At 41.2% G+C, this 113,512-nt stretch carries 127 protein-coding genes, 1 riboswitch and 1 other annotated feature (1 of these 129 cut by a window edge); of the genes, 20 read left to right on the top strand and 107 right to left on the bottom strand.

All coding sequences use genetic code 11. The features are described 5' to 3' along the window. The 29 genes from AC6CHU_RS14930 to AC6CHU_RS14790 all read right to left on the bottom strand — a co-directional run. On the bottom strand, positions 1–638 hold the 5' portion of the coding sequence (locus tag AC6CHU_RS14930; protein ID WP_159864312.1) for a menaquinol-cytochrome c reductase cytochrome b/c subunit. The gene continues 130 nt to the left of window position 1, outside the view; 638 of the gene's 768 nt are visible here — the first part of the coding sequence; its start codon is at positions 636–638; the stop codon falls past the left edge of the window. Positions 639–681: 43 nt separating this feature from the next. Continuing rightward, positions 682–1,356, bottom strand: coding sequence for a menaquinol-cytochrome c reductase cytochrome b subunit (qcrB, locus tag AC6CHU_RS14925; protein ID WP_009332736.1), 675 nt, complete (start codon positions 1,354–1,356; stop codon positions 682–684). 3 nt (positions 1,357–1,359) lie between these two features. Beyond that, positions 1,360–1,866 carry a Rieske (2Fe-2S) protein gene (locus AC6CHU_RS14920; protein ID WP_159864315.1) on the bottom strand — a complete coding sequence of 169 codons (507 nt, stop codon included), beginning with the start codon at positions 1,864–1,866 and terminating at the stop codon, positions 1,360–1,362. Positions 1,867–2,015: 149 nt separating this feature from the next. Next, entirely contained in the window at positions 2,016–2,480 is a 465-nt protein-coding gene (locus tag AC6CHU_RS14915) for a YpiF family protein (RefSeq protein ID WP_159864318.1), read from the bottom strand. A 113-nt stretch (positions 2,481–2,593) separates the two neighbouring features. Beyond that, positions 2,594–3,139 (bottom strand): ReoY family proteolytic degradation factor, encoded by a 546-nt coding sequence (locus tag AC6CHU_RS14910; RefSeq protein ID WP_048008181.1) that lies wholly within the window; start codon positions 3,137–3,139, stop codon positions 2,594–2,596. Between the two features lie 79 nt (positions 3,140–3,218). Then, entirely contained in the window at positions 3,219–4,481 is a 1,263-nt protein-coding gene (locus tag AC6CHU_RS14905) for a tetratricopeptide repeat protein (RefSeq protein ID WP_498122157.1), read from the bottom strand. A gap of 19 nt (positions 4,482–4,500) precedes the next feature. Next, complete coding sequence (locus AC6CHU_RS14900) at positions 4,501–5,406, bottom strand: hypothetical protein (protein WP_159864324.1); 906 nt, start codon at positions 5,404–5,406, stop codon at positions 4,501–4,503. 113 nt (positions 5,407–5,519) lie between these two features. After that, positions 5,520–6,812, bottom strand: a complete 1,293-nt coding sequence (gene aroA / locus AC6CHU_RS14895; RefSeq protein ID WP_498122155.1) for a 3-phosphoshikimate 1-carboxyvinyltransferase — start codon at positions 6,810–6,812, stop codon at positions 5,520–5,522. A 157-nt stretch (positions 6,813–6,969) separates the two neighbouring features. After that, entirely contained in the window at positions 6,970–8,076 is a 1,107-nt protein-coding gene (locus AC6CHU_RS14890; protein WP_159864330.1) for a prephenate dehydrogenase, read from the bottom strand. 95 nt (positions 8,077–8,171) lie between these two features. Continuing rightward, positions 8,172–9,272: a histidinol-phosphate transaminase gene (hisC, locus tag AC6CHU_RS14885; RefSeq protein ID WP_251283636.1), complete on the bottom strand. Its 1,101-nt coding sequence runs from the start codon at positions 9,270–9,272 to the stop codon at positions 8,172–8,174. Between the two features lie 88 nt (positions 9,273–9,360). After that, positions 9,361–9,735 (bottom strand): chorismate mutase, encoded by a 375-nt coding sequence (gene aroH, locus AC6CHU_RS14880; RefSeq protein WP_159864336.1) that lies wholly within the window; start codon positions 9,733–9,735, stop codon positions 9,361–9,363. Positions 9,736–9,798: 63 nt separating this feature from the next. Continuing rightward, the gene (aroB, locus tag AC6CHU_RS14875; RefSeq protein ID WP_498122153.1) at positions 9,799–10,875 is read right to left on the bottom strand and encodes a 3-dehydroquinate synthase; all 1,077 of its coding nucleotides are present in this window, start codon (positions 10,873–10,875) and stop codon (positions 9,799–9,801) included. Beyond that, entirely contained in the window at positions 10,875–12,047 is a 1,173-nt protein-coding gene (gene aroC, locus AC6CHU_RS14870; RefSeq protein ID WP_498122151.1) for a chorismate synthase, read from the bottom strand. Before aroC ends, aroB begins: the two co-directional genes overlap by 1 nt. Positions 12,048–12,247: 200 nt before the next feature. Beyond that, the gene (locus AC6CHU_RS14865; RefSeq protein WP_159864345.1) at positions 12,248–13,021 is read right to left on the bottom strand and encodes a CheR family methyltransferase; all 774 of its coding nucleotides are present in this window, start codon (positions 13,019–13,021) and stop codon (positions 12,248–12,250) included. A gap of 117 nt (positions 13,022–13,138) precedes the next feature. Next, on the bottom strand, positions 13,139–13,585 hold the full coding sequence (gene ndk / locus AC6CHU_RS14860) for a nucleoside-diphosphate kinase (RefSeq protein ID WP_159864348.1): 447 nt from the start codon (positions 13,583–13,585) through the stop codon (positions 13,139–13,141). A gap of 401 nt (positions 13,586–13,986) precedes the next feature. After that, positions 13,987–14,949: a heptaprenyl diphosphate synthase component II gene (gene hepT, locus AC6CHU_RS14855; protein ID WP_159864351.1), complete on the bottom strand. Its 963-nt coding sequence runs from the start codon at positions 14,947–14,949 to the stop codon at positions 13,987–13,989. Between the two features lie 80 nt (positions 14,950–15,029). Further along, a complete protein-coding gene (gene menG, locus AC6CHU_RS14850; RefSeq protein ID WP_251283638.1) occupies positions 15,030–15,731 on the bottom strand; it encodes a demethylmenaquinone methyltransferase in 702 nt (233 codons plus the stop codon). Positions 15,732–15,735: 4 nt separating this feature from the next. Continuing rightward, positions 15,736–16,545 carry a heptaprenyl diphosphate synthase component 1 gene (locus AC6CHU_RS14845; protein ID WP_159864357.1) on the bottom strand — a complete coding sequence of 270 codons (810 nt, stop codon included), beginning with the start codon at positions 16,543–16,545 and terminating at the stop codon, positions 15,736–15,738. Between the two features lie 279 nt (positions 16,546–16,824). Next, a complete protein-coding gene (gene mtrB / locus AC6CHU_RS14840; protein ID WP_159864360.1) occupies positions 16,825–17,061 on the bottom strand; it encodes a trp RNA-binding attenuation protein MtrB in 237 nt (78 codons plus the stop codon). A 122-nt stretch (positions 17,062–17,183) separates the two neighbouring features. Next, positions 17,184–17,750, bottom strand: a complete 567-nt coding sequence (folE, locus tag AC6CHU_RS14835; RefSeq protein ID WP_159864363.1) for a GTP cyclohydrolase I FolE — start codon at positions 17,748–17,750, stop codon at positions 17,184–17,186. A gap of 208 nt (positions 17,751–17,958) precedes the next feature. Further along, on the bottom strand, positions 17,959–18,231 hold the full coding sequence (gene hbs, locus AC6CHU_RS14830) for a non-specific DNA-binding protein Hbs (protein WP_009332755.1): 273 nt from the start codon (positions 18,229–18,231) through the stop codon (positions 17,959–17,961). Positions 18,232–18,728: 497 nt separating this feature from the next. Further along, a complete protein-coding gene (spoIVA, locus tag AC6CHU_RS14825) occupies positions 18,729–20,207 on the bottom strand; it encodes a stage IV sporulation protein A (RefSeq protein ID WP_159864366.1) in 1,479 nt (492 codons plus the stop codon). A 351-nt stretch (positions 20,208–20,558) separates the two neighbouring features. Beyond that, the gene (locus AC6CHU_RS14820; protein ID WP_498122148.1) at positions 20,559–21,272 is read right to left on the bottom strand and encodes a YphF family lipoprotein; all 714 of its coding nucleotides are present in this window, start codon (positions 21,270–21,272) and stop codon (positions 20,559–20,561) included. A 25-nt stretch (positions 21,273–21,297) separates the two neighbouring features. After that, the gene (locus AC6CHU_RS14815) at positions 21,298–21,501 is read right to left on the bottom strand and encodes a DUF2768 domain-containing protein (RefSeq protein ID WP_159864372.1); all 204 of its coding nucleotides are present in this window, start codon (positions 21,499–21,501) and stop codon (positions 21,298–21,300) included. Between the two features lie 241 nt (positions 21,502–21,742). After that, positions 21,743–22,804, bottom strand: coding sequence for an NAD(P)H-dependent glycerol-3-phosphate dehydrogenase (locus tag AC6CHU_RS14810; RefSeq protein WP_201306530.1), 1,062 nt, complete (start codon positions 22,802–22,804; stop codon positions 21,743–21,745). A gap of 96 nt (positions 22,805–22,900) precedes the next feature. Beyond that, positions 22,901–24,211, bottom strand: coding sequence for a ribosome biogenesis GTPase Der (gene der, locus AC6CHU_RS14805; RefSeq protein WP_159864378.1), 1,311 nt, complete (start codon positions 24,209–24,211; stop codon positions 22,901–22,903). A 507-nt stretch (positions 24,212–24,718) separates the two neighbouring features. Then, positions 24,719–24,904 carry a capping complex subunit for YIEGIA gene (locus tag AC6CHU_RS14800; protein WP_159864381.1) on the bottom strand — a complete coding sequence of 62 codons (186 nt, stop codon included), beginning with the start codon at positions 24,902–24,904 and terminating at the stop codon, positions 24,719–24,721. 3 nt (positions 24,905–24,907) lie between these two features. Then, positions 24,908–25,795 carry a YIEGIA family protein gene (locus tag AC6CHU_RS14795; protein ID WP_159864384.1) on the bottom strand — a complete coding sequence of 296 codons (888 nt, stop codon included), beginning with the start codon at positions 25,793–25,795 and terminating at the stop codon, positions 24,908–24,910. Continuing rightward, the gene (locus tag AC6CHU_RS14790; RefSeq protein WP_159864387.1) at positions 25,792–26,400 is read right to left on the bottom strand and encodes a YphA family membrane protein; all 609 of its coding nucleotides are present in this window, start codon (positions 26,398–26,400) and stop codon (positions 25,792–25,794) included. The genes AC6CHU_RS14795 and AC6CHU_RS14790 overlap by 4 nt, the downstream gene beginning before the upstream one ends. A gap of 147 nt (positions 26,401–26,547) precedes the next feature. Here AC6CHU_RS14790 and AC6CHU_RS14785 point away from each other — a divergent pair, with 147 nt between their 5' ends. Continuing rightward, complete coding sequence (locus AC6CHU_RS14785; RefSeq protein WP_113884518.1) at positions 26,548–26,691, top strand: YpzI family protein; 144 nt, start codon at positions 26,548–26,550, stop codon at positions 26,689–26,691. Between the two features lie 73 nt (positions 26,692–26,764). Here the strand turns inward: AC6CHU_RS14785 and fni are convergent, their stop codons facing one another. The 9 genes from fni to prsW form a co-directional block, all read right to left on the bottom strand. Next, positions 26,765–27,826 carry a type 2 isopentenyl-diphosphate Delta-isomerase gene (gene fni, locus AC6CHU_RS14780; RefSeq protein WP_159864390.1) on the bottom strand — a complete coding sequence of 354 codons (1,062 nt, stop codon included), beginning with the start codon at positions 27,824–27,826 and terminating at the stop codon, positions 26,765–26,767. A 12-nt stretch (positions 27,827–27,838) separates the two neighbouring features. Next, complete coding sequence (gene rpsA / locus AC6CHU_RS14775; protein WP_159864393.1) at positions 27,839–28,978, bottom strand: 30S ribosomal protein S1; 1,140 nt, start codon at positions 28,976–28,978, stop codon at positions 27,839–27,841. A gap of 251 nt (positions 28,979–29,229) precedes the next feature. Next, a complete protein-coding gene (locus AC6CHU_RS14770; RefSeq protein WP_159864396.1) occupies positions 29,230–29,811 on the bottom strand; it encodes a lysophospholipid acyltransferase family protein in 582 nt (193 codons plus the stop codon). Positions 29,812–29,813: 2 nt separating this feature from the next. Beyond that, the gene (gene cmk, locus AC6CHU_RS14765) at positions 29,814–30,488 is read right to left on the bottom strand and encodes a (d)CMP kinase (protein ID WP_159864399.1); all 675 of its coding nucleotides are present in this window, start codon (positions 30,486–30,488) and stop codon (positions 29,814–29,816) included. Between the two features lie 164 nt (positions 30,489–30,652). Continuing rightward, positions 30,653–30,838 (bottom strand): YpfB family protein, encoded by a 186-nt coding sequence (locus AC6CHU_RS14760; RefSeq protein ID WP_396398581.1) that lies wholly within the window; start codon positions 30,836–30,838, stop codon positions 30,653–30,655. A gap of 84 nt (positions 30,839–30,922) precedes the next feature. Further along, on the bottom strand, positions 30,923–31,582 hold the full coding sequence (locus AC6CHU_RS14755) for a flagellar brake domain-containing protein (RefSeq protein WP_159864402.1): 660 nt from the start codon (positions 31,580–31,582) through the stop codon (positions 30,923–30,925). A gap of 176 nt (positions 31,583–31,758) precedes the next feature. Next, the gene (ypeB, locus tag AC6CHU_RS14750) at positions 31,759–33,108 is read right to left on the bottom strand and encodes a germination protein YpeB (protein ID WP_159864405.1); all 1,350 of its coding nucleotides are present in this window, start codon (positions 33,106–33,108) and stop codon (positions 31,759–31,761) included. Positions 33,109–33,122: 14 nt separating this feature from the next. After that, the gene (sleB, locus tag AC6CHU_RS14745; protein WP_159864408.1) at positions 33,123–33,971 is read right to left on the bottom strand and encodes a spore cortex-lytic enzyme; all 849 of its coding nucleotides are present in this window, start codon (positions 33,969–33,971) and stop codon (positions 33,123–33,125) included. Positions 33,972–34,091: 120 nt separating this feature from the next. Beyond that, a complete protein-coding gene (gene prsW / locus AC6CHU_RS14740; RefSeq protein WP_159864411.1) occupies positions 34,092–34,781 on the bottom strand; it encodes a glutamic-type intramembrane protease PrsW in 690 nt (229 codons plus the stop codon). A 132-nt stretch (positions 34,782–34,913) separates the two neighbouring features. On the opposite strand from prsW, the gene AC6CHU_RS14735 reads away from it, so the two are divergent. Next, positions 34,914–35,882 (top strand): asparaginase, encoded by a 969-nt coding sequence (locus AC6CHU_RS14735; RefSeq protein ID WP_159864414.1) that lies wholly within the window; start codon positions 34,914–34,916, stop codon positions 35,880–35,882. 23 nt (positions 35,883–35,905) lie between these two features. Here the strand turns inward: AC6CHU_RS14735 and AC6CHU_RS14730 are convergent, their stop codons facing one another. The 7 genes from AC6CHU_RS14730 to AC6CHU_RS14700 form a co-directional block, all read right to left on the bottom strand. Next, entirely contained in the window at positions 35,906–36,886 is a 981-nt protein-coding gene (locus AC6CHU_RS14730) for a YpdA family putative bacillithiol disulfide reductase (protein WP_285870547.1), read from the bottom strand. 329 nt (positions 36,887–37,215) lie between these two features. Beyond that, on the bottom strand, positions 37,216–38,490 hold the full coding sequence (locus AC6CHU_RS14725; protein WP_159868643.1) for a Glu/Leu/Phe/Val family dehydrogenase: 1,275 nt from the start codon (positions 38,488–38,490) through the stop codon (positions 37,216–37,218). A gap of 556 nt (positions 38,491–39,046) precedes the next feature. After that, on the bottom strand, positions 39,047–39,625 hold the full coding sequence (locus AC6CHU_RS14720; RefSeq protein WP_159868640.1) for a genetic competence negative regulator: 579 nt from the start codon (positions 39,623–39,625) through the stop codon (positions 39,047–39,049). Between the two features lie 362 nt (positions 39,626–39,987). Next, a complete protein-coding gene (locus AC6CHU_RS14715; RefSeq protein ID WP_159868637.1) occupies positions 39,988–40,893 on the bottom strand; it encodes a MerR family transcriptional regulator in 906 nt (301 codons plus the stop codon). A gap of 136 nt (positions 40,894–41,029) precedes the next feature. Next, complete coding sequence (locus AC6CHU_RS14710) at positions 41,030–41,818, bottom strand: metallophosphoesterase (protein WP_159868634.1); 789 nt, start codon at positions 41,816–41,818, stop codon at positions 41,030–41,032. 27 nt (positions 41,819–41,845) lie between these two features. Then, complete coding sequence (locus tag AC6CHU_RS14705; RefSeq protein WP_251284406.1) at positions 41,846–42,226, bottom strand: hypothetical protein; 381 nt, start codon at positions 42,224–42,226, stop codon at positions 41,846–41,848. A gap of 83 nt (positions 42,227–42,309) precedes the next feature. Continuing rightward, on the bottom strand, positions 42,310–42,942 hold the full coding sequence (locus AC6CHU_RS14700) for a CBS domain-containing protein (RefSeq protein WP_159868628.1): 633 nt from the start codon (positions 42,940–42,942) through the stop codon (positions 42,310–42,312). 146 nt (positions 42,943–43,088) lie between these two features. On the opposite strand from AC6CHU_RS14700, the gene AC6CHU_RS14695 reads away from it, so the two are divergent. The 3 genes from AC6CHU_RS14695 (at position 43,089) to cotJC (ending at position 44,224) form a co-directional block, all read left to right on the top strand. Then, the gene (locus AC6CHU_RS14695) at positions 43,089–43,316 is read left to right on the top strand and encodes a spore coat associated protein CotJA (protein WP_159868661.1); all 228 of its coding nucleotides are present in this window, start codon (positions 43,089–43,091) and stop codon (positions 43,314–43,316) included. Further along, complete coding sequence (locus AC6CHU_RS14690) at positions 43,316–43,576, top strand: spore coat protein CotJB (RefSeq protein WP_159868659.1); 261 nt, start codon at positions 43,316–43,318, stop codon at positions 43,574–43,576. Before AC6CHU_RS14695 ends, AC6CHU_RS14690 begins: the two co-directional genes overlap by 1 nt. A 78-nt stretch (positions 43,577–43,654) precedes the next feature. Beyond that, positions 43,655–44,224, top strand: a complete 570-nt coding sequence (cotJC, locus tag AC6CHU_RS14685; RefSeq protein WP_159868625.1) for a spore coat protein CotJC — start codon at positions 43,655–43,657, stop codon at positions 44,222–44,224. A 37-nt stretch (positions 44,225–44,261) separates the two neighbouring features. On the opposite strand, the gene AC6CHU_RS14680 is transcribed toward cotJC, so the two are convergent. The 5 genes from AC6CHU_RS14680 to AC6CHU_RS14660 form a co-directional block, all read right to left on the bottom strand. Then, entirely contained in the window at positions 44,262–44,720 is a 459-nt protein-coding gene (locus AC6CHU_RS14680) for a YpbF family protein (protein WP_159868657.1), read from the bottom strand. 87 nt (positions 44,721–44,807) lie between these two features. Further along, positions 44,808–45,569: a LysM peptidoglycan-binding domain-containing protein gene (locus AC6CHU_RS14675; RefSeq protein WP_159868622.1), complete on the bottom strand. Its 762-nt coding sequence runs from the start codon at positions 45,567–45,569 to the stop codon at positions 44,808–44,810. Between the two features lie 64 nt (positions 45,570–45,633). Further along, complete coding sequence (locus tag AC6CHU_RS14670; protein WP_159868619.1) at positions 45,634–46,233, bottom strand: CPBP family intramembrane glutamic endopeptidase; 600 nt, start codon at positions 46,231–46,233, stop codon at positions 45,634–45,636. Positions 46,234–46,238: 5 nt separating this feature from the next. Then, on the bottom strand, positions 46,239–47,738 hold the full coding sequence (locus tag AC6CHU_RS14665; RefSeq protein ID WP_159868616.1) for a RecQ family ATP-dependent DNA helicase: 1,500 nt from the start codon (positions 47,736–47,738) through the stop codon (positions 46,239–46,241). Next, positions 47,735–48,709, bottom strand: a complete 975-nt coding sequence (locus AC6CHU_RS14660; RefSeq protein ID WP_251284408.1) for a YpbB family protein — start codon at positions 48,707–48,709, stop codon at positions 47,735–47,737. The genes AC6CHU_RS14665 and AC6CHU_RS14660 overlap by 4 nt, the downstream gene beginning before the upstream one ends. 343 nt (positions 48,710–49,052) lie before the next feature. On the opposite strand from AC6CHU_RS14660, the gene AC6CHU_RS14655 reads away from it, so the two are divergent. After that, positions 49,053–49,301: a ferredoxin gene (locus tag AC6CHU_RS14655; RefSeq protein WP_026584182.1), complete on the top strand. Its 249-nt coding sequence runs from the start codon at positions 49,053–49,055 to the stop codon at positions 49,299–49,301. 132 nt (positions 49,302–49,433) lie between these two features. Here the strand turns inward: AC6CHU_RS14655 and AC6CHU_RS14650 are convergent, their stop codons facing one another. From AC6CHU_RS14650 to AC6CHU_RS14560, 19 genes are all read right to left on the bottom strand, one after another. Next, complete coding sequence (locus AC6CHU_RS14650; RefSeq protein WP_159868610.1) at positions 49,434–50,018, bottom strand: ECF transporter S component; 585 nt, start codon at positions 50,016–50,018, stop codon at positions 49,434–49,436. Positions 50,019–50,180: 162 nt separating this feature from the next. Next, a riboswitch (FMN riboswitch) is annotated at positions 50,181–50,351 on the bottom strand. Positions 50,352–50,478: 127 nt separating this feature from the next. Then, positions 50,479–51,291 (bottom strand): histidinol-phosphatase, encoded by an 813-nt coding sequence (locus AC6CHU_RS14645; RefSeq protein WP_159868607.1) that lies wholly within the window; start codon positions 51,289–51,291, stop codon positions 50,479–50,481. A gap of 67 nt (positions 51,292–51,358) precedes the next feature. Beyond that, on the bottom strand, positions 51,359–52,258 hold the full coding sequence (locus tag AC6CHU_RS14640; protein WP_159868604.1) for a M23 family metallopeptidase: 900 nt from the start codon (positions 52,256–52,258) through the stop codon (positions 51,359–51,361). Positions 52,259–52,706: 448 nt separating this feature from the next. Next, complete coding sequence (locus AC6CHU_RS14635; RefSeq protein ID WP_159868602.1) at positions 52,707–53,969, bottom strand: RsiX family anti-sigma factor; 1,263 nt, start codon at positions 53,967–53,969, stop codon at positions 52,707–52,709. Then, entirely contained in the window at positions 53,944–54,495 is a 552-nt protein-coding gene (sigX, locus tag AC6CHU_RS14630; RefSeq protein ID WP_159868599.1) for an RNA polymerase sigma factor SigX, read from the bottom strand. The genes AC6CHU_RS14635 and sigX overlap by 26 nt, the downstream gene beginning before the upstream one ends. 239 nt (positions 54,496–54,734) lie before the next feature. Further along, the gene (locus AC6CHU_RS14625; RefSeq protein WP_159868596.1) at positions 54,735–56,534 is read right to left on the bottom strand and encodes an ATP-binding protein; all 1,800 of its coding nucleotides are present in this window, start codon (positions 56,532–56,534) and stop codon (positions 54,735–54,737) included. Further along, positions 56,531–57,247: a response regulator transcription factor gene (locus tag AC6CHU_RS14620; RefSeq protein ID WP_159868593.1), complete on the bottom strand. Its 717-nt coding sequence runs from the start codon at positions 57,245–57,247 to the stop codon at positions 56,531–56,533. The genes AC6CHU_RS14625 and AC6CHU_RS14620 overlap by 4 nt, the downstream gene beginning before the upstream one ends. A 253-nt stretch (positions 57,248–57,500) precedes the next feature. Then, positions 57,501–58,682 carry a c-type cytochrome biogenesis protein CcsB gene (gene ccsB / locus AC6CHU_RS14615; RefSeq protein ID WP_159868590.1) on the bottom strand — a complete coding sequence of 394 codons (1,182 nt, stop codon included), beginning with the start codon at positions 58,680–58,682 and terminating at the stop codon, positions 57,501–57,503. 12 nt (positions 58,683–58,694) lie between these two features. Continuing rightward, positions 58,695–60,326: a cytochrome c biogenesis protein ResB gene (gene resB / locus AC6CHU_RS14610; RefSeq protein WP_159868587.1), complete on the bottom strand. Its 1,632-nt coding sequence runs from the start codon at positions 60,324–60,326 to the stop codon at positions 58,695–58,697. Between the two features lie 19 nt (positions 60,327–60,345). Next, positions 60,346–60,870: a thiol-disulfide oxidoreductase ResA gene (gene resA / locus AC6CHU_RS14605; RefSeq protein ID WP_159868584.1), complete on the bottom strand. Its 525-nt coding sequence runs from the start codon at positions 60,868–60,870 to the stop codon at positions 60,346–60,348. Positions 60,871–61,053: 183 nt separating this feature from the next. Then, positions 61,054–61,779, bottom strand: coding sequence for a 23S rRNA pseudouridine(2605) synthase RluB (rluB, locus tag AC6CHU_RS14600; RefSeq protein ID WP_498122140.1), 726 nt, complete (start codon positions 61,777–61,779; stop codon positions 61,054–61,056). Between the two features lie 203 nt (positions 61,780–61,982). Then, a complete protein-coding gene (locus tag AC6CHU_RS14595; RefSeq protein WP_159868578.1) occupies positions 61,983–62,519 on the bottom strand; it encodes a spore maturation protein in 537 nt (178 codons plus the stop codon). A gap of 7 nt (positions 62,520–62,526) precedes the next feature. Beyond that, the gene (locus tag AC6CHU_RS14590; RefSeq protein ID WP_035330092.1) at positions 62,527–63,114 is read right to left on the bottom strand and encodes a nucleoside recognition domain-containing protein; all 588 of its coding nucleotides are present in this window, start codon (positions 63,112–63,114) and stop codon (positions 62,527–62,529) included. After that, the gene (locus tag AC6CHU_RS14585) at positions 63,107–64,258 is read right to left on the bottom strand and encodes a D-alanyl-D-alanine carboxypeptidase family protein (protein WP_159868575.1); all 1,152 of its coding nucleotides are present in this window, start codon (positions 64,256–64,258) and stop codon (positions 63,107–63,109) included. Before AC6CHU_RS14585 ends, AC6CHU_RS14590 begins: the two co-directional genes overlap by 8 nt. Positions 64,259–64,480: 222 nt before the next feature. Next, positions 64,481–65,371: a superoxide dismutase gene (locus AC6CHU_RS14580; RefSeq protein WP_159868572.1), complete on the bottom strand. Its 891-nt coding sequence runs from the start codon at positions 65,369–65,371 to the stop codon at positions 64,481–64,483. A 140-nt stretch (positions 65,372–65,511) separates the two neighbouring features. Continuing rightward, complete coding sequence (locus tag AC6CHU_RS14575) at positions 65,512–66,000, bottom strand: YpuI family protein (RefSeq protein WP_159868569.1); 489 nt, start codon at positions 65,998–66,000, stop codon at positions 65,512–65,514. A gap of 28 nt (positions 66,001–66,028) precedes the next feature. After that, positions 66,029–66,451: a hypothetical protein gene (locus AC6CHU_RS14570; protein WP_159868566.1), complete on the bottom strand. Its 423-nt coding sequence runs from the start codon at positions 66,449–66,451 to the stop codon at positions 66,029–66,031. Positions 66,452–66,557: 106 nt separating this feature from the next. Next, on the bottom strand, positions 66,558–67,145 hold the full coding sequence (gene scpB, locus AC6CHU_RS14565; protein ID WP_159868563.1) for an SMC-Scp complex subunit ScpB: 588 nt from the start codon (positions 67,143–67,145) through the stop codon (positions 66,558–66,560). A 1-nt stretch (position 67,146) separates the two neighbouring features. Next, positions 67,147–67,908: a segregation/condensation protein A gene (locus tag AC6CHU_RS14560; protein ID WP_159868560.1), complete on the bottom strand. Its 762-nt coding sequence runs from the start codon at positions 67,906–67,908 to the stop codon at positions 67,147–67,149. Positions 67,909–68,119: 211 nt separating this feature from the next. Between AC6CHU_RS14560 and AC6CHU_RS14555 the strand changes: the two genes are divergently transcribed. Continuing rightward, positions 68,120–68,218 (top strand): YjcZ family sporulation protein, encoded by a 99-nt coding sequence (locus tag AC6CHU_RS14555; RefSeq protein ID WP_159868557.1) that lies wholly within the window; start codon positions 68,120–68,122, stop codon positions 68,216–68,218. A gap of 198 nt (positions 68,219–68,416) precedes the next feature. Beyond that, complete coding sequence (locus tag AC6CHU_RS14550; protein WP_159868554.1) at positions 68,417–68,938, top strand: DUF309 domain-containing protein; 522 nt, start codon at positions 68,417–68,419, stop codon at positions 68,936–68,938. Positions 68,939–69,029: 91 nt separating this feature from the next. Here AC6CHU_RS14550 and AC6CHU_RS14545 read toward each other — a convergent pair whose 3' ends face one another. After that, positions 69,030–69,383 (bottom strand): GNAT family N-acetyltransferase, encoded by a 354-nt coding sequence (locus tag AC6CHU_RS14545; RefSeq protein WP_159868551.1) that lies wholly within the window; start codon positions 69,381–69,383, stop codon positions 69,030–69,032. A gap of 486 nt (positions 69,384–69,869) precedes the next feature. On the opposite strand from AC6CHU_RS14545, the gene AC6CHU_RS14540 reads away from it, so the two are divergent. Continuing rightward, positions 69,870–70,733 (top strand): DUF1002 domain-containing protein, encoded by an 864-nt coding sequence (locus AC6CHU_RS14540; RefSeq protein ID WP_159868548.1) that lies wholly within the window; start codon positions 69,870–69,872, stop codon positions 70,731–70,733. Positions 70,734–70,856: 123 nt separating this feature from the next. Here AC6CHU_RS14540 and lysA read toward each other — a convergent pair whose 3' ends face one another. From lysA to spoIIM, 16 genes are all read right to left on the bottom strand, one after another. After that, on the bottom strand, positions 70,857–72,176 hold the full coding sequence (gene lysA / locus AC6CHU_RS14535) for a diaminopimelate decarboxylase (RefSeq protein WP_159868545.1): 1,320 nt from the start codon (positions 72,174–72,176) through the stop codon (positions 70,857–70,859). 191 nt (positions 72,177–72,367) lie between these two features. Beyond that, complete coding sequence (locus AC6CHU_RS14530; RefSeq protein WP_159868542.1) at positions 72,368–73,852, bottom strand: spore germination protein; 1,485 nt, start codon at positions 73,850–73,852, stop codon at positions 72,368–72,370. Further along, on the bottom strand, positions 73,827–74,414 hold the full coding sequence (spoVAEA, locus tag AC6CHU_RS14525; RefSeq protein ID WP_159868539.1) for a stage V sporulation protein SpoVABEA: 588 nt from the start codon (positions 74,412–74,414) through the stop codon (positions 73,827–73,829). Before spoVAEA ends, AC6CHU_RS14530 begins: the two co-directional genes overlap by 26 nt. 54 nt (positions 74,415–74,468) lie before the next feature. Beyond that, on the bottom strand, positions 74,469–74,891 hold the full coding sequence (locus AC6CHU_RS14520; protein WP_159868655.1) for a stage V sporulation protein AB: 423 nt from the start codon (positions 74,889–74,891) through the stop codon (positions 74,469–74,471). Then, positions 74,881–75,501: a stage V sporulation protein AA gene (locus AC6CHU_RS14515; protein ID WP_159868536.1), complete on the bottom strand. Its 621-nt coding sequence runs from the start codon at positions 75,499–75,501 to the stop codon at positions 74,881–74,883. The genes AC6CHU_RS14520 and AC6CHU_RS14515 overlap by 11 nt, the downstream gene beginning before the upstream one ends. A gap of 154 nt (positions 75,502–75,655) precedes the next feature. Next, positions 75,656–76,414, bottom strand: coding sequence for an RNA polymerase sporulation sigma factor SigF (gene sigF / locus AC6CHU_RS14510; RefSeq protein ID WP_159868533.1), 759 nt, complete (start codon positions 76,412–76,414; stop codon positions 75,656–75,658). 12 nt (positions 76,415–76,426) lie between these two features. Further along, positions 76,427–76,867 carry an anti-sigma F factor gene (gene spoIIAB / locus AC6CHU_RS14505; protein ID WP_159868530.1) on the bottom strand — a complete coding sequence of 147 codons (441 nt, stop codon included), beginning with the start codon at positions 76,865–76,867 and terminating at the stop codon, positions 76,427–76,429. Between the two features lie 3 nt (positions 76,868–76,870). Then, positions 76,871–77,221, bottom strand: coding sequence for an anti-sigma F factor antagonist (gene spoIIAA / locus AC6CHU_RS14500; protein WP_159868527.1), 351 nt, complete (start codon positions 77,219–77,221; stop codon positions 76,871–76,873). 222 nt (positions 77,222–77,443) lie between these two features. Further along, entirely contained in the window at positions 77,444–78,607 is a 1,164-nt protein-coding gene (locus tag AC6CHU_RS14495; protein ID WP_159868524.1) for a D-alanyl-D-alanine carboxypeptidase family protein, read from the bottom strand. A 145-nt stretch (positions 78,608–78,752) separates the two neighbouring features. Continuing rightward, complete coding sequence (locus tag AC6CHU_RS14490) at positions 78,753–80,057, bottom strand: pyrimidine-nucleoside phosphorylase (RefSeq protein WP_159868653.1); 1,305 nt, start codon at positions 80,055–80,057, stop codon at positions 78,753–78,755. A 265-nt stretch (positions 80,058–80,322) separates the two neighbouring features. Further along, positions 80,323–81,153: a purine-nucleoside phosphorylase gene (locus AC6CHU_RS14485; RefSeq protein WP_159868521.1), complete on the bottom strand. Its 831-nt coding sequence runs from the start codon at positions 81,151–81,153 to the stop codon at positions 80,323–80,325. A 32-nt stretch (positions 81,154–81,185) separates the two neighbouring features. Next, positions 81,186–82,370 (bottom strand): phosphopentomutase, encoded by a 1,185-nt coding sequence (deoB, locus tag AC6CHU_RS14480; RefSeq protein WP_159868518.1) that lies wholly within the window; start codon positions 82,368–82,370, stop codon positions 81,186–81,188. Positions 82,371–82,628: 258 nt separating this feature from the next. Then, the gene (gene xerD, locus AC6CHU_RS14475; RefSeq protein WP_159868515.1) at positions 82,629–83,522 is read right to left on the bottom strand and encodes a site-specific tyrosine recombinase XerD; all 894 of its coding nucleotides are present in this window, start codon (positions 83,520–83,522) and stop codon (positions 82,629–82,631) included. 9 nt (positions 83,523–83,531) lie between these two features. After that, positions 83,532–83,759, bottom strand: a complete 228-nt coding sequence (locus AC6CHU_RS14470; RefSeq protein WP_159868512.1) for a YqzK family protein — start codon at positions 83,757–83,759, stop codon at positions 83,532–83,534. Between the two features lie 190 nt (positions 83,760–83,949). Beyond that, on the bottom strand, positions 83,950–84,417 hold the full coding sequence (fur, locus tag AC6CHU_RS14465) for a ferric iron uptake transcriptional regulator (protein ID WP_048008103.1): 468 nt from the start codon (positions 84,415–84,417) through the stop codon (positions 83,950–83,952). Positions 84,418–84,647: 230 nt separating this feature from the next. Beyond that, positions 84,648–85,292, bottom strand: coding sequence for a stage II sporulation protein M (spoIIM, locus tag AC6CHU_RS14460; RefSeq protein WP_159868509.1), 645 nt, complete (start codon positions 85,290–85,292; stop codon positions 84,648–84,650). A gap of 461 nt (positions 85,293–85,753) precedes the next feature. Between spoIIM and AC6CHU_RS14455 the strand changes: the two genes are divergently transcribed. Further along, a complete protein-coding gene (locus tag AC6CHU_RS14455) occupies positions 85,754–86,317 on the top strand; it encodes a GNAT family N-acetyltransferase (RefSeq protein ID WP_159868506.1) in 564 nt (187 codons plus the stop codon). 30 nt (positions 86,318–86,347) lie between these two features. On the opposite strand, the gene AC6CHU_RS14450 is transcribed toward AC6CHU_RS14455, so the two are convergent. Both AC6CHU_RS14450 and AC6CHU_RS14445 read right to left on the bottom strand, forming a co-directional pair. After that, on the bottom strand, positions 86,348–87,514 hold the full coding sequence (locus tag AC6CHU_RS14450) for an endonuclease Q family protein (RefSeq protein WP_498122133.1): 1,167 nt from the start codon (positions 87,512–87,514) through the stop codon (positions 86,348–86,350). 1 nt (position 87,515) lies between these two features. Next, positions 87,516–88,067, bottom strand: a complete 552-nt coding sequence (locus AC6CHU_RS14445; protein WP_159868500.1) for an NUDIX hydrolase — start codon at positions 88,065–88,067, stop codon at positions 87,516–87,518. Positions 88,068–88,144: 77 nt separating this feature from the next. Between AC6CHU_RS14445 and mciZ the strand changes: the two genes are divergently transcribed. Then, positions 88,145–88,279 (top strand): Z-ring formation inhibitor MciZ, encoded by a 135-nt coding sequence (gene mciZ, locus AC6CHU_RS14440; RefSeq protein WP_159868497.1) that lies wholly within the window; start codon positions 88,145–88,147, stop codon positions 88,277–88,279. Between the two features lie 72 nt (positions 88,280–88,351). Further along, entirely contained in the window at positions 88,352–89,275 is a 924-nt protein-coding gene (locus tag AC6CHU_RS14435) for an aldo/keto reductase (RefSeq protein ID WP_159868494.1), read from the top strand. A gap of 55 nt (positions 89,276–89,330) precedes the next feature. On the opposite strand, the gene AC6CHU_RS14430 is transcribed toward AC6CHU_RS14435, so the two are convergent. From AC6CHU_RS14430 to AC6CHU_RS14410, 5 genes are all read right to left on the bottom strand, one after another. Beyond that, positions 89,331–89,576, bottom strand: a complete 246-nt coding sequence (locus AC6CHU_RS14430; RefSeq protein WP_159868491.1) for a YqkE family protein — start codon at positions 89,574–89,576, stop codon at positions 89,331–89,333. 67 nt (positions 89,577–89,643) lie between these two features. Further along, entirely contained in the window at positions 89,644–90,024 is a 381-nt protein-coding gene (locus tag AC6CHU_RS14425; protein ID WP_159868488.1) for a VOC family protein, read from the bottom strand. A gap of 68 nt (positions 90,025–90,092) precedes the next feature. Further along, a complete protein-coding gene (locus tag AC6CHU_RS14420) occupies positions 90,093–90,761 on the bottom strand; it encodes a CoA transferase subunit B (protein WP_159868485.1) in 669 nt (222 codons plus the stop codon). A 27-nt stretch (positions 90,762–90,788) separates the two neighbouring features. After that, positions 90,789–91,478: a CoA transferase subunit A gene (locus tag AC6CHU_RS14415; RefSeq protein WP_159868482.1), complete on the bottom strand. Its 690-nt coding sequence runs from the start codon at positions 91,476–91,478 to the stop codon at positions 90,789–90,791. A gap of 57 nt (positions 91,479–91,535) precedes the next feature. After that, positions 91,536–92,723, bottom strand: coding sequence for an acetyl-CoA C-acetyltransferase (locus AC6CHU_RS14410; protein ID WP_159868479.1), 1,188 nt, complete (start codon positions 92,721–92,723; stop codon positions 91,536–91,538). A 179-nt stretch (positions 92,724–92,902) separates the two neighbouring features. Between AC6CHU_RS14410 and AC6CHU_RS14405 the strand changes: the two genes are divergently transcribed. The 3 genes from AC6CHU_RS14405 to AC6CHU_RS14395 all read left to right on the top strand — a co-directional run bounded on the left by AC6CHU_RS14405 (position 92,903) and on the right by AC6CHU_RS14395 (position 95,100). Further along, positions 92,903–93,832 carry a hydroxymethylglutaryl-CoA lyase gene (locus AC6CHU_RS14405; RefSeq protein WP_159868476.1) on the top strand — a complete coding sequence of 310 codons (930 nt, stop codon included), beginning with the start codon at positions 92,903–92,905 and terminating at the stop codon, positions 93,830–93,832. A gap of 84 nt (positions 93,833–93,916) precedes the next feature. Continuing rightward, entirely contained in the window at positions 93,917–94,048 is a 132-nt protein-coding gene (locus tag AC6CHU_RS14400; RefSeq protein ID WP_268891681.1) for a hypothetical protein, read from the top strand. 125 nt (positions 94,049–94,173) lie between these two features. Then, the gene (locus AC6CHU_RS14395) at positions 94,174–95,100 is read left to right on the top strand and encodes an alpha/beta hydrolase (protein WP_159868473.1); all 927 of its coding nucleotides are present in this window, start codon (positions 94,174–94,176) and stop codon (positions 95,098–95,100) included. A 50-nt stretch (positions 95,101–95,150) separates the two neighbouring features. Here the strand turns inward: AC6CHU_RS14395 and AC6CHU_RS14390 are convergent, their stop codons facing one another. Together AC6CHU_RS14390 and AC6CHU_RS14385 are read right to left on the bottom strand one after the other, a co-directional pair. Next, positions 95,151–95,687, bottom strand: a complete 537-nt coding sequence (locus tag AC6CHU_RS14390) for a hypothetical protein (RefSeq protein ID WP_236566296.1) — start codon at positions 95,685–95,687, stop codon at positions 95,151–95,153. Between the two features lie 170 nt (positions 95,688–95,857). Next, a complete protein-coding gene (locus tag AC6CHU_RS14385) occupies positions 95,858–96,184 on the bottom strand; it encodes an iron-sulfur cluster biosynthesis family protein (protein WP_159868470.1) in 327 nt (108 codons plus the stop codon). 122 nt (positions 96,185–96,306) lie between these two features. Here AC6CHU_RS14385 and AC6CHU_RS14380 point away from each other — a divergent pair, with 122 nt between their 5' ends. Further along, positions 96,307–96,525 carry a CDGSH iron-sulfur domain-containing protein gene (locus AC6CHU_RS14380; protein ID WP_159868467.1) on the top strand — a complete coding sequence of 73 codons (219 nt, stop codon included), beginning with the start codon at positions 96,307–96,309 and terminating at the stop codon, positions 96,523–96,525. 33 nt (positions 96,526–96,558) lie between these two features. On the opposite strand, the gene AC6CHU_RS14375 is transcribed toward AC6CHU_RS14380, so the two are convergent. From AC6CHU_RS14375 to AC6CHU_RS14350, 6 genes are all read right to left on the bottom strand, one after another. After that, entirely contained in the window at positions 96,559–96,720 is a 162-nt protein-coding gene (locus AC6CHU_RS14375) for a hypothetical protein (RefSeq protein WP_159868464.1), read from the bottom strand. A 72-nt stretch (positions 96,721–96,792) separates the two neighbouring features. Further along, positions 96,793–97,128, bottom strand: a complete 336-nt coding sequence (locus tag AC6CHU_RS14370; RefSeq protein ID WP_159868461.1) for a YolD-like family protein — start codon at positions 97,126–97,128, stop codon at positions 96,793–96,795. Between the two features lie 14 nt (positions 97,129–97,142). Then, a complete protein-coding gene (locus AC6CHU_RS14365) occupies positions 97,143–98,402 on the bottom strand; it encodes a Y-family DNA polymerase (RefSeq protein ID WP_159868458.1) in 1,260 nt (419 codons plus the stop codon). A 257-nt stretch (positions 98,403–98,659) separates the two neighbouring features. Next, positions 98,660–99,454, bottom strand: a complete 795-nt coding sequence (locus AC6CHU_RS14360) for an SDR family NAD(P)-dependent oxidoreductase (protein WP_159868455.1) — start codon at positions 99,452–99,454, stop codon at positions 98,660–98,662. Further along, positions 99,455–100,429 carry an MBL fold metallo-hydrolase gene (locus AC6CHU_RS14355; protein WP_159868452.1) on the bottom strand — a complete coding sequence of 325 codons (975 nt, stop codon included), beginning with the start codon at positions 100,427–100,429 and terminating at the stop codon, positions 99,455–99,457. It lies immediately after the preceding gene. A gap of 319 nt (positions 100,430–100,748) precedes the next feature. Then, entirely contained in the window at positions 100,749–100,871 is a 123-nt protein-coding gene (locus AC6CHU_RS14350; RefSeq protein WP_268891679.1) for a hypothetical protein, read from the bottom strand. 218 nt (positions 100,872–101,089) lie between these two features. On the opposite strand from AC6CHU_RS14350, the gene proC reads away from it, so the two are divergent. From proC to namA, 3 genes are all read left to right on the top strand, one after another. Continuing rightward, the gene (gene proC / locus AC6CHU_RS14345; RefSeq protein ID WP_159868449.1) at positions 101,090–101,920 is read left to right on the top strand and encodes a pyrroline-5-carboxylate reductase; all 831 of its coding nucleotides are present in this window, start codon (positions 101,090–101,092) and stop codon (positions 101,918–101,920) included. After that, a complete protein-coding gene (locus tag AC6CHU_RS14340) occupies positions 101,851–103,128 on the top strand; it encodes a glycosyltransferase family 2 protein (protein WP_236566295.1) in 1,278 nt (425 codons plus the stop codon). The genes proC and AC6CHU_RS14340 overlap by 70 nt, the downstream gene beginning before the upstream one ends. Positions 103,129–103,224: 96 nt before the next feature. Further along, positions 103,225–104,244, top strand: coding sequence for an NADPH dehydrogenase NamA (namA, locus tag AC6CHU_RS14335; protein ID WP_159868446.1), 1,020 nt, complete (start codon positions 103,225–103,227; stop codon positions 104,242–104,244). A 38-nt stretch (positions 104,245–104,282) separates the two neighbouring features. On the opposite strand, the gene AC6CHU_RS14330 is transcribed toward namA, so the two are convergent. From AC6CHU_RS14330 to rnz, 3 genes are all read right to left on the bottom strand, one after another. Further along, positions 104,283–105,620 carry a sodium-dependent transporter gene (locus tag AC6CHU_RS14330; RefSeq protein WP_159868443.1) on the bottom strand — a complete coding sequence of 446 codons (1,338 nt, stop codon included), beginning with the start codon at positions 105,618–105,620 and terminating at the stop codon, positions 104,283–104,285. 290 nt (positions 105,621–105,910) lie between these two features. Continuing rightward, positions 105,911–106,127 (bottom strand) — a binding site (T-box leader). Positions 106,128–106,215: 88 nt separating this feature from the next. Next, complete coding sequence (locus AC6CHU_RS14325; protein ID WP_498122127.1) at positions 106,216–106,743, bottom strand: histidine phosphatase family protein; 528 nt, start codon at positions 106,741–106,743, stop codon at positions 106,216–106,218. A gap of 18 nt (positions 106,744–106,761) precedes the next feature. Next, positions 106,762–107,700, bottom strand: a complete 939-nt coding sequence (rnz, locus tag AC6CHU_RS14320) for a ribonuclease Z (RefSeq protein WP_498122125.1) — start codon at positions 107,698–107,700, stop codon at positions 106,762–106,764. A 523-nt stretch (positions 107,701–108,223) separates the two neighbouring features. Here rnz and zwf point away from each other — a divergent pair. Then, positions 108,224–109,693 carry a glucose-6-phosphate dehydrogenase gene (gene zwf / locus AC6CHU_RS14315; RefSeq protein ID WP_498122175.1) on the top strand — a complete coding sequence of 490 codons (1,470 nt, stop codon included), beginning with the start codon at positions 108,224–108,226 and terminating at the stop codon, positions 109,691–109,693. Between the two features lie 255 nt (positions 109,694–109,948). On the opposite strand, the gene gnd is transcribed toward zwf, so the two are convergent. The 3 genes from gnd to AC6CHU_RS14300 all read right to left on the bottom strand — a co-directional run bounded on the left by gnd (position 109,949) and on the right by AC6CHU_RS14300 (position 113,392). After that, on the bottom strand, positions 109,949–111,358 hold the full coding sequence (gene gnd / locus AC6CHU_RS14310) for an NADP-dependent phosphogluconate dehydrogenase (protein ID WP_159868434.1): 1,410 nt from the start codon (positions 111,356–111,358) through the stop codon (positions 109,949–109,951). 131 nt (positions 111,359–111,489) lie between these two features. Continuing rightward, positions 111,490–112,788 carry a DNA polymerase IV gene (locus AC6CHU_RS14305; RefSeq protein WP_498122123.1) on the bottom strand — a complete coding sequence of 433 codons (1,299 nt, stop codon included), beginning with the start codon at positions 112,786–112,788 and terminating at the stop codon, positions 111,490–111,492. A 130-nt stretch (positions 112,789–112,918) separates the two neighbouring features. Next, the gene (locus tag AC6CHU_RS14300; RefSeq protein WP_159868428.1) at positions 112,919–113,392 is read right to left on the bottom strand and encodes a chemotaxis protein CheW; all 474 of its coding nucleotides are present in this window, start codon (positions 113,390–113,392) and stop codon (positions 112,919–112,921) included. Between the last annotated feature and the right edge of the window lie 120 nt (positions 113,393–113,512).

Below are 113,512 nucleotides of genomic sequence, written 5' to 3'. Positions count from 1 at the left end.
CCGGTGTCAACAAGCGCAGGTGAACCTGCACCACCCTGAAGATCTCCTCCGTGGCAGGAAATACAGCCGTTTGCTTCAAAAATCTTGTAGCCTTCGTCTTCTTTATCAAACTCTGCTTCAGCCACAATCTTACCTTGCTGTGCAGCCGCCTCCCAGTCATGGTGGGCAACAGACTCCCAAGTCAGGTAAGTGATGCCGGCTAGTGCCAATAGCATAAAGCCGGTTGCTAAAGGACGCTTGGACGGACGGCGTTCAGGTCCGCGGTCAATGAATGGTGCAAGCATCAAAGCTCCGAATGCAAGACCCGGAATTATAAAAGCACCGATTGCATTATAAGGTCCAGATGCATAGCTGTATTTCAGAAGCTGGTACAAGAACAGGAAGTACCAGTCTGGCAGCGGGATATAAGCTGTATCACTTGGATCAGCAATTTTTTCTAACGGCGGCTCATGCGCAATTGTCAAGCATAGGAAACCGATAAGGAATACAGCCCCTACCATCCATTCCTTTAACAGGAAGTTTGGCCAGAATGCTTCTGTTTTTCCTGGATATTCCGAATAGTCTTTCGGAATATTCGGTTTACGTTCTGCAGGAACACGAGAGTCACCTACGAATTTCATACCTTTACCACGATGCATTGGGCGATTTCCCCTCCTTTTGCAATGATCAAAAAATTATTTCTTACAACGGTCCTGAAATACCCTGCTTACGAATCATAATAAAGTGGGCAGCCATTAACCCGAATAATGCAGCCGGTAAGAAGAATACATGGATAGCAAAGAATCGGGTGATCGTCTGCGCGCCGACAATATCAGAATGTCCTGCAATAAGTATTTTCAGATATTCTCCAATCAGCGGAGTAGATTCTACGATCTGAATTGTTACTTTTGTAGCGAAAAGGGCTTTCATATCCCAAGGCAATAAGTAACCTGTCAGTCCAAGTGCAAGCATTATGAAGAAAATAAGCACTCCGACAATCCAGTTTAATTCACGGGGCTTCTTATAAGCTCCCTGGAAGAAAACACGTAACGTATGTAGGAACATCATTACGATTACCAAACTTGCTCCCCAGTGGTGCATTCCGCGGACAATCTGCCCGAATGCAACATGGTTTTGAAGATAATACACGGATTCCCATGCATTTTTGATATCCGGAACATAGTACATTGTCAGGAACATACCGGATAAGATTTGAATTACAGTAACGAAGAACGTCAGACCGCCAAAACAGTAAACAAATGCAGAGAAATGATGTGCAGGGTTTACATGCTCAGGCACTTCATGGTCAGCAATATCCCGCCAGATCGGCGTAATATCTAAACGCTCATCTACCCAATCATAAATTTTGTTTAACAATTATTACGCCTCCTTTCGCGGTTCAGCCTTGCCTAAATACAAAAAGCCATCTTTTTCTGTGTAAGGGAATACATCAAGTGATGCAACCGGCGGTGTACCTGGAACGTTTGTCCCATCTTTTGTATAAAGACCGCCATGGCAAGGGCAATAGAAATGATCAGGGTTTGACTTGTCAGTATTCCAGTCAACTACGCACCCTAAATGCTTACATACTGGAGACAATGCAACAATTTCACCTTTATCATCCTTATAAACCCAAGCAGTGCCGGTAACTTCGGATGTGTACCATGCATCCTGCTGCTCGTAAGTGTAATCAACCCTTGTCGGCTTTTCGGTAATTTCAGCCACTTTTTGCTTTGTTGGAATAAAATCACTTTCACCAGCTGCCTGTAACACAGGATCAACCGCAAAACGGACCATCGGCATAAGCATGCCTGCTGCCATGAAACCGCCTACACCAGTAAGTGTATAGTTCAGGAATTGACGTCTAGAAACTCGATTTTTGCTCATACTTTTCCCCCCTCTATTATGAAGTTAAGTCCAACGGACAAAATTCAACACAATATAAAACTAGGACATAACAATGATATATCAATCTTTATTCAAGGTCAATATAATCCTTTGGCGAATCATGTAAATAGAGCGACTTAACATTCACACTATTCACCATTTTGCCACTTTTGCACGAAAAGATTCAGCAGCTGTTTCACCTGGTCATCCAAAATGGAATTCCGATAATTTTCATCCATATGCTCAAGAGGCAGGGATGGCAGCCAGATCAGGCCTCCTTCCAGCCGGTCTTCGAACGTTTTCCACATACTGTCCGAAGTTAAAAGGAAAATATGCTTAAATCCCTGTGCTTTCAATTCTGATTCCCATTGGCCCAAGCCGCTGATCAGGCTCTCTTCTGATGCCGATTTAAGGTAAGCATATCCTGGCAGCATGATGAGACGTCCTCTGAATTGCCGTTCAAGCTGAACACTTAGAAGCGAAATAAATTCTGTCATGGCTACAGACTGTTTGATATCATCGCCAAATGATACAGGAAGGAGAGGCAGAACAGCAGTGTCTACATATTGCCTTTCTTTAAGGAACATCTCGATATCCTGTGATATCCATTTCATATCATTCACTCCATTACATATATTTGCCTTCCTTAATATATCATTAATGATTGGACTGCTTCAAATCAGAAAATGCAGGCAAAATAAGAGCCCTGCTTTTATAAAAGCAAGGCTTAAGTAGTTTCTAATCTATTCAGCTGCTGAGTCAAAACGTTAAATGCTTTTTTATCCTGCTTATCCAATGCTTCATCAATAAGCTCAAGGAGTTTTTCTCTTCTGAACTTTTCCAGGCTTTCTGTCAGGAACCTTTCGGCAATCAGCCGGTCCTTTTCGTTTATCTGAAGTGTCTTTGGCATAAAGGGATTTTCCTCCATGACAGCTGCATATTGATGGGCCTTATTTGAAGCATGGAAATTAAGCTGTATATAGATCTCTTCATCCCTGTTTAAGCGGATATCATGGAAGGACTTCTCCGCATCTGTGGTCATTACATTCTCTTTGTAAAAACGGAATGGAACTTCATCCACACAATGGGTCGACATGATCAGGCCTCTTGGACAATACTGGGCCTGTTCCACAAAATGCACCTTCTCCATAAGCTGGTCATGACTCATCAAATAATTGAGAATCCAAACACACTCTCTTCTTTTGAGCTGATAATGGTTTAAAAACCAGCGGATAAAATCTTTCTTCTCGTTGACAGATACAGGGGTCGCCATTTTTGATTCCCTCCTCTGCTTAAGGACAAATTTGGTCTTACTGGATTACATTAAGGCCACTTATAGAAACCTGCCTTATTTAATCAAGAAAATCATCCGTTAGTCGCTGCAGCATATCCAGATATTCTTCATTGCCGGGCTCCAGTTTGATTAATGTATTAAAAATTTCGGCAGCCTCTTCCCTTTTTCCTTCCTCAGTTAAAAAATATCCGTAATCTGAAAGAAAATCCGGCTGCTGTTTAAAGAAAGTATATGCAAGCTGATATCTGTTTAATGCCTCTGAATATTCCTCTATATGCTGAAAAGCAAGGGCTGAATCCCATATAAGCTGTGGTTCTTCAAGCTCGTTCAGCATTTCAGTAATTTCGATTACATCTTCATATCTTTCCTGCTGGAGAAGAAGCTTATTTAAAAGAATTGCTGCCTGGACATATTCGGGATCAAGTGCAAGAGCCTGCCTGAACATATCTTCTGCTTCTTTTTCATTGCCATTTTTCAGGGCAAGTTTGCCGCCATAGAAGTATAGTTCTTTGTTAAATTCGTCCTGTTTTATGCCTTCCTTGACCGCTTCCAGACCGCTGCCGGCTTCTTCCTCCCGCTCGTATGCCTGGGCAAGGTATAAATACAGGGAATGGTACTCAGGGTCGAGCTCCTTCAGTTCAGTCAATTTTTCAATAGCAGTGCTGTTAAATCCGGCTTGCAGCGCTGTGAAAGCATAACTGAAAAGGGTATTAATCTCCAGCTTGTCTTCAAGCGCTTTTTCATAATATGGAAGGGCATCTTCAAATGCGCCACCCGCGCTGAGGATATCCGCCAATCTCTGATTTACATTTATGCCTGCAATGATTTCTTCTTTCCTGAGAACAGCTTCATAAATCCGCTTTGCTTCCAGGAATCTTCCCTGCTCTGCATATAGTTCACCCAGGGCAAAATCTACAATTACCTCATCAGGCAATAATTCCTTTGCTTTCAGGAGCTTTTGTTCGCTGACCTCAAACAGACCATCCATTTGATAAAGGTCTGCTAATAATAGAAGCGATTGCGGAAAGCTCGGATCATGTTCATGTATTCTTTCAAGGACGAGGATAGCCTCCTCCTCATTTCCCAGATCAATATGAGTTTCGGCCAGCAGAACGAGCAGTTCCCCTTCTTCCGGATAGGCTTCCAGAAGCCGTTCATATAAGGCTTTTGATTCCTCAAGGAATCCATACTGGAACAATTCTTCTGCCAGCAGGAACCTTTCTTCATGGGAACCATCCAGCAGTATTTGCTGATAGCTCTCCAATGCTTCTTCATGATGACCGTTTTCTAAAAGAGTGATGATTTTATTTACTTTATCCATACTAAATTCCTTTCGAATGCTAATCGGCTATTTTAAAATAAGCTGGTGTCCTGATTTTAACATGCTCTCCAAAACCTGAACGAAAAATCACTTCTTGTCCGGCTCTGATCACTTTTCCCTTCACTACAGTGACAGCAAGTTTATCTCTATGATAATGAAACAGCTGTGATTCTTCAACGGTAAGGCCTTCTTCAGGCTTTTCATAAAAATTATAACTGACTTCACCGCCCTGATGAATATTTCCTTTTAAAGGGTAAATTCCTGCTTTGGATAGCACTGACCGCGGAAGAGGCTCCTGTTCAATCAGCTCATTCGGCATCGAAGGAATTTTCTCTTCCTTCATCATTTTTGTCCATATAGTATTTATTCTGCCTTTCTCCTTTTCATTCCTGCCTGCAAAGATGGGTGCAAGCGGACAATTGTAAGGAAACATTGCTTCTCGCAGCCATCCCCATGGTACTTGTTCAAGTTCCTTTGCATTCTGTATTTCAACAAAAACAACAGGAACCCTTTCTCTTTTGCATTTTCTAATAAAAGAAGGGGTGAGGAGACGGACTGGAATTTTCACACCAATGATATAATCTATTGGACTGCTTAACAAACTGGCCTTACAGCTTTTAAGATTGCTCTTTAAAGCGTATTCATGCTTTACAGGTACAGCTGTCAGGAAGGCTGTACATCCTTTTAATATGAACTCCCGAATATAATACTCTTTGAGTTCTGAAAAAGGCCCTTCCAGCGGGATAGATGTATCCAGAACCACAAATCCTGCAGACATAATAAATGCGCCTGCATCCATTCTCGTAAACTGAAACCTTTTCAATTCAGCCTGCATTAGAGAAATCTCATTATTTCTGATCACCATTGATGTTTTTGACAGCTTGTCTTCCTTTAACAGATTTGCATTCTCAATTATATATGTCATAAAACCACCCTCTTAAACGGTCTTATGACAAGCTATGAAATTTTCACATAAATATGACTGCTTAAATAGAAAAAGAGCTGCAGGAATACAGCTCTTTTTTCAATGAAGATATATCAATCTGAAATAAGGCTATCTAAATGATCAAAAAACGACGGATAGGATACAGAAATTGATTCTTTCTGCTGAAGCTGGACTTCACCCTTAGAAATGGCAGCAGCAACTGCCAGCATCATGCCGATCCGGTGGTCTCCATGGCTTGAAACTGTTCCCCCTGAAAGAGATGATTTTCCCTTGATGACCATTCCATCTTCTGTAGCTGTAATCACGGCTCCAAGCTTTGATAGTTCATTGACAACTGTATCAATGCGATTCGTTTCCTTAACCTTTAGCTCCTCCGCATCCTTAATTACTGTTTCTCCCTCTGCTTGTGTTGCAAGCAGAGCAATAATAGGAATTTCATCAATAAGCCGGGGAATAAGCGACCCTTCAATAACAGTTCCCTTTAGATTGGAAGTTCTGATGGTAATATCTCCTGCAGGCTCGGCAGATCCATTTTCATACGGCTCAATGCTGATATCCGCACCCATCTGCTCTAATACGTCAATAATGCCGGTTCTTGTAGGGTTCAATCCAACGTTACGTAATGTAATCTCACTATCCGGTACGATGGCTCCAGCAGCAAGGAAGAAAGCAGCAGAAGATATGTCACCTGGAACGTGAATTTCTGTCCCTGTCAGTGTTTGGCCTCCTTGAACCCTGATTGCTTGCCCGTCAGCTGCAACTTCCCCTCCAAATTGTGTGATCATTCTTTCAGTATGATCACGTGTCTTCACAGGTTCAATAATGACTGTTTCCCCGCTTGCCTGCAGACCGGCAAAGAGCAGTGATGATTTAACCTGTGCACTCGCGACAGGAAGCTCATATGCTATTCCTGATAATGGGCCTCCAATGACTGATAATGGGGTGAATTCACCATTCTTCCTCCCATGGATCTTCGCACCAAATAAACCTAGCGGCACGGTCACTCTTGTCATTGGCCTTTTGGCAATTGATTCATCACCGACAAGCACTGAATGGAACGGGCGCCCAGCCAGAATCCCCATCATAAGGCGTATGGTTGTACCGGAATTGCCAACGTCCAGAATACCATCCGGTTCCTGTAATCCATCCATTCCCTGCCCTATAATCGTCACTTGATTGCCTTCCTGCTCAATAGTTACCCCCAGCTTGCGGAAGCAGGCTATCGTACTCAGACAGTCCTCTCCGAGCAAAAAATTAGTTACAACTGTCTTCCCCTTTGCAATTGACCCAAACATTACAGAACGATGAGATATGGATTTATCACCAGGTACCGCTATTTCTCCGCTTAATCCTTTTAGATCTGATTTCAATTTTGCCGGAATCATCTATAAACACCCTTTGCTGGTTTGATAAAGTAAAACTCCAATAGTGGGAAGTGCTTTTCTCCCTGCTGAAACAATCAGTTTGCCACCGCTTATCCGGACTTGATTCCTGATTCTTAAAGCAGGGTCTAACCGCCCGTTAGACTGTGACAAATTTGTTTTACAGGCCGATTGTTGTTTCATAGCTTGTATACTTCTCCAGGCAAGTGATTGCCCGATCCCGGTCCTCTTCCGTTTGAAAACTGATAACCAGGACTCCATAAATTTCTTCTCTTGTCTCCAGGATTCGAATATTCGTTATGCTTATTTCTTCCTTGGCCAAATATCCAGTGATTTCAGAAATGACACCAGGGTAGTCTGGTACATCCACGAAAAGGTCATAAAATGCAGGAATTGCTCCCTTTTCTTTTTGCGGCAGATCATCCCTGAACGTTTTCGCATGGGAAAAATAGTCAAAAATGCCCTCACTATTTTCCTGTTTGAGGATGGATTTCACTATCTCCATTTCTTCCTGCCAATCTTCCATTAACTTAAGCAGCACCTCTTTATTCTGGAGCAGAATATCCCTCCACATGGCCGGGCTGCTGGAGGCAATCCTGGTAATATCCCTAAAGCCTCCAGCTGCCAGTCTTGGAATCAGCTTGTGCGTACGGCTTGTTTTTTCCGCCTGATGCACAAGGGAAGCAGCTATCACATGCGGAAAATGGCTGACGATACCGGTTATATAATCATGTTCATCAGGAGCAATGGTAAGAAATTTCGCTTTAGTCCCTGAAAGCCATTCTTTTAACCTTTCAACTTCAGCCGCAGGAATATGTTCCTCAGGAGTGAGCAGATAAAAGGCATTTTCAAAAAGCAAATCTTTTGCTGCTGTCACACCGCTCTTGTGGGATCCTGCCATTGGGTGTCCTCCAATAAAGGTAATTCCTTTTTCCTTTAGCACCTTTGCACAGCTGACAATTTCTTTTTTTGTGCTGCCTGCATCCGAAATGATGACATTGTCTTTCAAATCACATTCTTTTAATATATGTATAACTTTTTGAGTTTCCTGTACAGGTGCAGCTATTAAAATTAAATCTGCATCCCTCGCCCCATCTTTAATAGTAGCAGAAATTTCGTCTGCGACCCCCAGCATCTCGGCAAGGCGCCCCTGCTCTTTATTTACATCAAAGCCGATGATCAGGCTATCTCTATGCTTCCTTTTTATTGACAGGGCCAATGAACCTCCGATCAGCCCAAGGCCAATAATAAAAATTTTTCCTCTCATCCTCTCACCGCCTTTATTAAAAATAATTCAGAGGCATCATGATGCCTCTGAATGGATATCGAAAAGTATTTAATACTGCTAACCCCAGCGAGTGCCTACAAGGCTGCAGCCTGCTTTGCAAGGTATTGATCCATTGCGCTAAGCACACCCTCATTCTGTTCCTTAGAACCAACGGTGACACGGACATAACCTGGGAAGCCAAGTGCCTTGCCTGAGCGCACAATATACCCTCTTTCAAGCAAAAATTGAAACACCTCATCAGAATCGGCATTAAAATTGATTAATATGAAGTTTCCCTGTGATGGGTAATAATCCAGTCCATTCTCTTCACAGTAAGCATAAAACTGTTCCAGCCCTTCACGATTTTTCCGTTTGCATTCTTCAATGAAATTCTGGTCCTCTATGGCAGCAGCTGCTGCAGCCTGGGCAAACTTGTTGACATTAAACGGCTCCCTTACCGGTTCGAGCGCTTTAATCGTTTGAGAATTTGCAATTCCATAGCCTACCCGAAGGCTCGCTAAGCCATAAATTTTGGAGAATGTACGCAGGACAATCAAATTTTCATAATTTCGGATTAAATCCAATGAATTGACGTAATCCTCTGCTGTTACATATTCATAATAAGCCTCATCAAGGACAATCAATACATCCTGAGGCACCTTTTGCAGGAAAGAAAGTAATGCAGACTCATTAATATAGTTCCCGGTCGGATTGTTTGGACTGCATACCCATACTACAGCTGTTTTTTCATCGATCGCAGCGAGCATTCCTTCAAGATCATGCTCCCCTTCAACTAATGGAATTTCTCTGATTTCCGCACCTTCCACTACAGCATTATGCCTATATTGCGGAAATGTTGGCGCAGCCATAACCGTATTGGTTTCCGGACTTAATAGGGCTCTCGAAATCATTTGAATTATTTCATCTGAACCGTTGCCAAAGATCAGCTGATCTTCCTGTACGCTTAAATGACCAGCCAAAACCGAGCGCAGCTCAGAAGCATATCCATCGGGATAAAGCGCAAAAAATGATGGAGACTGATTCATTGTAAAAAGAACTTTTTCAGAGCATCCAAAAGGATTCTCATTTGAAGCAAGCTTCACAATTTTATCCAGACCATATTCTTTTTTTACTTGATCAATTGATTTTCCCGGCTGGTAAGGAGTTAAATTCAACAGCTGTTCCTTCCACTTCATTTAAATCCACCTCTTTTTTTTATCACTTTCACTTGTTTTCGCATTAAAATGTGATTGATCTGTCACTGCATTATTACAAAACTCTCCTTTAAGGAGAGTTCGTGGTGTTCAGATCTGGCCGAAGCCTGATGGCTCCACGCAAATAAATATGGCGGATATCCTTTTGAGGAACATCCATATTCACATGCATCATAACCCTGATACAATTGGGGAGTGATCCCTCAACAGGGATTTCGCTCATGCACATGACTGGAACATATGTCCAGCCCTCTATTGAACGCATTGCCTTTGCGGGAAAGGCTGCTGTTAATTCTTCCGTAACGGATATAAAGACAGAAGCAACATCATCAGGTACAATCTCATTCTCCTGAATCATCTGCCTGATGAGCAGCTCAGTCGCTTCTAATATCTCAGCCTCACAATTCTGTTCTACGGTGACGGCTCCCCTCACCCCTCGGATCACTTGCAGCACCTCCCAAAGCTGAATATCAGCCTTTTTATCTCTCAGTCATATACTCAAGCTTATTTATTTTGTAAAAAGAGCAAGCTCCTGCAAAATCAGGTCATCAGAAGCCTGATATATGACAGGCTTACCCACTTCCTCTAAAAGAACAAAGCGGACATTTTGGCCTTCCGATTTTTTATCCTGTTTCATCCGGCCAAGCAGGTTTGAATGTGCTAAATCTTCCGGGAGATCTGTTTTGTAGCCCAGCTGTTCAAGCCAGCGCTTGAATTCGTTAATATCAAAGCAAAGGCCCAGCAGTGTTTTACTTAATTGAAGTGCGAATAACATTCCTACTGCAACAGATTCGCCATGTGTCCATTCTCCATAGCCCTTCTCCGCTTCAATTGCATGGCCAAGCGTATGGCCGAAATTCAGAAATGCCCGAACTCCAGCCTCCTTTTCATCCTCTGCAACAATACTGCCTTTGATCTCTATTCCCTTTGTAAGCATCTTACTTACTTCATCAGGTGGAAGGCTCTCAAGGGAACGGATATTGTTTTTAAGGCTTAAATAAAAGTTCATATCATGTATCAGGCTATGTTTTATGACTTCTGCAAACCCAGAACGCATCTCCTTTTGCGGGAGAGAATCAAGAAATGTCAGATCATAAAATACTGCCTGGGGCTGGTAAAAAGACCCTACCATATTTTTTCCTGAAGGATGGTTGATGGCCACCTTCCCTCCAACTGCGCTGTCATGTGCCAGGATGGTAGTCGGAATTTGAATGAAAGGTATTCCCCTCATAAATGTGGCTGCCACAAAACCTGCCAAATCTCCGACAGCTCCACCGCCAAACGCCAGGATTAGTGATTTTCGGTCAAGTTTATGTTCCAGCGCAAATGACAGGCATTGGTAGTATACTTCAAATGTTTTGGCACTCTCGCCGCTTGGCACTGTACAGACCTTTGCCTCCATCCCGGTAAGTGCTGTTTCCAGCACTGGCAGATGTAAGCCCCGAACCGTTTCATCGGTGATGATCATTAAATTCGTCAAGGCTGGAAAAGTATCTCTAATATAAGACCCCAATCCCTCAATTGCTCCAGTTCCTAAATAAACTGGATAGGTCCTGTCAGGTGTTTTGATTAAAACCCTTTTCATTAAAACTCCCTCGCAAATTGCCTTTGCTGATCAACAGAAGCTTTCAATGTTTCAAAACGATCAGAATAGAACTGATCCACTATAGCTGAAGCAAGTTCCCACGCAATCACATTTTCTGCAACAACGGCAGCGGCTGGCACAGCACAGCTGTCAGAACGCTCTATGCTTGCTGTGAAGGGTTCTTTTGTTTCAATATCGACACTTTGCAGGGGTTTATAAAGAGTTGGTATTGGCTTCATTACTCCTCTGATGACGATAGGCATCCCCGTTGACATGCCCCCCTCTAAGCCGCCAAGGCGGTTCGTTTTCCGATAATAGCCTTTATCCGGGTCCCAAGCGATTTCATCATGAACTTCACTTCCTGGCTTTCTAGCTGCGTCGAAACCTATTCCAAACTCCACACCTTTAAAAGCATTAATGCTCACCATTGCACCAGCAAGCTTCGAATCGAGCTTTCGGTCATAGTGCACATAGCTTCCAACTCCCGGAGGCATCCCTTCAACAATAACCTCCACTATTCCGCCAATGGAATCGCCATTTTCCTTTGCGGAATCGATGGCTTCCATCATTTTATGGGCAGCAGCCTGGTCCAGACAGCGAACAGGCGATTCTTCTGTAATTTCCTTTAGTTCCTGAAGTGAAGAATACTCTCTTTGGCCTGAAACAACGCCGCCAATTTCAATAACATGTGCTGCAATCTCAATCCCAAGCTCGGAAAGCAGTTTTTTTGCAGCTGCACCGGCAGCCACTCTAACTGTAGTTTCTCTGGCTGAAGATCGTTCCAAAACATTTCTCATATCCCTGTGCCCATATTTCAAGGCTCCATTTAAATCAGCATGGCCAGGGCGAGGACGGGAGATTTTTCTTTTCACTTCAGCCTCATCTTCAGGATTAAGAGGGTCCTGGCCCATAATTTTAGTCCAGTGCTTCCAATCATTATTCTCAACAACAAGTGCTACCGGGGATCCCAGTGTGTAACCATGGCGGATCCCTGCTGTTATTTGAACAGTATCTTTTTCAATTTGCATTCTTCTGCCTCTGCCATATCCTTTTTGGCGTCTGGCAAGCTCTTCATTAATTTCTGAATCTACAAGCGGCATTCCTGCCGGCAGCCCTTCTATTATAGTGGTCAGCTGCGGTCCGTGAGATTCACCAGATGTAAGATATCTCAAAACTCTTTCCCCCTTCAACTCATTAAAGGATTATGTATCAATATAACATAATGATAAATATAAGAATAGATAAAGTTGAAAATTCCTATATATTTTATTTTTTTTTAGAATGGAGCCATTCTAACACGAATATTTATTTACCGCCAAACGAAAATAGCAAAAGAAAAGAGGATGACCAAAAACCATCCTCCCTGCTGCTATTATTCTTTTCTATAAAAGAAGGTTTCAGCAGATGCCAGGTGATAACGGCCTGAGTTAAAAATTTGTTCAGTGCTCCCAACAAAGAATATGCCATCTTTTTTTAAAGCGCCGCTGAATTTATGATATAGCTGATCTTTTGCTTCCTCTGTAAAATAAATAAGAACGTTTCTGCATACAATGAGATCAAACGGACCTCCAAAATCCTCTGAAAGGAGATTTTGCTTTTTAAAGGTTACTGTCCTTTTTATATCATCGGATATTTTATAGAAACTCCCTTCTTGCTTAAAAAATTTCTGTCTCATCGTGACAGGAACTTCATTAAGCGAACGCTCAGGATATATCCCCAGCCGCGCTCTTGCCAGTGCATTTTCATCAATATCAGTTGCAGTAATTTTGATTTGGGGTATCGGCAGCATCTTAGATAAAATCATGGCAATTGTATAGGGTTCTTCACCAGTGGAACAGGCTGCACTCCAGATTTTCAGATTCTTATTTTGGTCTAATAGTCCAGGCAGGATTTTTTTTTCGAGTACTTCCCATCTTTGGGCATTCCGGTAAAATTCAGAAACATTTATTGTCATCCTGTCCAAAAAATCATTCAGCAGTTCTCTATCCTTAACTATTGTGCTAAAAAAACTCCCAAATGATTGAAACCCTTTTTTCTCATAAAGGGATATAAGCCTTCTCTTCATTTGAGCTTCTTTGTATAGTGATAGATCAATCCCTGTTTTTCTTTTTATATTTTGAATAAATTCCTGATAATCGTCAATCATTCTATTTCCCCTCTATAGTTTCCGGAGAGCTAGTGTTTATTATCTATGCCCATCCAGCTGAAGTATTGAATCCGGTTACAAAAAAAGCACTTGTCATGGACAAGTGCTCTTAGAATATTAGTTAATCCAGTCATTCATTAATTTTTTGTATTCCACTTTTTCTTCTTCTTTGAAGAAAAGGCCAATTTCACGTTCTGCACTTGCAGGTGAATCGGATCCATGGATTACATTTTTTCCAACGGTAATGCCGAAATCTCCGCGGATTGTTCCAGGAGCAGCATCTTTAGGGTTTGTTGAACCCATCATCTGACGAGCTGTTGCGATAACATTTTCGCCTTCCCAAACCATTGCGAAAACCGGTCCGGATGTAATAAAGTCAACAAGCTCTCCAAAGAACGGACGCTCTTTATGCTCTCCATAATGCTCTTCAGCAAGTTCCTGGCTGATGCTCATCAGCTTGCCGCCTACTAGCTGAAAGCCTTTCTTTTCAAAACGGGAAACGATTTCCCCAATTAGATTGCGCTGTACACCGTCTGGTTTAACCATTAAAAAAGTTCTTTCCATTGATTTCCACTCCTAAAACTTATGTATAGTTATAATGTTAATCCACGAAAATATTATCATTGTTTTGAAAATTTAGCAACAGAAATTTGGAAGCGCTTTTAATTTTTAGCTGTTTTACAGTTTTTTTCTAATTGCATTATATTTCTGAGTTGATTGCAGCAGATAGTGTGAGAAAATGCAAACTTCGTGCGATGTGTACTCAAGAAAGCTTATTCAAGGTCCTGCGGGGCAGCTGGACAGGTAACCCTGGCAAGGCGCTTTACGTTTAGGGGGATTGTCTCGCGGTTAGCTGAACATTCTATAGCGGAAATTAACAGATTACATTAATAAGCAATAAATTTAAACTCCTAAAACATAAATTGCCGACACTTTGGAAGAGTGCCGGCAATTTATATAGGTGATTAAAATTTTCTTTTGCCTATGAATTTTGCAATATCCCGCAAGGCTTTCTTAGACCTGGAATGAGGCAGCTCTTCGAGTACCCCTAGGGCTTTTTGCAGATATTTATCACTGATTTGCAGAGAGTTTTCAATGGCGCCTGAGTCTTTCACCAAGGTAATTATTTTCTCAATATCACTTCGATCAGTTCCCTCGTGAACTCTCCTTATTTGTTCGGAGATTCTATTATCCTCCATTGCCAATAAAGCAGGAAGCGTAATATTTCCCTGATGCAGATCTCCTCCTGCAGGCTTGCCAAGTTCTTTTTCTGTTCCCACAAAATCCAGGACATCGTCTATGATCTGATAGGACATTCCCACAAAATAGCCGAATTTAAAAAGTTTTTTATGTATATCTTCTTCTACATTAGCCGCAATCCCGCCAAGCTGGCAGCTCACGGCAATCAGCATGGCTGTTTTTCTTTTTATTCTTCGGAAATATGTCCTGAGATTCTGATCATAGTTGTACTTATCTTTAATTTGCTCTATTTCGCCAATACACAGCTCCACAAGTGTATGAGAGAGAATTTTATGTGCATGCGGATTTTCCACATTTGTTATTAATTCCAGTGCGCGCGCAAAAATATAATCACCGGTATACATGGCAATTTTATTATCCCATTTTGCTTTAATCGTAGGCTGACCGCGGCGAAGTTCTGCATCATCAATAACATCATCATGGACAAGTGACGCCATATGGATTAGCTCCAGTGATACAGCTACGTTTTTAATTTTATCAATATCGTATTCTCCGAACTTCGCAGCCAGCAAAACGAAAACAGGCCGGATTCTTTTCCCCCCGGCCTGAAGCAGATGCAGGGAAGCCTGATGCAATAGGGGAGACTCAGCCTTAATCGTCTCCTCCAGCTCGTTCTCTATAAGATTTAAATCTGAATTTAAAAATGAATACATCATTTTCAATTTCATTGCTTACTCACCCAGCTTATCGATCCCGTCTGATCTATTCTCTATCTACCACGAGAAACATACAGAACAAGTTATTATTTTTATTTCGTCCCAATGTGTACGGCAGCCACTCCGCCACTATATGGCTTAAATGTAACGTTTTTAAACCCTGCTTCTTCAAACATTCCTGCAAGTTCTTTCATGCCGGGAAAGTCTCTTGCTGATTCCTGCAGCCAGGAATATTCATTAAAGCTTTTGGCAAAAAGCTTTCCGAACATAGGCATAATGAAGCGGAAGTAGAAATAATATGCCTGTTTGTATCCGAACAGAGTTGGCTGAGAAGTCTCCAGACACACTGCTAAGCCGCCCGGCTTTACAACACGGTGCATTTCTTTTAACACCTGAAGATAATCCGGAACGTTACGCAGGCCAAAACCGATTGTAACATAATCGAAGGAATTGTCAGCAAAAGGAAGCTCCATTGCATTGCCATGCACAAGCTCAACTTGCTTGAGTTTCCGCTCCTTGATTTTTTCCTCGCCGATTTTCAGCATGTTTTTGCTGAAATCCAAGCCTACCACTTTACCGCTTTCACCTACAGCTTCAGCAAGCGCAATAGACCAGTCGGCAGTACCGCAGCATACATCAAGAGCTTTTGAACCTTTTTGAACATTCATCTTTTTCATTGTATCTTTGCGCCATCTTAAATGCTGCTGAAAACTGATAACTGAATTCATTTTATCGTAGTTGCCATAAATCTTTTCAAATACACTATGGACACGTTCTTCTTTTGATTGCTGCATATTTTTATCCTTCTTCCACAAAAGTTTTAGCCACAGACTGATTATTATTGAAAATGCAGTGTATACGCTTCTCTAATAATTCATTTGCTATAGGAAATTTCAGCAGTGATTGATCGACAATATTTCTTGAAAAATCGATATACCTGTCACAAATGAGGATCAGATAATTCCGCTGCTCAGCAGACATCTCCTTCACTTTTGGGAAAGTCAGCTTTTTAAGCGCTTCAAAAACAACTGAGGTGCCTTCTTTCATGAACTGCTGCTTCTCCAAAATTAGACGCTTAATGAATAAAAGATTGGAAATTACATCTTTCCATGCCGCTTTGCTGAATGCGTCAGCCAGTTTTTCAAAAAGTGCAGCCTCTATTTTCCTGACTGAATTCATCAGACTGTCTACCGCTTCAGGGGTTTTCTGATATAACGAAATTTTATGCTCATTTACATCTTTAATCCCATCTGCAAAGGCTCTGATCATTCGGATATCATCAAAAGCCGCCAGAATCTTGTAATATAATCCGCTGTAATAAACACCTGCAAGGACAGTAAGCTGTCTATGTTTAAGACCTTTGTCTTCAGATTCATCATTTTTAACAAGTTCATGGGTATCAAGGGCGATTTGGATAAGCATTGCAGTTACCGCATATTTTTCTGCTTTTGAGTCAGGTATCTCCACATCATCGAGTAAAGAGATAAAAAGCAGAAGCTTGTCTTCATCAATTACAGGTGAGTCAATGTACCTGAGCAGATAAGGGTGGTTTACTTTTTTTTCAATCTGTTCTTTCACATCTGCTAATTTAATCTTCACATCATGCATGCCATCACCCTTGTTTCCCCTTAATTTTCTTTTTCCAGCCGCTATTTCTCTCGTGATTACTGCACAAAGAGAACGGATACAAAACATTTAACACATTCTTATCTATTTTTAGCCAATTGATTGGTTCCTATTAAATATAAAACGGGCAAAAAAAGCCTTTTACCCGGTATCTTGTATTAAAGATAATTAATCAAGCAGAGACAATTATATCATAAATGACAGGAACATGTCAGGACATTATCTTATGAAAATATTCAGCCCTTTAATTCCAGCGGAAATCTATTTCTTAGACTCACTTTCAAGCTCTCCATAGCTTGTCATAATCCTTGCATTTCCCCTGATCTTAATCGCAGAAGTATGCTCTGTAAATTGCGCAATCATTACTTCTCCCTGATCAAGTTTTTCGGAATGGTGAAATCTTGTATCAGATCCTCTTGTTAACCCAATAACATTAACACCGTCTTCTTTGGCCTTTATCACAATATAATCATTTGCTGACGGATTTTTCTTTTCCATTCATACCATCCTTTGCTAAATGTTGGTGGTTGATAATTTTTTACAAAAAAAGGCTAAAAGTTTTATCTTTCAGCCTTTGACTTGTTTATTCCCTGAACTTAATTGATGAACAGAGTTCATATTTATTGTTTTATCAGCGAAAGGACTTCAGCACGAGCTCTTGCATCCTCTGCTAATACACCTCTTACTGCTGATGTTACCGTTTTAGAACCCGGCTTTTTAACTCCGCGCATTGTCATGCACATATGTTCAGCTTCCACAACAACCATCACACCATGCGGTTCAAGCTTTTCCAGGATGGCGTTTGCGACAGTAGATGTAATGCGTTCCTGAAGCTGAGGGCGTTTTGCAACAGCTTCTACTGCTCTGGCGAGTTTGCTTAAACCTGTTACTCTGCCGCCTTTCGGAATGTACGCCACATGGGCAACACCAAAGAATGGGACGAGATGATGTTCACACATAGAGTAGAATGGAATATCTTTAACTAATACAAGTTCTTCATGGTCTTCGCCAAATACTGTTTCAAAGTATTCTTTAGGATCCTGGTTAAGCCCCATAAAAACCTCTTCATACATTTTCGCGACTCGCTTTGGTGTATCAAGAAGTCCTTCACGATTCGGGTCTTCACCGATTGCTTCCAATATTAAACGCACCGCATCTTCTATCTGGGCACGATTTACCTCTGCCATAATTATGCCTCCTAAGTAATAACACTGTGGTAATAATATTTTCATATTAGCATAACGCCCTCATTCAGGCAAAACTGAAACCTCTTCCCGGGAGCAAAATAAAATACCTGAAATAGGGTCAATCTTCTGCTTAAAATGCCAAAAGAAAAAACCGCGAATAATTCGCGGTTTTTTGCTCAAGCATAAGCTTTAAGCACTTGTATGTAGATTATTTAACTGCATCTTTAAGCGCTTTGCCTGGTTTGAAAGCAGGAACTTTGCTTGCAGCGATTTCGATTTCTTCACCAGTTTGCGGGTTGCGTCCTTTGCGGGCAGCACGTTCGCGAACTTCAAAGTTTCCGAAACCGATTAGTTGTACCTTATCACCATTTTTCAAAGCATCTAAGATTGTATCGAAAACAGCATCAACTGCTTTAGTCGCGTCTTTTTTAGAAAGTTCGCCAGCTTCAGCAACTGCGTTAATTAGTTCTGTTTTGTTCATGCCTTTCACCTCCTCCCAAATATGGATAAAACCCAGTAAAATAAGATTCCTTACATACATTTGTAAACAAAATTACTGAATTCTATACGTTATGGCGTGTTTTTGTTTAACAAGCCTTATATTAAATGATTAATTGAGATTTTTCAATCAAAAACTCATTATAAACCCTTTAAAAATAAGGGTTTTAGCCGCCATAACGGTAATTCTGTTAAAAGATTATCACAATCAAATGCTGTTATCAAGAATATTTCATGATTTAATGGGAATCTTTTCTTCTTTGCAACATATTTGTAACACGCTGACCTGATTTTTATACCCTTAACGCGCTGGCTGAAACATAATTTTTCTAGATTGCAGGGTTGGCACATACATAAGAACAGCTGGGTTCGGACTCAAAGTTTTGGATTTGGCTTCTTTTAGGTCCTAAACTGGCTCAGGTTCAGAAACTGAAACTCACTTCTCCTGCAATAAAAAAAAGACTCCAAAAGGAGCCTTCATTACAGGATTATCGCAATTAACCCTCCTGAGCCTTCGTTGATAATTCTTTCTAAAGTCTCTTTTAGTTTATATCTTGCATTTTCAGGCATCAGGGACAGTTTTGCCTGAATTCCCTCTCTGACAATGGAGCTGAGGCTCCGTCCAAAGATGTCGGAGTTCCAGATTGAAAGCGGATCATCTTCAAAGTCCTGCATCAGGTAGCGGACGAGTTCTTCGCTTTGCTTTTCTGTTCCGATAATTGGAGAGAATTCAGATTCCACATCTACTTTTATCATATGAATAGATGGAGCAACTGCTTTAAGCCTTACACCAAAGCGTGATCCATGGCGTGTGATCTCCGGTTCATCGAGGCTCATATCAGCCAGTGAAGGAGCAGCAATGCCATAGCCTGTTTGCTTTACCATTCTCAATGCATCGGAAATTTGATCATACTCTGCTTTTGCATGGGCAAATTCCTGCATCAGCTCGAGCAAGTGGTCTTTTCCGCGGATTTCAACACCAACTATCTCTTTCAATACCTCATCATAAAGATCGTCCGGCGCATATAAGTCAATTTCGGCTACACCCTGCCCCATTTCAATTCCTGCAAGGCCTGCCCGGTCAATGAATTCAAAGTCGCTGAATTGATGGACCACACGGTCTACATCTCTCAGTCTCTTAATATCCTTAACCGTTTCTTTAACTGCTTCCTGATAGCTCTCACGAAGCCAGTGATCTTCATGCAGCACCATCACCCAGCTTGGAAGATTCACATTGACTTCCAGTACCGGGAACTCGTAGAGTGCTTCACGCATAACATTTAATACATCCGATTCCCTCATGCCTTCTACACTCATGGCAAGGACTGGGATGTCATATTTTTCAGCAAGATCATTTCTCAGGGCATCCGTATTAGGGTGGTGAGGCTGCACACTGTTAATGATCATGATAAATGGTTTGCCAACTTCCTTTAATTCTTCAATAACCCTTTCTTCGGCTTCCAGGTAATTCGCACGCGGTATTTCCCCGATTGTTCCGTCAGTTGTTATTACCACTCCGATTGTGGAATGCTCCTGGATCACCTTTCTTGTTCCTATCTCAGCAGCTTCGTGAAAAGGAATCGGCTCTTCATACCAAGGGGTATTGATCATTCTCGGGCCGTTTTCGTCTTCGTACCCCTTCGCCCCCGGCACTGTATATCCCACACAGTCCACAAGCCTGATATTTACATCCAGCCCTTCTGCTACATGAACGGTAGCAGCCTGGTTAGGGACAAATTTCGGTTCTGTTGTCATAATGGTCTTGCCGGCAGCACTTTGCGGAAGCTCATCCTGTGTGCGTGCACGTTCTGCTTCGTTCTCCATATTTGGAAGTACAACCAATTCCATAAACTTTTTTATAAATGTAGATTTGCCGGTGCGAACTGCGCCAACTACTCCGAAATATATATCGCCGCCAGTTCTTTCGGCAATATCTTTAAAAATATCAACCTTTTCCAAGTGATCCCCTCCTGAAATCTTGAGTTAATGGGATAATATTATCCTATCTATTATGTTTGGACATTATATGTGTATGATGTTGTCCTACATTGTTATGACAGTTTTTTTTCTTTTTACCCCCCTAACAGGAAAGTGCACCGCACCTGTCAGTCCAGCTGAAAAATTCTCCAATCATATGACAGTCTGAAATGGACAGCAGGCCATTTCAAATTTCCTTTTTTATTTTTAAACTCCCCTGCTCCTTTATTTCTTTGCCTTTATGCTTTTAGTCATTAGTTGAAGAGTGGTTATAAAAGTATATAAAAAAATAACCCTTCTCCTACAATATATTTTGCAGGAGAAGGGTTATGACTATTTCACCAAAAAGATTGGATCATTTGTGCCGGGATCAAGTGTATAAGGAAGTGAATAGGCGGGAACAAAATCAGAATCCTCCACGAGAAGATTTCTAATATCTTTTCCAGGTTCAGGTTTGTTTTCTTTTTTCTCCAATGCCTGATACAAATCAACCCGATAGTCTACATATACCTCAGCATCGCCAGTAACAACATATGGCAGGCTTTGACCGCTATAAGGACTGAGGGCTTTGGGCTCTTCTTTATACCCTAACTTTTTAAAATCCATTGTAAAAACATTTTCAGCAATTTGCTCTTTGTATGGCGGGAATCCATGAGCCTTAACCCTCAGGTTAATATCCCTGATTGTTTCAGCAATTCTCAAATCAAAAATTTTCACTTTCGGATCTGTTTCTGCATCAACAATCACATATTGAAAAACTCCGCCTGATTCAAAAGCGTTTCCAGGAGGTTCCGCCATGTATTCCGGAGCAATTTTCTTAAAGTCAATTGGATACTTTTGATAGATTGGGGTTGTCTGCCCCTTTGTTTTAATCGGCAGGAGACCTCCTTTTGCTTCCCTATATTGGTCCACTGCAGATTGGACAGACTGAAGCTGATCTTTATAGGCTGTCTGGTTTTGAGATAATTTTTCTTCAGGATACATACAGCCTGTCAGAATTAAAGCTCCGCTTAGGATAAGCAAAAACATGTTAAAAGCTTTTATCATTTAATCAACCCTTTATGTAAAAGTGCTAGCTGCTTGTCGGACCGCTAAACACGACAAGCACAATAATGATCCCGCTTATGATCATTAAAAAATAGGCAACAATGGCTGTAATTATCTTAAATATGCCAGCTTTCAGCTTGTAGCGGCTAAAGTATATTAATATTATAGATAAAAACATAAACCCCATTGAAGCTAGGGAAATCCACATTTTCATTAAAGACGGTGACATATAATCAACTCCCTTTTCCGAAATGTATTATACCATATTAAATAGATAAATCTAAAAGCTTTTTATCACGAAAATTGAAGACAAAAAAAACCGAGGCAAAGAAGGGGCAATTCTTTACCTCAGCCATTTGACTAAATAACCCAGCACCCTGTTCATTACACTAGTTTGCTTCGTTGCATTGTATGCAGGAACCTGGTGTCTCGCATCATCTAATGCCTATATTTTTCAATTAATATAGATATCAGCTCTTTTTATTACCGCTTTGATCTTCCAAAACGTTTGCAAGGTCCTCCATCTCATGTGTTTTTCCTCTTGCCATCAGAAGATCAACTGCATCTTTCGCATTAACATTATTAAAAAGGACATCATATAGAACATTGGTAATTGGCATTTTTACGTCGTATTTTCGAGCCAGCTGATGGGCTGCTTTGGTGGTTCTGACTCCCTCTACGACCATCCCCATATTATCCAGGACTTCCTGCAGATTATGTCCCTTTCCAAGAAGGTTGCCTGCTCTCCAATTGCGTGAATGGACGGAAGTACATGTAACGATCAAATCCCCAATTCCTGCTAATCCTGAAAAAGTAAGCGGGCTCGCCCCCATCTTCATCCCGAGACGTGCAATTTCAGCAAGACCTCTCGTAATCAGGGCTGCCTTTGCATTGTCGCCATAGCCTAAGCCATCTGTAATTCCGGCAGCAAGGGCTATGATATTTTTTAGAGCACCGCCAATTTCCACTCCAATGATATCAGGGTTGGTATATACTCTAAAATTGTTATTTATAAACAAATCCTGAATTTTTTCCGCAGCGGCCATATTTTTTGATGATACCGTAACAGTTGTCGGATGTCTTAAACTAACTTCTTCTGCATGGCTTGGACCAGATAGCACAACTACACTGTCCAGAAGTTCATCTGGCATTTCCTCTTCAATCATTTCAGAAATCCTGAGTAGTGAATCAGGCTCGATTCCTTTACTTACGTGCACAATGGTTAGGGGCTCTTTTCTAATTCCATTGATCTTCCCGATTACTTCACGAATGGCCTTTGTCGGCACCGCCAATATCAAAGTATCTGTCCCCGTCAAAGCCTCTTCAAGCGATAAGTAACCTTTTATTTCTGCAGGCAGCTGTACTCCTGATAAATATTTTTGATTAGTATGATGCTTATTAATTTCCTCAATCTGATCAGGGTTATGGCCCCACAGTCTGACATCATGTCCATTATCAGCAAGCACCATCGCCAGGGCAGTTCCCCAGCTGCCGGCACCAGCTACAGCAACGCTTTCTTTTATCTGCTCCATTTGATCACTGCCTTTTAATGTATTTTGATGCATCAAAAATCATCCGATTCTGCCTGCCAGACGCATTATAAAGCTTTCTGGCCGGAGTCACCTGCATTATTTTCTTTCCCTTGCAAATATCTTAATAGGTGTTCCTTCAAAGCCAAATGCGTCCCTAATTCTGTTTTCCAGGAATCGTTCATACGAAAAATGAAGAAGTTCAGGATCATTGACAAACACAACAAATGTCGGCGGCTTCACAGCAACCTGTGTGGTGTAATAAATTCTGAGGCGTCTTCCTTTATCAGTCGGCGTTGGATTCATCGCAACAGCATCCATTACGACATCATTCAGAACGCTTGTTTCAACACGCAAAGAATGATTTTCACTGGCCTTGTTAATCATTGGGATTAATGTATGAATACGCTTTTTTGTTTTGGCAGAAAGGAAAACAACAGGTGCATAATCCAGGAATTGAAAATGCTCACGGATATTTTGTTCAAATGCCTTCATTGTTTTCTCATCTTTTTCAACAGCATCCCATTTATTGACAACGATAACCACAGCTCTGCCTGCTTCATGAGCATAGCCTGCAATACGCTTGTCCTGTTCAATGATGCCTTCTTCGCCGTCAATGACCACTAAGACAACATCAGAACGTTCAATTGCCCTCAAAGCTCTTAATACACTATATTTTTCTGTTGTTTCATAAACTTTCCCTTTTTTTCGCATACCCGCGGTATCGATGATGACATATTCCTGACCATCCACTTTAACCTTCGAGTCGATTGCATCCCTTGTGGTGCCTGCGATATTGCTGACAATGACCCGCTCTTCCCCAAGCATTGCGTTTACAAGGGAGGATTTCCCGACATTCGGGCGGCCGATTAATGAAAATTTAATGACATCTTCGCCATATTCACTTTGGCCATGCTTTGGAAAATGCTTGGCAGCTTCATCAAGCAAGTCTCCAAGGCCTAGACCATGGGAGCCTGAAATCGGAAATGGCTCACCAAAACCAAGTGCATAAAAGTCATAAATTAAATCCCGCATCTCTGGGTTATCGATTTTATTCACACCCAGAACTACAGGCTTTTTGGCTTTATATAATATTTTTGCAACTTCCTCATCTGCAGAGGTGACACCCTCTCTTCCGTTTACAAGAAAAATAATAACATCTGCTTCATCTATAGCTATTTCTGCCTGGAGGCGAATTTGCTCTAAAAATGGCTCGTCACCAATATCAATTCCGCCAGTATCAATAATATTAAAATCATGAGTCAGCCATTCTGCAGAACTATAAATTCGGTCCCTGGTCACTCCCGGAATATCTTCGACAATCGATATCCGTTCTCCTACAATTCTGTTAAATATCGTTGATTTCCCAACGTTAGGACGCCCGACAATAGCCAATACTGGTTTTGCCATGAACATCACCCTTTCAATCTTTATTCTTAATTTGTTTTAACTTTGCGTCTATGTTCCAGAAATGCTTTTACCTAAAGTAAGCATACAGATGGCTGTCCACAATAACACTACATTGATGTTAAAACCATCCAAATCGCTGTACATTTATAAAATAAACCCTTCTCAAAGATGGAAGGGTCTAACTTAGATATTTTAACAAAGAGAAACCTTCCTAGCAATAGGAAAAGCGGAAGGCGCCCGCAGGAACTCAGACTAAAACCGCCACGTCCTGTGGCAACGTCTGCATGATCCACATCCTCCCAAAAGCTGTCGCTTTCGGTCGTGCGGTGTTTATGCTGCCGAATTCTTACATGTCCTGGGCCTCAAGCATAAGACGATCCGGATGAAAGGTTGATCTTTACCTTTTATCCGGATTGGCTAATGACCTCGAGCCGATGGCGCCTGGAGCTAGACAATTATCGAAGTTCAAAGATATAATTCCTGTTTAATAAAAACTTGGAAGCCCTATTAATGCTTAACAATTACATAAAGTTCTTCTGTTAAAGCATGGGCAATTCCGTCAAGAATTGCTTCAAGATTGGCTGCGATGATTTGCATTTCTTTTTTATCTTCACAATGGAAAACGGCAGTTCCTGAAGGTACCTTCGATGGATTTGTTGTAATAGCAGCCAATATGTATTTTTCTAGTACCATACGCTAACTTCCTTTCCCATTCGTTTGCCGTTCAGTAGGCATCCTAATTGCATTTTCAAGTGTTGGGACTGCTTCGATGATTTTTAGGGCTTTATTTATATCCTTTTCCTGAGGCAATACAAATACCCCTACACGCCCGTCATCCAGATCCCTTTTTGCCAGCGGAACAAGCGCAGGAGTTCCGGAATCCCGGTAAACACCCAAAGCCGTAGATACATCGTGCAATATTGCCTGCCTTTGTCCGAGATTGGCTATAGTGGATCGGGCATTGAAGTTTTTTGGATTTAAAATGAAACCCATCCCATACCGGAGCACCTCCTCTTGTCTTTCAGGCAAGCCTATATTCATAATGTAAATATTGTCCACATACAAGCCCGCTCCATCAAAACGCGGCTCTACGAACTCAATATCAACAATATCCTTCAGCTTTCCTCCCGACATTAATTTCATGGAAATCATAATGGCAAGACCTGCAGCCGCAAGACCTCCCCATAAATTAAACAGGAGAAATCCCAGTGTACTAAGCAGGGATGTGAATATTACAAGATAATTCCTGCTTTCAAAGGCTATTGCTACGCCTTCTATATATGTTTTGCCTCTCGGAACCATTTCATAGCTATCCAGTTCAGTCAGTGTGTTTCGCTCCATATTTCTGACTTCTCTAAACTGGGATGCAGCAAGAGTCAGAAAGGTGATGGCTGTAAAGTCTTCCTCCATTATTGAAGGAATAGCCACTGTTCCAAGGCCCGCAGCAATAAACCCCAGTGCTACATGTATTATTTTCCCATGCAGGTATGTAGGGTACTGCCGGTAATCGGTCCGAAGCATATAAATTCGGGTCAGGGTTCCAGCCGCCAGACCAAAAAGAATCGGGTATGTATATTCACTCATGATAATTTTTGTTTCTCCCTTTCAAGATGTTTAAAGTTGGCTTCAATATATTTCACCGCCCAGTGCACGGCAATCCATAAAGCCGATATGGAAATTGAAATGGCCATAATATCCAAAAAAGCCAAAGATCCAATCGTATATGGAAAGGAAAATGATTTTATGATAATTGCATATAGCACTTCCCCCTGGATGCCCCCGAGCAATATTAAAGGCAGCCTGAGCATTCTGTTTTTTTGCAGGAGTACAGCCATATAAACCAGAAGGACTGAAAGCATCCATTTCCGGGAGAACATCACCCAAACAGGATCAAACAGTTCAAAAAGGTGAAATGTGACATAGGCCATCATCAGGATGAATGTGCAAAACAGAAAATAAAGCTTGCTCCGTCCTTTTAGTCTCCCTGCATAAACATAAAGCGATACAAGCAGAAAAAGGCCAGCCATACCAGTTTTAAAATTGAAGATATTAATTGTCCAGGGTGATAGCATAATAAAGAGTAAGATCCAGGCAGACAATAAAAACCTGTATTTATTAGTTCGATCCATAAAAAAAGTCGCTATAATCCAAACCATCCAGGAAATCCAATAGAAAATTATACCTTCCATACTCTCCCTCCTATCATTTCCATTATGGCTCCTTCATATGTAAATTAACCCTGCAAGTTTAAAAGCATTATATCTTTGGAATCCCAGATGTCTTTTTGAATAATTCTCTTGCCCTCACTTCATCTTAATAACATGGAGGTGTTTAATATGGGCAAAGACAGACAGGAAAAAAAGCTGAAGAACAGCGGAAAAGTGGAATCCGACCGTGACCAGGCACTTCATTATCCCGGAGCTGCCAAAATGCAGAGCCCCGAAGAAGCCAGATCGTTGAATGATTCAAAATACAGTTAATAAACAAAAGCTTCATCGCTTTGTGATGCGATGAAGCCAGAAAGAAAAAATAGCTCTCGTCGTATGACGGGAGCTATTTTCGTGTGGTCCGCAAGGAATATGCTTTAGTATCAATGCCGCGTTCGTTCAGCCAATGATGAGTTTTTCCAGCTATGATAATCGGTGACTGCTGGAGCCCGGCGATGCTTTCTGCCCCCAAAGCGGTCATAATCATCTTCAATTCGGAATGAATATTGTTAATCTCTTCAATAAGGGCCTCAAGTCCTTCTTTTATTAGAACCTTTAAAAAGAATCCAGCCATCCCTGCAGCTCCTGCACCAAGAGCAATTGCCTTTGCTATTTCATGGCTTGTCCGGATGCCCCCGGAAGCAATGACATCGATGCCAGCTTCCAAAGATGCAGCTTCTGCAATGGAGACAGCTGTCGGGATTCCCCACTCATCGAAAAACGATAACAGTCTATCTCTTCTTGCATTTTCAATACGGGAGAAATTTGTTCCGCCATATCCGCCGATATCAATTGCTGCAACGCCGGCCGATGCAAGCATGGAAGCTGTTTCTTTATTTATGCCGAACCCGACTTCTTTTACTACTATCGGAACTTCAGAATGAGAGACGATCTTTTCAATTCTTTTTAATGCACCTCGAAAATCCCTGTCCCCTTCCGGCATGGTCAATTCCTGTACAGCATTTAAATGAATTTGCAGTGCATCCGCTTCAATCATATCCACAGCAGCTTTAGCCTGATCGATTGTAGCTTCGCTTCCTAAGTTGCCAAAAATAATTCCCCGGGGGTTTTCTCTTCTGACAACTCGGTAGGATTCTGCTTCACTTGGGTCCTTAAGTGCAGACATTTGAGACCCTACTGCCATAGCAAGGCCTGTTGATTTGGCAGCAAAGGCAAGATCGCGGTTAATTTGAACCGTTCTTTCTCCTCCGCCTCCTGTCATGGCATTTATAAAAATTGGCGAACTTAATGAAAGTTCGCCAATTGATGTGCCTAAATCTGCCTGATCAAGAAACGCATCAGGAAGGCTTTGATGAATAAAAACAATATCCGCTAAACCGGTATTGCTGCTTTGGCCAGTAGCCAAAGCATGCTGGATATGATCCCATTTACGTTTTGATCTGGACACTATTTATCACCATTACTTTTTTAAATTCTTAAGCTGATCGCCAATCATATCACCAAGCGAGAAGCCCTTTGTTTCTTCAGGAAGCTCATAATCTGTCACTTCTTCCTGCTCTTTTTCAAGAAGGTCTTTTATGCTCAATGACAGGCGCTGATCCTGTTCGTTAACATCAAGAACCTTCACTTTCACTTCCTGTCCTTCGCTTAGAACTTCATGAGGAGTTCCGATATGTTTATGTGCGATTTGAGAAATATGAACCAGGCCTTCAACACCTGGGAAAACTTCAACAAATGCTCCGTATGAAACAAGTCTTCTTACTGTTCCATCAAGAGTGCTGCCCTTAGGAGCCTTCTCGCTGATATTATCCCATGGTCCCGGAAGAGTTTCCTTAATGGATAGAGAAATGCGCTCATTGTCGCGGTCTACGCTTAATACTTTCACTTTAACTTTTTGGCCTTCCACAACAACATCCGAAGGCTTTTCTACATGCTCATAGGATAGCTGGGAGATATGGACAAGTCCATCGATTCCGCCAATATCAACAAAGGCTCCAAAGTCAGTAATTCTTTGCACTGTTCCATCCAAAACCTGGCCTGCCTGAAGGGATTCCAGCACTTGATGTTTCTGTCTGCCTTTTTCTTCCTCTATTACAGCACGATGAGAAAGAATCAGGCGATTTTTATCTTTATCAAGCTCAACAATTTTAAACGTCATCGTTTTGCCTTTATAATCAGTAAAGTCTTCAACAAAATGAGCTTCAACCAGGGATGCAGGAACAAATCCGCGTACACCCAGGTCTACTACTAATCCGCCTTTTACTACATCTTTTATTTCTGCTTCAAAAACTTCGCCTTCATTGAATTTCTTTTCGAGAGTTTCCCATGATTTACCAGCATCAACTTTACGTTTTGAAAGAATAAGAGCATCTTCCTCGACTTTTAAAACCTCAAGCTCGAGTTCGTCTCCTTCTGAAACCGCATCGCCAGCTTTTTCAATATGAAGGCTTGAAAGCTCGCTGATTGGGATAATCCCATCCAGTTTGCTATCAGCAAGGTCAACAATGACTTGCTTTTCTTCAACCTTGGTAACTTGGCCTTTTACCTTGTCACCCACCTCAAAATTTTTAACTTCTACTTGATTCATTTCCTCTGACATATGTATTCCTCCTTAATCCAATGGCTGCTTTCAAATTTTTTCTGTATTCATCTGCCTGCCATCCAGGCAAGAACCCTGTGTCAGCAGCAGAAATACTCGAATGGCTAATTAATTGCAGGCTTTTTTCAACTGTTTTGGAGTATAAAATTGTTCAGTAAAGGACAGCCTTATTGTTCGAATATTTTCGCCTTTTAAAAAAATGCCTTTTTACTAACTTCTTACAAAAGAAGTTTTTTGTCAAGCAAGAAGGTCTATGAGTAATCTTCAATTAACTTACGGATTTCAGACATAATTACTTCGGTGGTTTCCTCCGCCGAAGCCTTTCTTTCTCTTAGTTCTTTCATATCAATTGGTTTCCCGTAAACAACTTTTAATCTTGAAAAAGCTTTATAAGGACCAATAATGGCGCAGGGAACGACATGCGCTTCCGACCTTAGAGCAAAAAAACCTGCTCCGGCCAGCCCTTTTCCCAGCTGTCCCGTTTTACTTCTAGTACCCTCAGGAAACAGCCCTAAAACATTTCCTTCCTTTAGAACTCCAAGCCCTTTTCTTAATGCTTCTCTGTCACTCATTCCTCTTTTGACAGGAAAAGCATTTAGATCCGGAAGAATTTTCCCCAGCGCCGGCACTCTAAAAAGCTCTTCCTTTGCCATAAAATAGACTGGTCTTGGAGCATTTATGCCCACTACCGGAGGATCGAGATTATTTATATGATTGGAGCATAAAAGGACGCCCCCTTCAGCAGGAAAGTTCTCTTTTCCAATTACTTCAAATCTGTAAATGGGTTTAAGAACTCCATAAACCACTGCCTTGGCAAAAGTATAGAGATTCACTCTTAACCAATCCTTTCAATAGCCAGATCCATTATCTTATCAACTACCTGTCCAATTGATAAAGCAGTTGTATCAATTTCTATTGCATCATCTGCTTTTTTCAAAGGGGCTATTTCACGTTCAGAGTCCAGCTTATCTCTGTGTGAGATTTCCTCCTTCAGCTTGTCCAGGTCAGATGGGTATCCCTTTTGGATATTTTCGTTATGCCGTCTTAAAGCTCTTTCATCTACAGAGGCAAGAAGGAAGACTTTCACTTCTGCATGGGGCAGGACATGGGTTCCGATATCCCGGCCATCCATTACCACTCCTCCATTTAACGCAAAGCTTTGCTGGCGTGATACCATTTCTTCCCTAACCAGCTTGTGCATGGAAACAACGGAAACAGAATTCGTCACCTCGGAAGTTCTGATTTCGGCTGTCACATCCTGTCCGTCCAGATAAATTGATTGCCCTTTTTCACCTGGATGCAGTTCAATAACGGTATTGTTTAATATCTCCATAAGAGAACCTTCATCTTCAAGGCTTGCATTTTTCTGAATCGCTTTATAAGTCAAGGCGCGATACATGGCACCAGTATCAATATATATGTAAGATAATTTTTCTGCTACGATCTTAGCTACTGTACTTTTCCCTGCAGCAGCTGGACCGTCAATTGCAATTGATATACGTTTACTCATAGTTCCTCCTGTAACCCTGGCTGTTTTTTCACCAGGTTGATTCCGCTTTATTTTACCATATTAAGTCTGGATCAGTGCATAAATAAGCTGTTTTTTAAGTCTTGCAAATTTTATCAAATAGTCCTGAAATATTTCACCACAAAAAATAAGCAGGCACCAGCCTGCTAATTATTTTTACTGAAAGTTTCAAGCAGCTCAGAAAAATTCTGATCTGTCACACCTTCATACTGTGTCAACTGCTTTAATTCCGGGAAAGCCTCCATATGATGAAAGAAAAACTGAGTAATCAGCAGGAACACAAATTGCACAATTATTAACTTAAGAATAATCCTCTCTACCACTTTCATCATTGCCATCTCTCCAACTGGAAAAAAATTTAGTCACTGGACTTCATCATCTATTATGAGAGATGTATATAAAAAATATTCCTTTCTTCAGATTTCCAGGCCTTTTTTCTTCATGGCCAATTGCCTTTCAAAACAGAATCGGAGAAGCAATTGCCTGTCCTGCGGGCTTACTTCCATGAATTGTACTGAAATAAGCGATTTGCCATTTCTGGGTTCAGAGACTCTTATTATATTACTTTTAAGCTTCAAATAATAATTCACACCGTTCTGCATGGCTAATACAAAAAAAGTAATTATTTTCATATTGGCTTCTAAGGAATAGCCCCTTTTAGCGATGATTGCAGCCCCGCCTGCACTTATATCATCCGTAACAGATACAAAAGGAGCAAACTCATTATTTACGGGATGGATTGCAACGTCAACAGGTGTTTCAACCCGCACAAACTGCCGCCTTTGAATTTTGACTAAATGTTCATCCCCGGGATACGATAAAATCATCATCGGGATCTTTTGCTTAACCCTTCCCAGAACCTCGCTTTCGAAGAGGTACACTGTTCCATCCTCAGCCAGAAAGGTAGCCTTCAATTGTGTACCATCGACCAGAAATGCCGTTTTATTTGATTCCTGATTTATAGGATAATCGATATATAAATTATTTCCTTCTCTTTCGGCAAGCTTGCATTTATACTTCTCAGGTTTTTCAGAGTACGTCAATTCCAGCATCAATGTTTCTCCAATATTTATCACACTTCCACACTTCCTTTAACAAAAGGATAATCCTGCCATTTAATTATGAATGCTATATATGAATCCTGCAATAAAATTTTTAATTTTATTAGGTAAAAAGACCTAAAATACACTTTCATCTGCTGCAGAATTAGCTCTGAATTACAGTAAACAAAAAGAAAGCCTATCCGGCTTTCTTACACGACATCTTCATATATTGGTTCTGCATTCTTTAGCTTCTCTACTTTTTCTTCCTGTCCTGTTTCTGCATTTATATATATTCTGTAGGTATCTTCACCCATTGTACCCAACAATTCATAGCATAAAACTTCCTGATTCAAATCGTTAATGATTATTGCCTGCCTGTCTTCCATAACCTTCAGCTGCGGGTTCACCTTGGATCTTGCCTCTTCTTTAGTAATCCCAGCATCAGGAATTTCTCTTTGGTGATGTGATTTCAAATAATCCTCAGCTGCAAAAGCCGTCATCCTTCCATTGTCGAGCGCAACCTTCACACGAATCGAGTCGGGATAAATTCTTACTCCATCCTGATTGGAAACAAATGTAAATACACCTAAATTATCGTATTGAGCACTTTCAAATAAATCGAGGTCTTTAAAGCCATTGTCTTTCAGAAATTTAACAGCATTATTGCTTGCCTCATTAAGGCTTACTTTCTGTTTTGCCACTTTTCGATCCAGAATAAACCAGATTGGATAGCCGCCTTTCTTGGTAATATCCATATTTGCTTCTTTTTTTGTTTTTTTGTCTTGGATACTGACACTAAAAAATCCGTAATCTGATCCTTTGCCGTTTTCCGTCACTCTGATATCCGCATTCTTGCCAAATCCTGCATAGTGCTTACCAATACGGGCAGCTTCTTCTTCTGTTATTTCTTTGCCCTTAAGATATTTAAAGTTTTCATCCTTTTTCTGCATATTAACAAATGCGGGTCCAAAGTCTGTTTCTCCATAGCCTTCCACTGTCTTTTCCACAGTCTTAAATCCATCTATGATTGTATTATCTGCAGGTTCTTTATTAGAAGCGAGAGCCATTTCCACATCCATCCATCTTAAATTCTTTTCAAGCACCATATGCTGTACTTTACGCAAATCTTTTTGAACATCAGCAGATTGCTTATAAAGCTGTTTGAGCGTCTGGTATTCCTTATCCGTTAATGGCTCCTTCTCTAAATCTCTTACTGCTGTCCGATAACTGAAATCACCGATATTTGATAAAAACTCTTCAGTTTTATTGAAAGGAAGAAGTGTTAAAGGCAGCTGCCCCACATCCGAGTGTGCTTCTGAAGTCAATCTCCATACTTCTGCCAATTCAGGAGAAAGTGAAGCCCTCGAATTCATCGCTAAAGTTGTTCCGATTTTGTCATGCAATAGGTCGACCTGGTAAGTTAAATCATGAAATGCTCTTTGATAATTATTTTCAGCATTAATAAGTATTGCATTTTTCTCGCGATGTTCCTGATAACCCCAAAATGCTGTACCGGCAACACCCAGCGCAAGTACTGCTATAAGAATACCTCTAAGCATGATTATTCACCCCTCTATTTACAGAATATATGTTTCCCAATCCGCTTGATTTGCGGCCGTGACCATATCCATCCGCTAGTAGCGGTATCCGGATTAAAGTAATACAGCGCCTCACCTGTCGGGTCCCATCCATTAATCGCATCAAGGACTGCCTTTTTGGCCGTTTCATTCGGTGTTAACCATATTTGACCATCTGCAACGGCGGTAAAAGCGCGGGGTTCAAAAATGACACCAGAAACAGTGTTAGGGAATGAAGCACTGTTTACACGGTTTAAAATGACTGCAGCGACTGCCACCTGGCCTGTGTACGGTTCTCCTCTTGATTCTCCATAGACCGCATTGGCCATTAGCTGGATATCATTTTCCGAGAATCCATTTGGCACATTTGAAGCAGTGGGCTGCTTAGGAGCGGGCTCCTTGGGAGCTTGCTGCTGTGACGTTCCCCCTGTTGCTCCTTGCTGGGGCTTGGTCTGCTTGTCAGTATCTACCCCTCCATAATGGGTAAATTTATTCCCCTTATTAATTTGTTCTTTCACAAACTGTTCATTGTATTTTGAGGCCTTCACCAGCTTATTTTTTGTTTCCTGGCCTGCCAGCCCGTCAATAGGAAGTCCAAATTCATATTGGAAGTTCCTTAGCGCCCAATAGGTTCCCCATCCAAACACACCATCGATCTTACCATTGTAAAAGCCTAAATACTGCAGACGGGATTGAAGTTCTATAACATCATCACCTACAGCCCCGTGCTGAATCACCTGATTTGAAAAGGCACTGGCTTTTTCCATATTCCCGCTCAATGGAATCCCCAGAACACAAAGGGAGATTATGAGTAAAACCTTTCCTGCCATAAATTTCTTTTTCATGGATTATAACCTCCAAAAGTCAATCTTTTTTCATTGACCCTATTTTTTGTAGTCACTGGCTTTTTATTCAAAAACTTGAGTCATTTATAAAGGTTACAAGTCAAAATAAAAAACTCTCCATCAGGAATGGAGAGTTTTCTGTACATCAATCTGATTATTCATATGGCTTTCGCTATGTGCCCTAGCTTTTTTTACTTTTCTTAAGCCCAGCCACCAAAGGAAAATCATAAACGGAAGCATGATATAAATCCAATGTTTAAGGGAGATTAGAATATAGTCGTATATGCCGTGAAGGAGAAATGGTACAAGAAGTGAAAAGGCGATCCATTTTTTTGTCGATGTTGCCGAGAATTTCCCTTTTCCTATATAATAACCCATGATAACACCGAAGAGAGCATGACTGGAAACCGGGAGCAAGGCCCTCCCAAGTGCGTGTTCCACACCAAGCGCGATGAGATAGAAGATATTTTCTGCAGTAGCAAACCCAAGTGATACCGAGGCACCATAAACAATTCCATCATATGGCTCATCAAAAGTTATATGCTGATAAATAGTATAGAATAATATAAACCATTTAAAAAATTCTTCCAGCAAGCTTGATGACAGAAAGGCATCCGCTAAACTGTATTTCAGGACCCCTTCAGCTTCTAAAACATATTGAATGAACATGATGGGGAACACAAGCAAAGCACCAAATAAAAAAGTTTTAAATACCATTGATATAGGTTCTGACTCGTATTGATCTTTTAAATAAAAATAACTTAATAATGCCAGTCCCGGCGCAATGCCAGCGGATAATATTCCCAGCATGAACTATCCTCTTTTCAATCTGTTTTCTTAATCGTATCATGATATAGATAGAATTAAAATGATTATTCAAATATTGGAAATGAAATATCTCGATTTATATTTTAATTTCTAAGCAAAAATTGGGGGATTAACATGGAGAAAAAAAAGATACTTGTTATACACACTGGAGGCACCATTTCAATGAGCGAGGATGCAGTAACAGGTGCCGTAAAGCCTACTGATAATAATCCATTAACTGAAAAAACAAAGGAACTGCTATCGCTTGCAGAATTAATTGTTGAAGAGCCTTTCCACCTTCCTTCACCGCATATTACTCCGAAGGAAATGCTTAAATTAAAGGAAATCATTGAAAATAGCCTTGCAAAGGAAGAGATTAGCGGTGTAGTGATCACCCATGGGACAGATACATTGGAGGAGACAGCCTACTTTTTGGACTTGAGTGTGAAAACATCATTTCCCATCGTTGTTACAGGTGCAATGAGATCCAGTAATGAAATTGGCTCAGACGGGCTTTACAACCTGATTTCTTCTATTCGTGTGGCTGCATGTGAAGAAGCAAAGGATAAAGGGGTCCTCGTTGTTTTAAATGATGAAATTCACACAGCAGAAAATGTTACAAAAACACATACCAGTAATGTGTCTACTTTCCAGAGCCCTCAGTACGGGCCAATCGGCATAGTCACAAAGAGAGGTGTTTTATTTCATAACGCGCCGACAAATAGAGAATACTATCCTTTGGATAAGATTGTAAAAAATGTCACACTTATTAAAGCCTTTGCCGGTATGGATTCTTCATTGCTTCACGCGATTGGTTATTTGAATTTTGATGGAGTAGTAATTGAAGCACTTGGACAAGGAAATCTGCCTCCTGCTACAATTGAGGGCATTAAAGCCCTTACAGAAAAAAACATACCAATTGTATTGGTTTCCAGGTGCTTTAATGGAATTGCACAAGATGTATATGGTTATGACGGAGGCGGGAAACACCTCAAGGACTTGGGTGTGATTTTCTCAAATGGGCTTAATGGGCAAAAAGCAAGAATTAAACTGTTAATTGGATTGGAAACACAGCAAAATATCGAAGAGATTTTTCAGATATAATAGAAAAGGCTGATCTTAAATGATCAGCCTTTTTTGCTTCCGCTTTCTTTTTCAATAATTGCTTTAGCAATTTGTCCGCCATGAAACCTCCCATTTTCAATAAAAATTTCATTGGCATTATTTCCGGCAGCAATCACACCTGCGATAAATATTCCAGGGACATTGGTTTCCATTGTTTCAGTGTTAAATTGGGGACGCCCTGTTTCATCATTTATTTGAATACCCATACTTCTTAAAAATGCGTGATCAGGATGGTAGCCAGTCATAGCAAACACAAAATCGTTCTTAATGTCATAAGTTTCGCCATCCAAAGTATATAGTAGCTTATTTTCACTGATTTCCTTCACATGTGCGTTGAATTCCATTTTTATGACGCCATTTCTCACTAAAGACTCAAATTCAGGCAGAATCCATGGTTTTATGCTTGGTGAATACTCTTTTCCGCGATAAATCACCGTAACTCTGGCTCCTGCTTTTACCAGTTCTATTGCAGCATCAACACTTGAGTTTTTTCCGCCGATAACCGCTACGTCTTTATCAAAGAATGGGTGAGCTTCTTTAAAATAGTGAAATACCTTTGGAAGATCCTCGCCGGGAACTCCCATGTAATTTGGATGATCATAATAACCTGTAGCAATTATGACGTTTTTGACCGTATAATGTCTCTTATCAGTTTGTACTTCAAATTCTTCAGATTGATTTTTTGTTACATTAAGCACTTTTTCGTAAGCATTAATCTTAATTCCCTTTCTTTTAACCACTTCTCGGTAATACGTTAGCGCCTGATTTCTCTTTGGCTTGTAATTCTCCGTGATGAAGGGAACACCGCCAATTTCGAGCTTTTCGCTCGTGCTGAAGAAAGTCTGGTGTGTTGGGTAGTGGTATATTGCGTTTACAATATTGCCTTTTTCGATGACAAGGGGGTTTTTCCCTGCTTCCTGAAGGGCTATAGCAGCTGCCAATCCGCAGGGTCCTCCCCCAACAATAATAGCGTCTATATCCAAGATCCTCACTCCTAAATCTATGCAAATGAAAAAATTTTTATGTTGCTGGCTTTCTTACTAAATAATTAGCTTAGCTATAATAATGTCTGTTGGTTTTTCGGCAGCCTAGCTTTCCGCAGAGAGTAATGATTGCCGCTCACTCCCCCGCCTCCAGCTGGATACTGCGGCGGATGCATTTTAGAGGATAAGACAGCACCTGCTTCAAACAACTCAACAAATTAAACTTTTTTTTGATGTTCCACAGCAGCAAACTTTATTGAAAACAAAATCTCCCATCAGTTTATGATAGGAGATTTTTTATGATTATTCAAATGTTCTACTTTTTAGAGTTAAATCCATCCGCGGAATCTTGAAGCTTCCGCCATTTTTCTTACACCTACCATATATGCAGCCAGACGCATATCGACACGGCGGGTTTGGGATGTCTGATAGATATTTTCAAATGATTTAACCATGACTTTCTCAAGCTTTTCCTCTACTTCTTCTTCAGACCAATAATATCCCTGGTTATTTTGTACCCATTCAAAATAAGAAACTGTTACACCCCCGGCAGAAGCCAGTACATCAGGGACAAGCAGGATTCCCCGCTCAGACAGGATCCTTGTTGCTTCCAAAGTAGTCGGGCCATTAGCCGCCTCTACTACAATGCCAGCTCTGATGTTATGTGCATTTTCTTCCGTTATCTGGTTTTCTATGGCTGCCGGGACCAGAATATCGCAATCAAGTTCAAGCAGCTCTTTATTTGAAATAGTATCATTAAACAATTTCGTCACTGTGCCAAAGCTGTCACGGCGATCCAGGAGGTAATCTATATCAAGACCTTCAGGGTCATATAAACCGCCATAAGCATCTGAAATACCAACAACTTTCGCACCGGCATCATGCATAAACTTTGAAAGGAAACTTCCAGCGTTTCCGAATCCCTGAACTACAACTCTTGCTCCTTCAAGATTAATGCCTTTTTTCTTGGCCGCTTCCCGAATGCAAATTGTAACCCCTTTAGCTGTTGCTGATTCCCGTCCATGTGAACCCCCAAGTACTAGTGGTTTACCGGTAATAAAACCTGGGGAATTAAATTCATCAATCCGGCTGTATTCATCCATCATCCATGCCATTATCTGCGAATTAGTAAATACATCAGGTGCAGGAATATCTTTAGTAGGTCCCACAATTTGACTGATTGCCCGAACATACCCGCGGCTTAGCCGCTCTAACTCACCGAAGGACATATCACGCGGGTCACAGACGATTCCGCCTTTACCTCCGCCATATGGAAGATCTACAATTCCGCATTTTAAGCTCATCCAAATCGACAGTGCCTTTACTTCCTTTTCAGTTACATTCGGGTGAAAACGAATACCGCCTTTAGTAGGACCAACAGCATCATTATGCTGGGCCCGGTAGCCAGTAAAGACTTTTACTGTTCCGTCATCCATCCGTACGGGAATTTTCACTGTCATCATACGAATTGGCTCTTTAAGAAGCTCATACACCTCATCAGAATAACCCAGCTTCCCTAAAGCCTTATGTATGACCGTTTGAGTCGACTTTAAAACGTCCAATTTTTCAGCTTTATTTGAATCAGTACCTTTCTCGGCTACCATTTGTAAACCTCCTAGAAAAATCACTTTCATTAGTTGTCCGCTTCCATGGAATAGTATACACCTTTGCCTAATTTATGCAAGAAGAATAAAGCAGTTTTCCGCATTTTTTGATATTTTCATGAAAACGCTAACAGCGTTGATATTAAAGGGAATTTTCTGTATTCTCACAGTACTTCTTTTCCCGCTTGAGTACAAAAGAAACATCCTGATAATGCCTTTTACTGCTGTTTAAAGAAACAGCTTTATATATGATATTATTGCAGCTGTTTACCTATATTTGGTTTACCCAATTTTTATATAATTCATGAGCTATTAATTCAGATTTGGTATGATATCGTACAAAATAATGGCCTTCTTAACAAAAAGGCTTTTTTTGTATAAATTGTTGTTTCAGGTATCAATGCTGTCCTTTGATTTCTGCTTCTAAGGCTACGCGTCTGCGGAGCCTCATTTTCCTGCTGCTCCCGAGGAACGTCAACTCAGTAAATATAATACAAATAGCAACAAACTTTGCGATAAAGGCCTAAAAAAAAGAGGTTGATTCCCCTCTTCCACTTTATGAGAAATATTCAACCAGCTTTTTTACAGCGCTGGTCTCGATAATTACTTTCCCATATTCCTGAATAACGTGAATGCTGGTAAAAGCTGAATCCCCGTACTCAGCTAATATGGCAATTACTCGATGAATATTTTCTCCCTCTATATTTGCTGCATGGTAATAATATTTTTCTTTATAAAAGTATAGGCTGCCTGCCTCAATCTGCACGCTGTTCAGACTTTTTGCCATTTGAATTACATCTTCAAAATCCAGGAATTCGAATAATATATCTTCACTGCCATCAACAGTTACCTGCATTTCAATAAAACCATCCTCAAGGAGCTCTTCATCCATCTGCTCCTCCATCGTTACAATCATCACCATGCCCTGTGCCTGCATGGAGAATATCTCTACTGCAACTGAGCCATGAATATCCACACCAAATTCTTCACTTGCCTCTTCCAGCATTTCATGAAAAAGCTGATGCCATTTTAATGAGTCCTTCAAGACATCTTCCTTAGTCAGTCCCCTATCATTCAAGTCATCTAAAGTGAGAAAGATTTTGATTTTATTATAATTCAAACGTTCTAAGCGCATTGTAAGCCCCCTGACCTGAACCAACTCTTTGATTTAGTGTATGAAATATTGCTTAGTTTGTGAGTCGTCTTTTATCTGTAACTAAAAAAAGAACGGCTATTTTCGTAATATATAGTTGTTTTAGCTGTGCGTTGATTGCAGCGAAGGGATGCCAAGTCAATCGCGGGAGGGCGGCGGTTGGCATACCCGGGGCTTCGGAGGATCTCACCTGCCCCGGCTACCGCAGAAAGTTAAATAGGATTCTTTGAGTAATCACCGCATGAAGAAAGCATTTTCGAGATTCTCGCACCAGCTGCAATCAACTCAATAAATAAGATACAAAACAGCCAAAAGAAAAGACCTGGCAAACTGCCAGATCTTTTTTATGAGAGCCGTTCTTTAATCCATTCTTCCCATTCTTTCGGAGAACTGCCCGGAATAAACTGTTCATATTTCTTTTTTTTCTCATTACTAAGGGAATCAATTCCGAATCCCCCAATACCTACCTGGAGATTTTCATAAGACTCAGTAAGTCTCTCTGAAAGATTAAGGGTTTCCGGTACATTTGATTTCATTGTACAGGACAGGAATAAAAACTTGGGTTTAACCACTTCAATTACAGTGTCAATATCTTCATCAGCAATGCTTGTCCCAAGGTAAACAACCTCAAATCCTCTTCTGCGCAGGAATAACGTAAAGACTAAGAGCCCTAATTCGTGAGCTTCTCCAGGTCCGCAAACTGCGACCACCTTGGGGAGAACTCCGTTATGCGGAAAAGAATGCAGAATCATCCCTATTCTTGATCTTAAAATGGACGAGGCAAAGTGCTCATGAGCACTGGTTATTTTCCCCTCCTCCCACAGGTGTCCGATTTTCACTAAAAGAGATCCTAATATATCAATAAGAACTTTATCTATTGTGTAGAAACTAAAAGCCTGATTAATCACATCATGCGCTTTTGATTCATTAAAATGAAGAAGAGCTTCAAGCAGTTCATTAGAGAGGGCAGCCGACCGGTCACCTTCTTTATCCATCTGAAGCGGCTCGGCATTTAATTCCTTGTTTTCCAGAAGGGCAACAGCCTGACTGATGGAAAAACCCTGATCCACTTTCCTGATCAGCCATTTTAATATTTTGATATGCTCTTCCGTGTACAGCCTATGGCCGGATTCATTTCTCTTCGGCGCAATGATTTGATACCGTCTTTCCCATGCTCTTAAGGTTCCTGCCTGGATGCCGAGCATCTTAGAAACGGCCTTTATATTATATTTTCCTTCACCATTAGCCATACCCAGCCCTCCCTTCAATGCTAATTATCAAATCGCCATGTCCGCGAGCCCGCGGGAAAGCGACTAATTTCAGAAGATTATCCCTGCTTAAAAAGTATATTAGAGGCCCTAAGAATTGCAAAATCTGAATGTGTTTTTATTTTGCAGCCTCATTTCTCAGCTTTTTTAAGGTGAGTAAGTGAGTTTCAGATTTTGCCCCCAGCCTTAAAGGCATCCCAGTTGTTCCATAGCCGTTGCTGATCAGAATTGTTGTTTGCGGCAGCTCTTTAATCCGCCCCTTTTCATATGGGCTAAACCCAAAAATATGTATTTGCCCGCCATGCGTGTGCCCGCTTAGGACAAGGTGAATATTTTGTTCTTTTTTTATACTATTAATGATCCTTGGATCATGACTGACGAGAACCCGAAATCCCCCTGGGCCTGCATCCTCAAGTGCAAGGTCGAGCCGATCCCTTTCTTTGCTGAGATCATCAGTTCCCAGCAAAACAAAACGCTCTCCTTCATCTGATTCAAAGGATCGGGCAGTGTTGTCAAGAATTTTAACCCCGCAGTCCAGAAGAAGTGCATCGAGCAGATGATAATCCGCTTCATAATCATTATTTCCCCACACGAAATAGACTGGCCCGCACTCCTTCAAACCCAGCAGGTTTTTCTTTACTCTATCAAAAGAGACGCCTTTTTCCAAAAGATCGCCGCCGATAATCACCAGATCAGGCTTCCTCTCTTTTATCTCCGCGATTATGCTGTCTGATACTGTCCTTCTATGAATATCCGAAATAAAAAAAACCTTTATTTCACCAAAGCTTTCCGGAAATTCAGGAAAGAATAGCTCCTTATATATAATTCTATCCGCAAATGCTTCCCTAAGCATAAACAATAATAAACCTGCACCGCCAATAAAGGCTAAAGCAATTAAATATATCATAAATCCCCCCGCCATCAATTGCCTTCATTAGTCCCCAGCAAAATTAAATTTCTTGAAATCTAAAGAAATAATACCATAGATTGCCGAAAAACAGAAAAGGGCAAATGCTTCCCATGGCGAAAGGACTGACAATGTAAAAAAACATCCAATTAGCAATAAAATCAGTACAGCCGCCAACAATGCATTGTTACTTTTCAACGAATTAATATTTTTGCATATTCCTGCAGTCCACTCGATGATCGTCCTAATAATTTCTGCGTTGGCTATAAAAGAAATAAGAAAAAAAGTCATTCCCAAGACAAAGCCTGCCGGCTCGAGCACAAAGATCACAATCATATCTGAAATCCCCATGGGAATAGATACCGGAAAAAATTTAATAAATAAAATGCCGCCAACAAAGCCTGTCATCAGCTTCAACAAAATTACAAACAATAAAAATCCCTCCCATACAGAGTGTATGAGAGGGAATTATTTTGTTGACTATATATACATTAATCTTCTGTAATATCCAGAACACGGAAACCGGATTTTTCAAGTCGGCTGATAAACTTTTCCATATTATCGTTTTTCTCTACTTTCATTACGATGCGGCGAACCAGCTTATCTGTTTCATCAAAAGTAACAAGGGATATGATGTGTTCATGAAAATAATGGGCAATTTCGGCCAAACGGGCAATTCGCCCTTCCGCTTCCACGGAGGTAAATGCAACCCTTACACCAGGTTTGTTGGTTCCGAAAGCAGACTGGAATTGCGCCAGAACATCAAAACGGGTAACGATGCCCAGAAATTTGCGGTTATCCCCCAATACAGCAAGTAAAGGAAAATCTTTTAAATCCAGCAGTGTTCTCTCAAATATTTCATTTCCCTGTAAATATCGCTCCTGGTGTGTGGCAATATCCTTAACGATAGTTCCTTCAAGGTAATCTTCCTTAGATTTCCCTGACATAAAGAAATTCTCATAAATTCCATATCTGGTAATTATGCCGGCATATTGATCGCCATCCAAAACTGGAAGCCCATCAATCTGGTATGTCTCCAGCAAATCCAGAGCTTCTTTCAATACTGCATCCTGTCCAATTGTCTTACAGTTATGTTTGGGGATCATGATACTTTTCACAAACATTGCCATCACCTCAAGAGTAATATTAAAAAGACCTAACATCTAATTTCGACATAACTCAACTTTTCCCTCTTTTTGTTGGAGGATACAATCATAAAAACCCAGTGTTACTCATAAATTTCAATGACGCATAAAAAGGAGGGATTATGATGAATACACTCCGTAAAACCTGGCACCCGTATGTAAGCCCCTTTGATCCTTGCACTCCAATAAAGGTAAAAACATATTCCACACCTCCAAACCTTTATATGGGATTCCAGCCGCCAGGACTTGAACAATTCACGCCGATGCAGGCATTAAGAGCAGGAACGCTTTGGAAGGCTTTCTATGATCCATGGTACAGTCCCCATGAAAAAGCCAGGGAGGTACAGCAGTGATGAAACAATTGCCGTCAGACTATTATCAGCTTCTTGAACAGCTTCAGGCTGTAGACTTTGTTCTTGTTGAGCTGACTTTATACCTTGACACTCACAACAATGATACAGAAGCCATTCAGCAATTCAACCATTACGCTAAAGAACGGAAAAAACTCAGAAATGCCATAGAGAGCAAATATGGACCGTTAATGCAATTTGGCCACAGCTATTCAGGACAGCCTTGGAATTGGGACGATCCCCCGTGGCCATGGCAGGTGTAGAATCGATTTCAGGCGCCTTCATAATACGGAGGCGCTCAGTCAGGATTTCTAGAGACTTCCAAAGGAGGCTGAGAATAAATGTGGGTTTATGAAAAAAAACTGCAATATCCGGTGAGGGTAAGCACCTGCAATCCCAAACTGGCAAAATACCTAATTGAACAATATGGCGGAGCAGACGGTGAACTTGCTGCGGCCCTAAGATACTTGAATCAGCGTTATACTATTCCGGATAAGGTCATCGGGCTTCTCACAGATATTGGAACAGAGGAATTCGCCCATTTGGAAATGATCGCTACAATGGTTTATAAATTAACGAAGGACGCTACGCCTGATCAAATGAAAGCTGCTGGTCTTGGTGATCATTATGCTAACCATGATAACGCACTGTTTTACCATAATGCTTCAGGTGTGCCTTGGACAGCAACTTATATCCAGGCAAAAGGCGACCCCATTGCAGATTTATACGAGGATATTGCCGCAGAAGAGAAAGCAAGGGCAACCTATCAGTGGATTATTAATATGAGTGATGACCCGGATCTTAATGACGGACTCCGATTTTTAAGGGAAAGAGAGATCATTCATTCCCAGCGCTTCAGAGAAGCCGTTGAGATCCTTAAGGAAGAACGGGATAAGAAGAAATTCTTCTAAATATCTAAAAAAAGAAGCAGGCAGGCTGCTTCTTTTCTCATTTGTTCTCATGATAAAGGTTAATATCATAATTTTTTTTCATCATTTCGAAAACGGTATGGCGGTTTTTCCATTCATCTTCTTTTTTCCAAAGATCCTTGCTCTTATCAATTATTTCGCACCTTAGTGCATGAAATTCTTTTTCTGCTTTCTCTCTTTTTTCTCTCAGAAGATTCATAAGCCCATAAACGCCAACTGTAAAAACAAGCATATAGAAATTAGCAGACTTATTGACAAAAGCCGAAAACATGGCTGCAAATGAGTAAGAGTATGGCTGCATAACACTCTTATAAAGATAAAATAAGAATAAAAAAGATATAAAAACGGTCGCCCACATGGCAATTAAATGCCAGGACTTGAATCGGTCAAACTTTCGTTTTCTTTCTACTACTTTCTCAAGCATTTTTCTTGTTGCCTGGTCTGTACGTTCATCAAGCATTCTAATCGGCGATTCCAACATGCTCCCTCCCTTTCATTATAATGTATGAGCTTGTACATTATTCTATGACTGGGATAGAAGCGGCCGATAGACTTAGACTCTTTATTAGTCAAGCGGGATTTTTAATACCTGGCCTGTTTGAATTTCATTTGACGGCAAATTGTTCGCTTGCTTTATAATTTCAATACCGGACTGGGATTTATAATAGGTCATGGCAATTCGAAAGATTGTTTCCTGCGGTTTAACCGTATGGTAGACAACCTTGCCTTCCTTTTTTAATTCTTCCTGTTTCCCGGCTGGTTTCGTAGAATCTGTACTTTCTGGAGCTGTATGCTGGGGCTGCTTTTCTGAATTGGGTTTAGAACCCTTTTCTTCTGTATCAGGGTTTTTGGGAGTCTGTTTTTCCTGATGGCCGCTGGCAGCTTCTTTCTCTTTTGCTTCCTTCTCTTTTGTCTCTTTATTTTTTGCTTCTTTCTCTTGTGTCTCTTTAGCTTTTTCAGGCTTCTCAGTTTCCTGCTCTTCCCTTACGACTATGGTCGTCCCTTTATCTTCATCATTCGTGGCAAAAACAACAGTTTCCGTACCAATTTCCTTTGATTCCGCATTTAACCCGGTATTGATGCTTTTATCACTGCTTACATAATGATAAATGCTGAAAATGGTAATCGGGAGCATGATAAAAAACAAAGCGAGCAGACGAATAACAGGGTATTTAACACGCCATTTATTTTTTTTTCTTTTTTCCTGATGTATACGGCTCCGCGGCGGCAGAGCGGATTTTTGTCTGCTGTCTCCCATTTCCGGTTTTCTTTCAATCTTCTTGCGAAGTCTTTCAGCCTGATCTCTATAAGGGTCTTCTTTATTCATGTTTCATCCCTTCCTGTAAAAAAAATCATAAGAAGTATAAATTGAAGCTGCTGTTAACTATTGTTCATGACATATCCTCTCTGGATTTTTTCAGGTACTGTTTTCTGATAAGAATACCCAAAAGAAAGTCAATCAGAAAATGCATAACAATCGTAACAAGCAAATTATTGGTTATATGATAAATATAACCTATTAAAAAGCTTAATGTAATAATATTTACAAACAAAAACCAACTAAAAAAATAACGATAATGAACAAGCGCGAAAATAAGACTTGAGACAGCAAGTCCGAAATGGGTCTGTATGACACCCCTGAACAGAAGTTCTTCACTAATAGCCACCACTGCTGCAATAAATGCGATATGAAGATAGTGGCGATTTTGAAAGATTTTCTTATTTAACCCACCGTCATCATACAATTCATCAGGGAGGACCTTCATCAAGATCATATCAATCAGCACAACAGCCAACCCCGCAGCTGCACCAATGACGAGAATATTCCAATCATTGAGTACAAAAAGAGCCTGGAATTCCTTAAAGCTGTTAAACAATATAATACTCAGGATAAATGTAATAGCTAAAATAAGCGCCTGAGTAAGATAGAGATGAAATAATAGTTCCCTGTCTGTCAATTCCTTAATGATGTCCTCATATCTTTTCTTCATTTTGGTCACTCACCTGGAATCAGAAGGTATTCTAAATGATTTTTCCAATCATAAAGCGTGCTGCCCTGATTATCTGATTTTGTGTTTCTTATGAAATTTTCAATTTGCAGTCCGCATATATCACAGCAGAATTGAACTGAAGTATTTTTTTCCTCATCAAAGCAGGAAAGTATATTCTCTCTCCGGCAATTTCTGCTATGTACCCACCTGTAAACTTCCTCTATGCTATTTCTTTTCAATTTGATTCTGCCTTCGCAGTATTCTTTCATTTCCTGCAGGATCCTTTTATAACTCAATCCAGATTTGTTTTTCCGTTCAAAAAAATCATTAAATATTCTCCACTGAATATCTGTTAACCCGGAACGCTGCTTAATTTGCTCTTCATGAGCACTGATATTTATGATCGCATCCGGGTTTTCTCCCAGCCAGTAACTGATCCAATCAATTTGAGACTTGTCAGGAAATTCATTTTCGGCAATCTGTATGGGAAGCTGCTCATCACCGGGTGCATAGAGCATAATAGCTATACTTTGCTTTCCATCTCTCCCTGCCCGTCCAATTTCCTGCAAATAAGATTCAATCTGAAGAGGCATATGAAAGTGTATCACATACCGGATATTATCTTTATTTATTCCCATGCCAAAGGCGCTGGTTGCGCAAATAAGATCCAGCTGTCCGTGGATAAACTGCTGCTGTACTAGGATGCGGCTTTCCTGGTCCATCCCGCCATGATAAGACATTACTCGTTTAGCTCCTTTTTCCCTCAGCAGATCGGCTATTTGTTCAGCCATTTTTTTGCTGGAAAAATAGATAATTCCAGGACCCTTTAGGGTCTCAGCAAGCTCTATAAGCCTTTCTGTTTTTACACGGTAGTTTTCTGTCTTTTCTACACTTAATGCTATATTAGGACGATCAACGGAGTAAATAAATTCGCTGCAGTCCAGTATGCCAAGTGACTTCTTTATATCTGCTTTTACCTCACGGGTAGCTGTGGCAGTTAAAGCGAGTGTAACCGGGTTCCCTATCTTTTGCCTCACTTCTCCAAGCTTTAGGTAATCAGGCCTGAAATCATATCCCCATTGGGAGATGCAATGAGCCTCATCTATTACAAATAAAGCGATGCGCAATTTTTCCAGCTGAGATAGTACTGGTTCATAATAAAGCATTTCGGGTGAAATAAAGATAAACTTATACTGATCCAGATTATTCAATGCCTGTCTTTTTTCTGAGCGGGATAAAAATGAATTGAATGCTATCACCCTTTTTTCCCCATTCAACATAAGCTGTTCAGCCTGATCCTGCATAAGGGACAGCAAAGGAGAGATAATAATCACCTGGCCTTCAATCATATACCCCGGCAGCTGATAACAAAGCGATTTACCTGTACCTGTAGGCAGCATGGCAATCGTATTTCGGCCTGCTAGCACGGATTCAATGATTTCCTTTTGTCCAGGTCTGAAGGCAGGATATCCAAACTTGCTTTGCAATAGTACTTCCAATCTCATTGTCCCTCTCCAAGCTTTGCCATTACTAATCTGATTTCAAAATAATCGGATTCAGGCACTATTTGACGTATTTGTTTTAATTGCAAGGAATCTGCACTGTTGGCCGCATGAAGGATCAGTTTCTGTTTTTCCTCCGAGACATAACGAGTGATATTAAAGGAGCTGTCGTTTAAAGCTATTTCCACAACATGATCCTCAATCGTACTTTTTTTCAACCTTCTTATTTTCGCGATTTCAGCTAAGTCCTGTCCCTGTTTTAACAGTGAATACGTTTTTTGGGCTGACAATGTTAGCTGTACTGCATTTCCTGCACCGCTCACGATTTTATCGATAAGCGGATATTCAGCAGAATTTTCCCTTGCGCTTTCCAGTATATGATGAATAGCTCCAAGGAACTGATGGTGGTAATAATCCTGTTTGATTCCGAGCTGCTCTGAAGCCTGAACAGCTGTGAGTCCAATACGGCTATAGCCTGTAAGCCTCAATGTCAGGACAGCAGGATTAATATCTTTCAGCTCTTCAAGGCATTGGACAAGCTCCCTGTACAGCATTCCCCCAACTGTATCACGGTCAAATCCGGATGTCCTCAGAAAGTCTTTCAGCCATTCATGAACACCTCGTTTTCTTTGGATAGGCAGGTATTTTACATTGTTATTATTTAACTGTGAGATAACCTGAATTAGAAGCGTAATCCTCTCCCAAAACAGTTCACCTGTACTATGATACAGCCATCCGTTTAATGATGAAGGAATTGGACATTCTATAAGTGATCTTTCCAGCTCTTTCTTCCCTTTTTCAGTCAAAGTATAATGCTTTTCAGTAATGGCAGTCATCCAGCCGCTGCTTATGATTTCCTCTGCAAGTTTTTCCAGTACCTCCCTGCTTAAATGTTCAAATGAACGAAAAAGCGGGGTAAGTTGGAATAAATGAGCATCCTGGATGGTTTGGGAAGACTTTTTTCCATTTAGCAAATGTAAAATGGAATATAGAGTTCTTTGTCCCTGCAACTCATTAACACAGTACATTATTACAGATTTCAAATAAGATCTATGCATTATTTTCACCTTACGGCTTAAGATTTTTTTATTGTTTCATTACCTTGATTTTCTTCCTTCTATTTTATCATGAAAAAAATCGGCAGGCCGTTTTAATTATTTATCACAGGGTAAATTATGCCTAAACCCTTATCTGATAAGCATTCTCAATACATTTTCTATTGAAAAGTTGAACATACAGTTTTACAATAGGATGTGAGGAATGTGTTACCATCATCTTGATGGAAGATTAATTGTTTAATTCTTGGGAGGTTTTTTCATGGCAAAGTATACAATTGTTGACAAAGAAACATGCATTGCATGTGGAGCTTGCGGCGCAGCGGCACCGGACATTTATGATTATGATGATGAAGGCATCGCATTTGTAACCCTTGATGATAACCAGGGTATCGTTGAGATTCCGGATGTTTTAATTGACGATATGATGGATGCATTCGAAGGCTGTCCAACCGATTCAATTAAAGTTGCTGATGACGCTTTTGATGGCGATCCGCTTAAATACGAATAATCCTTCAACCATACTCTTATTTTTGTTAAGCTACTGCTCCCTTTCAACTTGAAAGGGAGTTTTTCTATGATACTTTTTATTCAAATGGAAAAAGCAGCGGAACATTTTCCGCTGCTTTCATTTATATATTCATCATGCTGCGCTATTTATTACAGCCTGTTTTTCTACCCAAGTTCTCATGCGTGTAAAAATAAGCATAAACACCATTGAAATGATAAATCCCTTTAAAATATTAAATGGCAGTATCCCTGTCACAATCATGGTTCTCATTTCAGGCGCTGACATTGCCGGGAAATTCAGAAAGAATGTATATGCTGGCAATATGACAAGATAATTAAGCACACTCATAATGACAGCCATTACCATGGTGCCGATTACAAGCCCGAACGTCATGCCTTTTTTTGTCTTCAGCTTGCTGTATACATAATAAGTAGGCAAGACGAACAAAATGCCTGCTGCAAAGTTTGCAATATGTCCAACAGGTACACCTGTTGCACTCCCTGTCATGAAGTAATCAAGAATATTTTTAATAAGTTCTACTAATATTCCTGCCGCCGGGCCAAAGATCAACGCTGCGATTAATGCAGGAATATCGCTGAAGTCAATCATTAAAAATTGCGGAAACGGCGGGATTGGAAAATTGAGCAGCATTAATACGTAAGAGATGCTGCTTAGCATTCCGATGGCAACCATTGATTTGATATTAAGTTTTTTCAAGTTCCTCTCTCCTTTTTAGGACTATCTCTCCTAAAGAAGAAAGGTTCAGCTAAGCTAATATCTTCGCATTAAATAACCCTCAAGTTAACATAACTTGAGGGAGAATTGCAAAGGCACGCTTAATAACGTTCAAAACCTGCACTTTTTGAACGTCTGCAGAACCTCCATCTTCTCCCATCCAGACTGTACTGTCGGCTTTGGAATCTCACCAAATCCTGCCCAATTTAATGGAAAGTGCTTTTACTAAAAACATTTCTCTCAGGCTCGCGGGCTTAGAGTCAAAACTGACCCATCACCGCCGGTCGGGAATTTCACCCTGCCCCGAAGATAGACCGTATTTGTTTATACAAATTAATTATACTGAAAAAAAGTTATTCTGTGAAGGGATATGTTTACCTGTGTTTGTCTAAACGAATTTTATTGATAATAAAAAAGGCGGCAATTTGCCACCCTTTTTGTATTATCCAAGCGGATATTCCTTTCTTTCCCCTTTTGAAAATGTCATGATGGACTTATAACCCACTTCTTTTGCAAGAGCAATTGCCTGATCAAAATCCGCACCAACATGTTCAGGAAAGTGTGCATCTGATGAAAGTACAATCGGAATATTTTTCTCATAGCATCTCTGCAGGAGCCGCTTGTCCGGGTATAGTTCACCGACTGGCTTTCGCAGGCCGGCTGTGCTGATCTCTACACATGTCTTGGATTCTGCCAGTGCATTTGCTGCACGATCGTACTGCTCCAGTAAAAACTCTTCGTCCTGAGGCACATATTTAAAGATTTTAACTAGGTCTAAATGGCCTATAATATCGAATAGGTTTGATTCGGCCAATGTGACCACTTGATCAAAATACTTCCGATATACATCATACAGATCCCGTTTATCCCATTCTTTTCTGAACTCGGCAAGATCTATGCCGAAATCCCCAACCCAATGGATGGAACCAATCACATAATCAAATGAGTAGCTGTTAATAAATTTCGCCATTTCATCATGCTTACCCGGCGTGTAATCCATTTCAATTGACATTTTAACGTCAATATTATTACTCCATGCTTCTTGAAAAACACTCACATAGTCTTTCATATCATAATAGCGTCTCTCGTTTACCCATGGATTTTGCAGAATGTCTGCTGTCTGATAGAAATGATAGGCATGCTCTGAAATCCCAAAAGATTCAATCCCCTTTTGGGATGCAGCATCTGTAAATTTTTTTAAATAATCCAGGCTTAACGTGCCATTTTCAAGATGATTGTGATAGTCTGTAAGCATTTCTCTATCTCCCCCGGTTTTTTAACCATTATACTTTAAGGGAGTAAAGCACTTCAATCATTTCTTTCTATTTTTTGTGAATGATTAGAATTTGTCCAATTTTAATAACATCTGATTCTGCATTATTCAACTCTTTAATAGCTTCTGCAGTTGTTTTATGCACTTTCGCTATAGAAGATAAAGTATCTCCTTCTTTAACCGTGTATTTGCCAAGTTTTCCGGGTTTAATTAATAGCTTTTGACCTGTAAAAATTTGATCTGGATTAATATTATTTAAAGCAGCAATATCTCCCGTCTGCAAATTATAGTGAGCAGCAATGGTCCATAATGTTTCGCCGGTTTTAACTATATGGTAGGTTTCCCCGGAATCCTTTGTGATTTGCCCCGAATGAAAATTAGACGGACGTGCTGAAACTTCATGTGCGCTTTCATTTCTTACCGCTGCATTTACAGCTTGTCCAACTTCCCCCATTCCAAATGCCAAAGAGGGATCAACTGCATTTATTTTATCAGCTGTCCATCCCTGCGAATGTACTTCAAAATGAAGATGGACTCCCGAAGAGTCACCTGTGCTTCCCATCATTCCGATTTTTTGTCCGAGCGCAACTTTTTCACCCTCAGCAGATAATCGTTTATCCAGATGGGCATATACTGTCTCAGTTTGGTTGTTATGTTTAATAAATATCACATTACCGTATGTTTGAGAGTAATACGATCTTGACACAATTCCAGCGTCAGCAGCATAAACCGGAGATCCGGAACCTCCAGCAATATCAATGCCTTTATGCTGACCATTCCTTGTCCCATACGTGTCAGTAATTACCCCGTCTGCCGGCCACACCCAATGCTCTGTCAACTCAGAGATCTCTGGCTCAGCAGCTTTAGATTGCTTCCCTCCCAGAAATAGCAGACTCACACAAAGAGCCATTATCCCTGCGATAAAGAAACGCCTTATGTAATCCTTCATTCTTTTCCTCCTATGATGTCAGCTGAAATATCTGTACGAGTGTTTTCCCCGCACCCACTTTCACCCTATGACAGCTTGTACTCTTTTAGAACAATTAACAATAAAGCTCTTAAAAGCACAGTGATTAGTATTCATCCAGCAGCATGGTTTTTATGCATAAAATAGAGGAATTTTTCAAAGATAGAAAAGCCCTTGCCTTATAATTGATAGTTTTCGCATATTAATGCTGACCGCTTATTCCCTCCCAAGGCTGCTCAGTGAAGTGCGGGGGAAATGGCGTGGCCTCAAAGACGCTGCTGAGAGGTCTCTGCTGCCCCGCTTCAGGCAATATTATGAGTTCCTTGCATAACACTAGAAGAAATGCAACGCATTTTCGAATATATCGTACCCTCCAACAAATCCCCTGCGAAAATAAACAATGGAAAAGACGGCCACATTGGGCCGCCTTTTAATTTGGCAAATCTCGTTTATTAGCTGCTACCGGTACCTTCAATTCCTGAGTCAGATCAAACTTGCCAATTTTATCAACATCAGCATTTTCCAATTTGACTGTCTCAAAATCAAAGTCTTTTGCAGTAAGAAGAATTGCTTCGATGGCATGAAGTGTTGGTTCATTATCGATTATTTCTGATTCATTATTAAAACGAATTATGAGTTTGCCATCCTTAATTTCTTCAATTTCAAAATCAATATTATCCGGTATGGATGCCTGTAAATTATTTTCAGACCTATTTTTTTTCATGGCATTCAGAGCTTCTTTCACCGAATCGAGCTCTTCTTTAAACGGAACCAGAAATGGCGTTGATTCCGCACCATTGGGATATAAGAAATAATATATTAAGTTACCATTGCTGTTTTCCGGGATAAATTCCTCTCTATTTCCAAAATGGCTAAACTCTATGCCGGCTTTCCCTTCCGTTCTGAGGTTAATCTTTTTTATCTCCAAATTCTTCATAATATCGGACAAGACATTCTCTAATAGATATTCTGCAGCAGAAGACTTGCTATATGGATGATCAGCAGGCACATCAACTGTCAGCATCCTATTTCCCTGGTCATAGCTTAAATTTGCTTTTAATGGATAGTAATCATATAAACCCCATGCCTCTTCGGTAAGTTTGCTCATTGTGTCTTCAAACAAGTCAAATTTCGTCCTGTCCGGGTCATCATCTACCAGAACGCTGACAGGTACTATATTTTGAGCCTCCTTATCCGGAATTGCATAGGTCAGTACTTCCTTTCCAGCCAGGTCCTCTTCATAAACGGCAGTAGGGCTTGCTTCGGATGAAAATGACTTCATGCTTTTATCATCGCTTGATTCTTTTTCCGGATCACCGGCAAGCTCCGAATGATCCTCTTGCTGATCTTCTTCCTTTGCAAGAGGTGATGATTCTGTCTCTTCGTCTTTCGCTTCCGTTATCCTGTTATTTTCGGTTGTTATTTGTTTAGATGATTGCGTCTGTTCTGATTGAATTTCGACTTGTTTATCAGCAGATTCCTGCCAATTCATAAGGTTTGGGGCAAGAATGAATAGCAGGAGCAAGGCAGCGGCCCCTGCTGCAGCAGGCAGAATCCATGTTCTTTTCTTTTGTTTGCCCATCTTGATTTCTATAGTTTGATAAATTTCTCTCGGGTCCCGAGTATCTTTAATTTTAGGCATCTGGTTAAGCAATTCCTGAAGCTGCTCATCGCTCCACTTTGATTCCTTCATTATCCATTCCCTCCTTTACCCTAAGATGTTCCATATGATTTTTCAGCACCTTTAACGCCCTGTGCTGAGTTGTCTTCACCTTACTTTCAGTCCAGCCAAGTGATTCAGCTGTTTCTGTTATGGTGAGCTCATGTATATATCTCATTATAATGACAAGCCTCTGGTCAATGGTGCATAAATCCAGACAGCGATAGATCATCTGAATTTCTTCTCGTTGAACAGCAATTTCTTCAGGCAGGGGGAGCTCATCCTTTACCTGCTGAGTTGACCAGTCAAATTTCTCCATGATCTTTTGTTTCCAACCCTTTTGCTTGCGAAAGGAATCAATGGCAACATTCCGCGCAATTGAAAAGAGCCATGTTTTTTCACTGCTTTTCCCTTCAAATCTTTCATATGATTTTAATACTCTTATATAGACTTCCTGGACTAGATCCTCAGCCAGTTCCTTGTTTTTGACCATATAAAAAAGAAATTGAAAAACGTCCTGATGGTATTTTTTATAAAGTTCATCAAAAACGGAGTCCATGAATTCCCCTCCCCGTTCAATATAAATAGTCGTTCTCTCTCTAAAAAAAGTTACAGTTTAACTATATTATTATTTTGCAGAAAAGCGCAAGAGCCTGTTTGGGTGGAGGAAAACTCACCTGCCTTTAAATACGCCCTGCCAATGCTCTTTCATAATAGTTCAAAAAAAGGGGAAGGAAATACCTCGCATCTCCTTCCCCAGCCTATAATTTACTGTTTCCCGTGTATCAAGACTAATCGTCACATTTCCCTGCTTTTTCCGTCATTTCGAGGGATAAAGATTGAAAATGTCGTACCATGTCCTGTTTTGCTTTGAACAGTAATATGACCTTTATGAGCTTCAATAATATTTTTTGCAATCGCAAGTCCAAGGCCAGTTCCGGATCGGCCCCTTGTTCTTGCTTTGTCCGCTTTGTAAAAACGTTCAAATACAAACGGCAGGTCCTCTTCAGGAATCCCAGAGCCAGAATCTTTCACTTCGATATACAGTCCCCGTTCATCACTCCGTTCGATAACTATAACCTGTCCGTTAGGAGGGGTATGCCGGATGGCATTATCAATCAGATTAGTCATAACCTGTTCTATTCTGTCCGGATCAATTTGAATAGTTAAACGTTTGCTTTGCAAATCATGTTCAAGGATAATTTCCTTCTCTTTCGCGAGACCCTGGAATTTCCTCGTAATCCTTTGGAGAAAGGAATTTACATCAGTTTTTTCCATTGTCAGCTGGATATGACCAGCTTCCATTCTGGCAAGATCGAGCAATTCATTCACAAGCCGGCCCATTCTCAGTGATTCATCGTAAATAACACTCGCCATCTCTTTTTTCTCTTCATCTGTTCCGGCAATATCATCTACGATCGCTTCACTATACCCCTGCATCATGGAAATTGGCGTCCTTAATTCATGTGAAACATTTGCTATAAAATCGTTGCGGAGCTTATCAAGCTTACGCTCCTCCGTCATATCCCTAATAACCGCAACTGCTCCCCTAATATATTTATTATTATAAAGAGGACTGACTATTATCACCCATGAACGTCCCTGAATAGAGATTTCACCAATCTGTTCCTTCTCGGTATTAACAGCAAGCTGAAAGAGTTCCATTACTTTGGATGGGACTTCCTCCGTATTATTCTCGATGTCATCCAGCTCATAAAACCAGCTTTGCAAAAACCGCTCTGCCGGAGGATTGGTGATCAGGATTGTTCCATCCCGGTTGAAGGTGATTACCCCATCGGCCATTCCGCTTAAAATGCTTGCCAGCTGCTCTTTTTCCTGGCTTAAAGCATTCATATTAAATTTCAGCTGCCTGCCCATTTGGTTAAAAGCCATGGCTAATTCGCCAACCTCATCATTAGTCAGAATCGGAACTTTTGTATCAAATTTGCCTCTTGCTACCTCAAAGGCAGCTTCTTTCATTTTTCTTAGCGGAGCATTGATTCTTGTCGATAAGAAAAAAGCAAAGATGGTTGTTAAAATGATGGCAACTCCCGCTGCAAGCAAAATGAACTTTGTCGTTGAGCGCAATGTTTCATGCATTACCTCGATGGACTGATAAATAAAAACAGCTCCATTGCTGCCCTCTCCTTTAAGCGGAACTCCAATGATAAGAATTTTGCTGTCGTCATCTGCTGGTACGTCTGCATACTCTGGATTTACAGATGTTACTTTTTTTACTGTCTTATTTTCCGTAAGAACTTCTTTTAAATCAGCTTCCTCGGTGAGATAGGAAATGGGCAGCTTTAATGAATCTGTATGGTTTGGAGAATAGTAGTACTCTTCCTGTGAATTAATAATGACTACTTTTGTAACATCATCCACAAGCTCCCAGGAAATCTCCAAACCGACTTCACGATTATGTTCATTTAAAATTCTGGTTATTTTATGGGCAATATTCGATAATCCTTTTTCTGTTTCATTTATATGGTAATTTTCAAAAAACTCCAGCAGCATGACTGTTAAAATCAGCAGAACAAAAGAAACTAATAAAAGAATTGTTCCCCAGAGCTTGCCGGCAACACTCCTAAAGAGCATCATTCATTAACAACCTCGAACTTGTAGCCCACTCCCCAGACGGTCACAATCATTCTGGCTGCCTGCTCTGAAACTTTATTTAGTTTTTCACGCAAGCGCTTTACATGAGTATCAACAGTTCTCAAATCTCCAAAAAATTCATAATGCCAAACTTCTTTAAGGAGTTGCTCTCTGTCAAATACCTTATCCGGTGCCTTTGCAAGGAAATATAGAAGTTCATATTCCTTCGGCGTCAAACTGACTTCTTTTCCATCGGCCAATACTTTGTGAGCATCATTATCGATCGTTAAATGAGGAAATACAATAACATCTTTTGCGGTTGTTTCTGTCTGAAGGTAAGTAGTTTTCGAAGATCTGCGCAATAATGCCTTCACGCGCAGCACAACTTCCCTTGGGCTGAATGGCTTCACGATATAATCATCAGTGCCGACTTCAAAACCCTGCACGCGGTTAACTTCTTCCCCTTTAGCTGTAAGCATGATCACAGGGGTAGCTTTTTTCTCTCTCAGTTCTCTGCAGACTTCAATTCCGTCTTTCCCGGGCATCATTAAATCCAACAGAATTACATCGTAATCATTTGCCAATGCTTTTGACAAAGCCTGGTTTCCATTCTCGGCTTCATCAATAGAATAATTTTCACGCTCAAGGTACATTTTCAATAAACGGCGGATTCTTTCTTCATCATCCACTAGCAGTATTTTCACTCGGTTTTCCATGTTCAAGTCCCCCTAACGTTCAATAAAAATCTTTAATTAAAGCCTTCACTATTGTGAAGTGAAGGCTTGTATAATTAATATCAGAATGATTATCTTTGAATTTCGAGTATTGTCCGGCTTCAGCGCCTAACCCATCTAGGAGCAAGCATACTCAGTTATGCTCTTGGGAGCCCGGGACATATGCCGTTTCCACAGGACGCAGTGTTCTTAGGCTGCGGTTCCAATGTGCGCAAGGCAGCTTCCGCTTTTCCAATTATGATCCCGCGTAGGAGTGCAATCCGGCAATGACCAGGTTTACCGCAACCAGATTAAACATGATAATGATAAATCCGATTACAGCAAGCCATGCAGATTTTTCGCCATGCCAGCCCTTTGAAAGGCGAAGGTGCAGGTAGGCAGCATAAAATAGGAAGGTAATGAGCGCCCATACTTCCTTTGGATCCCATCCCCAAAAACGGGTCCAGGCGATCTGTGCCCATATCATGGCAAAAATCAAAGCTCCAAGTGTAAAGACAGGAAATCCGATTAGTACTGAACGGTATGCGATCTCGTCAACCAGATCAAGATTAATATTTTTGGCAAGAGGCTGAAGTGCAGCTCCAACCCTTTTGCGGAGAATCAATCTTAAAATAAGATATAGAATGACACCTGATGCGAGAGACCATATAACGGTATTTAATTTTTTTGCATTAATAATTGCAGGCATTTCCGCAAGCGGTTCAAATTTACCTTCTGTAATCAGCTGTCCCTCGTGAGGACCTGTTAAGGCAGGCATATGATATTCCAGGACATCCTCCTGGCCATTTTTATCAATCCAGTTAAATTCCGCCTTGTAGCCTGCTGCTGAGAAGCTTGTGCTTATAATAATAAATCCAAGTGTACAAACCAGGCCAAACATAACGGCTTCCAGCCAGAATCTCTGTTTGCTTTGCTTAGTTTGATCTACTGACTTTACTAAATAAATTAATCCGGCAGCGAAGCTTACAGCCAAAATAGCCTGCCCAACCGCAGCAGTTGTAACGTGAATATGAAGCCAATCACTCTGCAGTGCGGGGATCAGCGGTGAAACTTCCCGCGGAAACATACTTGCATAAGCAATCATCAGTACCGCAACGGGAAGCGTAAAAACTCCTAAAATAGGTGTATTATAAATTAAGTAAATCACTATAAAAGCACCAACAAGCGACATCCCAAAGAATGTTGTAAATTCGAAAAGGTTGCTTACAGGCGCATGTCCGGCTGCAATCCACCTGGTAATAAAGTAGCCGAGCTGCGCAGCAAACCCGATAATCGAGATCCATAACCCAATTGCCGCCCATCTGTTTGGCCCTTTTTTCGTTCTATTCTTATCCTTTATGGAGCCAGCAAAAAAAACAGTAGCAATTAAATAGAGGATAAATGCTGTGTATAATAAATTGCTGCTTAATGTAACCACTCAGATTCCTCCTTAGCCTTTCTTTTCACTTTGATTTTGAAGCTGGTCTTCCGGCATCTTAATTCCTGTTCCATCCAATGCTGCTTCAATTTCCCTTTTAAGTCCATGCCAATTTTTGTTCGTGTGTCCTGCTACCCATACTTCTCCATTAACCCGGCGCAGCCAAATTCTCCGATGATTCCAATAAGACCCTTGTGCAACACCAATCATGAAAATAACGCCGCCCAAGGCGATAATCCATAATGTTAAATCTTTGCGGACGGTCAGAGCCGATACATTTTTAGTATCTATGCCTTTAAAGGCCATCTTGTATTCATTATCGCCAAAAGGTTCAATAGTTTGTCTGATCGCAACAAAACTTATTTCGCCATCCGGCTTATCCGGAGTAAACATTTTAAAAACAAAGGCAGGATTGTTTGGTATTCGGGACTTAGTAACCGGTTCTCCATTATCATCAAATTCAAAATCAGGAAAATAGCTGACAACTTCCGCTTTATAGCCTTTCTCCAAATCATAAACATCCTTAGGATCGTTCAGATCAATAGTTATATCCCCAAATTCTTCACCCGTTTTTTTATTTGTAAGGGCAAAGGACATCTTATTAAGCTCATTCAGTTTATAATCGACTTGATATAATGCGAAGTTTTCAAACTTAAGAGGGTTATTTACCTTGATCTCATAGTCCTTGACTTTCTCGAGATCTGCCTCTTCCCCGGCCACAGCATCTCCCTGTTTTTTATAAAGAGTCACATTAGACTGATAATTTTTTGCTACCATTCCTGCATTATCAATCGCTTCTTCAAATACTTCGTTATCTTTTTCTTTATCATACATCTCAAGAATGAAGCTATTATTTTTAAGGTAGTATTCACCATTGGTTTCAGGAATGACCTTTGTCTCGCCTTCCCGTATCCAAAGAATTTTGTCAACGTACATGCCCGGTACAAAACGCAGCATTCCGCCGATTAAAAATATGATAAGCCCTACATGATTAACGTATGGGCCCCATCTGGAAAAACGGCCCTTCTCGGCAAGGATGTTTCCATTTTCTTCTCTGATGATGTATTTCTTTGATTTTAATCTTTCTTTTGCAGCAGCAAATGCCTGATCAGTGTCTTCTGCATTTGAAACCCCAAAAACGCGCTGACGCTTAAGGTAGCTTTCATGGCGGCTAACCTTCTGCTTTTTTAAAGCTCTATACAAAGGGACAACCCTATCCAGACTGCAGATCACAAGTGAAATACCGATTGAGGCAATCAAAATCAAATACCACCAGGAGCTATAAAGGTTATGAAATCCTAAATCATAGTATAATTTACCTATCCATCCATATTGATCTTCGTAATATTCTTCAGCAGGCATGATCGGCGGAATATACATTTCCTGAGGCAGTATTGTCCCAAGCGCTGATGCAATCAGAGTAATAACGATCAGCCAGACTCCAACCTTTACAGATGAGAAGAAATTCCATACCTTATCAATTATTGTTTTATTATAAGTTTGCGAACGGCGTGCGCTTCCCTCATATCGCATATCCAGAAGTTTCTTATCTTTTTCCGCTTCTTCCAATACCTTGCCGCATGACTCACATAGTATTGTACCTATGGGGTTTACATGGCCGCATTCGCATTTTACTTCTTTCATATATAAAACTCCCCGTACCCTATGGTTTAATCTGTTCCATATAGTTCTTGATCATTTCTTCCGTCATTTCTCCTGTAATATACTTGACAACCTTTCCTTCTTTATCAATGAGGAAAGTGGCAGGAAGAGGATTAATCCCGTAAGCTGATTGAACCTGGGAATTCTTATCAATCACAATAGGAAATGATAAATCGTAACGCTCAGAAAATTTATTTACAGCTAAATCTGTTTCTCCCACATTAACAGCCAGTACCTGAACACCTTCATCTTTGAATTGTTTATACTGATTGTTCATATATGGCATCTCTTTTTCACAGGGTTTACACCATGTACCCCAGAAGTTAAGGAATACACCCTGGCCTTCATAATCTGATAATCTGTGTTTATTTCCATCCATATCTGTCAGAACAAAATCAGGTGCACTTTCTCCAACGGCAACCTTTTGTACTTTATCTTTCGTAAAATTTGCGTATAGCGTATATGCCACGGCAGCACCAAGGACAAGCAATATGACTGTTCTCATTACCAGACGCTGCTTTTTCATAAAAAACTCCTCCTAAGGCATCTTATTCAGGCTAAAAGACCTTACCTTCAACAAGATAATATGTAACATATGGAATAAAATCCTGCCTCATAGCTGTTTACTATTATAGCATTTTTCAACATACCTATATTGTTTACAACATAGCGTAACTGTGACACTTCTATGAATTTTTCTTAAAGCTGACTAGTTCTTTTTCATCGCAAGTGTCCGGAGCTGCTTAACTTCATGGGCTGTAAGTTCTCTGGCATCCCCCGCTGATAAACCCTGCAGAGTAAGGAATCCGTATCTCTCCCTCTTCAGTTTCAGAACAGGATGGCCAATGGCTTCAAACATCCTTCTTACCTGGCGGTTGCGTCCTTCATGAATGCTGATCTCCACAATAGCTGTCTGTTTTTTCTTATCCATTGATAACAGCTTGGTTTTGGCAGGTGCTGTTTTTCCATCTTCAAGCATAATACCTCTTTGAAGGCTTTTCATTTTTTCTTTTGACGGGATGCCTTTCAACTTGGCAACATAGACTTTTTCGATTTCATTGCTGGGGTGCATTAGAAAATTTGCAAACTCTCCGTCATTAGTAAGAATGAGAATACCTGATGTATCGTAATCCAGTCTGCCAACAGGGTATATTCTTTGTTTGATTCCCTCAAAGAAATCTGTGACGACTTTTCTGCCCTTGTCATCGGAAACAGCTGAAATTACGCCTCTTGGTTTATAAAGAAGAAAATAAACAGGCTCTTCTCTTTCCAGCGGTATTCCATCCACTTCAATACGATCGGAAGGAGAGACCTTTACACCCAGTTCCTTTACTGTTTTTCCGTTAACTTTAACACGGCCTTCAGCCATTAGCTCTTCAGCTTTTCTACGCGAAGCTACCCCCGCATGGGCAATAACTTTCTGCAATCTTTCCATTTATGTCACCTCAAAGTTTTAATAACATGACTTCATACTTTTTCACTCCTAATGAATTATGACATAATTCGTCAAGTTTTCAAAGCAAACCATTGTTAAAACAGCTTAGACCGGAAATAAACTGTAATTACTGAAAGTTGGAATTTGAAAGTAAAATAAAAAAGACACCTCTGCTCAGGCATCTTTTCACTGGATATATCTGGTTACATACTGCCAAAAACAAGTGTTACAATTATAATGGATGCTATGATGCCTGCCAAATCGGCCAGCAGCCCGACTTTAAGAGCATCTCCCATTTTTTTGATTCCTACTGCACCAAAATAGACCGTCAGCACATAAAATGTTGTATCTGTACTGCCCTGCAGCACTGAGGCCAGCCTGCCTATGAAGGAGTCGGGACCATGGACAGCAATTAAATCACTGGTCATTCCCAGTGCTGCAGTCCCGGAAATCGGACGAATGATAGCCAGGGGTACAATATCAGGAGGAACTCCAATTGCTTCCAATCCCGGTCTGATCAGATTCATAAAATACTCCAGGGCACCGGAAGCCCTGAAGACCGATATGGCTACAAGCATCCCGACAAGAAAAGGAATAATGGATACCGCAATTTTTATACCTTCTTTTCCGCCTTCGGTGAAGCTTTCATAGGTAGGAACTTTTTTAAATGTTCCATATATTAATATAAAGCCTATTAAAATAGGAATTAACCAAAGGGATACAGCTGACACAATCTCCATCCTAACCTCATCCTTTTCGCGTTCTTCGGTAATAGAAATAACGGTCAATCATTATTGCGGCCAATGTAGAGCAGAATGTAGCCACTAAAGTAGGACCAACGATATCGGTGGGCGAGGCAGAATTATAATTCATCCGTATGGCAATCACGGTTGTAGGAATTAATGTCAGACTTGAAGTGTTGATGGCCAAAAAGGTTATCATAGAACGGCTCGCTTCATTTTTTCCCCCATTTAGCCTTTTCAGCTCTTCCATAGCTTTTATGCCGAGAGGGGTAGCTGCGTTCCCCAGACCAAACATATTGGCCATCATATTCGATAGCATATATCCCATTGCCGGATGATCACCAGGCACTTCCGGAAAAAGCTTTTTCACTATTGGCCTGAATAAGGAAGCAAGCTTATTCAGCAGTCCGGCGTCCTCAGCAATTTTCATCATTCCAAGCCAAAAAACAAGAATGCTAATAAGACCGATGCATAACGTGACCGCTTCTTTTGCGCCATTGAAAATAGCTTCATTTACTTCGTTTATAGTGCCGTTTATCATAGCAAAAACTAACCCTATAGCGGTAAGCATCACCCAAATGATATTAACCATTTGTCTTCACTCCTGCAATTGAGGTAAAAAGCCCCTTAAAGTAGTCTAATAGTGACTTATCTTCTTTTACCTCATCATGCTTATAGTAGATTGGGAGCTTTTTTATTGGCTGATCTTCAAAATATACAGTTGCCTGACCGACCACTTCCGGTATTGTCCTTCCGTCTTCCCATTCTGTTTCAGGCTTTAGCAGTTTGATATCAATGTTAAAGTGGTTCTTCTCTTCTTTAGTTACGGGATATTTGTATGAATGCTTTATATAAACCCTGTCTTTATAAAATTCATCATCAATATCGGACATAATTCCCTCAGGCATGACTTCCACAATATCATAGGTTCTAAAAGCAGTTTCATACATATTAATATGGTCATGCCAGTCATCCGGCCCGTTTAACGTTACGGCAATCAGATTTAGGCCGCCTTTCGATGCTGTTGTAACAAGAGTTCTCTTCGCCCTTTTGGTATATCCTGTCTTTCCCCCTGTGCAATACTCATATAATTCTGTCAGAAGCCTATTTTTGTTTTTCCAGACCCTGTCCCAGCTTTCGTTCGGATTTGGCGCCCTGTGCACCTTTGTTCCAGCAATCTTTTGGTACGTCTCATTATTCATAGCATACCTGGTCAGCAGCGCCATATCATATGCAGTAGAATAATGGTCTTCATGATCATCCAGACCATGGGGATTTGCAAAATGGGTGTTCTTCATGCCGATTTCTTCAGCTTTCTTATTCATTAAAAATTCAAATCCTTCAAGGCTTCCGCCGACATGCTCTGCGATTGCGACTGCAGAGTCATTGCCTGAGCGGAGCATAAGCCCGTAAACCAGATCTTCAAGTTTAATTTTTTCTCCTGCCTGTAGATATATCGATGACCCTTCTGCTCTGACAGCACGATCACTTACTTTAACCATATCTTCCATTTTTCCTGATTCTATGGCCAGAATTGCCGTCATAATTTTTGTAATGCTCGCTATTCTCCTCACTTCATTTGCTTCTTTCTGGTAAAGGATACGCCCAGAATCCTGTTCCATTAATATTGCGCTCCGGGCGCTTACTGAAACTGAAGCTTCTGTTTTCTGAGGAAGATTCATCATCATCAACGCGGCGGCCAAAGCTATGGCCATTAGCCTGCTAAACATTTTCATTGCACAAAACCCCGTCTCCTTTATGGATGTCAGAATGAGCGAAATACATGATCTCCCCATTAGAGAGGAGCCGCATGTTTTTCATTTATTTGTACAAGTTTATGCAGGACAAGTAGTGATATGACAATATGTTTGACTTGATTGCGGTTCTGAAATGGCTAGTGCATTAAAAATGAGGGGAATACTCTTTGTATCCCCCTCTTACTTATTTTCGGCTTCAATTTAGAATGGCTTCCATTTTAATTCGGATGCTTTTAAATACCTGTCTTCTACATTCTTCCAGTTGATAATATTCCACCAATTTTTAATATAATCACCGCGGTTATTTTTATATTGCAGATAATAAGCATGCTCCCAAACATCCAAAACAAGCAAGGGGATTGTATCCCACTGAGTTAAAAGCATATGTCTTTCCGATTGAAGGATTTCGAGCCTGCGCGCCCTCGGCGACCAAACCAGGATTGCCCATCCCACTCCTTCTACCTGCTTGGCTGCCTCAGTAAAGTGGTTTTTGAATTTCTCAAAGCTCCCAAAATATTTGTTCATTTCCTTCAGCAGAGCGCCCGCAGGTCTTCCACCACCTTTAGGGCTCATATTATTCCAGAAAATTGTATGCAAGTAATGGCCAGAGCCATGAAAGGCCAGCTCGCGTGACCAGTGTTTCACGAGGCTGTAATCATTATTATTCCTGGCATTTTGCAGCATTACCTCTGCTTTGTTCAAGCCATCTACATATGATTGATGATGCTTATCATGATGCAGCCTCATAATTTCCCCAGAGATATGCGGTTCAAGAGCGCTATAATCATAAGGGAGCGGAGGTAAACTATGCTTTCCCGCAGAAATGTACGGTTCATTCATATAGATATTTCCAAGCTGTTGTCTATTGGAAAAATAATTCTCCATATCGGAATGGAGAGAGTCCACTTGTTCCTGCAGCTTTTCCAAAGCTTCAATATCCAAGGGGTCTTTTATTCCATCCATAATTTCAGTAAAATGATCCAGCCTCTGCCACAGTTCGTTATTTTGATCAACCTCCTCCGAGTCTAAAAAATCTCTTAGCTCTTTGTTCCATTTTGTTACGTCCTTAATATACTCTTCCATTTTACTCATAACCCTCACTCGCTTCCTTTATTAGCTCACTTTCTATTTGTATGAGTAAAAGTTTGTACGTTTTCCAGGGAAAAAGGTAATCTGCATAAAACGTGCCAACAAAAAAAGAACAGCTTTGTGCTGTTCTTCAAATTCCAGTCTTATTTTGATTGAATCATTTTTGTCCGGTAATCGGTTTCGTAATATTCAAGTTCCTCACGAATCCTTTGGAACTCTGCTTCGAGCTGCCTGAACATTGTTTTCAAGCTGTCCGGAACTTCTTCATGAAACTGGATCGAGTTTTTACCTGTATATGCTGAACGACTATTCTCAAACCAGGCATCATTTTTCGGAGAGAAAAACTCTTCAATGCATTGATGGTAAATTCGGTATAGCGTCTTTTCTGCCGCTCCTTTTTGGAAAGGGTCGCTTTTTAATATGATTGTGCTGGCATCAAGTCCTTCTTCACAATATACGAGCAGTTTTCTTACATGTGAAAGGATGCTTTTATAATAATTCGCATTCCCTTCCTTTTCTTCTTCAAGATCTTTAATTGTTGTATTATTTAAGAAATCTTCAAATACGGCAACGCTATTACCGAGGAAATTTTTCACATCTTCCATTTGTGATTTAACGATAGAATTCCCCATCCATTACACCCCCATAATTATACAATGGCTATTGTTGCGGTTGAACAATAAAATCTAAAGGTGATTGCAGGTCGTAGGATTTATTATTTCCCAGCGCTTCAAAAATGGATGGAAGCTTGGAAAAGTCCAGATCCTGAAAATAGGATGCAAAATCAGCCTTTGAATTTAGATAAATTCGTTTGCGATGTCTAAAACCCGGGTTCTTCAATAAACATGATAGAGCAACAAGATCCTTGAACTGGACTTCTCTGGAACCAGCCTGAAAAACTGGATCCTTTTCATAAGGTGTGAACTCATTCATGGATTCATCAAAGAATCTAACGTATAAAACATGAAACGTTTTCTCCTGCCCATCTTCTTCGAACACAACCTCACTTCTATTAAAAAAATCTTCCGAGGTGTTCGGCTTTTCTTTTTCAAGCTCATATCCCCTGCATTGTTTAATCAGCAAGCAAAACCCTCCTGTTTCCCGATGGTTTTAAGATAATATGTATTAAAAGGAAAGGGAAAAATTTAAATCTATTTTACCACACTTCCTATCTAATGTGTCAGAAAAGTCAAGAATCGAGCTCCTGGAACTTTTCAAAGAATAAATCCGCCTCTTCCTGGAATGAATCCTCTTCTTCACTAATCTTATCCGGGAGGGGCGGCAGCTCATCAATACTTTTAAGACCAAAATAATCAAGAAATTCTTTAGTCGTTCCATAAAGATAGGCACGCCCTGTTCCATCTGCCCGTCCAACCTCTTTAATCAGGGCTTTTGCGGACAATGTATGAAGAGGTCTCTCTGTCTTGACTCCCCTAATTTCCTCAATTTCTGTCCTTGTAATGGGCTGTCTGTAAGCGATAATAGCCAGTGTCTCAAGTGCTGCCTGAGAAAGGGAGGCGGAAGAAGGAGATTCCACCAGCTTTTTCAGGTACGGAGAAAACTCTTTTTTCGTAACCAGCTGAAACGTCCCCGCCAATTCAACAGCCATAATTCCGCGGCTGCTATTATTGTAATCTTCCATAAGACTGTCCATGATCTCACGGGCCTGATTTTCATCCACCTCGAGAACATGGGCAATTTGCTTAAGGGATAAGCCTTCATCACCCGCTGCAAACAGGAGGCTTTCAGCTATCCCCTTCCAATTAATGATTTCCAAACTATTTTCCTCCTTCCATGGAAGCTACATAAATATCCGAGAAATTTTTGTCCTGCTCGACCTGAATTTCTTTTCGCTTAATTAACTCCAGTACCGCCAGGAAAGTTACTACTATATGCTCTCTGTCGGCTATCGGAAAAAGTTCGGTGAATCTTTTCCTGCCTTTTATACCCCTTAATTGTTCTACAATTTCAGACATCCGCTTTTCGATGGGAATCTCCTGGCGGGCAACTTTTGCAGACAGGGGCCTTTGCAGTTTCTTTCTTCTTAATAACTTTTGCAAAGCGCCAAGCATATCATAAAGGCTTACATTCAAATCAGCTTTTTCCTGCTGTGATTCATTTACATATTCAGAAAGGTCTGCAGGCGGCTTTGTATACATTAAGCTTCTATCCTGTTCCCGTTCCTTTAGCTCTTCTGCAGCTTCCTTATATTTACGGTATTCAATCAGCCGTTCTACAAGTTCATCCCTGGGGTCTTCTTCCATTTCCATTCCAAATTCATCTTCAAGCTCTTCCTCCTCATGCTTTGGCAGCAGCATTTTGCTTTTAATAGCCAGAAGCGTAGCGGCCATTACAAGATATTCACTTGCTACGTCAAGCTGAAGCTCCTTCATCGTATGTATATAAATGAGGTATTGCTCGGTGATTTCTGAAACAGGAATGTCATAGATATCAATTTCCAGTCTGTTAATAAGATGAAGCAGAAGATCCAGCGGCCCCTCGAAAGCATCTATTTTAACGTTATAATGATCATATTGCATAAAATACCCACCAAATTTTCCTAAAATAAATTCCCTTACATGCCAAAAGGCTATATCTAGTATAGATTATTCATGGTTGTTATCCAATAGAAAAATAACCCTGATGTCCGCAATGTTCCTGCTCCAAACCAGAATTTTTGTGATGTGCCCAATCAATCAGGCAATTGCCTACATAGGATGTATGGAAATAAAGATACAGGAGGTTTTTTATATGTCTAAGACTGGATTTGGAGATTGCGGAACCGGGTTTGCTTTAATTGTCGTTTTGTTCATTCTTTTAATTATAGTCGGAGCTTCCTGGTGCTTCTAAATCGCTGTGAATATTACAGCAAATTCCTCACATTGACCAATCGGCAAGGCTGCCCTATTAGAAACCCAAAAGAGCCGATTTATAGTTATTCAGTTTTATTAGCTGTAAAAGCCCGGTCAAAAGCCGGGCTTTTATTTTTCTTCTGATAATTGATTGTGCTGTGTTAATATAAAGTTAGAATTGTCAAGGAGTGAAAGTATGTACCCCGATAAGTATATCGAGTTCCTGGTCCATTTTCATGGTGACCGTGATTATTTTGAATGTCACGAAATACTGGAAGAGTATTGGAAGAGAATAGATCCAAACAATAAAAAGTCTGCATGGGTCGGCTTAATTCTTATGGCCGTTTCTTTTTATCATCATCGCAGAGAGAATATGAATGGTGCAGAACGGACTCTCCGCAAAGGAATCAGCATTCTGGAGGACCGGGCAGGAGAAATAAAGGCATTGGGCCTGGATACAGATCAATTGATTGAAGCGCTTAAAGACAGGCTCGTGCTGATTCAAAAAGGCGGAAAATACTTCAGCATTAACTTGCCAATCATTGATCCCTTACTAAAGGAAAAATGCATCGAGGTATGCGCTGCCAAGGGACTTTTCTGGTGTTCCGACAGCTATGCTCCAGATGAAGATATTGTACACCGCCATAAAAGAAGAGATAGGACAATAGTTATTAATGAAAGACAAGATGCCCTGAATCACAAAAAAAGGCAGGAATAATGATTATTCGCTGCCTTTTTCCTTGTAGCAAGTATATTCCTGAAATCCCGATCGCATTCAAGCGGACCATAGGCCAGCCCTAGTTCTACGCTTACTGTTTATTAACATCACATTTGCATAGAAAAGCTTCGGTTTCATCAGTTGCAGTTAAAGTTTTTCCAGGATATAGTTCATCCAATGCTTTTATCATTGCTTTGCCAATGCCTTGATGCCGGTGTGACGGATTAACAGAGATATGCTGAATCTCCATCGTCTGATCACTGGATATAACACCGACCAGCCCAATTATATCTTCGCCATCCTTCCACAAAAACAGCTGCCGATTTTCTTCCGATTCATATTGTTTCATCGTCTGCTGCAGCCTTTTCAAATCTTTCTCATTAGGCATGAAAGATAAAAGACCCATTGCAATTTTTTCAAATGATTTTTTATATCGAATTAGCATATTAATCCCTCATTATTTGAATAAAAACATCATAAACTATTTTTCCCATAATTTAAACTTTGTAAACTTTTCATAACAGTATATGTATTCATGCTGAATGTTGCTATTTTCGAATAAAACAGTCAGATTCAATGCTTAATGCGTTCATCGCAGCAAAGCTTTAAACTATAAAGAACCAGTAAACCAATCCCCATCCAATACTTAAAACAAGCAATATAATAAAAAGAAGCCAATTGCTTTTTTTCATATCTCTTTACTGCCCCCATTTATGTATAAATCCTATGACTTACAAACTATCATTCATTTTACACTATTCTTTATCACAATTCCATTCTGCTTGCTGAAATAGGCATTTTGAGCTAAGGTTTCTGTTAAAGGGGAAATGAAACTTTTTCTCAGAAATAATCGTCTATTTACAGGAAGCCATTAAGTGAGCAGCAAATTGGCATACATGGCTTCCCAATTATTGCTCCGGGAGGTAACCGCATGAAATGGAATAAAATTCTACTTTTAATGTTGCTATTATTTATTTTGCCGATGCAGGCATTTGCTGATATGGCGGAAGGTGATGTAATTGTCACTTTAGGAGAGAACCTATCAGAAGAACAAAAAAATATGCTTCTAGCAGAAATGAAAGCTCCAAAAGATGCGACAATCATTACTGTTTCAAATGAGGAAGAACATCAATATCTTGGAAATTATATCTCTAAAGCTCTAATAGGGACGAGAGCAATATCTTCTTCAGCAGTCACAGTAGCCAAACAAGGCTCCGGCCTTGAAGTCGAGACTAAGAATATTAACTGGGTCACTGACGAAATGTATATTAATGCTTTGATTACTGCAGGTGTAAAAGATGCAAAAATTTATATTACAGCACCTGCAAATGTTTCTGGAACAGCTGCTTTAACAGGCATTATTAAGGCATATGAAATTTCAGCCGAAAAAACAATCCCTGAAGATGTAAAACAGGCTGCCAATGAAGAAATGGTTGAAACAGCCAAGCTCGGCGAGTCGGTTGGAAACGAGAATGCGGCTGCATTAATTGCCAAAATTAAAGAGGAAATTGCCAAAAATTCGCCTGAAACCGATGCCGAACTCAGAACCATTATCGAAAATGCAGCGAAGGATCTCGGCATCACTCTTACCGAACAGGAGACTTTAAGCTTAATAGATTTATTCAACAAGCTTAAAGAGCTTGATATTGATTGGAATCAGGTCGGCGAGCAGCTTAACCAGGCAAAAGACAAAATATCCAAGTACCTCGAAAGTGAGGAAGGCCAGGGGTTTTTAGAAAGCTTAAAGCGTTTTTTTGTAAGTGTAATTGACGCTGTAAAAGCCTTCTTTTCTTAAAAAATGGCTCTTTTCTTAAAGATTTTTGTTTTGGTTTATGAATTCTTACCGTTGATTTAACTATGTTTGTGGATAAGCAACAAACTTTACTAAATAAAAAACTAAGCTGCCCCGGCGGGCAGCTTAGTTTTTTATTTTTTCATTTATCGGCAGATCTAATCTTAAAATGTCCTCGTATGTTTCTCTTTTAACAACCAGCTTAGCCTCTCCATTTTCAATAAACACTACAGGCGGCCTTGGAATACGGTTATAGTTGTTTGCCATTGAATAACCGTATGCGCCGGTACAGAAAACAGCCAAGAGGTCTTGATCCCCCGCCTTAGGAAGCGGCAAATCCCAAATGAGCATATCACCTGATTCACAGCATTTTCCGGCAATTGATACTGTCTCTTCCGGCTTTTCCAATACCCGGTTTGCAAGTACCGCTTCATACTTAGCCTGATAAAGGGCCGGCCTGATATTATCACTCATGCCGCCATCCACAGCAAGATAATTTCTTACATTTGGAACCTCTTTGCGTGACCCTGTCTGATATAAAGTAGTTCCGGCATCTCCTACAAGCGAACGTCCCGGCTCAATCCAAATTTCCGGCATCTTCATGGAAAAATGTTTAGCCTGTTTTTTAACTTCACCGATAATTTCCTCAACATATTGAGATGCATGAATCGGATCATCATCTTCTGTATAGCGGATTCCAAAACCTCCGCCTAAGTTAAGCACTGCAGGTTCATATGCATGTTTCTCTTTCCATTCTGCCATCTTCTCAAAGATTTTCTTGGCTGCCAAAATGAAGCCAGTTGTATCAAAAATCTGAGACCCGATATGACAGTGCAGTCCTAGCGTTTCGATCCAGCTTGAGTTCAGAGCTATTTGCAAAGCCTTCTCAGCCTGGCCATTCTGCAGGTCAAATCCAAACTTTGAATCTTCCTGTCCGGTTAAGATATAATCATGGGTATGTGCTTCAATTCCAGGGGTGACTCTCAGCAAGATTTTCGTTTTGACTGAAAGAGATTCACAAATCTCCTCTAATAAATCCAGCTCATAAAAGTTATCGACAACAATACAGCCAACATGATTCTTAAGAGCCATTTCCAATTCTTCTCTGCTTTTATTGTTCCCGTGAAAATGAATTCTTTCAGACGGAAAATCAGCAGCCAATGCTGTGTATAACTCACCGCCTGAAACCACATCCAATGAAAGACCTTCTTCATCTACAAGCTGAACCATTGCCACTGTAGAAAAAGCTTTGCTTGCATATGCCACTTGTGCTTTTATTCCAAGATTATCGAAAGTCTGCTTAAAGCCTCTTGCTCTCTCTCTTATTAATGCCACATCATATACATATAATGGTGTTCCAAATTGACTGGCGAGTTCGACTGTATCCATACCGCCAATTTCAAGATGACCTTTCCCATTTACCTTCATGGTGCCGTGAAAAAACATGGTTCCCCCTCTTCCTTTTCCTCAGGATAACTTCTGCCAGGTCGTGTATTTACCCCCGAGACTGATCAATTTATGATAGAAATAGACAGCACCGCAAGAGACTGTCTATTCTGTTTCCTTTAATCCTTTATTTAATTAAAAAAACTGTACCATATTTCGTGTATCTTAGCAATCGGCATTACGCGTATTTATTATTTTACAGGCTGCTTGTAACGATTTCTAGTCTGGACAATGCCTGGCCGTATTTTAGAGCCTGGCATCGAGCGGCGAATTAAGATCTGGGATAAAGCAACCGGACTAAACGGAATAAACGGCCAAAGGTATGGTGTATTCAAAGATTTAATGCTTGCGAGAAGTAGAATGATTAATGTAAGCCCCACGACTAGACCAGGGGTATGGAAAATCGCAACTGACACAAGCAAACACAATCGTAAAATTTTATTGGCAATGCTCAGTTCATAACTAGGGGTCGTATAGGTTCCAATGGCCGCAAGTGATACATATAAAATGACTTCAGGAACAAAGAGCCCGACATCAATGGCAATTTGACCTATAAGCACAGCGGCTATTAAGCCCATAGCAGTCGAAAGCGGTGTCGGCGTATGAATGGCCGCAATTCTAAGAAATTCAATTCCCACATCTGCAAGAAACAGCTGGACTATAACAGGAACATTGGTCTCTTCATTTGGCCCGACAAATGCGATTCTTTCAGGAAGAAGGGAAGGCTCCAATACAAATAAAAACCATAGCGGCAACAGTACGATTGAAGCCAAAAGACCTAAAAATCGAATCCAGCGGACAAATGTGCCGACTGCAGGCGATTGCCTGTACTCTTCTGCATGCTGTAAATGATGAAAATATGTTGTAGGCGTAATAATGACACTTGGTGAAGTATCAACAAATATAATGACATGCCCTTCAAGCAAATGGGCTGCTGCGACATCTGCTCTTTCCGTATACCGAACCAGCGGGAAGGGATTATATCCCTGTTTTAAAAGAAATTCCTCGACTGTTTTATCAGCCATCGTAATGCCGTCAATCTCAATTGCTTTAATTTCTTTCCTGATTAAATCAACTAAATCCTCATTAGCCACATCTTTAATGAAACCAATGGCTACATCCGTTTTGGACCTTTCGCCAACACGCATAATTTCAAACCGCAGCCGTTCATCTCTAATCCTTCTGCGGGTCAAGGCTGTGTTTACTATAATATTCTCAACATAGCCATCCCTTGAGCCGCGGACAACTTTTTCAGTATCCGGTTCCATTGGGGTTCTTCCGGGATAGCTTCTGACATCGATGACAAGCCCTTCTCTCTCACCCTCACCCACAATGACAATCAGGCCTGATAGAACCTGATCAACCAGTTCATCCATTGTTTTAATGTGCTCAATGGATTGATGCCTAAGCCTGTTCTCGATGATTTTAAATAGGTTAGAGGAAAGTTTTTCACTGTCATTGATCCCAACCAGACCCTCAATGATAGCAATTATATAACTCGTATCCGTCAGTCCATTAATATAATAGAAATGAACATCCTTCCTTAAGATCGTTAGCTTTCTGACACCCAGATCGAAGCTTTCTCCCAGGCCAACTCTATTTTTCATATATTTCTCAATTTCATGCACAGATTCAAATATAGGTGTCTTATCATCCTTCGTCTTGTTTCGTGTCATAATAGCCGCTCCTTTCCAATATAAGCTCTACTGCCTTTTTAGTAATTGGCGAACCTAATTCATAATGATCTTTTTTAGACATCTTTCCAATATCGCCAATTCCTACGATTATTGGCACATCCAGCTGATCAAGACAATAGACAGTATCTCCATTAATTCTGCCCATTTCCATTTCGGGAACTCCGTACTTATCAACTCCGTATGGAGTCAGTTCCCCGTTATTATCAATACATACATCTACTTTTGTCCACTCGGCCTGACGTGTTTTTGAGGCAACTGCTATAACTCCCAGAACATTAATATCTTTATGGCACGCAACATATTTCAGGGCATTCTCTCCGGCTCCTTCTCCGATAAACCCGCTGTCATCAAACATGACCAATACGGGATCATGGGAGACTTTTTTTATCAGCTTGACGATTTGCTGACCGTTTAGGACTGAAGGGTTTCCATGCGATAAAGATAGGCATCTGCCTCCAATTTCCTTCGCAACATGCTCCACAGTCTTTCTTGCAAAATCGTCTCCATCAGTTATTAGAATGACGTGCCTCCGATCATCCATAGCAGTTTTTCCTTTCCGAATTCTCATTTTTCTTAAATATGCCCAGCCGGCGGCTTATTTATTTACAAAATAAATCCATTGAAACAGTGATCCAAACACCTTGCCAAATACAAATGCCATCAATAATATGACGATTTTCCCATCTACTCCGATTCTTTTCGCAAGAATCGGAAAAACATTCAACACCTCAGTTAAAGCAGCAGCGAGCATGCCCACAAAGATGCCCGAAGCCAGCCCAATGGGCACTAATAACAGAGGTGTCAGGTGGAATTCCGGATTCCATAAAGTTGCAAGTGCACCAGCCAAAGCCCCCATCACAACTGCAGCTTCATAAAAATGGATCATCTTCATCGTTTTGCTCAGCTGAGTAAGCCTTGGGATGATGCCCAAAACAGCCAGAAATGCCACAAAACCTGAACCAACAGCGAGCCCCCCTGCAAAGCCTATGATCATTACCAGTACAACATTAATGGTCATCAAGATATTTCATACTCTCCTTGTTCTCTTTCAATGCAACATAATTATCAAGATCAAGCTGGTAATTAAACATTTCTACTTCCAACGGGCTGGGCTCCTCGTTCAGCCGCTTCTTAAAAACATGATTAAAGAATATGATCATGCCAATCCCCAGGCCAATCGAATAGGGAATTTGAAAGATAAGAGGCCTGCTGTCCACTTCCCCGGTCAGGAGAGTGTAAATTCTAAGCTGGACAGCCTGCATGCTTACGTCTTCATGAAAATTCATAATAGCCAGTGCAGCACCTATAAACAAAAGCAGCCAAACAAGCAGAAAGAGAGGAATTGATACTTTACGCTTCTTGGTAACCACCTCGACTATCGATTGAGCCGGTCCAATCGACTGTACTTCAATGTTTGAAAAGAATCTGGTTATAGTCCTAATGACCTTCATCACGTCAATTACGACAATATTCCGGTCCTTCTCGCTTACTTGATATAGCGGAAGTCCACAAAGCTTTTCGTAAATGCCATCATCGGCAATGACCTGTGCAATATCTTTCAGCAGTATTCTCTGATTTGGCCGTATCTGCAGACGATGCCGCAAGCGAATGTAAACTGTTTTTTCCAATGTTCTCACTTCCCACAAAGAGATATCCTCTTCGAAAATGGTTCGCCTATTTAGTGCGTTTCGCTTTTGTGTCTATATTTAGTATGAGTTACATATATTAGCTTCATGAACTCCAATAATTGGCTGGTTTTAAAAAATGAAAGACCGGATGGATTTAAATATCCATCCGGTCTTTCATTTGCTGAAGGATCTTTTTTTCAAGCCGCGATACCTGCACCTGGGAAATGCCAAGCCTTGACGCCACTTCGGATTGAGTCTGATCTTTATAGTAGCGCAAGTAAACAATCAGTCTTTCCCGCTCATCCAATTCACGTATCGCTTCTTTTAATGCTATTTTATCAAACCATTTTCCTTCATTTCCATCATCAATCTGATCGAGCAGTGTAATGGGATCTCCGTCGTTTTCATACACTGTTTCATGTATAGAAGATGGGATCCGGCTTGCTTCCTGGGCAAGAATAATATCTTCCGGAGAAATTTCCAGAAACTCGGAGAGTTCTGTAACAGTCGGGATGCGGCCAAGCGTTTTTGATAACTCGTCTTTGGCTTTCCTGATTTTATTGCCCATCTCTTTTAAGGAGCGGCTTACTTTTACCGTTCCATCATCCCGAATGAACCTTTGAATCTCTCCGATAATCATTGGAACCGCATAGGTCGAAAATTTTACATCATAACTGAGATCAAACTTATCAACCGACTTCAATAAGCCGATACAGCCAATCTGAAAGAGATCATCGGGTTCATATCCTCTATTCAAAAACCTCTGGACGACAGACCAGACAAGACGCATATTTTTTTGAACAATTTTGTCCCTGGCACCCTGATCTCCGCTTTGGCTTTGCTTAATTAGCTCCTTGACTTCATTGTCCTTTAAATAGGTTTGGCCCTTCTCTGCTTTAACCTCCACATCCATAGCAAGACTCCCTTAATTGCATAGCATTTTACTATTTGATAAATGCTTCCTTAATCGGATCTCTGTGCCTATACCCGGCTGCGATTGGATTTCGATTTCGTCCATGAAATTTTCCATGATGGTAAAGCCCATGCCTGATCTTTCCAATTCAGGCTTTGTTGTAAATAATGGCTGCCTTGCCTCCTCCACATCCATAATACCGAGGCCTTTATCCTTAATGGTCATATCAATAAATCCATCTTCAATCAGGACAGAAATATAGACCACTCCATTAGGATCATTTTCATACCCGTGAATAATGGAGTTGGTTACAGCTTCAGAAACGACCGTTTTAATTTCTGTCAGTTCGTCCATTGTCGGATCCAGCTGGGCAATAAAGGCTGCAACTGTGACACGGGCGAATGATTCATTTTGGCTGAGCGCACTGAATTCAAGATTCATCACATTTTTCATAGTTCAGGCAACCCCCAATCTTTGCAAGGCGTTTTCTTCTGTCGGTTCTAAACGGATTATTTTAAATAACCCCGACATATCAAATAATCGCTGCACTGCTGGAGAAATTGCACAAACAACCATTTCGCCATGCTTTTGTTTGATTTGTTTGTAGCGGCCCAAAATCACTCCCAGCCCTGAACTATCCATAAATGAAAGCTGCTCAAGGTTTAATATAATATGATGGATGTCATGATCCTCAATTGCCCTCGTCGCCTGTTCACGCAGTACATCTGCCGAATGATGATCCAGCTCCCCGCTTAAACGAATACATAAGACATCATGCTTTACTTCCAAATTAATGTTAAGACTCACTACCTTAGCCTCCTTATCTGGTATCCGCAACTGAAAAAGCCGATAGTAATGCTCATGCTTCTCCTCCGGATAGGATAACCGGAATCTTAAAGAATTCCGGCATCCGCCCTTATAGTGAGTCAATTTCGATGCCTGGCGCTTCATTTCCTTCCTTGAGACAAAACTAGTGTATTTTCGCTAAAAATACATATCATTGGGATGTTTTTCGACAAGGATATATATTTATTCAGTTTTTGAAAATAACCCCATGGACCGTTTAAACAATGTCCACCATGATGCTTCACTGCTATTTTCTTTAGCAACCAAAGAGCTTTCAACCAAGACTTTTCCATCCTTTTTCAATGTTAATGTTCCGATCTGATCACCCTTGTGGACAGGAGCTTTAATATTTTTATTTAAAGTAATTTTCTGTTCAATTTCCTTGATGCTTTCTCCTTTTTTAGTTAAAAGGGAAATCGGTTCACTAGTCAGAGCTTCAACCATTTTCTTTTCGCCTTTGCTTACTTTAACTTTTCCAAGAACGTGATTTCTTTCATACATTGGGTGGGTTTTATATTGGCTGAATGCAAAGTCGAGCATTTTAGTCACTTGAGCATTGCGTTCTTTTGAAGTTGGTGCGCCAAATACAACGGCTATAACCCGCATTCCGTCTTTCTCGGCTGTTGCCGTCAGACAGTATTTTGCTTCAGAAGTAAAGCCCGTTTTGAGGCCATCTACACCTGGATAAAAACGCACAAGTCGGTTTGTATTGACAAGCCAGAATTTTTTTTCTGTATCCTCGCGAAGATAGGCTTCATATGTGCCCGTAAAATCAGTTATCTTTTCATATTTAAGAAGCTCTTTCGCCATTATGGCCATGTCATGTGCAGTACTGTAATGGTTCTTAGCTGACAGCCCTGTAGGGTTTAGGAAATTAGTATTTTTCAGCCCTAATTCCTTTGCCTTTTTATTCATCATTTCAACAAAAGCTTCCTCTGATCCGGCAATTCTCTCAGCCATAGCAACGGATGCATCATTACCGGAACCAATGGCAATCCCCTGCAGCATTTGCTTTGTGGTCATTTCTTCACCTGGCTCCAGGAAGATTTGCGAACCGCCCATTGATGCTGCATATTCGCTTGTCCGGATTTTCTCATCCCATGACAGCTTCCCTTCATCTATTGCTTCCATAATTAAGAGCATGGTCATGACTTTTGTCATACTGGCAGGCGGAAGCTGCTCATCGCTGTTTTTTTCATATAATACCGTACCGGTATCACGCTCGATAAGAATCGCGGATTTTACATTATCCGCCAAATCTGCACTGTTCTCTCTCGCAAACCCTGAAGGAGCAAAGATTGTTGCCATAAATAATGCTATTAACATTAATGAGACGAGTCGTTTCATCACACAATACCTCCATTCTTTATAGCCTCCATTTTTTCCAGTTAAAGAAAATTTATACAACACAGGAAGACTAAAAAGAATTTAAACAGTCAGCTTCACGGCAAAAAGCCGCCGGATCTAAATCCGGCGGCTTTTTAATTCAATATTATTCAGTTATTTCTTCATGAATTAATACTGGTGCCTTCACTTTTTCAGCGGAAAGCGTAATGTTGTCATAAAGCATATTTCTTACTTGTTCTACATTTTCAAAATTGCTGCAGATTGTAACGAGGGATTCGCCCTTCTGTACCCGGTCACCAATTTTCTTTCTTAAAATCAGGCCTACTGCCAGATCAATTTCTGATTCCTTCGTTGCTCTTCCTGCTCCCAATAGCATAGCTGCTGTTCCAATCTCATCGGCAACAATCTCCGAAACATAGCCATCCTGCTTAGCTTCTAATTCAAATGTATATTTTGCCTGAGGTAATCTTTCCGGATTATCGACAACTGATGCATCTCCGCCTTGTGAGCTCAAGAATACTTTAAATGTTTCTAATGCTGAACCGTCCTTCATCGCATTCTCTAACTTTTCGCGCGCTTCCTTTAATGTATCCGCTTTTTTAGCCAGGAAAACCATATGGCTGCCCAGAGTCAGGCAAAGCTCAGTCAGATCTTCAGGTCCTTCGCCTTTTAATGTATCGATTGCTTCCTTTACTTCAAGGGCATTGCCGATGGCATAACCAAGCGGCTGGCTCATATCTGAGATTACAGCCATTGTGTTTCTGCCGACATTATTTCCAATGCGGACCATGGCTTTAGCCAATTCACGCGAATCGTCAAGTGTCTTCATAAATGCGCCGGCGCCAGTTTTAACATCCAGGACAATGGCATCCGCACCTGCAGCGATTTTTTTGCTCATAATCGAGCTTGCGATAAGAGGAATACTGTCCACTGTAGCTGTTACATCGCGCAGTGCATATAACTTTTTGTCTGCAGGCGTTAAGTTGCCGCTTTGGCCAATGACTGCAATTTTATTTTGATTAACAAGCTTAATAAACTCTTCATTTTCAATTTCCACATGGAATCCATCTACAGCCTCAAGCTTGTCGATTGTTCCGCCTGTATGTCCAAGCCCGCGCCCTGACATTTTCGCAACCGGAACACCTACTGCTGCTACAAGTGGTCCCAGTACAAGTGTTGTTGTATCACCTACACCGCCAGTTGAATGTTTATCTACTTTAATTCCTTCAATTTTGGATAAGTCAATTTGATCACCGGATTCTACCATTGCCATAGTTAAGTTGGCTCTCTCGTTCTCTGTCATACCTTGGAAAAAGATGGCCATTGTTAAAGCACTTACCTGATAATCCGGGATCGAACCATCTGTGTATCCTTTAATGACGAATTGAATTTCGTCTGCCGTTAACTCTATTCCATCTCTTTTCTTTTCAATAAGATCCACCATTCTCATCATAAAACACCACTTTCATTATTCTTTAGGCCTTCTTTTAACCGATTATTATTTGCTAAAAAAGTCAGCCCGTTGATTTCAGATGCTGGCACTTGCTTCCCCGGAGAGGAGGAGTTTCTCAGCTTCCCCCCTCCCTCAGGACATTGAATAAGCTTCGTCGAAGGAACACCGCACGAAGGAAATGCGTCAGCATTTTCGGGTATTAAATACCCTCTCCTATCCACTCAGTTATTTAATTTAGTTAACAGCATAGCCGCAAAAATAATTAATATGCTTGTACACCAAATTCCTTAACAATTGCTTTCACATAACGAAGGAAGTCAGCTTTGACTTTTTCTGTTGTTTCGATTACTTCTTCATGGTTTAGGGGCTGGTCTAGGATGCCTGCTGCCATGTTTGAGATACAGGAGATCCCAAGCACCTTCATACCTGAATGCTGTGCAACGATGACTTCTGGAACTGTTGACATGCCGACTGCATCCCCGCCCATTGTTCTCAGCATGCGAACTTCTGCAGGTGTTTCATATGTCGGGCCTGTATTGCCGACATACACTCCTTCCTGAATCTTCAGGTTCAGTTTTTCGGCCAGTTCTCTTGCAAGTTTTCTCAAATCTTTTGAATAGGCTTCTGACATATCCGGGAAACGGGGACCCATACGGGAATCATTAGGACCTATTAAAGGATTGCTGCCCATATTGTTGATATGGTCTGAAATAAGCATTAAATCTCCTGGAGAATAGGTTTCATTCACTCCGCCTGCCGCATTGGTAACAATGAGCTTCTCAACACCCATCTCTTTCATGACTCTTACAGGGAATGTTACCTTATCAAATGAGTATCCTTCGTAATAATGGAACCGGCCTTGCATAGCAACCACTTCAATGCCGTTCAAGCGTCCAAATACAAGCTGTCCCGCATGGCCCTCTACTGTTGATACAGGAAAATCAGGGATTTCATTGTATGGAATCTTAACCGATTCTTCGATTTCGTCTGCCAATACACCAAGTCCTGAACCTAATATCAGCCCGATTTTTGGCTGGCCTGTATATTTATTTTTAAGAAATTCAGCTGCGTTTTGAATTTTGCTGTAATCCATCATCAATCTCCTTCATCTACTTTTTAGTGTTATTATTTCAGTTGGTTCAAAAAGCTTTTTCCAAATGCTGGCATTCTTACGTTAAAGTTATCCGCTATAGTCGCTCCTACATCCGCAAAGGTTTCACTGACCGTAAGCTCTTTTCCATCTTCCATATCTTTTGAATAAACGAGAAGCGGAACGTATTCTCTCGTATGATCTGTCCCATGATGAACAGGATCATTGCCGTGGTCTGCCGTAATAATTAATAAGTCGCCATCCTGCATTTTTTCAAAAACTTCAGGCAGGCGTTCATCAAATTCTTCAAGAGCTTTTCCATATCCTTCCGGATCCCGTCTATGGCCAAATAATGCATCAAAGTCCACCAGATTAACAAAGCTCAGGCCTGTAAACTCTTTATCGAACGTATCGATCAGCTTATCCATTCCATCCATATTTGATGTTGTGCGAATAGCCTCAGTTACTCCCTCTCCGTCATAAATATCGGAGATTTTTCCAATTGCCACTACATCAAGTCCGCCATCTGCCAATTCATTCATTACTGTGCGGTTAAATGGCTTTAGCGCATAATCGTGCCTGTTTGATGTTCTTTGGAAATTTCCCGGCTCGCCAGTGAATGGTCTGGCAATCACACGGCCAACCATATATTTTTCATCAAGTGTCAGCTCACGTGCGATTTTACAAATTTTATATTGTTCTTCTATTGGAATTATTTCTTCATGTGCCGCAATCTGAAGAACTGAATCCGCTGATGTATAAACAATCAGAGCTCCGGTTTTCATATGTTCTTCTCCTAGTTCAACCAGAATTTCTGTTCCGCTTGCAGGCTTATTTCCAATAATCTTCCTGCCGGTGCGTGATTCAAGCTCCGAAATCAATGCAGCCGGAAATCCATCAGGAAAGACTCTAAATGGGGTTTGAATGTTTAGCCCCATAATTTCCCAGTGACCTGTCATCGTGTCTTTTCCGTTTGATGCTTCCTGCATCTTCGTGTAAAACGCCATGGGTTTATCCGCTTTCTCAATCCCTTTGATTTCCCGGATATTACTAAGCCCCAATTTGCCCATGTTCGGCATCTTCAGGCCATTCATTTTTTCTGCGATGTGGCCGATCGTATCGGCACCTTTATCACCGAACTTATCGGCATCAGGCGCTTCACCAATTCCCACTGAATCCATGACAATTAAAAAAACGCGCTTATATGTATATGCGGACATTTGAAAACCTCCCAATTATTTGAATACGGTTACAAAAATCATATTCGTATAGTACCCTTTTTAGGTTTATTTAACACTGATTCTCTTGCTGCAGCTGGAAAGTAAAACACTATTCCTGCATTTTAATAGCCTACTAAGGATAGCCCCTTCATTCGTCAGAAGTCTGACATCTATATTTTACCTAATAAACAGGTAAAATGACAAGAAAAAGCTGCCTATTTTTCATGGCAGCTTTATGACATTTGAATAAATTTTATTTTAAGCACGCGGATGATATTGACTGTACACATCTTTAAGCCGCGTTTTGGTTACATGCGTATAAATTTGCGTCGTGGATATATCAGCATGTCCAAGCATTTCCTGGACAGCCCGCAAATCCGCCCCATTTTCCAGCAGATGTGTGGCAAATGAATGCCTCAGTGTATGCGGGGTCAGCTCCTTCTCAATCCCTGCTTCCTGAGCCAGCCGCTTCAGTATTTTCCAGAACCCCTGTCTTGAAAGACGTTTGCCGTGATGATTTAAAAATAATGCTTCATCCCTATGTTTCTTAGAAACAAACTTGCCTCTTCCTTCAGATAAATACCTTTCAAGAGCTTCAGAAGCCGTTTTGCCAATAGGCACAATCCTTTCCTTGTTCCCTTTGCCAATACATCTTACAAAGCCCATCGTTAAATGAGCATCACCTGTGTTCAGGCCTATCAGTTCACTTACTCGAATGCCTGTAGCATATAGAAGTTCAAGCATTGCTTTATCTCGGAGGCCAAAGTGATCTTTACTTTCCGGGAGATCCAATAAAGTTTCTACTTCCTGCATGTTCAATACTTTTGGAAGCGAACGCTCCATTTGCGGTGTTTCTATATGGACAGAAGGATCATGGCCAACTGCTTTTTCGCGGAGCAGAAATTGGTGAAAGGCCCTTAAGGAGGCTATATGCCTGGCCAGAGTTTTTGAGGATTTACCCTGTTTTTTTAAAAAGCCGAGAAATTGGACAATCTGCATGCGCTGCACTTTTTCAAGGCTCGTAATCTTCTCTTCCGACTTGAGATACTTCAGATAACTTTTCAAATCTCTTTCATAAGAAATAATTGTATTTTTTGCTAGGCCTTTTTCTACAAGTAAATAATGAATAAAGTCTTTTAGCTGGTCATCCATATGATTGCATTACTCCCCGTTTAAGTAGAAAAGAATTAACCGGTCCAGCAAGCTGCTATCCTCATCAGTTCCGCTTGCAGACACCTTAACAGCCGCTCCCCTTGGTTCGTCATAGCGGTGATAATCCTGGTATTCTTCGTTTAACCACATAATACCATAATAAAAAAGGATTGTGCATCCAGTGAAAATCACAAATACTTTAATGGTCTGAAAAGCCATACTCAGCCAGGATTTCATTGTTTGTCCTCCATAACTTTTAATAAAAAGAAAGATTTTCAGCTTTCTATTATTAAAAAGGTATGCCATTTTGGACAAGAATTATACCTGAATTTGTATAAATGATGTTTCATCAGGGCACTTGCCTTTTTAAAAGCAGATCAAAATAAAAAGCCTATCCTAATGTAGAATAAGCTTTGCCAATAAGCATTTAATTTTCATCTGCTTCAGTTTCTGTTTGTTTATCCTGGCAGCGGTAGCATATGCCATGGAACGTAAGGCGGTGATCCTTTATTTTAAAGTTCCAGCGGCGTTCAACCACTTCCTCGACGTCTTCAAGCAAATCTTCCTGTATTTCATCAACAGCTCCACACTCAATACAGACTAAATGGTGGTGAAAATGGGCTGCCCCCTCCTGACGCAGGTCATATCGGGAAACTCCATCACCGAAGTTGATTTTATCGACAATTTTTAATTCAGTCAGCAATTCAAGTGTTCTATATACAGTTGCCAAGCCTATCTCAGGCGATTTCTCTTTTACAAGGAGGTAGACATCTTCCGCACTTAAATGATCCTCTTCGTGTTCTAACAGGACGCGAACTGTTGCCTCTCGCTGTGGTGTTAGTTTATAGCTGGATGAATGCAACTGTTTTTTTATTCTTTCAATTCTGCTTTCCATACCGAAAGTCCCTCCCTCGCCACTAACATTCTCATTATAACAGAAATGAGATCACATTCAAAATAAAATTATTATAAATAACAGTTGATAGTAAGTTTAATATAATAATTATTTTAATATTTTTAAAACATATTGTAACTTCTTTATATGTACCCTCATTTATTATTTTTATCCATTTCTCCTACAGCAAAAAGGCAGAGCATGCCGCTCTGCCTTTAAACATAATTTTACTAGGATTGGATTGAATTAACAACAGACTTCATTAATACAGGCGAGATAAAGGCCTCTACTCCGGCTGCAGCTATTAAGAACAGAATGGCCACAGCAAAAGCAATCATATATCTTCCGAAAAGAGGCATCATCGGCTGGCCGGCTTTTTTCATAAATTGTTTTCTTATCATTTTTAAAGAGAATGACACAGCCAGAGCTGCAGCCATTATAAAAATAGGGATGATGATCAGGTTCTGGGGAAGGACCGATACGAAGGAAAGCAAGAACCCTTCCCATCCCATGCGGTTAACGAGAAAGCCGACTGTAAAGCCAACCACCATGCCTTTCATAAAGAGCAGAATCAGAATGACCGGCAGTCCAATTATGGAGATTCCCAAGATCCACATCAAACCTATAAATTTTGTATTATGGAAAAAGCTTTGTTTGAATAATTCATCTGCTGCTGCAAAATGCCCATCTGATACTTGTCCAAAAAATTGGGACAGATAATAAAATAAATCTTCCTTTTGTGTAAAACTCAAGCTATTTACAACGATAGCCCCGAAAATGACACCCATCAGAAACAATACAATAACAAATAAGTAGATTGAGGAATGTTCGCGAAAGTGGGCTGCTGCGGCGTTCTGGTACATTTTTTTCTTCATTGCTCTTCCTCCTAAGGCAAAACAGATTAGATATTAAATTGTATGCCTGTCCCGGAATTGTATGACAAAGAATTGGGCTTCTTATTAATTGATAAAGGCTGTTTTCGTATAGTTTGTTGCTTTTTTATAAATTAGTATTATTTGCTGAGTTGATTGGAGCGGAGGGCACTTGATCCTCGAAAATGCTGACGCATTTCCTTCGTGCGATGTTCATTCGAGGGAGTTTATTCAATGTCCTGCGGGAGGAGAGGGAAGTGTGAGACCCCGCAGGCGAAGCCGAGAAGGCTCACATTCCTCTCCGCGGAAAGCAAGTGCCCGCAGCGGAAATCAACTGGCAGAATTCATAAATAAAAACAATTATCTTTGTAAAAAAGCTTTGATAAAAAAGTTCTTGAATAATTCCTATGTTTCTTGCTATAATTTTCAAAATTATTGAAATTGTCATTGGAGGCGCTCAGAAAATGGACCCGATCTTAAAAAAGTTTCCAGAAAGAATTGAAACAGAAAGACTCTATATGAGAACTGCCTTGCCTGGAGACGGCAAAACTGTTCATGAGGCTATATCAGCTTCAGCTTCCGAGCTGAAGAAGTGGCTTCCTTTTGCACAAAATGAACAATCAGTGGACGAAGTGGAATCTGGTATCCGCAAATCTTATGCCCAGTTTATTCAAAGGGAAGATTTCCGTATCCATATTTATAGGAAAGAAGACGATGTATTTGTCGGCTCTACTGGCCTGCACCGCATAAACTGGGATGTCCGTAAATTTGAAATTGGCTATTGGGGAGATGTAAGGTTTCGGAAAAGCGGCTATATTTCTGAAGCAGCTGCAGGTTTGACAAAGTTTGCCTTTGAACATTTTCAAGCGAACAGAGTGGAAATCAGATGTGATTTGAGAAACACTAACAGCCGAAGAATTCCCGAAAAGCTGGGATACACGCTTGAAGGAATCCTAAGGAATGACAGCCTGAGCGCAGACAAAAAAGAGCTTAGAGATACTTGTGTTTATGCTAAAGTCAGCATCTAAAAAAAATAGAGCCTGCATGGGCTCTATTTTTTATGAATCCACAATTCTGCCGTACTTGCCTCCGCCGCCTGCCTGGAGGTTTAACTTTCCTTCACGCGCTTTTCCAATTAGCTTCGCTGTTTTCTCAGGAATGACTTTGCTGATTTCTGAGAATGGAACATCATGGAGAATGGCCATTTCAGTTCCAAAATGATCCAGCAGCTTCTCAAGCATTTTCGGGCCTAGCCCCGGTATGAACTCAAGAGGGACCTGATGAATATATGGCGGCCGTGTAACGGGTATTTCTCCGGAAGATTTCAATTCAGAGATCCGGTCAGCCACGCCTTTGATAAATTTGTGGTGATTGCAATTCTGACAATTACCAGACCCTTCATCGAAGGGGCTAAAACACACTGAACAAACTGTCTGATGATATTTTCCAAGCAAAGGATCCAGACCGTAATTAGCTTTGACCCTGCATTTTTCTTTTCCGGCCAAAGCCTTCTGCAGTTCCCCGAATGTAGGTGCTTCCATTTCCAGAATCTGATATTCTCTGGCGATTTTTTTTAGTGAATGAGCATCTGAATTTGTCAGAAATGTATATTTATGAAGTTCAGCAATTTGATCAGCCATTTTCGTATCTGCACTTAGTCCCAGCTCAATTGCATCAATTAAGCCAGCATCAAAAACCTCTGTAAGCGACCGCTCTACCCCTTTCCCGAATAGACTTTTAAACGGGGTAAATACATGAGCAGGTATAAAAAGCCCATTCAATTCCTTCACTTTTTCCTGAAGCATTCTGCCTGAAGCATATATCCTTTGAGAGCTCAGGGTTATGTTCTTCAAATACCCTTTTAGCCAGGCGGAGAAATCCTTCATAGCGGATAGGGTTGGAAAGTAACACAGGACATGAATGGGTCCTTTACAGGAGTCATCATATATTTCAAGTTCCGATCCGGGAATTACCGTTAAATCTCCATATTGAAGCCCCCCGTCCTTATGCTCGGTTATAAAGCCTTTTTGCGCCAGGTCCTCGATTTCCAAAATGACTTCAGGTGAATGACAATCAATAATGCCAATAATATCAAGCCCCTTTTCATTGCGGGCATGCCTGATGATATTAGTAAAGGTAAGGGATTTAGCGCCTGTTATTTTAACCGGCTTTCCCGTAAACGTACGTCCAATATGGATATGAAGATCTGCAAAAAAGCGTTTCATGCTACTTCTTCAGCGCCTCTTGAAGCTGCAGATATTGGATGGCATAAGCGGTTTTCGCATCATAAACTCTTTGCTCCTCAAGCATGGATAAGGCTTCCTCAAGGGTTACCTCCAAAAGGTTCACAAATTCATCTTCATCAGGCGAAAGTGCATTTTCTTTTTTCTTTAGTCCATTTGCTATATAAAGGTGAACAAGCTCATCGGCAAATCCGGGGGAAGTGTAGAATGAGATAAGCCATTCCATTTCCGTGCTGCCGTACCCCGTTTCTTCTTCCAGTTCCCTTGCTGCACAAACGCTGGGCTCTTCCCCTGCTTCAAGCTTTCCGGCAGGAATTTCAGCAATAATCTTATCCAGCGCTTTTCGATATTGTTCAACCATCACTATTTTATTATCATCCGTTACTGCCAATACAGCTACTGCTCCGGGATGTTTGATAATTTCCCGCTTCGATGTATTGCCATTCGGCAGTTCAACATCCTCCACCTGCAGACTAATGACTTTACCAGTGAAGATTTTTTCCGTTTTAATTGTTTTTTCTTCTAGGCGGCTCATTGTTTTCAGTCACTCCTGTTCTATTCCGGTAATGATTGCTCATACATTTTATCATACTTGATGAGGGGGAGTATGGCATGAAGGTATATGTCCATAATAGTGGAATTATTCTTGCCGGCAAGGCCTGGGAAGTGCGCGAGAAGCTAAAACAATACAGCAGGCAGTACGTCCTTGTAAAAGACTGGATTGAATCTCAGAACAATATAAAATGATAAGCCTCTTTATTTGAGTATGCCTCAATTGTTTATGTACAATTATAGGAAACATTCAAATGAGGTGGGTACTTGAAAAAGAGAAGACTCGGAAACTCAGACTTGTACGTAAGCCAGCTTGGGCTGGGCTGCATGTCAATTGGGACCAATCCTTCCCAGGCACAGGAGATTATAGAAGCTGCCCTGGAAGAAGGAATCAATTATTTTGATACCGCTGATTTATATGACTTTGGCGAAAACGAAAAGCTTGTCGGACAATCCTTAAAGAGTGTCCGTGAACAGGTGATCATTGCTACCAAAGCCGGCAACCGCTGGAATAAAAATAAAGATGGCTGGAGCTGGGATCCCTCAAAACGCTATATCAAAGAAGCTGTAAAAGACAGCTTAAAAAGGCTGGATACGGACTATATCGATTTATATCAGCTTCACGGCGGTACGAATGAAGATCCGATTGATGAAACCATTGAAGCATTTGAGGAACTAAAGGAAGAAGGATACATCCGCCAATACGGCATTTCCTCCATACGCCCAAATGTGATCCGGGAATTTGCATCAAAATCATCCATTGTTTCTGTCATGATGCAGTACAGCATTTTGGATCGGCGCCCTGAAGAAGCCGCTCTACCTCTTCTTCATCAAAAAGGCATCAGTGCTGTTACAAGAGGGCCGCTGGCCAAGGGACTGCTCAGCGACAAAATGCTGGATAAAGCATCAGAATCCGTAAAAGAGAAAGGCTATTTGGATTACTGCTATGCTGAGCTGGAAAAAACACTCACCACCATCCGGGAAAAAATCACAGACAAGCGCACCATGAACGAGATTGCATTTCAGTTTAATCTCTCAGATCCAGCTGTCGCTTCAATTACAGCAGGTGCCAGCCGGGCTGAGCAGGTAAGAGCAAATGCAGAGGCAGCAAAAGCCCAGCCTCTGAACGAAGATGAATTGGCCATGATTAAATCTATTGCAAAGCTAAATAAATATGAGCAGCATAGATGATATAGAACTCTAATAAGAAAGGGGCTGACAGAAAAGTCGGCCCCTTCTTTTAATGCTATTTAAATTCTTTCCAGTTAAGATCACTTTCTCCAAGCAGTTCTTCAAAACTTTTATTTTTTTCGCGCAGTCTTCTTTCCTCTCTTTTTCTGCGCTCTTCTTCTTCCCTCTGTTTGTCTTCAGCAGCCTTTAACTCCTGCTTTTTCCCTTTTAGCTGCTCCATCAGATCCTGGTTCAGCATGTCGCCAAGCGTGACAGGTTTATCATCTTTTTTAGGCTGGGAATGGTGTTTTTTCTTTTTCATATAATCCCCTCATCAATTGATTTTGCCATTTATTATAGCATATTTTATTATTTATGAAGGAACAGGCTTATTCACTCTTATGGAAGAATTCCAGAAATTCAATTCTATTTCCGAATGGATCATCTACAAAGAACCTCTCCCGGCCTTCTATTGGAGCTTCCTCCTTAATTGTTATTTTCTGCTCTTCAAGATTGCTTCTCAAGGCCTTCAGGTTTTCCACAATAAATCCCGGGTGGGCTTTTTTAGCAGGCTGGAAGCCTTCCTGTACTCCAATATGGATTTCCTGATTACCGCATATAAACCAGCAGCCTCCGCGCTTTTGAAGATTTTCAGGCTTGGGAATTTCCTTAAAACCAAGCTGTTCCCCGTAAAATTTCCTGGCTTCCTCCTCACAGCCAATCGGAGCTGCCAGCTGGACATGGTCAATCCCTTTAAAGAAAAAACTCATAATCTCTCCTCTTTTCTTCAGGCTAAAAATAATGAAAAGCACAGCATGCAGCTGTACTTTTCAGGTTATTAGTAAGCTTCTGTTAAAACGTTTTCATCCACTTGCAATTCCGGTTCTGTTGAATTGATTATATCCTCAATTGTATAGCCCTTAGCTACTTCAACTAGCTTCAGACCAGATTCGGTGACATCGATGACTGCCCGCTCAGTTATAATTCGGTCAACGACATTTTTGCCTGTTAAAGGCAGGCTGCATTCTTTAAGAATTTTTGAATCGCCGTTTTTATTAGTGTGATCCATAATGACAATGATTTTATTGGCGCCATGAACCAGATCCATCGCACCGCCCATGCCCTTAATCATTTTTCCGGGAATCATCCAGTTGGCAAGATCTCCTTTTTCAGAGACTTCCATCCCGCCGAGAATCGCAATATTCACATGACCGCCCCTGATCATGGCAAAAGATTCAGCACTGTCAAAATAAGATGATCCCGGAATGGCTGTAACTGTTTCTTTTCCAGCATTAATTAGATCCGGATCAACTTCACTTTCTGCAGGATACGGGCCGATGCCCAATAATCCATTTTCAGATTGCAGGACCACTTCTTTATTATCAGAAATATAATTTGCAACCAGCGTTGGCATACCGATTCCCAAATTCACGTAAAAGCCATTTTCAATTTCCTTTTCAGCCCGTCTTGCAATTTTCTCGCGTACTGCCGCTTTATCGTTACTCATGACACCCTCTCCTTTCGTCACTGGTATTTATTTCTTTACCGTCAGTCTTTCAATGCGTTTTTCCTGTTTCCCTTCAATCAGTGATTGAACATAGATGCTCGGGGTATGAATATAATTTGGATCCAGTTCACCAACCTCATAAAGCGTCTCCACTTCTGCGATTGTCACTTTGCCGGCTGCTGCAATCATTGGATTGAAGTTTCGGGCCGTTTTGTGATAAACAAGATTGCCCATCTTGTCCCCCTTCCATGCCCTGACAAGACTAAAGTCTGCTTTCAGCGCTTCTTCAAGAAGATATTCCTTGCCGTCAAACACCTTCGTCTCTTTCCCCTCTGCGATGGGGGTTCCTACACCAGCAGGTGTGTAAAAAGCAGGAATGCCTGCACCGCCTGCACGGATCTTTTCTGCCAGTGTTCCTTGAGGCAGCAGCTCTACTTCAATTTCTCCTGAGAGAACCTGTCTTTCAAACTCTTTGTTTTCCCCAACATACGAGCCAACCATTTTCTTAATCTGTTTATTTTTTAAAAGCAGTCCAAGTCCCCAATCGTCAACACCGCAGTTATTCGAAATGACGGTCAGATCCTTAACCCCTTTTTCAACTAAAGCCAGAATTAGGTTTTCGGGAATTCCGCACAGACCGAAACCGCCAACCATAAGGACAGCACCATCGTGAATTTCCTGAACCGCTTCACTGAAGGAAGTACAAATTTTCTTCACTTCAATCGCTCCTTTCATTAAAAAGTCTTCATTGTTAATAATCCTTATCAAAATCGGCTATGCAAGCTCCACCACTGTAGCTACTCCTTGCCCTCCGCCAATGCAAAGAGTTGCAAGCCCTTTCTTTGCCTGCCGTTTTTGCATCTCATGAATTAAAGTGACGAGAATTCGTGCGCCGCTTGCACCGATTGGATGTCCGAGTGCAATGGCTCCGCCATTAACATTCAGGATTTCCTTGTTAAAACGAAGCTCCCTGTCAACTGCAAGCGACTGGGCTGCAAATGCCTCGTTTGCTTCAATAAGCTCCAATTCATCCATGGAAACAGATGCCTTTTCAAGTGCTTTTTTTACGGCAGCAACAGGGCCAATGCCCATGATGCTTGGATCTACACCAGCACTTGCATTTCCTCTAATCGTTACTAATGGCTTAAGCCCCAGCTCATCTGCTCTCTTTCTGCTCATTACCAGCAATACAGCCGCCCCGTCATTAATCCCGGAGGCATTTCCGGCTGTTACGCTGCCATCTTTTCTGAACGCCGGACGCAGGCCTGCGAGCTTTTCAGCAGTTGTCCCTTTTTTCGGATATTCGTCTGTATCAAAAACGATCGGATCCCCTTTTCGCTGAGGAATTTCCACCGGAACGATTTCATCTTTAAACTTTCCTTCTTCAATTGCTTTTGCCGCCTTTGCCTGGCTGTCTGCGGCAAATTTGTCCTGTTCTTCTCTGCTCAGCTCATATTTCGAGCAAAGATTTTCAGCCGTAACTCCCATATGGTAATCATTAAAAGAACACCAGAGACCGTCTGAAATCATCGAATCAATAAGCTTTTGGTCTCCCATTTTAAAGCCGTTTCTTGCATTTTTAAGTATGTATGGCGCCTGGCTCATATTTTCCATGCCGCCTGCAATCACTGCTTCAGCATCGCCGGCCAAAATGGCCTGTGCTGCTAAATGAACCGCCTTCAGTCCTGAGCCGCACACTTTATTAATCGTCATTGCGGAAACGCTTTCAGGAAGGCCCGCTTTAAGAGCTGCCTGCCTTGCTGTATTTTGGCCAAGGCCAGCCTGCAGGACATTCCCCAGGATTACCTCATCTATTTGATCCGGTGTTACACCTGCTTTTTCAAGAGCGCGTTTAATCGCAATCGCCCCTAGCTCTGGTGCTGATACATCCTTTAGACTTCCATTGAAACTGCCGATTGCTGTCCGGACAGCGCTGACTATAACGACTTCTGTTTGTGCCATCTCTCTCATCCTTTCAAAACATCTCTTTGCTTATATTCGAGCGGGGATATCAAAATTCCTTTTATTTTGTCAAAATTTCTATTATTCTTGCAATCAAAAATACTTTCCTAATACAATAAATTTAAGGTCTCCGAGAAAACGCTTACTAAAATTAAAATTATGAAACGGGAGAGGAAAACATGACGCTTGCATTTCCAGATAAAGTAACAATTATTGAAGTTGGCCCGCGGGATGGACTGCAAAACGAAAAGTCGTTTGTACCGACTGAAGTTAAGAAAGACTTTATTAAAGGTTTAAAGAATGCAGGATTAAAAGAAATGGAGCTTACTTCTTTTGTGTCTCCTAAATGGGTTCCGCAGATGGGGGATGCAGCTGAAATTACGGCAGAATGCCTGGATGCAAATACAAGGGATTTCGTGCTTGCCCCGAACCGTAAAGGCATTGACAGAGTATATATGACGGATTGCAGGGCAGTTGCCGTTTTCGTCGGTGTAAGCAATACATTCAACAAGAAAAACATCAATAAAACCACTCAGGAAAGCATGAATGAGCTAAAACCGATTATTGGAGAACTAAAGGATAAAGGTTATTTCGTCCGTGCCTGCATCTCTACTGCCTTTTATTGTCCGTATGAAGGGGCCATCAATCCTGAAGATACCGTTGGGCTATGCCGCCAATTTACAGAGGCAGGGGCTGATGAATTAAGTGTGGCAGATACGATTGGGATGGCTGCTCCCCATGAATCATACCGGCTATTTTCCCGTTTAAAAGAAGAGTTTTCAAATACTCTGCTGACTGCCCACTTCCATGACACAAGAAAAATGGCTCTTACAAATATTTTTGCTGCACTTCAGGCAGGAATCGACCGATTTGATACATCCGCAGGCGGGCTTGGCGGATGCCCCTTTGCCCCTGGCGCTGCAGGCAATGCTGCAACAGAAGATGTCGTTTATATGCTTCAGCGGATGGGAATTGAAACCAATGTTAACCTGGATCAATTAATGGAAGCTGTAAAAATTGTTCAGCCTCATATTTCCAGGCCGATTGAAAGCACTTATTTCAGGCTGAATACTCAAACAGTTCAACAGCATCACAGCTTAAGTGAATAATTCCTCCTGTTTTACCGCATCTTATTAGATGAAAGCAGCTGGCGAATTCAGGTTCAGCCGCAGAATTATAAGGGGGATATTTCTATGAGCCAAAAACGCGATAAAGGCTACAGCCAAAAGGGAAAGCCGAATTCCGATACTGTAAATCAGACGATTGCTGCCGAGGAATTAGAAAAAGCGATTCATCCAACCAAAAGACAAAACGCACAGCAATAAGCCGCCGCAAAGCGGCTTTTTTTGTGCAGGGCGTCCTTTATGAAATTTCACTTTGTCCCGGCTAACATCTCTGTTTTAATTTTATCCACAATGGTAAAATAAAGAAAAAAGATGGAGGGATGAGTTTGAGAAGATTTTTGCGTTATTTATTTTCCATCGTTCTCTTTCTTTCATCACTCGGCGTCTATTTTACAAATAGGCTTATGTTTATGAAAAAAAAGGAAGATGACTTTATTCTAGAAAGAGAGAAGGAGTCCGGGAGACTTGATCTAATCAAGTATGAAAGCCTTCCGAAAAGAGAGGTTCTTATTCCCTCGCCATTTGGCTATAACCTAAAAGCCGTAGCCTGCGAACCACATAAAAACAATCGCTATATCATTATTTCGCACGGGGTTACGGAAAACAAAATGAACTCCATTAAATACATGAACCTCTTCCTGGAACGAGGGTTTAACGCTGTAATCTATGATCATCGCCGCCACGGAGAATCCGGGGGAAAAACGACAAGTTACGGCCATTATGAAAAGTTTGACCTAAAAGCTATTGTCGATTGGCTTAAAGCGGAGAAAGGGCCTGATATCCAGGTCGGCATTCATGGTGAAAGCATGGGGGCTGCCACCATGCTCCTTTATGCGGGGATGCTTGAAGACGGCGCTGACTTTTACATTGCCGATTGCCCTTTTTCGGATTTTAAAGAGCAGCTGGCTTATCGTTTAAAAACCGAGATGAAGCTGCCCGCGAAACTCTTTTTGCCTGTTGCTGATCTATTTCTGCGGATGCGGGAGAAATATTCCATAGCGGACGTGTCGCCTATTTCGGTTATAGAAAATATAAGAAAGCCCATCCTGTTTATTCACAGTGAAAAAGATGATTTTATTTTGCCGACCATGTCCGAAGCTTTGTATGAAAAGAAAAGAGGCCCTAAAAAGCTTTACCTTGCTGCTAACGGGATCCATGCACAATCCTTTAACGAAAACAGAGAGGATTATGAAAAAGTCATTGACGAGTTTTTGGAACAGTATGTCAGCAGCAAAAAAGCTTTATCAAAATAAAAAACAGCTGGCTTAAAGTCAGCTGTTTTTTATTTCTGTGCTGTTAGGCGTCAGTTTTTTTTCTTTATGATTTCCTTGCCTTCAGCCGACAGACCTCTGGCAGTATGAAAGTCTCCCATTTTAAAATAATAGCGTTTGTTTTCTTTTTTTATTATAGCCGCTTCTTCAAATTTTTCTTCCTTGCCGGCCACTTCTACTTTCTTAATATCTCCGCTTTGAATTTCACCAAAAATGATCGGTAATCTGTTTTCCAGATTGCCTTCCTTATCGTAATCATAGAAAGCATCTGAGTAAACAGTCATATATTCATTCTCATAATGCTCCCAGTGATTATGGCCTTCATTCTCCCAGCCTTCTTTGTCACTGCCCTTCAAATAGGCAGCTGCCATGGCTTCGACCTCATTTTGCCCATCATTTTGCTCTGTTAAATAAAGAATAATGACTCCATTTTTAACTTTTTCTTTATGTAAGATTTCTTTTACATTGAATGGTATTCCATCATCAATTGCCTGGCCCATTGTTGCTGTGCTGCAGCCTGACAATATCAGAGAAGCTGCCACCAGCAAATATAACATATAGTTCCTCATTCGTATCTCCCCAATCAACAATCTCTTCACCTATAACAGCCATGCTGCTTAGCCTGTAATCCTTTACTAGTATATTAAAACCTTACTTTCCAGAATTTTGGAAGGGTATTTTTACCTACTTAGCCAATAAAAAAAGACCGCCTTCCTGCAGCGGCCGCCTGCTAAATCATTTATTTTGTTTTATCAATAAAGCTCATTCTCGGGTTTAGATACTGATTCGGGCTTTTTAACTGGTAGCAGTTTGCCTTCTCAGAGAAGTCTATCGTTAACTGTTCATCCAAAAATACTTCCTTGGATTTTTCCACATATATGCTGCCAATGTTTGTTTTGATTTCCCTGTCATCCTCATCAAGCTCATCAACAAGCCAAAGTGCCGCTACTCCGCTCACAACACAGCCGCAGCCATCTATATCGTACTTAAGCTTTATAAATCCATCTTTGCCGGCAATTCGTCCCGATACTTTTTCTGCTGCTATTTCAGTTAATGTTATTTCCATGTTGTAAAACTACCTCCCCTTTGCATATGCTGATTTTAACACAGATAGGTATAACATGCTTCTGAAAGAGACTGCTGCTATTCAGCCGCCAAAATAATGTTTTTTAGAAAGGATGATGGGGTATGTCCAAGGCGCAGATTAAAGTAATGGATAATGGATCACTGCGTGTTACAGGTGATGTTGAGTTAATTGATATGGATGGCAATAAATTCGAAACAAAAAAAACCTTCTCTCTTTGCCGCTGCGGAAGATCCTTGAAAATCCCGTTTTGCGATGGCACTCATAAAGGAACTTTCCAATCATGTGTCCGTGCGGAGATAGCTCCGGATGACAAGCAATAAGGGTGGAAAACGGGGACAGTCATCCCCGTTTTTTTATCTTTTATTTTTATTTTTAATTCTTGCGGGTGTTGCACTTTCACCCTGTATAATCCCTTGAAGCCGTTCCCGGTCCCTGTCCGTACTGTCTTCCCCGGCCCCGGGTGCGATATTGGCCATTGGCAGCTGTTCCAATTCTTTTCCTCTAGGCATCTTCATACACCTCCCTGCTGTTAAGGTGCTTCTCCTGCCTTAAAACTACCCCTCTTAAATTCATCCAGGCAAGCAAACTTATTCTTCCGTAAAACGGGCATCCGCTATAGCGCTGATAGAAATACGGTGAATTTCCCCAAACCGATCAATAATATGAAGCTTTTGGCCAAGTTCATCCCAATAATGGATGCCCCCTATGACCAGTTCATAATTTCTGCCCCTGTAATGTGTAATGGTTACACTTTTTTGAAATTCCATGGCCTCCGAAAGAATTTCATTCATGTGTTCAAGCTTCTGCTCATCTAATTCCCGCTTTTGCTCGTACATATCTTCCTTTGCCCAGTCTCTTAAGAGCTTTACATGTTCCGGCAGCATCATGGAAGTCCATTTTATTCTGCCCCTATCGCGAATCATAAGCTGACCCCCTTTTACATTTTATGGCCGCCGACCAATGTCGCACGGTGCCTGGCGGTTCCTGCACCTGTATAAGAGACGGCTCTCAGCAGAGCTCCTCCTCCAAACTTGGAGCGGATCCGGTCGACAGTATAGCCGAGCTCTCTTTTTTTCCAGCCATCCAAGTCGAACAGACTCAGCTGCATTTCGCAGTCATCCGTAATATTGCCGAGGGAAATGGAAATCTGCCGCACTGTTTTCCCCTCATAATTCTCGTCAAAAAGTTCGAGGCAGACCCGATAAAGATCCATCGTAATATTGGTTGGCTGGTCAACTGTCCTTGAGCGGTAAAAGCCCCCTCCGAATTCATCCTGGCTGTAGCCAAGGCCAAAGCTGATAGTTCTGCCGGCTTTCCGGTGGCTGCGGGCCCTTCTTGCCACTTCTTCACACATCTCAAGGACCACATGCTTAATTTCCTTTTTCTCTTTGTAATCCCTCAGTAAAATCTGGCTTTTCCCAAAGCTGATCTGTCCTGCCATGATCGGCGCGCCTATTTCCGACAAATCAATACCCCATGCATGGTGATAGAGCTGATTGCCCATAATCCCAAACTTCTTCTCCAGCTTAGCCAGGTCATAGCGGGCAAGCTGGCCGACTGTAAAAATTCCCATTCCATTCAATGTCTTTTCAACGCGGCGGCCGATGCCCCACATTTCCCGTAAAGGGGAGACATTCCACAGCTTTGTTTTTACATCTCCATACGTCCATTGTGCAACTCCCTTTTTTTTTGCCTCAAGGTCCAGGCAGAGCTTTGACATTAGCAAATTAGGACCTATTCCTATGGCGCAGGGGAGCTGAAATTCCCGTTCAATATCATCTTTTATTTTCCAGGCAATCGTCTGGGCATCACCCCAGAGGTGCACTGCGCCGTCTACTTTTATAAAGCTTTCATCGACACTATACGTATGGATGGCTTCCTTGGGGACATAACGATTAAACACCCTGGTGATTTCAGTGGAGATTCTTAAATAAGTCGCCATTTTCGGCTCCTCAACTCTAATGCGCGGATCATTTGGGACCTCAAAAAGACGGGACCCTGTCTTTATTCCAAACTCTTTTTTCATTCGCGGAGAGGCCGCCAGAACAACGCTTCCCTTCCGTTCCACATTCCCTGCAATTACAAGATAGCAGTCAAGAGGATCCAGACCGAGCATGACAGCAGAACAGCTTGCATAAAAGCTCTTCATATCAACACACAAAATTTGATTGTTCGGCATTGAGCTGTAATCAACCATGACTTCGACATCCTCCTTCAAAAAGCGTAAGGCGCTGCTTATCAGCTTCTATGCTGCATAGCCCCCTGAACCCGATAATAAAATTTATATATAACAGGAACATCTGTTCTATATATGTATACCCATTATATTAAGCGAATATGCGTTCGGTTTCAATGGAAATTTTACGCGGTTTTTCTTAAAAGTGGTTCTTTCTTCCCAGAACAGACGCCTCGCCGGCCAAAAACAAAAAAGCTGCAGCATTTGGCTGCAGCTTTTTATTTTTGATTAAATGCGCGTTTTCCAATTTTTTCGAACAGTCCCGGAAAAAGGGCAAAGATGATGCTTCCCGCATTCATCCACCGCGGAAGGTTAATTTCCCTGACAGGACGGAGCATAGCATTGACTACCCTGAGGGCCACATATTCGGGTTTAAGCATATATTTGCTGACATTTTTCACGTATGTTCCCTTTTCATCTGCAATAGTAAAAAAATTGGTTTCAATCGGGCCGGGATTAACGGCAGTCACAAACACATTGCTGTCAGCAAGCTCCATCCGAAGGCTGTTTGTATAGCCAAGAACAGCATGTTTAGTTGCGGAATAGACACTCGATTTCGGTGTGGCCATTTTGCCTGCCTGTGAAGCGATATTAATAATATGCCCGCTCCTCTGTTTCCTCATCAATGGCAGAATCATGCCCGTGCAGGCCATTAAGCCAACAACGTTTACATCAAACATCCCCTTTATTTCTTCAACTTTGACTTCATGCGCCTCCCGGAAAACACCGAAGCCTGCGTTATTCACAAGAACGTCTATATGATCAAAACGGGCAATAATCTCGGAAAAAACTGCCGAAACTTCGTCACTGTCCGAAACGTCAAGCTTATGCACATGTACATCGACTGAAAAACGCTTACGCAAATCAGCCTGCAGCTCCTGCAATTTGCCAATGCTGCGGGCAAGAAGGACAAGGTTTGCTCCTCTTTCGGCACAAAGGACGGCCATTTGCGCACCGATCCCGCCTGATGCCCCTGTGATAATCACATTTTTATTTTTTAATCTGTCTGACAATCAAACCACCTCTTTTGATGCGGAATACAAGAAGGCTTCCTCCTCTTTATTTATATAAATCTCCCCTATTGAATGCAAATAGTCAAGCTGTGCGATTGTTTCGGAAATGGTCAGGGAAAGCTCCTTCTCATAAACTTTCGGAAAAAGGCGGCGGCATACCTCAAAAACAGTGAGCGATTCGAACTCGAGCCATGTCTTTACTTTCATTGCCCGCTCATGCTGGCGGCCCAGCCTTTCGTTTATTAACCCGTTCACATCTTCAATATCCTCTCCATGCCCGGAGTAAAAAAGGGATATCGGCAGCTGCCGCAGCTTTTTCAAAGACTCGTTATACTGAAGCTGCGGCTTCGGCCTTTCCGCATGGCCTGGAAGCGGCGGCTCCAGGATAGGATTAGGTGAAATGTGTGCAAGCAAATGGTCTCCTCCAAGGAATACACCATCTTTCTCCCTGAACAAACCTATATGACTCTGTGCATGCCCAGGGGTCTCGATTACCGTCCAATCATTAAGCCCTTCAGGCTGGCAGCCTTCCTTCAGCTCGGCTGTCAGGGTACGATTGCAGGAATAGCGCAAAGTCTTTTTCATTTTGTTTATAAAGGAAGCATACCTTTCAGGTATACCAAATTCGTTAAATAGTTTTATGTAAAATTCATCATGAAATTTTAGAAACTCGTCAGTACGGGACAGCCACCTCTGGTTAACCGGGTGCCCGAACACCTCAAGATTGTCCGAAAAAAAGTCAAGCAGCCCGGCATGATCGGGATGATGATGTGTGAGAACAACCTGTTCAAAGTCCCCGGGTGTTAAATTCAGCTCTTTAAGCTGGGATTTTAAAGCTTCCCATGCTTCATCTGTTTTAGGGCCGGCATCGACAAGAGTCAGCTTTTCCCCTTTTACTGCATATACATTAACGTCGCCGACAGGAAATGGTGTCGGGATAACAAGCTTTGCAATTCCATCCTTCCATTTTGCCATTTTATAATCCCCCTAAAATCACTATATTTAAATAAAATAAAGCTGTTTTTCTATTTAATTCCGCAGACATCCAACAATTGCTTCCTTTAATTATGCTGTTCTGTTATCCCTTAAAATATCAGCGTTTGCCTGACACACATATTAACGGAATACAAAAACATAATGTAGAAATTTACATATATAAAAATAAGTGTACCGTTCTTTTTAATAATTGTCATTATTTTCACATAACTCTTTTTGCGATATTAATAATTTTTCAAAAAATAGCACTTGACAAATAAGCATGTCTTCTTGCATAATCACAATTAAAATTTGATTTTCATAACTCAAAGCTGTACTTCTGTACGGCAGAAACATAGCGATGAATAAGATTAGTAGATGGAAAACGGCGAAAGAGAGTGAAGCTCAAACGGCTGAAAGGCTTCACCGTCCACTTGACCATTGAACCTCCCTTATGAGCTGTTAGGAAAACCTAAACGCCCCCCCGGCGTTATCGGGATTGAGATGCCTTTTCAAAACACAGCAGGCATGCTGCACGAAGAAGGAAAGGCAATGAAGGTGGTACCGCGGAAGCAAAGTCTTTTCGTCCTTTACTGGATGGAAAGGCTTTTTTATTTTGACAGCTGCAAATGGAGCAACAATAAGGAGGAATATCAGCATATGAAAAAATTAGCTGTTGTGGGAGCAGGATCAATGGCAGAAGCGTTAATCTCAGGAATCGTAAAAAGCCGGCTCATTGCCGGAAGCGATATTTGGGTGACGAACCGATGCAGCGAAGAAAAGCTGCAAGCCTTGCAAAAAGCCTATGGCGTTCAGGCCACTTACAATCTCAGTGAGCTGTTAAGCGGGGCCGACGCTGTTATTTTAGCGATGAAGCCAAAAGATGCTCAGGGGGCCATCAATCTTATAAAGCCTTATTTACATGATGACATGCTGGTCATTTCCGTTCTCGCCGGCGTTTCGATCGAAAGCATTGAACGATTGGCAGAAAAAAAGCTGCCTGTCGTGAGAGCCATGCCGAATACATCAGCAGCAGTCGGAAAATCAGCAAGCGCCTTATCGGCTAATGAAAGAGTAACCAAAGAACAGATGAAAGAAGTAAGAGAAATTTTTGATACAGTGGGAAAATCAGCATTTGTTGAGGAGAGACAGCTCGATGCTGTAACAGGCCTGTCAGGCAGCGGACCGGCTTATATTTACTATCTTGCGGAAGCGATGGAAAAAAGCGCAGAAGAAATCGGGCTCGAAAAGGGTATGGCGAAGGAATTCATTATCCAGACACTCATCGGGGCTGCGGAAATGCTGGCCAGATCAGCCAAGGACCCTCAGCAGCTTAGAAAGGAAGTAACAAGCCCAGGCGGCACCACTGAAGCAGGCGTAAAAGTGCTTGAAGCGAATGGTGTGCAGGAAGCTTTCATTGAATGCATCAAGGAAGCGACAGCCCAATCCAGGCGGCTTGGCCAAAGCTTCAGCAGTACCGTCAAAATGTAACTGACTGCACCTGCCCTAAAAAACGTGCCACTAATTCAAACTATGAAAAAAGGATGCGAAATCTGCAAATGCTCATTATTCTATTAAGCGCAAGCCTTCTGGTATGGATTGCAGTACTCATTGATGCTGTCCTTGGACTAAAAAGCATGGATCGCCTTGAAGATAGCGATGCAATGACTGAAGGCCCTCTTCTTTCCGTTATTACAGCGGCAAGAAATGAAGAAGCCAAGCTCGCGGAGAGTATAAAATCCCAGCTGCGGCAGAACTACAAACGCATGGAATGGATTTTAGTCAATGACCGTTCAGCCGACAGCACAGGTGACATCATGGACCATATCCAGCAGAGTGACTCAAGGGTTAAGTCTATTCATATCGATACTCTCCCGAGCGGATGGCTGGGAAAAAACCACGCCCTTTATAAAGGTTATATGGAATCATCAGGGGAGTTAATTTTGTTTACAGATGCCGATGTGGTATTTAAACAGGATGCCTTCAGCATGGCAGTTCATTATTTCAGCAAGAATGAACTTGACCATTTAACCGCGGCACCAAGCTTGACGGGCAGGAGTTTCTGGCTCAGCACGTTTATTGCTTTTTTCCTTTTCGGCTTCTCCTATTATAAACGCCCCTGGCTGGCGAACAATCAGCGTTCTAAGATCGGAATTGGCATTGGGGCGTTTAACTTGGTGTCCAGAAGGTCCTATGAAGCAATCGGGACACATAAGGCAATAAAAATGCGTCCTGATGATGATTTAATGCTAGGAATGAAAATGAAACAAAATGGCCTCAGGCAGAGATTGGCAACGGCGATGGAACTGATTGAAGTTGAATGGTATGAAAGCTTGCCAGAAGCCTTCAAAGGCTTGGAGAAGAATACTTTTGCTGGACTTCATTATCGCATTAGCATGGTGCTATTTGCAATTGCCGGCACATTCAGTTCCCAGGTGCTTCCCTTTCTCACCATTTTTTCAACTGACATAATTATTTTCAGTTTAAGCCTTGCAAACATCATTTTTTTAGCAGGTGTTTATACCATCATCACAAAAAGAATGACCAAATTTACTCCGCTTCTGTTTACGGTATTTCCAATTACTGCTCTCCTGTTTATTTATTCCATCATCCGTGCCAGCATTCTAACCTTTGTACGGGGAGGCATAGTCTGGAGAGGTACATTATATAAGTTAAGCGAATTGAGGAATAAACGCTGACAGCGCACACCTTCGTAAGTGCATGTTCTTTTCCATTTATGAAACTGCCTGATATACTTAATATTTAGGATAGCGAAATAAGGGGGGGCAGAAATTATGGAAACAAAACTTTTTTCACCTTTAACAATTAAAGGCGTCACCTTTAAAAACAGAATTGTTATGGCACCGATGTGCATGTACTCCAGTCATAATGAAGACGGAATGGTTGAAAACTGGCACCGGACTCATTATACGAGCCGTGCAGTCGGGCAGGTGGGATTAATCATCCTGGAGGCAACTGCCGTAACGCCACAGGGCCGTATATCTCCTCAGGATCTGGGAATATGGAGTGATGACCACATCGCAGGCCTGAAGGAATTAACCGGGCTAATGAAAGAACATGGATCTTCACCTGGAATACAGCTTGCACATGCCGGCAGAAAGGCAACTGTCGAGGGAGAAATTATCGCCCCATCAGCTATTGCATTTAATGAAAAGATGAAAACACCAAAGGAAATGACCAAAGAAGAAGTTGCAGAAACTGTGCAGGCTTTCAAAAAAGGGGCGGAAAGAGCCAAAAAAGCCGGCTTTGAAGTAATAGAAATTCATGCTGCACACGGATATCTGATCAATGAGTTTCTATCGCCGCTAAGCAATAAACGAAATGATGAGTATGGGGGATCAGCAGAAAACCGATACCGCATCCTCCGTGAGGTCATTGAAGCAGTGAAAACTATTTGGGATGGACCTTTATTTGTCAGAGTTTCAGCACATGATTATCATGATGAAGGGTTAACTGCAGAGGATTATGCAGAGATGGGAACATGGATGAAGGAGCAGGGAGTAGATCTTATTGACGTAAGCTCCGGAGCGGTAGTGCCGGCAAGAATACATACTTACCCGGGCTACCAGGTCAAATTCTCTGAAACCATAAAAAAAGGGGCGGATATCCATACTGGTGCAGTCGGGCTGATTACATCCGGCCTGCAGGCTGAAGAAATCCTCCAAAACGAGCGGGCTGATTTAATCTTTATTGCCCGAGAATTGCTGAGAGATCCCTATTGGCCTCGGACAGCAGCAAAAGAACTTGGCACATCAATTGAACCTCCTAAGCAATATGAACGGGGATGGCTGTAAAATAAAAAAGAGGGATGGCACCTGCCATCCCTCTTTTATTATATAATCTGCAGCGAATCAAGGAATACAATGATAATAACCAGAGGAACCACATAGCGCAGAAGGAAATACCACGCGGAAAAGATTCCATTCAGCGGCTTCGAACCTTGAATCAACTCACTTCTCAGCAGGTCCTTCTTCATTTTGTATGACACAAATATGGAGATCAGCAAAGCTCCGACCGGCATCAGGATGTTGCTGACAAGGAAATCAGCAGCATCAAAAATTATTTTGCCGAAAATGGAAATATCGGATAAGATGCTGAAGGATAATGCAGATGGGACCCCCACGATAAAGATTGCCAGACCTGTCAGCCAGGCTGCACGGGTTCTGCCGCTGCCCTTCTTATTCGTCAGAGCAGCCACTACAATTTCAAGCATTGAAAAAGCGGATGTTAAGGTTGCAAATAAAAACAGTGCAAGGAAAAAGAGCAGGAACACCCTCCCAAACATAATCTGATCAAAAACAGATGGCAGGACAATGAATAATAAGCCAGGACCTGCAGCAGGCTCAAAGCCCAATGAAAACACAGCAGGGAAGATAGCCAGTCCAGCCAGAACTGAAATAAATAAGTTCATTCCGACAACAGAAAAAGCAGGCTGCATCAGGTTTTCCTTTTTAGATAGATAAGAGCTATACGTTACCATAACCGATACCCCGACACTTAGGGAGAAAAACGATTGGCCCATCGCATAAAGAACAGTTTCAGAAGTTAAATTTGTAAAATCAGGCTTTAAAAAGAAAGAGACGCCCTCCATCGCATTATCCAATGTCAGGGATCGTGCAATCAAAATAATAAATAAAAGAAACAAAGCAGGCATCATTATCTTGCTGACCTGTTCGATCCCCTGCTGAATGCCTTTGGCTACCACTAAGACAGTTATGAATAAAAAGATCCCTTGTGCAGCCACAACTGATACAGAGTCTGAAACGGCTGCGCCAAACAGCTCCTCATAATTGCCTGCACCATTCATCGAGCCGGTAACCCCGTAAACAATGTACTTCAGAATCCATCCGCCTATTACACTATAGAAGGATAAAAGCAGAAAACACGTGAATACGCCAAGGTAGCCAATCCAGTGCCATTTAGTTCCAGGAGCAATATCCTTGTAAGCAGAGATTGCCTCCTTCCCCGTGCTGCGGCCAATTACAAACTCGGCCAGCAAAAGCGGAAAACCAATTAAAAGGGAAAATAACAAAAATAATAATATAAATGCGCCGCCTCCGCTTGTTCCTGTCACATAGGGAAGCTTCCAGATTGCTCCAAGTCCGATTGCCGAACCGGCCGATGCTAAAATAAATCCTATCTTAGATGACCATTGCTCACTTTGCTGCATGCCTGTACCTCCATAATTTTTTATCGCAGTCTAACGAACGGGCAGCAGGACCCCCCACTTCAAAACTCAAATGAATCAATAGAGGGTAAACTAGGGTCAAACTGCCCGTAAAGGCCCGAAAGAAGAACAAAAACTAAGAACGCCACATCCTGTAGCAACGTCTTTGTGACCCGCTTCCTGTGGGACTCAACTAACAATCAGTGCAGGAAAAAAAACCCTCACTGGTTGAAGTTTCACTTTATAGAAACCGGCCGGATTTCTATTTAAAAAACAAAAAAGCCACATTCTTCAAAAGGGACGTGAATTCAGATTCACGCGGTACCACCCTTTTTGAAAGCATGTGACTTTCCACTCGAAAATATAACGGATTTACCGTCTTTTCTGCTAAATGCAGAAAAGATAAGCTCCAAGATGAAATTCATTTTATCTTTGTGCCAGTTTTCACCATCCACCGGCTCTCTATAAACAGGGAGATAAAACTTAATAGAGTCTCTTCATAGCTTTTTTACTATAATGTTTTAAGTATAAGTGTGATTATAGTATGCATGCAGAGAACCGTCAATGCCAAATCTGAAAAATTCAATTTTTCCTAGCCTTACTTTTCATTCCAAATCCGCTTCCAGACTGCATCATCACCATTTATTTTAATCTCAAAAACATCCGGGTTACTCATCTTCATGAGATGCTCAAAGCCTGCCCTTTCATCGAAATAGCGCAGCAGCAGCGTTGATAAATTGCCATGGCTGACCAGTACGATGTGATTCTCATTGGAGGCGATTAATTCATCCAGCAGGGAGGAAGCCCGTTTCATTCCTGCTGAATGTGATTCTCCCCCTTCAAAAACGAGCTCAAAATCGGAAAAGCTTTGTTTAAGCTTTTCCTGCCAATCGTCAAAAAGAATAGAGCTCAGCACCCTTTCTCCCAAACGGCTTTCCTCAATAATATCCAAATTTCTCGACTGTGCAAGCGGCCTGATTGTTTCAATCGCCCGCACAAATGGGCTTGAGTAGATGCGATTGATTTCCTTGCCTATAAAAAAATCAATTAATTTTAATGCCTGTATCCTCCCCGTTTCTGTCAATCTTGCAGAGAAGGGCTGGCCCTCGGCTTTTGCATGACGCACGATATAAAAGGTTTTCAATTAATCCGCCTCTCCTTTATCAAGAGGGATATGAATTTCTTTAAAGTCCTCAGCAATGACCGTATTGGGAAAAATGGTCTGTGATTCTTTCAAAAGCTGCTCCCAATCCTTCCGTTCATATCGTGAACTGATATGATTCAGACAAAGTGTCTTTGCATTCGCCTTGAGTGCAACTTGAGCAGCCTGCAGGGTTGTCGAATGAAAATAATCATATGCAAGCTGCTCTTCCCCCGCTGAGAAGGTTGCCTCATGAATTAACAGGTCAGCGCCGGCTGCTAATTCTATTGCCGCATCACAGATTCTGGTATCTCCCAGCACCGTGACAATTCTTCCCTTTTGAGCCGGCCCCAGGAAATTTTTCGCTTCGAGAATCCTTCCATCCCCAAGCTCTATGTCTTCCCCATTCTTTATTTTCTTATATATCGGACCCGGTTTGATTCCCGCTTCTGCAAGTTTGTCCGCAAGCAATGTACCCGGACGGTCCTTTTCTGTAATCCGGTAGCCGTATGAGGATATTCCGTGCTCGAGCATGTGTGCTTCCACCATAAAATCTTTTTCATCTAGTACAATGCCCTCAGTGATTTCAGCTATTTTTAAAGGATACTTAAGGTATGTGCCGCTTACAGAAAGCGAGACTTCAATAAATTTTTTCAGGCCCTTTGGCCCATATAAGGTCACCTCTGTATCACCACCCTGGAAAGAGCGGCTGGAAAGAAGGCCGGGCAGCCCATATATATGGTCACCATGAAGATGTGTAATAAAGATTTTTTCAATTCTTCTCGGTTTTATGCTTGTATGTAAAATTTGATGCTGGGTAGCTTCCCCACAGTCAAAAAGCCATATACTTCCTCTTTCATCAAGGAGCTTTAAAGCCATTGAAGATACATTCCTCAGCTTAGCCGGAATTCCTGCTCCTGTTCCCAGAAAAAAAATGTCCATATGTAAAGTGCCTCCTTTCGGCAATTTATCACTTTGCCTGTCTGGTCTTGTACGAATATAAACAAATATACCATAGCAGCCTTCGAATTCATTCAATTTTTTTGCTGTTTTCGCTTGGTAGCTGCTTTTGTATCTAATGCCCTGCAGACACACAGCGTCGAATAGGCTCCACCGCGAGCCAGCCCCGCGGAAAGTTTGAGCTTCCCTTCGCTGCAATCAACGGACAACATTGATAGACGAAAACAACAATTTATACGAAAAGAGCCTTTTTATTATATTTGAAAGGATAGTTCCAGGCCGTTAGATAGAAACTATGGTAAAAAGGACAAACTTAATATTTGCGAAAATACCTGTAAACAGATACAATTTTATACTTGTACAGACGTTTTTTTGCAGTGCAATATAACAGCTTCATTCTCAAAGCTGAGGACGGACAAAAGTCTGTCCCGCCTTACATACAGAAATTTTTTCGAAAAGAGGTTCTAGAATCGTGAAAACAAACGAAAAACCGGCCGGATTAATAATGATATTTGGAGCAACAGGGGATTTGGCCAAGAGAAAATTATTTCCCTCACTCTACCGCTTATACAAAAAGGGAAGGCTGTCTGACCGCTTCGCCGTAGTAGGAATTGCCAGAAGGCCGCTATCAAACGATGAATTCCAGGCAAGTGTCAAGGCCTCTGTTGAGTCTGCTATTAAAGATAACGGAGAACTTGAAGAATTTATTTCTCACTTTTACTATCATTCGCATGATGTGACGGATTCAAGCTCCTATTTGGCATTAAAGAGCATGGCCGAAGATTTGGATACTCATTATTCCCTTGAAGGCAACCGCATTTTTTACCTTGCCATGGCACCTGAGTTTTTTGGAACTATTGCAGAGCACTTAAAAGCAGATGGCCTGACAGATGTAGATGGGTTTAAGCGTCTTGTCATTGAAAAGCCATTTGGGCATGATCTTGAATCAGCGAAGCAGCTTAACAAGCAAATTCGAAAAGCCTTTTCAGAAAATGAAATTTACCGTATTGACCACTATCTGGGGAAAGATATGGTGCAGAACATTGAAGTTATCCGTTTTGCCAATGCTATTTTCGAACCTTTATGGAACAATCGCTACATTTCAAATATCCAGGTTACATCAAGCGAAGTACTGGGTGTGGAAGAACGCGGCCGATATTATGAAAAAAGCGGCGCCCTTCGAGACATGGTTCAAAACCATATGCTTCAAATGGTTGCCTTGTTGGCAATGGAACCGCCAATCCGCCTGACAACAGATGAAATCAGATCTGAGAAAGTAAAGGTATTGAGAGCGATGCGGCCGATTGAAGGTGACCAGGTGAAAGATTACTTTGTCCGCGGCCAGTACGGAAAAGGCCTTTTAAATGGACAGGAGGTACAGGCTTATAATCAGGAGCCCATGGTGGATGAGCAGTCTAACACCGAAACGTATGTAGCAGGCAAGCTGATGATTGACAACTTCCGCTGGGCAGGTGTGCCTATCTACATTCGTACAGGTAAAAGAATGGCTGCTAAATCAACGAAAATAGTTATTCAGTTTAAGGACATTCCGATGAACTTATATTATCAGACTGAGCAAACACTGAATCCGAACCTTCTCGTTATCCATATTCAGCCTGAAGAAGGCATTACCCTTTATTTGAATGCCCAAAAATCAGGCCAAAACATTGAAGCCACACCGGTAAAATTAAATTTTGCCAACAAAGGCATCGATGACATGAATACACCTGAAGCTTATGAAAGGCTTTTATATGATTGCATGCGCGGAGACGCAACAAACTTTACACACTGGGATGAAGTGGCCCTTTCCTGGAGCTTTGTCGACAAAATTTCCGACGTATGGGAAAACACAAGAGAAGAAGGCTTCCCTAACTACGAATCCGGTTCTATGGGTCCAAAAGAAGCAGATCAACTACTGGAAAAAGATGGTTTCTTCTGGTGGCCTGTAACTGACCTTGATGTTGAACAGTGTTAATCATTACGAAAAACCCCTGTTTTGCTGCAGGGGTTTTTATTTTACGAAAAGACGCTTTATGTCTTCGGGGTCTCACCTGTCCCCTTGCTCCTGCAGGCATTGAAATAGGCTTTGCTTGATTAGAAAACCACACGAAAAATTGCACATGCATTTTAGAGGATCCTGCACACCCGCTGCAATCAACTATAAATAGCTGCAAGCTTTGCAAAGATAGCCAATAAAAAACAGCGCCGCACGGACGCTGTTTTTATTTTATTATTCCATCCAGTTTGTATGAAAAATGCCTTCTTTGTCTGTACGCTGATAGGTATGTGCACCAAAGTAGTCACGCTGTGCCTGAAGAAGATTTGCAGGCAATGTTTCAGTTCGGTAGCTATCATAATAAGACAATGCAGCTGCAAAACATGGAACAGGAATACCGTTCTTAACAGCCACGCTGATAATTTCACGGGCAGCATCCTGATAGCTTTCCACGATTTCCTTGAAGTATGGATCCAGAAGAAGATTCTTCAAGCCCGGCTCACGGTCATATGCTTCTTTGATTTTCTGCAGGAATTGGGCACGGATAATACAGCCGCCGCGGAAGATCATTGCAATATCCCCGTATTTCAGATCCCATCCATATTCTTCAGAAGCTGCTCTCATTTGAGCAAAGCCTTGTGCGTATGAGCAGATTTTACTCATGTAAAGGGCTTTTCGGACACTCTCGATAAATGCTTCTTTATCGCCTGTAAAGTCTGGCGCAGCTGGCCCTCGAAGAACTTTGCTTGCATTCACCCGTTCTTCTTTCATGGCAGAAATGAATCGGGCAAAAACGGATTCAGTAATGATTGGAAGCGGTACCCCCAGGTCAAGCGCACTTTGGCTTGTCCATTTGCCGGTTCCCTTTTGGCCTGCGGTGTCGAGGATGACATCTACCAGAGGCTTTCCGGTTTCCTCATCTTTTTTCGTGAAGATATCAGCCGTAATTTCAATCAGATAGCTGTCAAGCTCGCCTTTATTCCATTCAGCGAATACTTCATGAAGCTCTTCAGCAGTCAAGCCAAGAACGTTTTTCAAAAGAAAATAAGATTCGGATATCAGCTGCATATCGCCGTATTCGATGCCGTTATGCACCATTTTCACATAATGCCCTGCCCCATCCGGACCGATGTATGTGGTGCATGCATCGCCATTAACCTTTGCTGCAATGTCTTGGAAAATTGGGGCAACAAGCTCGTAGGCTTCTTTTTGGCCGCCTGGCATAATGGAAGGTCCCTTCAGAGCGCCTTCTTCTCCGCCGGAAACACCTGTACCGATGAAATGGATGCCCAGCTCACTTAATTCCTTATTGCGGCGCTGTGTATCCACAAAGAAGGTATTGCCTCCATCAATCAAAATATCCCCTTTATCCAGCAAAGGCTTTAACTGATCAATTGTCGCATCTGTCGGACCCCCTGCTTTTACCATAAGCATGATTTTACGGGGTTTTTCCAGAGAATCCACAAACTCTTCAATTGTGTATGTACCTTTAAAGTTTCTTCCTTCCACTTCCTTGAGCATCTCATCCGTTTTTTCGCGTGACCTGTTAAAAACAGATACAGAGTACCCTCTGCTCTCAATATTCATGGCAAGATTTTTCCCCATGACCGCTAAGCCGATTACACCAAATTGTGATTTCGTCATCTTCTATTACATCCCTTCCACCCTTTATGCGTAAAAACAAAATCCAATAAAATAATCCACTTTACTTTAGCAAGATTCCTATCCTGATTCAACTTTCCTGTCTTAGTTTTGCATATAGCTGCCTTAAAAACTCATGAATTATCATCTTGTTCATTTTTATCGCTTGTTCCTGACTTTCCATGCAAAAAGTCTTTATTAAAGCTGGTGTCAGTCCCAATTTGGGGTCTAGTTAAGTTCATGTCCGAGAGTGCACCTGCATGATCAATAATTTTAGTGCCGTATTTCTTGCGCAATAGATCCATTGTCTGAAAAAGCGGCTCCTTCCTCGCATCTTTTTCAAAATTGAACAGATCCAGCTGTTTAACTGCCTGTTCAGGTTCTACAAGATCAGTTCCTGTAATGCCAAGCAGCCTCACAGCATTCCCATTCCAATGTTTTATAAAAAGCTCTTTGGCTAGATGGTAAATTTCTTCATGATGCTGAATCGGATTCTTCAGTTTGCGGCTTCTTGTAATGGTTTTTCGGTCCTTATATCTGATAGTAATCCCAAGAGAAACCGCCATTACCTTTTTTCTTTTCAACCTGGAAGAAACCTGTGCAGCCAGCTTTTCGAATACCCGGAAGAGCTCTCTTTGATTTGAAACATCCCTTGGCAGGGTAGTCGAATTTCCCACACTTTTAAATTCAGATGCCGATTCCGGATCAACTTTTCTATGATCTTGGCCATTGGCCTTTTGTTTCAATCTCGGGCCATTAATGCCCAGTGCCGCTTTGAGAATAATTTCATCCGCCTTTGCCAATTCGCCGATTGTGGTGATGTTTAGGTTTCTCAGTTTTTCTCCGGTTTTTCGGCCGACTCCGTGCATCTCTTCCACTTCCATTGGCCATAGGATATTCGGTACATCTCTTTTTCTGAGAACTGTAATCCCCATTGGCTTTTTCATGTCAGAAGCCATCTTGGCTAAAAATTTATTAGGGGCAACACCTATGCTGCAGGGTAAATCAAGCTGCTGAAAAACCTGCTTTTGTATCGTTTCTGCAATTTCTATCGGGCTCCCAAACTCATAGCTGTCTGTGATGTCCACATACCCTTCATCAATGGATACAGGTTCCACGAGGGAGGAATATTCGCGCAATATATCAAACATTCCCATCGAAGCAGCACGATATCTCTCAAAATTAGGCTTCATGATAATCAGATGGGGACAGAGCTTTTTAGCCTCCCATAGAGGCATGGTGGTTTTCACTCCGAATGTCCTTGCCTCATAGCTGCATGTTACAATAATGCCGCGTCTCTCCTCCGGATTACCTGCGATTGCTAAAGGCTTGCCTTTTAATGAGGGATCATAAGCCATCTCAACCGAAGCATAAAAACTATTCATATCAACATGAAGGATTACTCTCCCGTTTTTTGGATACATTTGTTTCATGCCGGCACTTCCCTGTTAAAATAGTTCAGTTCTATTTTAGCAAATATTTTTCTTTTCTATTAATCAGAGACTTTTTGAAAAAGCGAAAACAGGGAATCTCTCTCTGATTCCCTGTTCTATAATTCGTCCGCTATGCAGTATGCTGTGTTTTCATATACTCTTTTATTTCTCTTATTCCGTCGAGTGATTCCACCAGTTTTAAAGGGTCGATTAAGGTAATCAGCCTATTATCGATATTAGCCACACCTGTAAAATAATTGGTTTTTTGATAGGCAATCAAACCTGGCTGTTTAAGGCATCCTTCTGGAATATCAAGTATTTCCTTTGCTTCATTTACAAGGACGGCAAATGATAATTCGTCTGTCTGCAGCACGATCATTCTTGCGGAGTCACTATCAGCAAGTTTCCGGCTGTAGAGAATTTCTTCAAAATCTACAACAGGAATAAGCTCTCCCCTTACTTTTGCAATTCCTCTCACAAAGCTTGGCAAATGAGGAATCGGTGTAATGCCTTCCATTTTTTCAATGGATATTACAAAAGGAACCGGTGTAGCATATTCCTCATTTCCTGCCCTGAAAACGACAGCCTTATTATTTTCAATCATCCCATTTCCTCCTCGGAAACTCTTCTGTATAGAACTAATATACCATAGCCATTATTTTCTAACTAGTAAGGAAATAATGGAATGCTGCAGCAAAAAAAAGAGAACCGCATTGGTTCTCTT

Source organism: Cytobacillus sp. GQ23 (assembly GCF_059758675.1).
The sequence above is the reverse complement of the archived record's forward strand: the minus strand, read 5'-3'. Positions and strand labels throughout refer to the sequence as shown.

Excerpts from the sequence above, each read along its gene's own strand:
- AC6CHU_RS14920 (WP_159864315.1), bottom strand. The coding sequence starts at position 1,866 with ATGAGCAAAAATCGAGTTTCTAGACGTCAATTCCTGAACTATACACTT.
- AC6CHU_RS14915 (WP_159864318.1), bottom strand. The coding sequence starts at position 2,480 with ATGAAATGGATATCACAGGATATCGAGATGTTCCTTAAAGAAAGGCAA.
- AC6CHU_RS14910 (WP_048008181.1), bottom strand. The coding sequence starts at position 3,139 with ATGGCGACCCCTGTATCTGTCAACGAGAAGAAAGATTTTATCCGCTGG.
- AC6CHU_RS14905 (WP_498122157.1), bottom strand. The coding sequence starts at position 4,481 with ATGGATAAAGTAAATAAAATCATCACTCTTTTAGAAAACGGTCATCAT.
- AC6CHU_RS14900 (WP_159864324.1), bottom strand. The coding sequence starts at position 5,406 with ATGACATATATAATTGAGAATGCAAATCTGTTAAAGGAAGACAAGCTG.
- aroA (WP_498122155.1), bottom strand. The coding sequence starts at position 6,812 with ATGATTCCGGCAAAATTGAAATCAGATCTAAAAGGATTAAGCGGAGAA.
- AC6CHU_RS14890 (WP_159864330.1), bottom strand. The coding sequence starts at position 8,076 with ATGAGAGGAAAAATTTTTATTATTGGCCTTGGGCTGATCGGAGGTTCA.
- hisC (WP_251283636.1), bottom strand. The coding sequence starts at position 9,272 with ATGAAGTGGAAGGAACAGCTGTTGAATTTAACTCCTTACCAGCCGGGA.
- aroB (WP_498122153.1), bottom strand. The coding sequence starts at position 10,875 with ATGAAAAGGGTTTTAATCAAAACACCTGACAGGACCTATCCAGTTTAT.
- AC6CHU_RS14865 (WP_159864345.1), bottom strand. The coding sequence starts at position 13,021 with ATGATTGACGATTATCAGGAATTTATTCAAAATATAAAAAGAAAAACA.
- ndk (WP_159864348.1), bottom strand. The coding sequence starts at position 13,585 with ATGGAAAGAACTTTTTTAATGGTTAAACCAGACGGTGTACAGCGCAAT.
- hepT (WP_159864351.1), bottom strand. The coding sequence starts at position 14,949 with ATGAAATTGAAAATGATGTATTCATTTTTAAATTCAGATTTAAATCTT.
- menG (WP_251283638.1), bottom strand. The coding sequence starts at position 15,731 with ATGCAGCAATCAAAAGAAGAACGTGTCCATAGTGTATTTGAAAAGATT.
- AC6CHU_RS14845 (WP_159864357.1), bottom strand. The coding sequence starts at position 16,545 with ATGCATGATGTGAAGATTAAATTAGCAGATGTGAAAGAACAGATTGAA.
- mtrB (WP_159864360.1), bottom strand. The coding sequence starts at position 17,061 with ATGGAAAAGAAAAATCCGTCAGCAAATGATTATATTGTGATAAAGGCC.
- folE (WP_159864363.1), bottom strand. The coding sequence starts at position 17,750 with ATGGCAGAGGTAAATCGTGCCCAGATAGAAGATGCGGTGCGTTTAATA.
- hbs (WP_009332755.1), bottom strand. The coding sequence starts at position 18,231 with ATGAACAAAACAGAACTAATTAACGCAGTTGCTGAAGCTGGCGAACTT.
- AC6CHU_RS14820 (WP_498122148.1), bottom strand. The coding sequence starts at position 21,272 with ATGATAAAAGCTTTTAACATGTTTTTGCTTATCCTAAGCGGAGCTTTA.
- AC6CHU_RS14815 (WP_159864372.1), bottom strand. The coding sequence starts at position 21,501 with ATGTCACCGTCTTTAATGAAAATGTGGATTTCCCTAGCTTCAATGGGG.
- AC6CHU_RS14810 (WP_201306530.1), bottom strand. The coding sequence starts at position 22,804 with ATGGAGCAGATAAAAGAAAGCGTTGCTGTAGCTGGTGCCGGCAGCTGG.
- der (WP_159864378.1), bottom strand. The coding sequence starts at position 24,211 with ATGGCAAAACCAGTATTGGCTATTGTCGGGCGTCCTAACGTTGGGAAA.
- AC6CHU_RS14800 (WP_159864381.1), bottom strand. The coding sequence starts at position 24,904 with ATGGTACTAGAAAAATACATATTGGCTGCTATTACAACAAATCCATCG.
- AC6CHU_RS14795 (WP_159864384.1), bottom strand. The coding sequence starts at position 25,795 with ATGAGTGAATATACATACCCGATTCTTTTTGGTCTGGCGGCTGGAACC.
- AC6CHU_RS14790 (WP_159864387.1), bottom strand. The coding sequence starts at position 26,400 with ATGGAAGGTATAATTTTCTATTGGATTTCCTGGATGGTTTGGATTATA.
- AC6CHU_RS14785 (WP_113884518.1), top strand. The coding sequence starts at position 26,548 with ATGGGCAAAGACAGACAGGAAAAAAAGCTGAAGAACAGCGGAAAAGTG.
- rpsA (WP_159864393.1), bottom strand. The coding sequence starts at position 28,978 with ATGTCAGAGGAAATGAATCAAGTAGAAGTTAAAAATTTTGAGGTGGGT.
- cmk (WP_159864399.1), bottom strand. The coding sequence starts at position 30,488 with ATGAGTAAACGTATATCAATTGCAATTGACGGTCCAGCTGCTGCAGGG.
- AC6CHU_RS14760 (WP_396398581.1), bottom strand. The coding sequence starts at position 30,838 with ATGATGAAAGTGGTAGAGAGGATTATTCTTAAGTTAATAATTGTGCAA.
- ypeB (WP_159864405.1), bottom strand. The coding sequence starts at position 33,108 with ATGCTTAGAGGTATTCTTATAGCAGTACTTGCGCTGGGTGTTGCCGGT.
- sleB (WP_159864408.1), bottom strand. The coding sequence starts at position 33,971 with ATGAAAAAGAAATTTATGGCAGGAAAGGTTTTACTCATAATCTCCCTT.
- prsW (WP_159864411.1), bottom strand. The coding sequence starts at position 34,781 with ATGCTGGGAATATTATCCGCTGGCATTGCGCCGGGACTGGCATTATTA.
- AC6CHU_RS14735 (WP_159864414.1), top strand. The coding sequence starts at position 34,914 with ATGGAGAAAAAAAAGATACTTGTTATACACACTGGAGGCACCATTTCA.
- AC6CHU_RS14725 (WP_159868643.1), bottom strand. The coding sequence starts at position 38,490 with ATGGTAGCCGAGAAAGGTACTGATTCAAATAAAGCTGAAAAATTGGAC.
- AC6CHU_RS14720 (WP_159868640.1), bottom strand. The coding sequence starts at position 39,625 with ATGCGCTTAGAACGTTTGAATTATAATAAAATCAAAATCTTTCTCACT.
- AC6CHU_RS14715 (WP_159868637.1), bottom strand. The coding sequence starts at position 40,893 with ATGGCTAATGGTGAAGGAAAATATAATATAAAGGCCGTTTCTAAGATG.
- AC6CHU_RS14710 (WP_159868634.1), bottom strand. The coding sequence starts at position 41,818 with ATGATATATTTAATTGCTTTAGCCTTTATTGGCGGTGCAGGTTTATTA.
- AC6CHU_RS14705 (WP_251284406.1), bottom strand. The coding sequence starts at position 42,226 with ATGACAGGCTTTGTTGGCGGCATTTTATTTATTAAATTTTTTCCGGTA.
- AC6CHU_RS14700 (WP_159868628.1), bottom strand. The coding sequence starts at position 42,942 with ATGTTTGTGAAAAGTATCATGATCCCCAAACATAACTGTAAGACAATT.
- AC6CHU_RS14695 (WP_159868661.1), top strand. The coding sequence starts at position 43,089 with ATGAATACACTCCGTAAAACCTGGCACCCGTATGTAAGCCCCTTTGAT.
- AC6CHU_RS14690 (WP_159868659.1), top strand. The coding sequence starts at position 43,316 with ATGAAACAATTGCCGTCAGACTATTATCAGCTTCTTGAACAGCTTCAG.
- cotJC (WP_159868625.1), top strand. The coding sequence starts at position 43,655 with ATGTGGGTTTATGAAAAAAAACTGCAATATCCGGTGAGGGTAAGCACC.
- AC6CHU_RS14675 (WP_159868622.1), bottom strand. The coding sequence starts at position 45,569 with ATGAATAAAGAAGACCCTTATAGAGATCAGGCTGAAAGACTTCGCAAG.
- AC6CHU_RS14670 (WP_159868619.1), bottom strand. The coding sequence starts at position 46,233 with ATGAAGAAAAGATATGAGGACATCATTAAGGAATTGACAGACAGGGAA.
- AC6CHU_RS14665 (WP_159868616.1), bottom strand. The coding sequence starts at position 47,738 with ATGAGATTGGAAGTACTATTGCAAAGCAAGTTTGGATATCCTGCCTTC.
- AC6CHU_RS14655 (WP_026584182.1), top strand. The coding sequence starts at position 49,053 with ATGGCAAAGTATACAATTGTTGACAAAGAAACATGCATTGCATGTGGA.
- AC6CHU_RS14645 (WP_159868607.1), bottom strand. The coding sequence starts at position 51,291 with ATGCTTACAGACTATCACAATCATCTTGAAAATGGCACGTTAAGCCTG.
- AC6CHU_RS14640 (WP_159868604.1), bottom strand. The coding sequence starts at position 52,258 with ATGAAGGATTACATAAGGCGTTTCTTTATCGCAGGGATAATGGCTCTT.
- AC6CHU_RS14635 (WP_159868602.1), bottom strand. The coding sequence starts at position 53,969 with ATGAAGGAATCAAAGTGGAGCGATGAGCAGCTTCAGGAATTGCTTAAC.
- sigX (WP_159868599.1), bottom strand. The coding sequence starts at position 54,495 with ATGGACTCCGTTTTTGATGAACTTTATAAAAAATACCATCAGGACGTT.
- AC6CHU_RS14625 (WP_159868596.1), bottom strand. The coding sequence starts at position 56,534 with ATGATGCTCTTTAGGAGTGTTGCCGGCAAGCTCTGGGGAACAATTCTT.
- AC6CHU_RS14620 (WP_159868593.1), bottom strand. The coding sequence starts at position 57,247 with ATGGAAAACCGAGTGAAAATACTGCTAGTGGATGATGAAGAAAGAATC.
- resB (WP_159868587.1), bottom strand. The coding sequence starts at position 60,326 with ATGAAAGAAGTAAAATGCGAATGCGGCCATGTAAACCCCATAGGTACA.
- resA (WP_159868584.1), bottom strand. The coding sequence starts at position 60,870 with ATGAAAAAGCAGCGTCTGGTAATGAGAACAGTCATATTGCTTGTCCTT.
- rluB (WP_498122140.1), bottom strand. The coding sequence starts at position 61,779 with ATGGAAAGATTGCAGAAAGTTATTGCCCATGCGGGGGTAGCTTCGCGT.
- AC6CHU_RS14595 (WP_159868578.1), bottom strand. The coding sequence starts at position 62,519 with ATGGAGATTGTGTCAGCTGTATCCCTTTGGTTAATTCCTATTTTAATA.
- AC6CHU_RS14590 (WP_035330092.1), bottom strand. The coding sequence starts at position 63,114 with ATGGTTAATATCATTTGGGTGATGCTTACCGCTATAGGGTTAGTTTTT.
- AC6CHU_RS14585 (WP_159868575.1), bottom strand. The coding sequence starts at position 64,258 with ATGAAAATGTTTAGCAGGCTAATGGCCATAGCTTTGGCCGCCGCGTTG.
- AC6CHU_RS14580 (WP_159868572.1), bottom strand. The coding sequence starts at position 65,371 with ATGAGTAAAATGGAAGAGTATATTAAGGACGTAACAAAATGGAACAAA.
- AC6CHU_RS14575 (WP_159868569.1), bottom strand. The coding sequence starts at position 66,000 with ATGGGGAATTCTATCGTTAAATCACAAATGGAAGATGTGAAAAATTTC.
- AC6CHU_RS14560 (WP_159868560.1), bottom strand. The coding sequence starts at position 67,908 with ATGCAATATGATCATTATAACGTTAAAATAGATGCTTTCGAGGGGCCG.
- AC6CHU_RS14555 (WP_159868557.1), top strand. The coding sequence starts at position 68,120 with ATGTCTAAGACTGGATTTGGAGATTGCGGAACCGGGTTTGCTTTAATT.
- AC6CHU_RS14550 (WP_159868554.1), top strand. The coding sequence starts at position 68,417 with ATGTACCCCGATAAGTATATCGAGTTCCTGGTCCATTTTCATGGTGAC.
- AC6CHU_RS14545 (WP_159868551.1), bottom strand. The coding sequence starts at position 69,383 with ATGCTAATTCGATATAAAAAATCATTTGAAAAAATTGCAATGGGTCTT.
- AC6CHU_RS14540 (WP_159868548.1), top strand. The coding sequence starts at position 69,870 with ATGAAATGGAATAAAATTCTACTTTTAATGTTGCTATTATTTATTTTG.
- lysA (WP_159868545.1), bottom strand. The coding sequence starts at position 72,176 with ATGTTTTTTCACGGCACCATGAAGGTAAATGGGAAAGGTCATCTTGAA.
- AC6CHU_RS14530 (WP_159868542.1), bottom strand. The coding sequence starts at position 73,852 with ATGACACGAAACAAGACGAAGGATGATAAGACACCTATATTTGAATCT.
- spoVAEA (WP_159868539.1), bottom strand. The coding sequence starts at position 74,414 with ATGGATGATCGGAGGCACGTCATTCTAATAACTGATGGAGACGATTTT.
- AC6CHU_RS14520 (WP_159868655.1), bottom strand. The coding sequence starts at position 74,891 with ATGACCATTAATGTTGTACTGGTAATGATCATAGGCTTTGCAGGGGGG.
- sigF (WP_159868533.1), bottom strand. The coding sequence starts at position 76,414 with ATGGATGTGGAGGTTAAAGCAGAGAAGGGCCAAACCTATTTAAAGGAC.
- spoIIAB (WP_159868530.1), bottom strand. The coding sequence starts at position 76,867 with ATGAAAAATGTGATGAATCTTGAATTCAGTGCGCTCAGCCAAAATGAA.
- AC6CHU_RS14495 (WP_159868524.1), bottom strand. The coding sequence starts at position 78,607 with ATGAAACGACTCGTCTCATTAATGTTAATAGCATTATTTATGGCAACA.
- AC6CHU_RS14490 (WP_159868653.1), bottom strand. The coding sequence starts at position 80,057 with ATGAGAATGGTGGATCTTATTGAAAAGAAAAGAGATGGAATAGAGTTA.
- AC6CHU_RS14485 (WP_159868521.1), bottom strand. The coding sequence starts at position 81,153 with ATGGATTACAGCAAAATTCAAAACGCAGCTGAATTTCTTAAAAATAAA.
- deoB (WP_159868518.1), bottom strand. The coding sequence starts at position 82,370 with ATGTCCGCATATACATATAAGCGCGTTTTTTTAATTGTCATGGATTCA.
- xerD (WP_159868515.1), bottom strand. The coding sequence starts at position 83,522 with ATGGATGACCAGCTAAAAGACTTTATTCATTATTTACTTGTAGAAAAA.
- AC6CHU_RS14470 (WP_159868512.1), bottom strand. The coding sequence starts at position 83,759 with ATGAAATCCTGGCTGAGTATGGCTTTTCAGACCATTAAAGTATTTGTG.
- fur (WP_048008103.1), bottom strand. The coding sequence starts at position 84,417 with ATGGAAAGCAGAATTGAAAGAATAAAAAAACAGTTGCATTCATCCAGC.
- spoIIM (WP_159868509.1), bottom strand. The coding sequence starts at position 85,292 with ATGAAGAAAAAAATGTACCAGAACGCCGCAGCAGCCCACTTTCGCGAA.
- AC6CHU_RS14455 (WP_159868506.1), top strand. The coding sequence starts at position 85,754 with ATGGACCCGATCTTAAAAAAGTTTCCAGAAAGAATTGAAACAGAAAGA.
- AC6CHU_RS14450 (WP_498122133.1), bottom strand. The coding sequence starts at position 87,514 with ATGAAACGCTTTTTTGCAGATCTTCATATCCATATTGGACGTACGTTT.
- AC6CHU_RS14445 (WP_159868500.1), bottom strand. The coding sequence starts at position 88,067 with ATGAGCCGCCTAGAAGAAAAAACAATTAAAACGGAAAAAATCTTCACT.
- mciZ (WP_159868497.1), top strand. The coding sequence starts at position 88,145 with ATGAAGGTATATGTCCATAATAGTGGAATTATTCTTGCCGGCAAGGCC.
- AC6CHU_RS14430 (WP_159868491.1), bottom strand. The coding sequence starts at position 89,576 with ATGAAAAAGAAAAAACACCATTCCCAGCCTAAAAAAGATGATAAACCT.
- AC6CHU_RS14425 (WP_159868488.1), bottom strand. The coding sequence starts at position 90,024 with ATGAGTTTTTTCTTTAAAGGGATTGACCATGTCCAGCTGGCAGCTCCG.
- AC6CHU_RS14420 (WP_159868485.1), bottom strand. The coding sequence starts at position 90,761 with ATGAGTAACGATAAAGCGGCAGTACGCGAGAAAATTGCAAGACGGGCT.
- AC6CHU_RS14410 (WP_159868479.1), bottom strand. The coding sequence starts at position 92,723 with ATGGCACAAACAGAAGTCGTTATAGTCAGCGCTGTCCGGACAGCAATC.
- AC6CHU_RS14405 (WP_159868476.1), top strand. The coding sequence starts at position 92,903 with ATGACGCTTGCATTTCCAGATAAAGTAACAATTATTGAAGTTGGCCCG.
- AC6CHU_RS14400 (WP_268891681.1), top strand. The coding sequence starts at position 93,917 with ATGAGCCAAAAACGCGATAAAGGCTACAGCCAAAAGGGAAAGCCGAAT.
- AC6CHU_RS14390 (WP_236566296.1), bottom strand. The coding sequence starts at position 95,687 with ATGAGGAACTATATGTTATATTTGCTGGTGGCAGCTTCTCTGATATTG.
- AC6CHU_RS14385 (WP_159868470.1), bottom strand. The coding sequence starts at position 96,184 with ATGGAAATAACATTAACTGAAATAGCAGCAGAAAAAGTATCGGGACGA.
- AC6CHU_RS14380 (WP_159868467.1), top strand. The coding sequence starts at position 96,307 with ATGTCCAAGGCGCAGATTAAAGTAATGGATAATGGATCACTGCGTGTT.
- AC6CHU_RS14375 (WP_159868464.1), bottom strand. The coding sequence starts at position 96,720 with ATGAAGATGCCTAGAGGAAAAGAATTGGAACAGCTGCCAATGGCCAAT.
- AC6CHU_RS14370 (WP_159868461.1), bottom strand. The coding sequence starts at position 97,128 with ATGATTCGCGATAGGGGCAGAATAAAATGGACTTCCATGATGCTGCCG.
- AC6CHU_RS14365 (WP_159868458.1), bottom strand. The coding sequence starts at position 98,402 with ATGGTTGATTACAGCTCAATGCCGAACAATCAAATTTTGTGTGTTGAT.
- AC6CHU_RS14355 (WP_159868452.1), bottom strand. The coding sequence starts at position 100,429 with ATGGCAAAATGGAAGGATGGAATTGCAAAGCTTGTTATCCCGACACCA.
- AC6CHU_RS14350 (WP_268891679.1), bottom strand. The coding sequence starts at position 100,871 with ATGGTCAAGTGGACGGTGAAGCCTTTCAGCCGTTTGAGCTTCACTCTC.
- proC (WP_159868449.1), top strand. The coding sequence starts at position 101,090 with ATGAAAAAATTAGCTGTTGTGGGAGCAGGATCAATGGCAGAAGCGTTA.
- AC6CHU_RS14340 (WP_236566295.1), top strand. The coding sequence starts at position 101,851 with ATGCATCAAGGAAGCGACAGCCCAATCCAGGCGGCTTGGCCAAAGCTT.
- namA (WP_159868446.1), top strand. The coding sequence starts at position 103,225 with ATGGAAACAAAACTTTTTTCACCTTTAACAATTAAAGGCGTCACCTTT.
- AC6CHU_RS14330 (WP_159868443.1), bottom strand. The coding sequence starts at position 105,620 with ATGCAGCAAAGTGAGCAATGGTCATCTAAGATAGGATTTATTTTAGCA.
- rnz (WP_498122125.1), bottom strand. The coding sequence starts at position 107,700 with ATGGACATTTTTTTTCTGGGAACAGGAGCAGGAATTCCGGCTAAGCTG.
- zwf (WP_498122175.1), top strand. The coding sequence starts at position 108,224 with ATGATATTTGGAGCAACAGGGGATTTGGCCAAGAGAAAATTATTTCCC.
- gnd (WP_159868434.1), bottom strand. The coding sequence starts at position 111,358 with ATGACGAAATCACAATTTGGTGTAATCGGCTTAGCGGTCATGGGGAAA.
- AC6CHU_RS14305 (WP_498122123.1), bottom strand. The coding sequence starts at position 112,788 with ATGAAACAAATGTATCCAAAAAACGGGAGAGTAATCCTTCATGTTGAT.
- AC6CHU_RS14300 (WP_159868428.1), bottom strand. The coding sequence starts at position 113,392 with ATGATTGAAAATAATAAGGCTGTCGTTTTCAGGGCAGGAAATGAGGAA.